This window comes from Mesorhizobium sp. P3_A10 (assembly GCF_056403175.1).
In genome coordinates this window covers 1-109503 of sequence record NZ_JBFUFZ010000011.1, presented here as the reverse complement: position 1 = coordinate 109503, position 109503 = coordinate 1, and the positions used below count along the sequence as shown (strand labels likewise).

Genomic DNA, 109503 nt, shown 5'->3' with positions numbered 1-109503 from the left:
CCGAGCACCCAACGGCAGCCGGCATCGTTGGGATCGATCGCCACGGCTTTCCGCGCCAGCTCCAAGGCCACGCTGCGATTGGATTCAATGGGTTCGCCCCAATGCACCCACCCCATCCAGTGGTTCATGGCGAGCCAGCGATAGGCCTCGGCGTAATCAGGATCGAGCGCAACCGCGCGCGTCAGCATCAGATGCGCTTCGCGCGCCGTCTGCGGCGAATCGTCGATCAGCTTGCGCGCCCGCACGCAGAGATCGTAAGCCTCGAGATTCTTGGGCCGATTGCGTGGCAGTGGCGCGCGCAGCCGGCCGAGCAATGCCTCCACGATCTTGGCCGTCACCTCGTCCTGGACGGCAAAGATGTCCTCCAGGCTGCGATCAAAGCGTTCCGCCCAAAGATGCTCGCCGCTCTTCGCGTCGACCAGCTGGGCGTTGATACGCACGCGCCCCGCGGCGCGTCTTGCGCTACCCTCCAGCAGGTAGCGCACCCCAAGGTCCTCAGCGATCTCACGCACGTCCATCGCCTTTCCCTTGTAGGCAAAGGTCGAGTTGCGGGCGATGACGAACAGGCCGGAGATCCTCGACAGATCGGTGATCAGATCTTCGGTCAACCCATCCGCGAAGGCCCCCTGCTCGGGATCGTTGCTGAAATTGACGAAGGGCAACACAGCTATCGATGGTTTGTCGGGCAGCGGCAATGGTTTTCGCTTCGCGTCGGCGAACTGTTCGACGGCGCCGGTGAAGCGATAGCCGACGCGCGGAACCGTGGATATCCATTCGCCCTCGACGGACGGCCCCAGCAGCTTGCGCAGCTGCGCGATCTGGACGGTGAGGTTGCCTTCCTCGACGGCCGTGCCCGGCCACGCCGCATCCATCAACTCGGCCTTGCCAAGGATTTCGCCGGGCCGTCCGACGAGCGCTGCGAGCAGCCTCAGCCCGCGGTAGCCAACAGCAACGGGGACATCGTTCCGAAGCAGCGTTCCCGCAGCGGAATCAAGCACGAACGGACCAAAGGCAAAGCGCGATCCCTGCATACGGCGCATCTATAGCCGGTTTGGAACTTTTGAGAACTATTTGGCGGCGCTTAAGTACGACGCCGTGCGTATCCGGCAGAGTTCAGCCTCGTTCAAGTCGAGGGCTCCAGGAGAATGAGCCGCTCAAACCATATGGAGGTTGCCATGACCAATACTTTTGCGCCGGCCCCCTGTCAGGCAGCCGGACCAGGAATGCCCGCCGCGCCGGCGTCGCGTCGATACGTGACGACCCTGCAAAGCATTGTCGCCACCTGGCGCGATGGGAGCTGGCGCGAGCGGATATATTTTCGCTGGCAGCTCAGGCAAATGGCGAAGGACAATCCGCATCTGATCGACGATATCGGTCTGACGCAACGGCAGGTCGAGGCAGAGATCGTCAAGCCCTTCTGGCAAGCATAAGGCGAATGCTGCCGAGACACCGGATCGCCCGATCGGGCCGCATACCGCGGTCATCGCAGATGTATCTGATAGCTCAGCACGCGCTTCTCCGCGGGCGCAATCAGCATGATGCCCGGCTTGTTGGTGAACTCACCGTCGAAATCCACCGGGCTCGCAATGCCGTGCCAAGGCTCGACGCAGAGGAACGGCGCGCCGCCCGGCTTGGACCAGATACCCAGTTCGCTGAAGCCCTGCCACGACATTTCGATCGCCGGGCCCTGGTCAGCGGCATAGCGCACGCTGCTGCTGGCCGGTCGATCCATGATGACGGCATCCTCGTCAAAAAGCCGTTCGGACAGCGCGAGAACCTTGCCCTCGACAGGCGTCGGCTGCACTGTCGCCAGCAGCAAGCCGTCCTCCAGCCGGCGGACCGGCGCATGCTCGGCGTTGGCAAAGGTCAGCCGGTAGGCTTCCTTGGGCAAATCCGGCAGCAATGGCCAGTTGAATGCCGGATGCGCCCCGATCGACGCCGGCAGCGGCTCGTCGCCGGTGTTGGTGATATCGAAAGTCACGCCAAGTTGCTGGCGCTCGAGCGTGTAGGTCACATCAAAGCGAAAGGCGAACGGGTAGTGTGCGCGGCTATCGGCGTCATCGGTGAGAACCAGCGTACAGGATCGAGGCCCCCTCGCCGCCCAGCCAAACCGCTTGTCACGCGCAAATCCGTGCTGCGTCATCGGATAGACTTGGCCCCGATGGCGCAGTTGATCTCCCTTCAGCCGGCCGACGATCGGAAACAGCACCGGCGAATGACGCCGCCAAGCCGGACCCGCCTGCCAAAGGAACTCGAACCCTTCAGTGTTTTGCAGCGAAACCAGTTCGGCGCCCTGCGCAACTATGGTTGCCGAAATGCCATCGGCCTCAAGCGTTTGACTGTCCTGTGACACTTTCCCTCGCGTGGCAGATCTGCGGGCTGGCGTGGCCGGCAGGTTAGCAAAAGCCTCGATAGACTCAAAGCTTGCTGCCTCCTGCGAGGCCTAGTGGCCAACTTCACTCCCTCGGGACGAGAGACTTTTGCCCCCTCCTCCCAACACTCCTGTTCAAGGCCTTTCGCCGCGCCGGAGCCGTCCCTCGATCGCCGCGATGGCCGGCATCAGGTCGGCTACGCCGTTGACGACATAGTGAGCGCCGGCGGCGGTGAGTTTGGCGGCCGCCGCGGCGCGTTTGGTCCTGAAGGCGTCCGCCGCCAGCGCCTGCGTCTCGACCAGCGTATGGCCAAAGACATTGCCGGTCACCGCCACGCCAACGGTCCAGGCTCCGGCGTTGGTTCCCTCGGCAATGCCGACCTCGGTGTCGTCGACCTTGACGGCGAGCCAAGGCGGGTAAACGCCGAGCTCCGTCAGCGCCTTCCACAGCATGAACGGCGTCGGCCTGCCGTCCGGCGTGTCGCCCGTGCAGACCAGGCAATCCGGCGAAAAGCCCTGCCCCGCGGCCACCGGCAGGATTTCGGCCATGATGTCGCGCGTGTAGCCGGTGGTTGATCCGATCTTCAAGCCGCGGGCGCGCAGCACGGCGACGACATCGGCAACACCGGGGATGACATCCGAGAAGCGCGCCGCAACCGCCCGGTTCTTCGGTACGAACACATCGTAGACGGCGTCGATATCGGCGTCGGCCGGCGCATGGCCGTGCTGCTTCGTCCAGGCCGCGGCGATCCTCGGCAGCGCCATCAGCGCCGCGATATGCGGGCGCTTGGCCATCCCCATCGGGCCGCGCGCCTCGTCAACGCTGATTGCCACGCCGAATTCGGCGAACGCCTCGACGAACACACCCATCGGCGCCAGCGAGCCATGATCGACGACGGTGCCGGCCCAATCAAAGACAACGGCGCGGAGCAGATACTCGTTGGCCATCATGCCATCTTCCTGGCGTCTGCCATGGTTGAACCGAAAAGCCCGTCGACCACCTCTTCGGCGATCGCGAACGAAGTGCTGGCGCCGGTGCCGCTGGTGATCATCACCAGCCGCACATTTTCCTGCGGCGCATCGGCGAACATCGTCCGCTCCGACGCCGAGGCATAGATGCCGGTCCAGCGTTCCAGGACCCGTGGCGCCGGCCTGCCGAAAACAGCGCTGAACTCCTCAAGGATGATTTCGTCGACCCACTCCGAAGCGAACGGATCGGGCGTCGTCGCATAGTGGTGAGAATCGCCGACCACCAGCGTGCCGTCGGCGCTCTGCACCACGATCAGATGCACGCCATTGTCGAGCGCATGGCGCTGATCGACCTCAAGCTTGCGCCGCAGGGCGGCAGCTTCGGGCAGCGCGGCATAGCCGGCATATCGGGCAAGTCCGAGATCCGACATCACGGCTGCCGGCAGCCTAAACCCGGGACCGGCCAGGCGCAGCATCTGCAATTTGCAGCGGGTGACGCCGTATTGCGCAATGCGCTCGGGATAGAGCGTTGCCAGATCGTCGCCGGGGCAGACAATCACCTTGTCGGCCTGAACTGGGCCTCGGCTGGTCTCGATATCAGGTGGCGCAATCGAGCGCACCGCCGTTTCGCGTCGGAATTCCACGCCATGCCGTTCGGCAAGGAAAGCCGCAAGCTGCGGGATCGCCTGGCGCGATTCGATGCGCACTTCGTGCGGGCTCCACAGGCCGCCAGCGAAATCTTGCCCGGCAAATTCGGGATGGCGGCTGCGCAACGCATCCGGCTCGAGCAGCAAACAGCCCTCGCCCATTTCGGTCTGCAGGAAGGCTTCGACCACCGTGCGCGCTTCCGGGCGGCGCGCAACGACGACCACGCCGCGCTGGATGACATCGATGCCGGCCGGCCCGGCCACCTCCAGCCAGATATCGCGGGAGCGCATGGCCCGGCGCCACACCTGCCCGCGCTCCTGGCCGCTGACCGTGACAAAGCCAAAGTTGCGAACCGAAGCGCCATTGGCTTGCGCGTCGCGGTCGACAACGACGACGCGCAGGCCGCGACGGACAGCGGCGAGCGCGTGGGCGAGGCCGACAATGCCGGCGCCGACAACCGCGAGATCGAACTTTTCTTGCCGGCTCATTTTTCCACGCCTGGTCCAGAGGAGCGCCTATTCAAACTACGCCCATGTGACAGGAACGTGTAAGACACAGATATGGGCGTCGATGGCTCCATGGTTGGGAACTTCAGCCTGGCGCACATGAAAGCGCTGGCGAAGCACGGCCGATTTGCGTATCACTCCGCCGCCAACGGAACCACACCGATGTTTGAAGACCTTCAGCCTGCCCCCACAGACAAGATCCTTGCCCTGATCGGCCTCTATCGCGCCGATCCGCGCCCCGGCAAGGTCGACCTCGGCGTTGGCGTCTACAAGGATCGCGACGGCAAGACGCCGGTCATGCGCGCCGTGCGCGAGGCCGAAAAGCGGCTGCTGCAAAGCCAGGACACCAAGACCTATCTCGGCCTTGCCGGCGACACGGCTTTCAACACGGTGATGGCGAAGCTTGCCTTTGGTCCCGCCGCCGACCTGACGCGCATCCGCGCAGCGCAAGCGCCGGGCGGCTCCGGCGCGCTGCGGCTGGTGGCCGAATTGCTGAAGCGGACACGCTCCGACGCAACGATCTGGCTGTCGGACCCGACATGGCCGAACCACATGCCGGTGATGCGTGCCGCCGGCCTGCAGATCCGCGAGTATCCCTATTTTGACGCCGCCTCCGGTGCTGTTCGCTTTGCCGACATGCTGGCGGCGCTGCACACGGCAAAGCATGGCGACGTCGTGCTGCTGCACGGCTGCTGCCACAACCCGACCGGCGCCAATCTCGACATCGCGCAGTGGGCCGAGGTCGCCGATCTTTTGGTCGAACGCGGCCTGCTGCCCTTTGTCGACATTGCCTATCAGGGCTTTGGCGAAGGCCTCGATGCCGATGCTGCCGGCCTGCGCTTGCTGGCGGCAAAAGTTCCGGAAATGGTCGTCGCCTCAAGCTGCTCGAAGAACTTTGCCGTCTACCGCGACCGCGTCGGTGCGGCGATGGTCCTGGCCAAGGATGGCGCGCAAGCCGATGTGGCGATGAGCCAAATGCTGGCGGCAGCGCGCGCCATGTATTCGATGCCGCCGGACCACGGCGCTGCCGCGGTGCGCATCGTGCTCGAAGACGCCACGCTGCGCGCCGACTGGGAAGCGGAACTGGAAGACATGCGCCTGCGCATGCTCAGGCTTCGCGTCCAGTTCGCCGAGGCGTTGCGGCGGCAGTCCAATTCCGACCGCTTCGATTTCGTCGCCAGTCATCGCGGCATGTTTTCCCGGCTTGGCCTGTCAGAGGCGCAGGTCGAGCGGCTGCGTGCCGAGCATGGCGTCTACATGGTCGGCGACAGCCGCATCAACGTCGCCGGCCTGCCCGAGGACGGCATGGATGAACTGGCCAAGGCGATCGTCTCCGTCCTCGACTGAGAGGACCGCAACTGTGGACAAGGCGCCCTCGCCGGCTGACATCGTTGGCCGTGCGGTTGGCCGCGCGATAGCATCTGGCGCATGAAACCTTCGCAAGACATTTCCCGGCTGATCGAGATCATGGCAGCGCTGCGGGCGCCGAAGACCGGCTGCCCCTGGGACATCGAGCAGGATTTCTCGACCATCGCGCCCTACACGATCGAGGAGGCCTATGAAGTGGCGGACTCCATTGCGCGCGGCGATCTCGACGACCTGCGCGACGAGCTCGGCGACCTTCTGCTACAGGTCGTCTACCACGCGCAAATGGCTGAGGAGGCCGGTGAATTTGCCTTCGGCGATGTGGTGCAAGCCATCACCACAAAAATGATCCGCCGCCATCCGCATGTCTTCGGCGACGAAGAGGCGCGCAGCGCCGGCATGGCCAAGGGCATGTGGGAAAAGATCAAGGCGCAAGAGAAGGCGGAAAAGCGAAGCGAGCGCCTCGCCCGCGGGCTCAACCCCGAAGACGCTGGTAAGGGTTTTCTCGACAGCGTGCCGGTCGCTCTGCCCGCGCTTACCCGGGCGCTAAAGCTTCAGGAGAAGGCGGCTCGCGTCGGCTTCGACTGGAGCGAAGCGGCACCGATCCTCGACAAGATCGAGGAAGAAATCGGCGAATTGCGCGAGGCGTTGGCCAAGGGCGATACCGCCTCGATCAAGGACGAGTTCGGCGACATGCTGTTTGCCGTCGTCAATCTCGGCCGCCACCTCAAGCTCGATTCCGAAGCCGCGCTCAGCGGCACCAACGAGAAATTCCGCTCGCGCTTCCACTATGTCGAGCGGGCGCTGGAAAGCTCCGGCAGCACGTTGGAAAAGGCGACTTTGGACGAAATGGAAGCGCTCTGGCAGCAGGCCAAGAGCGCTAAGTAAAAGCCGCTAGCCGTTGTTCTTACGGTGCAAACGGCTTTCGATTTCTTGCTTGGCGCTGTGCGTGGCCATGAGCGAGATGGTCGTGCTGCCATCCTCGTTGTCGGCGCGCGAAACGATGTCGCCATTGCGGTAAAGCCAGTCGACGAGCCCGAACTGCGCCGGCTTGATCGTCACCGTCAGCTCCTCCAGCTCGCCCGACATCCGCGTCTCGATGATCGCCTTCAGCGCATCGATGCCCTCGCCGGTAATCGCCGATATGGCGACTGGCGGCGCCTTGGCGTCAGCACCGTCGGCAAGCAGCCTGGCACGGTTGCCTTCGTCGAGCCGGTCGATCTTGTTCCAGACTTCGATGACGCGCTTGGTATCGCCGGCATCGACGCCGAGATCGGCCAGGATGCGCTCGACATCTTCAGCCTGTGCGGCGGTGTCCGGATCCGAGATATCGCGCAGATGGATGACGAGGTCGGCTTCGACCACCTCTTCCAGCGTTGCTCGGAAAGCGGCGACCAGATGCGTCGGCAGATCCGAGATGAAGCCAACCGTATCCGAAAGGATGATCGGCGTGCCATGCGGCAGGCGCACGCGGCGCAGCGTTGGGTCGAGCGTGGCGAACAGCATGTCCTCCGCCAGCACGTCCGCACCGGTCACTTTGTTGAACAGCGTCGACTTGCCGGCATTGGTGTAGCCGACGATCGCCACCACCGGGAACGGCACCTTCTTGCGCTTGGCGCGGTGCAGGTCGCGCGTGCGCCGCACCGTTTCCAGCTCTTGCTTCAGCTTGATGATCTTTTCCTGCAACTGCCGCCGGTCGGATTCGATCTGCGTTTCGCCGGGGCCGCCGAGGAAGCCGGCGCCACCGCGCTGGCGTTCCAGGTGGGTCCAGCTGCGTACGAGTCGGCCCTTCTGGTAATTGAGATGCGCCAGCTCGACCTGCAGCGTGCCTTCCTTGGTGCGCGCGCGCTCGCCGAAGATCTCCAGGATCAGCCCGGTGCGGTCCAGCACCTTGGCGTTCATCTCTTTTTCGAGATTGCGCTGCTGCACCGGCGTCAGCGGATGGTCGACGATGACCACTTCCGCGTGCCCCTCTTTGACGATCTCTGCGAACTCCGCGACCTTGCCGCTGCCGAGCAAGGTTGCCGGACGCGGATCGTTGACGGTCACCACCGCCGTATGGATCAGATCAAGGTTGATGGCGCGCGCAAGGCCGACCGCTTCGTCGTGGCGCGCCTCGGCCGAACGCGTCAGCCGTGGACGGTTCGTTTCGTCGTCATTGCGCTGGTGGCGGGTAAGGACGGGCACAATGACAACGGCCCGGGTCGGGCCCTTGGCTTCCGTCCCGGGATGATGCGTTGGTTTTCCGCGAACGGTAGCGTCCGCGTCTTTCTCACGTGCCAATCAGGCGCCCTGGCTTTCCTCGCCATCGAACATCTGAACCGGCTGGCTCGGCATGATCGTGGAAATGGCGTGCTTGTAGACGAGCTGAGAATGACCGTCACGCCGTAGCAGGACACAGAAATTGTCGAACGAAGTGACCACACCGGTCAGCTTGACGCCGTTGATCAGGAAGATGGTGAGTGGGTTCTTGCTCTTGCGAACTGAGTTCAGGAACAGGTCCTGAAGGTTTTGCGATCGTTCCGCCATTGTTCTTGTCTTTCGCCGATCCCCTTCGATTTGCAGGCCAGTGCGCCAAACTAAACGGCACATGTCAAGCGCGCAAACCCCCTCTTGCCGTCAGTAACGACAAGCAGAACGAGATATATTGATGTTCATTCCACCTGTGCGGTTATCAGGCTGGACTTTTTTCCGCAACGTCAAAAAAGGCTTGCCGCAACGAAAGTGTCACAGAACCAGGATGTCCGTTGGCGACCCGATCGCCGTCGATGGTCACGACAGGCATGGCAATTGTCGTCGCTGAACTGATGAAAGCCTCGCGCGCGGCCTTGGCCTCGGCGACCGAAAAACCCCGCTCCTCGATCTTCAAGCCGAGCTTGGCCGCCACCTCGAACATGGTCGTGCGGGTGATGCCGCGCAGGATGCCGTGCTCTGCCGGCCGCGTCACCAGAACGCCGTCCCGGGTAACGATCCAGGCATTCGACGAGCCGCCTTCCTTGACGTTGCCATCGGTGTCGACGAACCAGGCTTCCTGGGCGCCGGCTTCCTTAGCCTTCTGCTTGGCCAGCACATTGGGCAGCAGGCCGGTGCTCTTGATGTCGACCCGATCCCAGCGATTCTCCGGCACGGTGATGACCTTGATGCCGGTCTCGGCCCGCTTCACAGCGGCCGCCGGGTCGGCTTTTCTGGCCGTAATCACCAAAGAAGACGGGGTATCCATCGGAAAAACGAAGTCGCGGCTGGCAACGCCGCGCGTCACCTGGACATAGACCAGGCCGTTGGCGACATGGTTGCGCCGCACCACCTCGCGCAGGAGGAGCGGCAGGACACCTTGCGAAACCGGCCAATCGATCGACAGTTCGCTCAGCGAACGCTTCAGCCGCGCGAGATGGCGCGGCATGTCGACGATGAAGCCGCGCGCCACCTCGCAGACCTCGTAGACACCGTCGGCGAACTGATAGCCACGATCCTCGATATGCACGGCTGCGTCGGCATGGGCGACGTAGCGCCCGTTCACATAGGCAATGCGTGGCATTCAGAAACCCTCGAGAAAAGTCCCGGCTGTCTTAGGCGATTCCGCCGCTGCCGTAACCGACAATTGCGTGGGCCACGGCGAGCTGGAACCGGTCAGACGCCCAGCGACTTGAGCTTGCGGTGAAGGGCGGAACGCTCCATGCCGATGAACTCGGCCGTCTTCGAGATGTTGCCGCCAAACCGGTTGATCTGGGCGATCAGATAGTCCTTCTCGAACTGTTCGCGCGCCTCGCGCAGCGGCAGTGCCATGATGTGCTGATCCGACTGGTTTGGCGTGCGCGGCATGACATCGCCGATTTCGGCCGGCAAAAGGTCGGCAGTGATCGGCGCATCGACATCGTCGCCGCGCGCCAGGATCATCAGCCGCTCGACATTGTTGCGCAGCTGCCGGACGTTGCCTGGCCAGTTGTGCGCTTGCAACACAGCCAGCGCATCGTCGCCGATGCGACGCGGCCGAATGCCGGCCTGACGCGCAATCTGCTTCATGAAATTGTCGACCAGATAGGGGATGTCCTCGCGCCGCTCGGCCAGCCCCGGCACCATGACCGGAACCACCGCCAGGCGGTGATAGAGATCTTCGCGGAAACGACCGTCGGCGATCATCGCCTCCAGGTTCTGCGAGGTCGACGAAATGATGCGGACATCGACCTTGACCCGCTTGGTGCCGCCCACCCGCTCGAATTGCTGCTCGACCAGCACGCGCAGGATCTTGTTCTGCGTCTCTCGCGGCATGTCGGCCACTTCGTCGATATAGAGAATGCCGCGATGCGCCTCTTCCAGCGCCCCGACCTTGCGTTCGACACCGTTGGACTCGGTGCCGAACAGTTCGATTTCCATACGCTCGGGCGTGATGTTGGCAGCACTCAGCGTCACGAACGGCGCGCCCTTGCGCGCCGACAGCGTGTGGATGGCGCGCGCCGCCAGTTCCTTGCCCGATCCCGACGGGCCGATGATCATGACGCGGCTGTTGGTCGGGGCGACGCGCTCGATGGTCTGGCGCAGCTGGCTCATCGCCGACGACATGCCGATCAGGTCGAAGGTCTCGCCGCTGCGCTGCTTGAGATCGGAAACCTCGCGTTTCAATTTGGAGGTTTCGAGCGCCCGCTCGGCAATCAGGATCAGCCTGTCGGCCTTGAATGGCTTCTCGATGAAATCATAGGCGCCGCGGCGAATGGCCGACACCGCCGTTTCGATGTTGCCGTGGCCGGAGATCATCACCACCGGCAAGGTCGGATGCATGGTCTTGATCTCGTCAAGCAACGCCAGGCCGTCGAGACGCGAGCCCTGCAGCCAGATGTCGAGGAAAATCAGCCGTGGCGCCCGGTCGGCGATCGCCGCCAGCGCGCTGTCGGCATCGAATGCCGTGCGGGTTTCATGACCTTCGTCGCTCAGAATGCCCGCGACGAGTTCACGGATGTCTTCCTCGTCATCGACGATGAGAATATCAGACGCCATTACCGACCTTTTCAGTTTCTCGTTCGTGTTCCGTCCTGCCTTCGCCGCGCGACGGCGCGGCAGGAGTGGCGGCGGCAGGCGGCAGAATGATGCTGATCATCGCGCCCCGCCCTTCGTGGAAATCCTTTGGTGCGTCATGCAGTTCCAGCCGTCCGCCATGGTCCTCCACGATCTTCTTGACGATTGCCAGACCGAGCCCGGTGCCCTTCTCGCGTGTCGTCATATAGGGCTCGAGCAGCCGTTGGCGATTCTCGCGCGGCAAACCTTTGCCATTGTCGATGACATCGATTCGGATTGCCCCATTCTGGCGCCCGGCTTGAATCCGGATTATGCCGTGCGGGCGGTCTTTTTGATCAAGTCCGTCAATGGCCTCTGCCGCGTTCTTGATGACGTTGCCGAAAGCCTGCGCCATCAGCCGGCTGTCGAAAGTGCCCTTCAGTGGCTCGTTACCGAACACGCGTTCGAAAGCGATGTCGGCACGGCTCACTTCGACCAGGAACGAAGCTTCGCGCAACGCTTCGCGCAAGTCTATGGCCTTCATTTCGGGCTTCGGCATACGGGCGAAAGCCGAGAACTCGTCGACCATGCGGCCGATGTCCTCGACCTGCCGGATGATCGTGTCGGTGCACTGATCGAAAATCTCGCGGTCCTCGGTGATGACCTTGCCAAAGCGGCGCTTGATGCGCTCGGCCGAAAGCTGGATCGGCGTCAGCGGGTTCTTGATCTCGTGGGCGATGCGCCGCGCCACGTCGGCCCAGGCCGACGAGCGTTGCGCCTGGACCAGATCGGTGATGTCGTCGACCGTCACCACATAGGATTTTTCTTCCGAACCGTCGTCACCCGCCTCGATGGTGATCTGCACGTTGAAGGTCCGCTCGGCGCCGGCGCGATAGAAGGTCACCTGCTCGCGATAGACCGGCTTGCCCGACTTGCGGCCGATTTCGAAGACACGGCCGACATGCGGCAGCACGGCGGAAAGGTTCTGCCCGAGCGCGGCCGTCGCGGATATGGCCAGCATCGTCTCGGCCGATTTGTTGACGATGGTAACGATGCCGTAGGGATCGACGCCGATGACGCCGGCGGTGACGCCGGCAAGCACCGCTTCCGAAAAACGCCGGCGCTCGTCGATCAGATCCTTGGCCGACAGGATCTCGTTGCGCTGCGATTTCAGCTCCAGCAGCATCTTGTTGAACGTGTCGCCAAGCGATGCGACATCGCCGTCGGAGGGTCGAACCGGCACGGCGACGTCGAGATTGCCGGTGGCGACCTCGTCGGCGGCACCGATGAGCTGGCGGATCGGCCGCACCAGGCGGTCGGCGACCGCAATGCCGGTCCAGATGGCGGACAGGATGATGATCAGCGTCAGGGACAGATACGGAAGCGCAAACGCCACCTGCGACGTCCGGCGATTTTCTTCCAGGCCGCGGTATTCGGCGGTGTTGGACTGGACGATCTGCCGCGCCTTGATGACTTCGGGATCGACGAGGCGAATGGTGTAGAGATAGAGCCCTTCGATCTCGCGCAACTTGACGATGGCGCCCATGATGTTGCGCGTCTTCGGCTCGATCAGCACCGGCTTGCCATCGGCCGCACTGGCCACGGCGCCTTCCGGCGGCTCGGGCATGGCGAAATCCGTGTCGGTCTTGGCGCTCATGACGAACGAGCCGTCGGGCTTGATCAGCGCGGCATGGGCCAGCGTCCGTCCTACGGCTTCCTTGTTCATCAGGTCGAGAAAGCCGGTGCGATCAAGGCCGTAGAGTGAGCGTGACGCATCGAGGTCATAGGCCATCGACAATGTCGTGCCCTGCAGGTTGCGGGCGTTTTCCTGCACATAGGCATCGGCGATCGACAGTGACGAATTGACGATCGTCTTGGTGCGAATCTCGAACCAGCGGTCGAGGCCGATGTCGAGCGTGATCGAGGCGATGATGGCCACCATGATGGCGGGGATGGCGGCGACCAGCGCAAACATCGCCACGATGCGCACATGCAGCCGCGACGCCGCCTTGCCGTGCCGGCGCGCCATAGCAATGCGATGCACCTCGCGGCCGACCAGCGCAATCAGGAACAGGACGAATGTCGCATTGAGCGCAATGAGCGCCAGCGTCGTCTTCTCGTCCGGGGTGATCGGCGTGGCGCCGACCAGAATGGCAAACGAGATCGCTGCCGTAATCAGCGCACCGGCAATCGCAACGACACCGGGCAGCGCAAGCAGCCGGCGGCCATCCCTGGCGCCGGGTTCGCTGAAAAGCGGTTCGTTCAGTGTCGGAGCCTGCAGAGCCATGTCGCCGTCTGGAGCCATTGATTGCGTCGGATGTATGCAACGCATTGTGGCGATTATGCAACAAGTGTGGCCGAGACGGAAATCTTTCGGCGCTCGATCCCCGGAAAAGAGCCTGCGCTACACCTGCCGCGACGACTTGTAGACGTTGACGCCGAGTTCGCGGATCTTCTTGCGCAGCGTGTTGCGGTTCAGGCCCAGCAATTCCGCGGCCTTGATCTGGTTGCCGCGCGTTGCCGTCATCGAGGCCAGCACCAGCGGATATTCAACCTCGGAAAGAATGCGCTGGTAGAGACCGGCAGGCGGCAATTCGCCGGCGAATGACGTAAAATAGCGCTGCAGGAAATGCTCCACCGCCTGGCCGATGGACAGGTCGTCCGGGATGAGGTTGCCGCCGCCAGGAACCACCGGCCGCTCGCCGGTCTTCAGTTCGGCTTCGATGATCTCGGCCGAAATCTCGTCCTGGGAGTAGAGCGCGGCAAGCCGGCGAACCAGGTTTTCCAGTTCGCGCACATTGCCAGGCCACGGGTAGCGCTTCATCAACTCGATGCCGCCAGAGGAAATGCGCTTGGTCTGCAGGCCTTCCAGGGCGCCAAGCTTGAAGAAGTGGCGAACCAGATCGGGAACATCCTCGGACCGCTCGCGCAGCGCCGGCAGCCTCAGCGGCACGACGTTCAGGCGGTAGAAAAGATCCTCGCGAAACAGCCCCTGGTTGATCAGCGTTCGCAGGTCCTTGTTGGTGGCCGCGACAATGCGCACATCCGTCTTGATCGGCGTGCGTCCGCCGACCGTGGTGTATTCGCCCTGCTGCAGCACGCGCAGCAGCCGCGTCTGCGCTTCCATCGGCATATCGCCGATCTCGTCGAGGAACAGCGTGCCGCCTTCAGCCTGTTCGAAACGGCCGGTGGAACGGTTCTGTGCGCCGGTGAAGGCGCCCTTCTCGTGGCCGAACAGTTCCGATTCGATCAGGTCGCGTGGGATCGCCGCCATGTTGATGGCCACGAACGGGCCGCCACGGCGGCGGCCATATTCGTGCAACGCCCGGGCGACGAGTTCCTTGCCGGTGCCCGACTCGCCTGAGATCATCACCGTCAGGTCGGTCTGCATCATGCGCGCCAGCATGCGGTAGATGTCCTGCATGGCCGCCGAGCGGCCGACCAGCGGCATCGTTTCCAGCTGCTCGGCCGGTCCCGTGTCAATCTTCGGCCGCTTCGGCTCGGACAGCGCCCGGTTGACGATGTTGAGCAGCTCGGTCAGGTCGAACGGCTTCGGCAGATACTCGTAAGCGCCGGTTTCGGAGGCGCGAATCGCGGTCATAAAGGTGTTTTGGGCACTCATGACGATAACCGGCAGTTCCGGCCGTGCCTTCTTGATGCGCGGCAGCATGTCGAAGGCGTTCTCGTCGGGCATCACCACGTCGGTGATCACCAGATCGCCCTCGCCCGCCGCCACCCAGCGCCACAGCGTCGAGGCGTTGGAGGTCACGCGCACCTCATGGCCGACGCGCGACAGCGCCTGATTGAGCACGGTGCGGATGGCTGCATCGTCGTCGGCGACGAGAATATTGCCGCGAACCGTCATTTGCGGTCTCCTTCGCCTTCATCATCGGCAGCGTCGTAGGGTGTTTCTTTCCAGGCCGGCATCAGGATGCGGAAGGTGGTTCCGCGCGGCGTCGAATCGCATTCGATGATGCCGCCATGCTCGCCGACGATTTTCGCCACCAGCGCCAGGCCGAGGCCCGAACCATTCGGCTTGGTGGTTATGAACGGGTCGAACAGGATCGGCAGGATGTCTTCCGAAACACCCGAACCATTGTCGCGCACGCAGAATTCCAGCGGCAGCGAGACGCGATCCTGCGTCCCCGGCACGGAAACGCGGATGCCTGGCCGGAAAGCGGTCGACAGGATGATCTCGCCTTGCGGGTCGCTGCCGATCGCCTCGGCGGCGTTTTTGACCAGGTTGAGGAACACCTGGATCAGCTGGTCGCGATTGGCGAACACCGGAGGCAATGATGGATCATAATCCTCCAATATCTTGATTCGCTTGGCAAAACCGTTCTTGGCGATCGCCTTCACATGGTCGAGCACGACATGGATGTTGACGGGGTAGCGGTCGATCGGCCGCTCGTCGGAAAACACCTCCATGCGGTCGACCAGCGAGACGATGCGGTCAGTCTCGTCGGTAATCAGCCGGGTCAGCGCGCGATCTTCGTCGGAAGCCGAGAGTTCGAGCAGCTGGGCAGCACCGCGTATGCCCGACAGCGGGTTCTTGATCTCGTGCGCAAGCATGGCGGCAAGGCCGGTGACCGAGCGCGCCGCGCCGCGATGCGTCATTTGCCGGTCGATCTTGTCGGCCATCGACCGTTCCTGGAACATCACCACGACCGAGCCCGGGAATTCCGGCACCGGCGCAACGTAGAGGTCGACGACCTTTTCGATGCCAAGCCGTGGCGATGACACGTCCACCCGGTATTCGTTGACCGGCGCCAAGCGCTCACGCACCTGGTCGACAAGCGTCAGCAGCGGACTGCCGAAAGGAATGAGCTTGGGCAGTGTATTGCGAGCCAGCATGGTCGCGCTCGAGCGAAAGAAGTCTTCGGCATCGGCATTGGCGTAGGTGATGAAGCCTTCCGCGTCGACCATGATCACCGGCCGGCGGATGGTGTTGAGCACGATATGGGCGGCGTTCGCCTTGTCGGCACCCTGTGGCACAGTGGCGTTCATGCCGCGCTCCGCAGCTTCACCGCGTCGGCAGCGCTTGAAAACACATCGCGCAGCTCAGCGATGACACGTGCGGGTTCGAACGAGGTGAGGATCGCCTTTCGCCGGTCGTCGGCAACGCCGGCGGCGTGGCGGTCGAGATACCAGCCGAGATGCTTGCGTGCCTGACGCAGGCCGCTCTCGACGCCATAGAGGGTCAGCATGTTCTCATAGTGCGAGATGATGTAGTCGGCCATGGCTGCCGGGCTTTCCGGGATGCCGGAGGCTGGATTGCCCGCTGCCGCCGCCGCGATGCTGCCGGCCGTCCATGGCGCGCCATAGTGAGCGCGGCCGATCATCACTGCATCGGCGCCCGACTGGTCGAGGATATCGGCGGCCTCTGCCGGCGAGCCGACATCGCCATTGGCGACGACCGGGATCGACACAGCGTCCTTGATGCGGGCGATGGCGCGCCAGTCGGCCTTGCCTTGATAGAACTGGCAGCGCGTGCGGCCATGCACCGTCACCATCCTGACACCGGCCTGTTCGGCCCGGCGCGCCAGCATTGGCGCGTTGAGCGCGCTTTCGTCCCAGCCGAGCCGCATCTTGACCGTGACCGGGACCTCGACGGCGCCAACCACGGCCTCGATCAGCGACAGAGCGTGGTCGAGATCGCGCATCAGCGCCGAACCGGCATAGCCGCCCGTCACCTTCTTGGCGGGGCAGCCCATGTTGATGTCGACAATGTCGGCGCCCTCGCCGGCAGCGATTCGCGCGCCTTCAGCCATATGCGCGGCCTCGCGGCCGGCAAGCTGGACCATGTGAACCGGCAGACCGGAGTGACGGATGCGCAAGTCGCAGCCCGCCCTGCCCTTGGCAAGCTCACCACTGGCCACCATTTCGGAGACGACGAGGCCTGCGCCATGCGCATAGGCGCGCTGCCGGAAGGGTTCGTCGGTGATGCCCGACATCGGCGCAAGAAAGACGCGATTGCGGATTCTCACACCGCCCACGTCCAGTGGCGAAGCCAATTTGGTCACATCAGGCATGCACAAAAACCAAGCATGTTCAATTGCTGCACATTCTCTAGCCAGAACTGCGGCAATGTGCAACGCGGAATGACGCCACATTAAGGCGCATTTGGGAAAATGCTGGCCTTCGGCCTTGGCCACGACTAAGCGTCTCGACATGACAGATGCAAGCGAAAACCAGGCGTTGGGAGACGACAAAGTTGGCGTGGTCATCGTCGCCGCCGGCCGCGGCGCGCGAGCCGGCCAGGCCGATGGACCAAAGCAGTACCAAAGCATCGGCGGCAGCGCCGTCATTGCGCACACGCTCGATATGTTTCTGTCGCATCCGAGAACCGGTCCCGTCGTTGTCGCCATCCATGCCGACGACCGCGCGCTTTTCCGCCGCGCGGCAGGCGCAAATGCCGACCGGGTCACAGCCGTCATCGGCGGAGAGTCAAGGCAGGCGTCGGTTCGGCTCGGCCTGCTTGCCCTGAGGGAACATGCGCCGAGCCGGGTTCTCGTTCACGACGCCGTGCGTCCCTTCGTCGACGCCGGCCTGATAGACCGCACGATCGAGGCGATCGGCGAGCGCCAGGGCGCCCTGCCCGCTCTGCCCGTCGCCGACACGCTGAAGCGCGAGTCGGCCGCCGGCATGATCGAAGAGACGGTTTCCAGAAATGGTCTTCATGCCGCGCAGACGCCGCAGGGTTTTCCGTTCTGGCCGATCCTGGCTGCGCACGAAAAGGCCCATCATCTGGGCAAAACGGATTTCACCGACGACGCCGCGATCGCCGAATGGGCGCATATTCCGGTAAAAATCGTTCCGGGATCACCGGACAATGTCAAACTGACCTGGGCAAGGGATATTGCGATGGCGGATCAGCGGCTTTCCGGCGAACGGCCGCGTTTTCCCGACATCCGCACCGGCAATGGCTATGACGTCCATGCCTTCGAACCCGGCGACCATGTCACGCTCTGCGGTGTTGCCATTCCGCACGGCCAGAAACTGTCCGGCCACTCGGATGCCGATGTCGGCCTGCATGCCTTGACCGACGCGCTGCTCGCCACCTGTGGCGCCGGCGACATCGGCACGCATTTCCCGCCCTCCGACCCGCAATGGAAAGGCGCGGCTTCAAAAATCTTCGTGGAGCACGCGGCAAAGCTGGTGCGCGCGCGTGGCGGGCGCATCGCCAATGCCGACATCACGCTGATCTGCGAGTCGCCGCGCGTCGGCCCGCACCGCGAGGCAATGACGGCAGCCCTTTCGGAGATGCTGGGGATTTCCAGCGACCGGATCTCGATCAAGGCGACAACCAACGAAAAGCTCGGTTTTGTCGGCCGCGAGGAAGGCATAGCCGCGATTGCCACCGCCAGCGTGGTGTTTCCAGGCGAGGTCCCCGCATGAGCAACGCCGAACTCGCAAACGCCGTGCTCCTGGCGTGCCAGCAACGCGGCATCATGCTGGCGACGGCCGAAAGCTGCACCGGCGGCCTGATCATCGCCGCGCTGACCGACATTGCCGGCTCCTCCGCGGTGGTCGACCGCGGTTTCATCACCTATTCCAACGAAGCCAAGATGGAGATGCTCGGCGTATCCGCCGCCACGCTCGACGTTCATGGTGCCGTCTCGCGCGAAACGGTGCTGGAGATGGCGGTCGGCGCGCTGGCGCATTCGCGCGCGAGCCTTTCTCTGGCCGTTACCGGCATTGCCGGCCCAAGCGGCGGCTCGGCCGACAAGCCGGTCGGTCTTGTCTGGTTCGGCCTGGCGCTCGCCGGCCAGCCGGTTGTCGCCGAGCGCCAGCTGTTTGGCCACAAGGGTCGCGAATTCATCCGACACGAGACGGTGAGGCACGCGCTGCAACTCGGGTTGCGTGCACTGGGCGCAAGTTAAGCTGGCTTTCCATAGATGACGTCGGCGCGCTTCTCGAAAGCCTCGGCGAACATGCGGAAGGCGCGGTCGAACATGGTTCCCATCACCGCGCCCAGAATGCGGCTCTTGAACTCGTAGTCGATGAAGAAGCGCACGGTACAGCCGTCAGCGGCCGGCTCGAAACGCCAGACATTGCTCAAATATTTGAACGGGCCGTCGATGTATTTGACGTCGATGGCGTTCTCGTCGGGCTTCAACAGCACCTGCGTCGTAAACGTCTCGCGGATCGCCTTGTAGCCGATGGTCATGTCGGCGACGAGGATGGTGCGGCCGTCGCGCTCCTTGCGCGAACGAACCGTCAGCGCCTCGCAAAGCGGCAGAAATTGGGGATAGGCCTCGACATCCGCGACCAGCGCGAACATCTGCTCCGGCGTGTGGGAAACGCGGCGAGTGGCTTCGAATTTCGGCATGAAACCAGCGTGTTAGGCTGATTTCTTGAGCAGCGCCTCACGCGCTGCGCGCAGCCTGGCGAAATCGTCGCCGGCGTGATGCGACGAGCGCGTCAGCGGGCTCGACGCCACCAGCAGGAAACCCTTGGTCCGGCCGATCGTCTCGAAGGACTTGAACTCCTCCGGCGTTACGAAGCGGATGACCGGATGGTGCTTCTTCGATGGCTGCAGATACTGGCCGATGGTCATGAAGTCGACATTGGCCGAGCGCAGATCGTCCATCAATTGCAGGATCTCGTTCCGCTCTTCGCCGAGCCCAACCATGATGCCGGACTTGGTGAAGATAGACGGATCGAGCTCCTTGACCCGCTGCAGCAGCCTGATCGAGTGGAAGTAGCGCGCACCCGGACGCACCGTCAGGTAGTTCGACGGCACTGTCTCCAGATTGTGGTTGAAGACGTCCGGCTTGGCCGCGACCACAATCTCCAGCGCGCCTTCCTTGCGCAGGAAGTCGGGCGTCAGGATCTCAATGGTCGTCAAAGGCGTTGCCGCGCGAATGGCGCGGATGACCTCGGCGAAATGCTGGGCACCACCGTCGGCCAGATCGTCACGGTCGACGGAGGTGATGACGACATGGGTCAGGCCCATCTGCTTCACAGCGTGCGCGACGCGCGCCGGCTCGTCGGCATCGAGCACGGTCGGGATACCGGTGGCGACATTGCAGAAGGCGCAGGCGCGTGTGCAGATCTCGCCCATGATCATAAAGGTGGCGTGCTTCTTCTCCCAGCATTCGCCGATGTTGGGACAGCCCGCCTCTTCACAAACCGTGACCAGCTTGTGCGACTTCACGATCTCGCGTGTCTCGGCATAGCCCTTGGACACCGGCGCCTTGACGCGGATCCAGTCGGGCTTGCGCAGCACTTCCTGGTCGGGCTTGTGCGCTTTCTCGGGGTGCCGCAGGCGCGGCGCGTTGGCGATCGTGTCGAGAACAGTGACCATCTCAAACCTGACTTGTTGGCGTCCGCCCGTCGGCGTTCGCCTCTAGAACGTCACTTAAGACTTTTCGAAGCAAAGAAAAAGGCCGCGGCGACGCATGCCGCCACAGCCTTTTTCGCATAGCGGGATCTAGCGGCGTATGACCCGCCCAGCAAAGATCAGCAGGCAGGCGCCGATGAAGCCGGTGATCAGATAGGCGAACCAGCCGACGCCGAAGGGTTCGATGTTGAGCGCCCTGAGAATTGCATTCAGCACCACCGCGCCGACAATGCCCATAATGATGTTCATGAAGATGCCGGTGTTGCTCTTCATGACCATCTCGGCGAACCACCCGGCCAACCCGCCGATGATGATCGCCGCAATCCAGCCCACGCCATTCACGTCCATATGCCAACTCCTCCTGTGTCAGGTAAAAATGCATCCGGAAACGAACTGCCTTGCCGTAAGGTTCCTCCAGCGCATGCGTCTGAGTCTCGCGGCAGCAATTTATCATGCGTTGAGCGCGCGGCCATAGGCGTCGAGCACGCTCTCCTTCATCATCTCCGACAGTGTCGGATGCGGGAAGATGGTGTGCATCAGCTCTTCCTCGGTGGTTTCGAGGTTCATCGCCACGACAAAACCCTGGATCAGCTCGGTCACTTCGGCGCCGACCATATGCGCGCCGAGCAGCTGGCCGGTCTTCTTGTCAAAAATGGTCTTGATGAAACCCTGGTCCTCGCCGAGCGCGATCGCCTTGCCATTGGCGGCGAACTGGAAGCGGCCGACACGGATGTCCTTGCCCTCGGCCTTTGCCTTGGCTTCGGTGAGGCCGACGGAGGCGACCTGCGGGTTGCAATAGGTGCAGCCGGGGATCTTCAGCTTGTCGATGGCATGCACGCCGGGTACATTTGCGATCTTTTCGACGCAGATCACGCCCTCATGCTCGGCCTTGTGGGCGAGCATCGGTGGTCCCGCGACGTCGCCGATGGCGTAGATGCCGGGCACATTGGTCTTGCCATAACCATCGACGACGATGCAGCCGCGCTCGGTCTTCACGCCGAGCGTTTCCAGCCCGAGGCCCTCGATATTGCCTTGTACGCCGACGGCCGAGATCATGCGGTCGGCGGTGATCTTCTCGACCTTGCCGTCCTTCATCTCGACATGCGCGGTGACCGAATTCGCACCCTTCTCGACCTTGGTCACCTTGGCTTCGAGGATGATCTTCATGCCTTGCTTCTCGAACTGCTTCTGCGCGAATTTCGAGACCTCGGCATCCTCGACCGGCATCACCGCCGGCAATAGTTCGACCACCGTCACCTCCGCGCCCATGGTGCGGTAGAAGGAAGCGAACTCGATGCCGATGGCGCCGGAGCCCATCACCAGCAGCGATTTCGGCATCTCCTTCGGCACCATCGCCTCAAAATAGGTCCAGATCAGCTTGCCGTCCGGCTCGATGCCGGGCAACGCCCGCGGCCGGGCGCCTGTCGCCAGGATGATGTGCTTGGCGGTGTAGGTGCCCTCGCCCTTGACGCCCTTCGGCACCGGCGGCTGCGGCTGCATCGGCTTCTTGGCCGTCTGGGAGACGATGATCTCGCCCGGCTTCGAGAACTTGGCCTCGCCCCAGATGACGTCGACCTTGTTCTTCTTCATCAGGAAGGAAACACCGCCATTCAGCCGCAGCGAGACTTTTCGCGAGCGGTCGACCACGGCAGCGGTGTCGACGCTGACCTTGCCGTCGAGCTTCAAGCCATAGTCCTTCAGATGATCGGAATAGTGCATGATCTCGGCCGAGCGCAGCAGCGCCTTGGTCGGAATACAACCCCAGTTGAGGCAGATGCCGCCGAGATGCTCACGCTCGACGATCGCCGTCTTGAAGCCGAGCTGCGCGGAACGCACCGCCGTGACATAGCCGCCGGGACCGGAGCCGATGATGATGACGTCGTAGGATTCAGCCACGGGTTTTCTCCCTGATTTTCTTTCGCTAGAGTTCCAGCATCACGCGCAGCAGCGGCGCCAGCGCGTTGCCGATGTTGCGCGTGTTTTCAGCGTCGAGATGCACGCCATCGAGAGGCGTGGTCGTCGCTACCGTACCGGCATCGAAGAAGCCGCAGCCGGCCTCGTCGGCAAGCGCGGAATATTGCGGCGCCAGCCGCTTTGAGGCTTCGTCGCCGCCGGCAAACATTTCCTTGAATTCGGCATTGTCAGTGCGGCTGACCGCGGGCGGCGCGACGATCAGGATCTGCGGTGCGGCCCAGTCGAACGGATAGTCGTGACCGCGCACGATGTCGATCAGCCGCTGGATGCCTTGCTTGGCCGCGACCGGATTGCCATGGATCCACGGCTTCATGTCGTTGGCGCCGAGCATGATGACGATCAGGTCGAGCGGCGCATGCGTCGTCAGGACTGTCGGCAGCACCCTTGCGCCGTTGCGGTCGGCACCGGCCAGATGATCGTCGAACGCGGTGGTGCGACCGTTCAGGCCTTCGGCGATTATTTCGACATCGCCGCCCAACGCTACCTGCAGCACGCTCGGCCAGCGGTCTTCCAGCGCATGGCGGCCGAGGCTCGCCGCGTCATAGCCCCAGGTCAGGGAATCGCCGTAGCAGAGAATGGTTTTCATGCGCTTGCCTCTGCCTTGACCAGCCCGCGTCTTACACGCCAGCGTACGAACAGCCATTGCACCACGATTGTCACCAGACCCGGCAGGCCAAGGCCGGCAACCATCGGAATGTCCTTGTTCACCACCGCCGCACTGCTGTCGGCGTAGAGGATCAAGGCGACCAGCAGGGCAATCAATACCGCGAAGACGATCAGCGACCACCTGCCCGCCCTTGCCACGGCCGCCACCGGATCGGTCATGAACTGCGCGACGAAGAAGACAAAGCTGACGATGCAGGTCACCAACACCGAAGCCATGAAGACGAGGATGTATTCTTCCTGCGCATTGGTGATCACGGCCAGTTCCTGAGCCACCAGCCCGCCGGCCAGGCCGGAAAGGATCAGGGCAAAAAGGCTGGTGACGAATTTCCGCACCGCCCTTTTCCTTCCTAGACCAGCATGCCCATCGGGTTTTCGATGAGTCGCTTGAAGGCGACCAGCAGTTCGGCGCCGAGCGCGCCATCGACGGCGCGGTGATCGGTCGACAGCGTCACCGACATGACAGTGGCAACCTTGATCTCGCCGTTCTTGACTACCGCGCGCTGCTCGCCGGCACCCACCGCCAGGATCGTCGCATGCGGCGGGTTGATCACGGCGGCAAAGTCCTTGATGCCGAACATGCCCAGATTGGACACCGCCGTGGTGCCGCCCTGATACTCCTCAGGCTTCAGCTTGCGGCTGCGGGCGCGGCTGGCCAGGTCCTTCATCTCGTTGGAAATGACCGATAGCGTCTTTTCGTCCGCGTGCCGGATGATCGGCGTGATCAGTCCGCCGGGGATCGACACGGCAACGCCGACATCGGTATGCTTGTGCTTGACCATGGCGCTGTCGGTCCAGGACGCATTGGCATCCGGCACCGCCTTCAGCGCCAGCGCCATCGCCTTGATCACCATGTCGTTGACCGACAGCTTGTAGGCCGGCACTTCGCCCTTCTCGGTCTTCTTCACCGGGGCAGCGGCATTGAGCTGCGTGCGCAGCGCGAGAAGCGCATCGAGCTCGCAATCGAGCGTCAGGTAGAAATGCGGGATGGTGCTCTTGGCCTCGACCAGGCGGCGCGCGATGGTCTTGCGCATATTGTCGTGCGGGACGAGGTCGTAGGAGCCTTCGGCAAACAGTTTCAGCACCTGTTCGTCCGACATCGCCTTTGGCGCGGGTGCTGCAGCAGCAGGCGCTGGTGCACCAGCAGTCGCTGCTTTCGCGGCAGGCGCTGCCTTGGCGCCGCCGCCGGCAATCGCTGCCTCGACATCGGCCTTGACGACACGGCCATGCGGGCCGGTGCCGGTGACGGCAGACACATCGACGCCGGCGTCCTTTGCGATGCGACGAGCCAGTGGCGAAGCAAAGGAGCGCTCGCCGCTTGCACGACCATTGGCGGCCGGAGCCGCCTTCGCCGGCGCAGGCGCCACCGCAGCTTCCGGCTTCGATGCTTCAGCCTTGGGCGCATCGGCTTTCGGCGCCTCGGCCTTAGGCGCGGCACTGCCACCGCCCTTTGCCGCGGCACCGGCATCCTCGCCTTCGCCGGCAAGAATGGCGATCAGCGCGTTGACCTTGACGCCCTCGGTGCCCGCGGGAACGACCAGCTTGGCAACCGTGCCTTCATCGACGGCCTCGACTTCCATCGTCGCCTTGTCGGTCTCGATCTCGGCAATCACGTCGCCGGGCGAAACCTTGTCGCCCTCTTTCACGAGCCATTTGGAAAGATTGCCTTCTTCCATCGTTGGCGAGAGTGCCGGCATGGTGATGTTGATGGGCATCGCTCACTCCTGAATGAATTTGAACAGGCCGCGCATGACGGTCAGCGTGGCGACGATGAACACAGGTGGCAAGAACCCGAAATGGAAGCTGTTTTTGCTCATTTCGAGGCTCATCATGCCACCGGTCTGATCAAGTTGTGCGGAACCGGTTGCAACGATTGCCAGGACAAGCGAAGCGGCCCCGCTGAGCATCAGCAAAACCGCATCGAACTTCCCGGTCATGCGGCGCACGAAAAAGGCCACGGCGACGGTGGGGACAATAACGGCGGCCAGAACCCAGAAGGACGGCATAGGCGCTGTATCCTAGCGATACGTGACGGCTTTGACGGCCTCGACCACCTCGCCGATATTCGGCAAGGCCAGCTTTTCGAGGTTCGCTGCATAAGGCATCGGCACGTCCTTGCCGGCAATGGTGATCACCGGCGCGTCGAGGAAGTCGAAGGCGCGCTGCGACACCTGGTTGGCGATGTGGTCGCCGACCGAGCTCTGCGGATAGCCTTCTTCCACCACCACCAGGCGGTTGGTCTTCTTGACCGAGGCGATGATCGTGTCGAGATCGAGCGGACGGATGGTCCTGAGATCGATGATCTCGACGTCGATGCCCATGGCGCGCAATTCAGCTTCCGCCTTGACTGCGTAGGTCATGCCGATGCCGAACGAGACAATGGTGACGTCCTTGCCAGTCTTGTGGATGCGCGCCTTGCCGATCGGCAGCACGAAATCGTCGAGCTTCGGCACGTCGAAGGACTGACCGTAGAGGATTTCGTTCTCGAGGAAGATGACCGGGTTCGGGTCGCGGATGGCGGCCTTCAGCAGGCCCTTGGCGTCAGCCGCCGTGTAGGGCATCACCACCTTAAGACCGGGAATATGGCTGTACCAGGCGGCGTAGCACTGCGAATGCTGGGCGGCGACGCGGGCGGCCGCACCATTCGGTCCACGGAAGACGATCGGCGCGCCCATCTGGCCGCCGGACATATAGAGCGTCTTGGCGGCGGAGTTGATGATCTGGTCGATCGCCTGCATGGCGAAGTTGAAGGTCATGAATTCGACGATCGGCCTCAGACCTGCCATTGCAGCACCGACGCCAACGCCGGCAAAGCCGTGCTCGGTGATCGGCGTGTCGACGACACGCCGGGGTCCGAATTCCTGCAGCAGCCCTTGCGTGATCTTGTAGGCGCCCTGGTATTCGGCGACCTCCTCGCCCATGACGAAGACGTCACCGTCGCGGCGCATTTCCTCGGCCATCGCGTCACGCAGCGCCTCGCGCACCGTGGTCGAGACCATTTCGGTGCCGGCAGGGATATCCGGATCGGCGGCGATCTCGGTCTTCGGCGCCGCAGCGACAGGTGCCGCGGCCTCGCTCTTGGCAGCAGCAGGCGCCGCCACCTCAGGCTTGGCGGGCTCTTCGCCGATGCCTTCCCCGGCCTGGTCGGTGTCTTCGCCTTCAACCGCAAGCACGGCGATCACGGCATTGACCTTGACGCCTTCGGTGCCGGCGGGAACCACGATCTTGGCCAGCGTGCCTTCGTCGACGGCTTCGACTTCCATCGTCGCCTTGTCGGTCTCGATCTCGGCGATCACGTCGCCGGCGACGACCTTGTCGCCTTCGTTCTTCAACCACTTGGAAAGATTGCCCTCTTCCATGGTCGGCGAGAGAGCGGGCATGAGAATTTCGATCGGCATGTCCTTGCCCTCCCGTTACAATACGATGTCGGTCCAGAGCTCGGACGGATCCGGCTCTGAATCGTTCTGGGCAAATTCGGCGGCGTCGGCGACGATGTCGCGGACCTCCTTGTCGATGGTCTTGAGCTGGTCCTCGTCGGCCCACTTCTTGGCGATCAGGCGCGCCTTGACCTGTTCGATCGGATCATGGTCGGAGCGCATCTTCTGCACTTCTTCCTTAGAGCGGTATTTGGCCGGATCCGACATCGAGTGGCCGCGATAGCGATAGGTCTGCATCTCGAGGATGATCGGTCCATTGCCGGCGCGGCACCATTCGGTCGCCTGATCGCCGGCGGCTTTGACCGCACGCACATCCATGCCGTCGACCTGAATGCCGGGAATCTTGAACGAGGCGCCGCGATGCGAAAAATTCGTTTCGGCCGACGAGCGCGACACCGAAGTGCCCATGGCGTAGCGGTTGTTCTCGATGATGTAGATCACCGGCAGCTTCCACAGCGAGGCCATGTTGAAGCTTTCATAGACCTGGCCCTGGTTGGCCGCGCCATCGCCAAAATAGGTCAGCGACACATTGTTGTTGTCGCGGTAGCGGTTGGCGAAGGCCAGGCCCGTGCCGAGCGACACCTGTGCACCGACAATGCCGTGGCCGCCGTAAAAATGCTTCTCCTTGGAGAACATGTGCATGGAGCCGCCCTTGCCCCGCGACAGGCCGCCACGGCGCCCGGTCAGCTCGGCCATGACGCCGCGCGGCGACAGCTCCATCGCCAGCATGTGGCCGTGGTCGCGATAGGCGGTGATCATCTGATCGCCATCGATCAGCGCCATCTTCATGCCGGTGACGACCGCTTCCTGGCCGATATAGAGGTGGCAGAAACCGCCGATGAAGCCCATGCCATAGAGCTGGCCGGCCTTTTCCTCGAAGCGGCGGATGAGCAGCATGTGCCGGTAGGCGGCAACCTCCTCGTCCTTGCTGAAATCAGCTGGCTTGGGGGCGGAAAGACCCGAAATTTTTGTCGATTTGGCAGGCGCTTTTCTGGCGGCGGTGGCCATGCATCACTCCCTGTTGGCGTCTCTTTGTGGACACTGGAGCAAGATGAAATCTGCTCCGGGGGAGATCAGCTCTCCCCACCGATTTGTGTGAGGCTAACACGCGAGAAAGCGTTTCGCCATGCAGAAAAATGCATGGCTGTCATGCGTCTAAGCGATTAAAATCATTTGATATAACAGCGATTAACTGAAATCGAGTTATTTCGAGGAAGCCGGCAACATGATGGTGATTTCGTCGGCCTGGGACAGATTGAGCGCCTTGCGCGCCTGCTCGTCAAGCATGTCCTTCTCCAGCGTGCCCTCATGCATCAGCTGCACGCGCCGCTCCAGATCGACCCGGCGCGCCTTGATGGTGTCAAGCTTGCCTTGCAGTTCGACGGTCTGTGCTTCGAGTTGATATTTGGAATAGATGCCGAACTCACCATGATAGGCGTGGAAGCCGAAATAAGCCAGGAACGCCACGCAGAGCGACGGGATGATCAGCCGGCCGGTGTTTCTCTGCTTGTGCTGGCGTGTCCACATGATCCCAATCCTCTGCCACCCCATCTCGCCCGATTGTGCTTAATGGACGGTTACGGACTTCCGGATTTGGCGTGCCAGACACGAAAAAGGGCGGGAATGTTCCCGCCCTCGTCATTCCGGATATTTTTCCGGGATCAGCTTTTCACAACCGACTTGCCGGCATAGCGCGCCTGCTTGCCCAGTTCTTCCTCGATGCGGATGAGTTGGTTGTACTTGGCCATGCGGTCGGAGCGCGACAGCGAACCGGTCTTGATCTGCCCGCAATTGGTGGCGACTGCGAGATCGGCGATGGTCGAATCCTCGGTTTCGCCCGAGCGGTGCGACATGACGGCGGTGTAGCCGGCCTTGTGGGCGGTCTCGACGGCGTCGAGCGTCTCGGTCAGCGAGCCGATCTGGTTGACCTTGACCAGGATCGAATTGGCGACCCCCATGCGGATGCCGTCGCGCAGCCGCGCCGTATTGGTGACGAACAGATCGTCGCCGACCAGCTGCGTCTTCTTGCCGATCAGGTCGGTCAGGTACTTCCAGCCTTCCCAGTCGTCCTCGGCCAGGCCGTCTTCGATCGAGATGATCGGATAGTCGGCGGCAAGCTTGGCCAGGTACTTGGCCTGCGCCTTGGGATCGCGGCTCTTCTTCTCGCCTTCATAGACGTAATTGCCGTCCTTGAAGAACTCGGTCGCGGCGCAGTCGAGGCCGAGCGCGATGTCCTCGCCCGGCTTGAAGCCGGCCTTCTCGATCGATTCCATGATGAAGTCGAGCGCTACCGGCGCGCTCTTCAGATTGGGAGCGAAGCCGCCCTCGTCACCGACATTGGTGTTGTGGCCGGCGTCCTTCAGCTTCTTGCGCAGCGTGTGGAAGATCTCCGAGCCCCAGCGCACACCCTCGCGCAGCGTCGGCGCGCCGATCGGCATGATCATGAATTCCTGGAAATCGATCGGGTTGTCGGCATGCGCGCCGCCATTGATGATGTTCATCATCGGCACCGGCAGGATATGCGCCTTGGCGCCGCCGACATAGCGATAGAGCGGCAGTCCGGAGGCGCCCGCGGCCGCCTTGGCCACCGCCAGCGACACACCGAGAATGGCGTTGGCGCCGAGCCGGCTCTTGTTGGGCGTGCCGTCGAGCTCGATCATCGTCTGGTCGATATGGATCTGGTTTTCGGCTTCCATGCCGCCGATCGCCTCGAACAGCTCGCCATTCACGGCCTCGACGGCCCCAAGCACGCCCTTGCCGAGGTAGCGGGCGCCGCCGTCGCGAAGTTCAACGGCTTCATGGGCGCCGGTGGAGGCGCCTGACGGTACAGCTGCACGGCCCATCGAGCCGTCTTCGAGCACCACGTCGACCTCGACGGTCGGATTGCCACGGCTATCCAGGATTTCACGCCCGACAATGTCGATGATGGCGGTCATTGCGATGTCCCCGATTGATCGATTGAAAGCGTCGCGCCCCTCTTAGCCAAAGTGCTGCAAAACGCAATCGGGCACTCGCAAATATTGCCGTCACGTTTGCTCGACCGACTCACGAAGCGCAAATCGCTGTCATTATAAGTCATGCACGGCAGGCTGGTTTGTGGTCTAAGCTCGCACCTGCGCGGGGCGAAACAGGAGGAGTTTCGCCATGTCCCAGTTGAGCGGTATCGTGAGTTTGTTCCTGATCGCGACGGCGTTCCTGACGTCGTGCGACAGTCAGCAGTCGCCGCAGGGCGCCATGCAGCTATCAACCCTCCGGGCGGCTGAGTAGAGCCCCCGCACGTAAGAAAGGCCCCCGGTTTGCCGGGGGCCTTTTCGATTCCGGCTGGCGGTCGGTCAGCCGGTCAATGCCAGTAGGGCATGACCTTGTAGTAGTCGTAGGACCGACAATGAGGGGCGCAGGCGAAAGTTCCCGACTTTTTTAAGCGCTAAGCGCTCATTCGGCGAGGATGAAAGTGACCTTCATGTTGACGCGGTAAGCAGCGATCTTGCCATCCTCAACGACGATCTTCTGGTCTTGGATCCAGGCGCCTTCGACGTTTTTCAAAGTCTTCGAGGCGCGCGCAATTCCCTTCTCGATGGCGTCCTGAAAGCCTTTCTTGGATGACGACGTGATCTCGGTGACGCGGGCGACAGACATGGCTTCCTCCTGCCAAGGCGCTTATTTGCCGGGCAAGCGTACAGCCGGCCTTTGCCGACCACAAGCCGGCGGCAGCCATTGTCACGCCAACCTGTGTGGCATTAAATGGCAGTCCGGTCGTTTCATGGGGGTGGCAATGACCAAACAGCCCGATACGCCGACCATGGCAGAGCCGCCAGTCCCGGTGGCCGACGCCAATGCGGCCAACGCCTCCAGCGGCTATTTCTTTGCCGGCGCCATGGGCCTGATCGCGGTCCTGCTCCCTTGGTATTTCGAGCTGCCGCTCAACTTCAATGTTAACGACCGCGAGTTCAATCCGCTCGTCTTCGTCCCGGTCGTGTTCGCCGTCATCGGCCTTTACGCACTGCTGAAAGCGATCCGCGACACACTGCGCGTCCGCAAATTCGGCGCCACGACACTGCTTGCCGGCCCCGCCAACCCGGGAACGCGCTTCGAAGGGATGATCCGCTCGAGCCGCGACCTGGCGCCCGACGGCGACTACACCGTGCTGCTTCGATGCATCCGCACCTACCGCGTCGGTGGACCGATCGTGAATGCCACGGCCGGGACCAAATCCACCTACAAGGATGAACTCAAATGGCAGGACAAGGTGGTCGTGCTGCGCGGTTCGGTGCAATCGAGCGCCGGCATTCCTTTCGCCTTCGCCATCCCTGCCGATGCACTGCCTTCGGTGGGACCGCCGATTTTCGAGCACCAGCATGGTAATGTGCGCTGGATCCTGACCGTCACCGCACCGATGCCCGGCGTGGATTATTACGCTGTTTTCGCGGTCACCATGAGAAGGCCCGGCGAGGACGATGATTAACGGCTTAGCGAGCTTTCGCCACGCGGTCGAACGCCATCAGCCTTTCGAGCAATGCCGGAAGATCCTTGAGCGGAACCATGTTGGGGCCGTCGGAAGGGGCGTTGTCTGGGTCCTGATGGGTTTCGATGAAGACGCCGGCGACGCCGACCGCCACCGCCGCCCGCGCCAGCGTCTCGACAAAACGCCGATCGCCGCCGGTGGAACCGCCCTGCCCGCCGGGCTGCTGCACGGAATGCGTGGCATCGAAAATCACCGGCGCGCCGATCTCGGCCATGATCGGCAGCGCGCGCATGTCCGACACCAGTGTGTTGTAGCCGAAGGACGCGCCACGCTCGGTGACCAGCACATTGGCATTGCCGGAATCGGTGACCTTGGCGACGACATTCTTCATGTCCCAGGGTGCCAGGAACTGGCCCTTCTTCACATTGACCACCTTGCCGGTCCTTGCCGCGGCGATCAGCAGATCGGTCTGGCGGCTGAGAAAGGCCGGTATCTGCAGGATGTCGACATGCGGCGCGACGATTGCACACTGTTCCTCGGTGTGAACGTCGGTCAGGATCGGCAGCGAAAACGCCTGGCGCAAATCGTCGAAGACCGGCAGCGCCGCGTCAAGCCCGGCGCCGCGCGTGCCGCCAAGTGACGTGCGGTTGGCCTTGTCGTAGCTGGTTTTGTAGACAAGCCCGATGCCGAGCTTCTCGGTCAGCTCCTTCAGCGCACCGGCCATGTCGAAAGCATGCTGGCGCGATTCGAGCTGGCACGGCCCTGCGATCAGCGACAGCGGCGCGGTGTTGGCGAAGACGACCTTGCCGGCACTTACGGACGAATTGGGCTTGCTCATGCGATCTCCCGGAAAATGAAACCCGCGCCCTGTCCGGGCGCCGGCGGCACGACAATCTGATTGCCGCGTATGTCGTGTGCGATGGCGCCGGCTGCAAGCAGCTTTGCAACGACGCCGACATTGCGGACCGAGTAGACGATTGCAGCAAAGCGCAGTTTTGACGGTGCGCCGGCCGAAATGCCGAAGCGCGCCGCAAAATCTGCCGGCTCAAGCACGGTCAAGGTCGCATTCGACAGCTCAAACGCCGTGCCGCTTCCCGCCTCGGTGCCCGCTGCGATCGCAATCAAGCGGCGTTGTTGCGCAGGAGATTCGCTGACCCCCACGATTTCGACGATGCCGGTCACGCCATTGGCATGGGCTTGCAGCACCGTGCGGTCGATCTTCGGCGCATTGATCCGCTCGCAGGCGAACAGGAACGCATCCGTCGCCTTGCTGCCAGCTGCGAAGGCCAGTTTGAACGATGCCGTTTCGCTCTTTCCCGTCGTATCTATGAAGGCGCGCGAAAAGCACAGCTCGTCACCCGCCGACAGGCCCGCCTCGACAAAGCGCGCGTGATCCGCGTCGGCATTGCCGGTCCCCAGAACTACGGCGGAAAACCCCTCATCGCCTAAAGTCTCGCGATAGAGACGATCGCGGGTGACAAAGACGTTACCCTCGGCAATGGCGTTCGCCGCTGCCGGTTCATTGCCGACCGCGAGCGGTTCGAGATAGGTGCCATCGGCGAGGAAAACACAGCAGTTTTCCGTCCCGAAAGGGTGGACGCCGGTCGGTGCAACGACGAAGCCGAGCGAGGTGAGCCGGGCTCGAGCCACATCGAGGCTCTGCGTAGGCAGCACCAGATGATCGAGCGGGCCGGCAGCTATGGTTCGTATCATGCAGGCGCGATGTGCATCATTCCGCAAATCGGTTCAAGACTTGATCGCAATCCCTGCCGCCGGCGACAGCGCAACTACACCCAGAAATGGTCCCGATTTTCCCTTCTGCCGCCAAGCGATTTGACGTAGGGCATCCCCCGCGCGGGGGATGCCCCGAATTTCGCGTTGGATGAATGTCGTCAAAGTTGCGATTCGATTTCGAGCCGCGACCACTGCCCTTTATACCGGCTGGAACAGAGCAACTGATGACGGGCAGCGGCATGCTCAGGGTTTTGCGGATCACACCGCATTTCTATCGGCCGGGCATCTGGCCTGCCGCGTTCGACCCGGTTGGTGGATTGCAGAACCAGACCTGGACCATCGCCGAAGGCATGGACAAGGCCGGCGCAGTGCAGACCGTGCTCACGACCTATATCCCGGGCAGCCCCAGACACGCGCAGCTCTCCCCTCGCTTGCGCGTCAAATGCGCCGGCTTCTGGTTGCCCAAGTTCGCGGCCGGTCCCTTGCTCTGCTTCACATGGTTTCTGGCGGCACTGCCCGAGCTTTTTCGCGCCCGCGGCCGCTATGATATCGTCCATATCCACTTCAACCATTCCATCTGGTGCAGGGCTATCGCCATTGTCGTCAGCATGCTCAAAATACCGCTGGTCGTCTCGATGAACACGCCGCTGTGGTCCGGGTTGCAGGAAGCACTGCGGCTCAAGGGCAAGCCCTATGACCTTACCCGTTGGCTGGAACGGGCAGCCTTGCAGTCGGCCGACCGGGTCGTCGCGCTGACCGAACGATATGGCAGGAACGCGGCCACCGAGATGGGACTTGATCGTGGTCAGGTGACGGTGATTGCCGATGCGGTCGACGCAGACGCCTTTCGGCACCCGATCGCGCCTGAGGTGCTGCAAGCGTTTCGCGCCGAACATGGCATTCCGGCCGGACGACCCATCGTCAGTTTCATCGGCCGCATCAGCGCGGAAAAGGGCTGGCAGGATTTGCCGGCCCTCGTCGAGCGCCTGTCCGCAAAAGGCACCTTCCTGCTGATCTGCGGCGACGGACCCGACCGGCGCAAACTGGAAAAGGTACTCGCGGCGATTTCGCGGCCCGGCTGGTGGACCATAACCGGCTTTGTCTCGCCGGCCGAGGTGAAGAAGGCGCTCGGAATCTCCGATGTCATGGTCTTGCCGTCGCGACGCGAAGTGTTGGGCAGTGTCCTGCTCGAAGCGATGGCCGCAGGAGTTCCCGCCGTAGCCTATGCCGTCGGCGGTGTCGTCGACGTTGCCGGTAGCCCTGAGGCGTTGGCGCTGGTGCCCGAAGCACGGCGGCAAGACATGATTGACCGCACGCTTAAACTCCTTGCCGACAGCGAGGCGCGGCGTGTCCTGGTCGAGCGGGGACAGCAACGGGCAAGGGATTTCTCGCTGCGTTCGGCGGTTGCCCTCAACCTAGACCTCTACGCTTCCATTCTTTCGGGTTCAGAAAGCCAATCACCAAGCCGGGCCAAGGCACTGGCGCTGCAGGAGGGCGGCGGTTCGCCGGACGCTGCTTGATCAATTTCGTCACCACGCGCAGCCACGCCTACACGGTCCGCCATCTGGTCCGTCAGTTGCGCGACGCGCGCTCATGGAGCTACGAACGCCTGTTCCGGCAGAAGGAGTTGCGCTCCGGCACATGGGTGTTCACCGATCACGAGCGGCTGTCGAATTTCGAGATCGCGCTGGCCGCCAGGGTCGCCAACAAACTCGAGCAAGGCGGGGCCCGCGTGCTCAACCACCCGGCCCGTGTGCGCAGCCGCTATGACCTGCTGAAAGCCTTGAAGCAGGCCGGGATCAATCGTTTCTCGGCATGGCGCTGCGAAAACCAGCCGCAGCCGGACTCCTTCCCGGTTTTCATCCGCAATGAGTTCGACCACATCTCCTCCGATTTCGAGTTGATTGCCGACCAGCAGGCGCTCGATGCAACGATCGGCCGAATGAAGGCAAACGGCATCCCGCTGGCCGGCAAGCTGGTCATCGAATATGCCGGCCAGGAGGTCAGCCCCGGCGTCTGGCAGCGTTTCGCCACCTATCGTGCCGGCTACCGCCTGATCGCGCATCACAACGTCGTCGACTTCCGCTGGGTGGCCAAGGACGTGCAGGATGAACAGCGTGTGCTCGACCATCCGATGTTTGCCACCTTCGTCGAGAATGAGCGCCGCTTCGTCGTCGACAATCTCTATGAGGGTGTGCTGCGGCAAGCTTACGATCTTGCCGGCATCGACTATGGCCGCGCCGACTTTTCACTGGTCGACGGGCGTCCGCAGATTTTCGAGATCAACACCAACCCGGCCCACGCCTCGCACAGAACGCTCTATCGCGAGACATTCCCCGCCAGGGTCGAGACGCAGCGGTTGAGTGAAGACCGGCTGTATGGGGCGTTGCGCGCCATCGCAATGCCGACCGGCCGCCGCATCGTGCTTGACGATCCCGCACTTCTGCCGCAGCAAGTGTTCAGGCGGCTTTTCCTAGGGCTGAAGCGTGCTTGATCTTGTCAGGCGAGAGATAGACGCAGCGCATGGGCCGATCGCTCTCAATGCGACCGACCGCTTCGATTTCGGCTCAAGCGAATTCCACCGGCTTTTCAGCGACGCACGAGCGACTGCCTTCCAGCGTCCGGACTGGCTGCTCGCCTTCTATCGTCACATCGCGCCTGCGCACAACGCCGAGCCGCTGGTGGTGACGGGCCGCGACACGGACGGCCAACTCCGCATGGTCGTGCCACTGGTTCGGCGCAAGATGGAAGAGGGATTGGACAGGATCGAATATGCCTTTCTCGGCGTCACCGACTATGCTTGCCCGGTTGTCGCCGACGGCACCGACCTTGGCGGTGAAACCGCGCGGCGTTTTCGTGACATCCTTGGTCCCCATGCCGGGCTGAACATAGGCCCGGTTCATCATGACCATTTGCAGCAGTGGCGCTCATTGCTGGGGAGCGAGCCCCAGGCGCTCGGCTTCGGTGCCCATGCGGTCGGCTACGGCTTTCCCTATCCCGAATGGCGACGCACCAATCTACGCGCCCGCCATGCGGCAGAGCTTGACGGCAAGGCGCGCAAGCTGGCTGAGGCAGGCGGGCTTTGGCTGGAACTGGTGGAACCGGACGATGTGCGTGACGTCATGATTGCCGCCCGTGATTTCCGCGCCGGGCGTTTTCCGGACGATCCGCTGCAGACGGCACATGGCCTGCAATTTTACATCGACGTCGCCACCAACGGAGCGCGTTGCGGGCTGGCGCGAACCTGGCGCCTCGCGTCCCGCAATGGCACCGTTGCCATCGTCTTCGGCCTGATCGACGGCGCGCGCTTCTACTACATTTTGCTCGCCTGCGACTACGCCGCCTATGCCCGATTTTCGCCAGGCCGCGTCGCGCTCGACCGTGTCATGGCGGCCTGGGCCGCCGATGGCGGCACGATGTTCGACTTCACCATCGGCGACGAGGCGTTCAAAGCAGGCTTTGGCTGTACCCGCACAAACATGTATGAGTTTGCCCTGTGACAGTCTTGCCAACCTCCTTTCCAGCCGCACAAGAGGGCTTCCCGGGCCCCAGGCTTGCCGTCGTGGTTCCGGCGAGGGATCGGCGGGAAAGCCTGCCCCGCACGCTGGCATCGGTTCTGTCCATTTCAAGGACGGACATCGAACTGATCGTTGTCGACGACGGTTCGCTGGATGACACCGAAAGCTATCTGGCTTCGCTCGACGATCCGCGCCTGGCCTGGCGCCGCCTGTCGGCACCGGGCGGCGCCAACCGGGCGCGCAACCAAGGGGCTGCATTGAGCAGCGCGCCGCTCATTGCCTTTCTCGATTCCGACGATGCCTTCTGCCCCGGACGCATCGACAGGCTGATCGCCTTCTTCGATGCAAATCCCGACATCGCCTGCACCATCGACGGCTTCAGTGATGTTGCGAAGGAGTATCGACGCCTGCACAAAATGCCCGGCCGCACACCCGAAGGAGAAAGGCTGCGGCAGCTCTTGTTCTGCCATTGTGTTCCCCTGACCAACTCGACCGTCACCGTTCGCCGGACCGCTTTTGCGTCGGTCGGCGGATACGATCCGGATCTCAATCGCCACCAGGACCGCGAGTTTCTGATAAGGCTGAGCAGGCAGCATCGCATCGCCTTCGGCAATGCGGCCGACGTCATCAAGTATCGGGAAGCCAACTCGATATCACACGCTCATGCCGGCTACATCGAAGGACTGGATGATTTTGTTGCTCGCTGCCCGGACTATCAGGCACCCGGCTACCGCTCCATTCTCAGCTACCTTACGGTTCGCGGCGTCGTGAAGGCGGTGGCTCAGGGGCATTTCGGCACCGCCCTGGCGGAAATGAAAGCCTGGCGCAAAGCTGGCAACCTGCCCGGAGGATTTGGGGTGCTGCCCGGCTATTTCGCCGGGCGCCGGCAGAGGCAGGCGCTCAGTCAGGCCGCCGACACGACATCGGCCGAGTAGCGCAATTCGCGCAATGGTTTGACCTTGCTGGTCGTCTCGGCATAGAGCGGGTGGGCCTTGTAGGCGGCAAGAGCCGCGTCATCCCTGAACTCGGCATAGACAACCACGTCGATCGCGTCTGAAAGCGGATCGACTTTGGTGTTGAGCGTCACTTCGAAGAGGCTGGAATGCGGGATGCTGCCCAGCGCCAGCAAGCCCGTGCGCACGGCTTCGACATCCTCTGTGCGTCGCGCGCTGAAGAAAACAATGTGCCGGATCAAGCCAGCCTCCTCGATCGGTTTTGCCACGTCTTTTGTGTCAGCAAGACCGTCGCGTCAACCAGCAACGATGTCGCGCCCGGCGGCCTTCAGAGGGGTCTTCTGGATGGAAAAATTAGACCACGCCGGTGACATAGCGCACGACGCGCGACATCTCCCTGACCGTCGTGTCGAGATAGTGGCCCTGATTGTAGAGGCCGTCCCAGATCAGGAAGAAGGTGATGGCGACGATGACGATAACATAACGCATGGCTAAAACTATCGCATGGAGCCGGCGGCAACCATAGCGATTTTGACGCCGGCCGGCACCTTCCTCTGAAATCCGTTTCGTTGGCTTCAAGTCGGCTTGCGAAACACTGAGAGACATTTTTGTCGCGTGGCGCCGTGAAACTCAGCGCCGATTGCCCGTCCAGCTGGCGCGCACCAAGGTCTTCCACGTCTCGACGTTCATCGACATGGGCGCGCTGCCACTTCCACATCATGCCGCCGGGAAAGGTGGTGCGCCCGCGCATTCTCGAGACGGAAAGCGGCGAAGCGCTGCTTGTCAGCCACCTTTGCCGGCCAGGCCCAACCGCTTGGCACAGCCCGGCTCGCTGCTTGCCTCTTGAAGTTCCCGTTAATGACGTGGAAGATTGTCGCGGGAATTCACTGGGAAGCGCTGAAGCTCTGGTTAAAGGGCGCGCGTTTTCGTTCGAGCCCGCCCGCTCCCGAACCGGCCAGCACCCGGGATCAGGCAGCGGCGGCCGAACCTGGCGAATGAACTGCGAGAGGGTGTGGGAGCCGGAGGATTTTTGTGCCGGTCCCGCAGAAGTGCAGGGACGTGAAATGGCATACAAGGAACACAAGGGCGCAGCATCGGCCGGCATGGTGTTGAGCGATGCGGTCAAGCTCGACGAATTCAATTTCGCCGAGATCGTCAAAGGCCTGCCGGCCAAGGCGCGCATGGTGCTGTCGGCGGCGATGAACCTGCCACGCGGTTCGCTGAAGGTGAGAATGCCTGACGGTCGCGCCGTTCTCGTCGGCGGCAAGGGTCCCGGTCCCGACGCCGAACTGGTGCTCAAGAACTGGCGCTTGCCCGGCCGGGCCTTCACCGGCGGCACCATCGGCGTTGCCGAATCCTACATGGACGGCGACTGGGAAAGCCCTGACGTCACCAGTTTCCTGGAACTGTTCGTCATCAACTCGGCCATCGGCGAACGTGTCGCCGGCGGCGCCAGCTGGCTCATCAACACCGTCCAGCGCATCCGCCACTGGTTCAATGAAAACACCCGCACCGGCTCGCAACGCAACATCTCGGCGCACTACGATCTTGGCAACGCCTTCTACAAGGAATGGCTCGATCCGAGCATGACCTATTCGTCGGCGCTCTATGCGACCGGCGCCAATGATCTGGAAAGCGCCCAGGCTGCCAAATATCGCGCACTGGCCAAGGACACCGGCATTGGCAAAAAGGACCATGTGCTGGAGATCGGCTGCGGGTGGGGCGGCTTTGCCGAATTTGCCGCGCGCGAAATCGGCTGCCGCGTCACCGGATTGACGATCAGCCGCGAGCAGCACGATTTCGCCAAGGCCCGCATCCAGAAGGCAGGCCTTGCCGACAAGGTCGACATCAAGCTGCAGGACTATCGCGACGAGACCGGCACCTATGACCGCATCGCCTCGATCGAGATGTTCGAGGCGGTCGGCGAAAAATACTGGCCGGTGTTCTTCGCCAAGATGAAGGCCTGTCTGAAGCCCGGCGGCACTGCCGGCCTGCAGATCATCACCATCAACGAAGCTGCCTACGACACCTATCGCGCCCGGCCCGATTTCATCCAGCGCTATGTTTTCCCCGGCGGCATGCTGCCGACGCCGTCGATCCTGAAATCGCTCGGCGCCGACCACGGCCTTGCCCATCTGCGCGAGCGCGTGTTCCCTGACGACTATGCGCGCACACTCGCCGAATGGCGTCAGCGCTTCTGGGCGTCATGGGAAAAGATCGTTCCGCTCGGTTTCGACGACCGCTTCAAGAAACTCTGGGAATTCTACCTGCACTATTGCGAAGCCGGCTTTAGGGCCAGCTACATCGATGTCCGTCAGGTGGTCTACAAGGCGTAGGGGCGGCCTCAACGAAATCCCGGCAGGCGGCCTGCGCCGCCTTGCCCTTCTGCCCATTGCGCGACGTCTCGCGAACCGATTTTCAGAGGATGATGCGGTATTTCGCAAACCCCGCTTCGCCCTCGCCCGCCGGTTCGATCTTCAGCGACGTCACCTCAGCAATGAAATCCTTGGCCTCGGCGCCGGTCTCGAACACGACGCTGGTTCCAGGCAATGGCGCAAACGACCAATTGCCATCCGCCGACGGATTGATCGTGCCCTCGCTGATAATGTAGCGAACGATCACATCGCGGTTGGTGTCGGGCGCCTCATAGATGATCTTCGAGGCATTGATATCAGGGAAATTGCCGCCGCCTCCGGCGCGGTAATTGTTGGTGGCGACGACAAATTTCCCCGCGGGATCAATTGGTTTACCGTCGAACATCAGGTCGACGATGCGGTTTGAGTCGGCATTCGCCAACCCGCCCTTGGCATCGTATTTGGGCGGCTTCGACAGGTCGATCCTGTAGCTGACGCCGTCGATGACGTCGAAATTGTAGGACGGGAAATCGGAGTTGATGAGCGCCTGGTCGGCTTTCCCCGCCTCGATTCTGTTGAAGATGCCAGCCGACATTTCCAGCCATTCCTTGACCTGCGCGCCGGTGATTTCGACGGCACGCACCGTGTTCGGATAGAGATAGAGGTCGGCGACATTTTTGATCGCAATATCGCCGACCGGCACGTCGGTATAATAGTCGGCGCCGTTGCGCCCGCCCGCCTTGAAGGGCGCCGCCGCCGACAGCAGCGGCACGTCCTTCCACTGCGTGTTTTTGAGGATATCCTTGAGATACCAGGTCTGCGCCTGGCTCACGATCTGCACCGACGGATCGTCGGCGACCAGCGCAAAATAGGAATAGAGCGGCGCCGAAGTCTTGCCGACGGGACGGCGCACATAGGCGAGCGTCGCCTCATGGTCTTCCTTCAGCGCCTCGACGATGCGCTGGTCGTCCTCGACCGTCGGCTTGTTCGCCTTGTCGACCCGCTCGTAAATCGGCCGCGCCTCGGAGGTTGCCGAAACGACCTTCCATTTCGACCCGTCGCGCTCCAGCATCAGGTCGATCAGGCCCATATGCGAGCCCCAGAAGCCGCCCATGACGGCAGGCTTGCCTTGCAGCGTGCCCTTTTGCGTGTCGACGGCCTCAAGCGACTGAAAGTCCTTCTTGCCGGGGAAGACCAGATGCTGGTGACCGGTAAAGACCGCGTCGATACCCTCGACGCCGGCGACGAAGAACGAGGCGTTCTCCATCATGTCGCCCTGCTTGATGTCGATGCCGGAATGCGAGAGTGCAATGACGATGTCGGCGCCCGCCTCCTTCATCTCAGGCACCCAGGCCTTGGCCGCCTCGACGATGTCGCGCGTCCTGACGTTGCCTTCGAGATTCTTCAAGTCCCAGACCATGATTTGCGGCGGCACGAAGCCGATGATGCCTATCTTGATCGGCTGCTCGGCGCCCGACCCGTCCTTGATCTTCTTCTCCAGGATGACATACGGCTTGAGGTAAAGCTTGTCGTCGCGCGGGTTGGCGGCAAGCTCGGTGCCTCGGATCAAATTGGCGCAGACGAAGGGGAAATTGGCACCGGCCAGCACTTTGTCCAGGAACGACAGGCCGTAGTTGAACTCATGGTTGCCGAGCGTCGAGCATTCATAGCCGAGCAGGTTCATGCCCTTCATGATCGGATGCAGGTCGCCCTCTTTCATCCCCTTCTCATAGGCGATGTAGTCACCCATCGGGTTGCCTTGCAGAAGGTCGCCATTGTCGATCAGCATGGCGTTGGTGGCTTCCTTGCGCACCGCTGCGATCAGCGACGCCGTCCGCGACAGCCCCATCGTGTCGTTTGGTTTGTCGGCGTAATAATCGTAGGGCAGCACATTCACATGGATGTCGGTGGTTTCCATGATCCTCAGATGCGCCTGGTTGGCTTGCGCGCGAGCGGAGAACGGATGGAGCATGATCAGTGCGCCTGCGGCGGTGGCGCCGGCGAGAAAGCCACGGCGGGAGACGGGGTGGAGCAGTTGGGGCATTGTTTTTTCCTACTTCGACAAAGTGACAAGCCCAGACCCCGAAGCAGAAACTTCGCGCCGAAATCCGGCCATGTCCACCGGGAAGTCAATCGATCAGGAAAAGGTGACGGGCGGATGAAACATCCTCACCGGAACGAAAAGTCAGCCCTTGTCGTCATCGCCTTGGGTGATCAGCCGCGCGCTGCGCTGACCCGTCAGGTAGATCCATAGCCAGCTTAACGAGACCGCAAGCCGGTTGCGAAAGCCGATCAGGAAGTAGATGTGCGCAATTCCCCACAGCCACCAGGCGAGCCACCCGGTGAGCTTGATCCAGCCGAAATCGATGGCGGCGGTGCGCTTGCCGATCGTCGCCAGATCGCCGGCGTGTTTGTAGTGGAAAGGACGCGCGGTCCTGTCACCGTTAAGCCGGGCCTTGACGGTAGCCGCAACATGTCGGCCCTCCTGCTTGGCGGAAGGCGCCACGCCGGGGACCGGCCGTCCGTCGGGCCGCAGCACAAGGGCGGCGTCGCCGATGACAAAAATCTCGGGGCTGCCGGGCACGCTGAGGTCAGGCTCGACGAGCACCCTGCCCGCCCGGTCTGCCTTCGCTCCAAGCCATTCGGCGGCGGGCGAAGCGGCAACGCCGGCTGCCCAGAGGATCGTTCGGGCCGCCAGTTGCTTGTCGCCAAACACAACACCTTCGGCGTCGCAGCGCGTCACGGCCCGGCCGAGCTCGATCGTCACGCCCAGCCGCTCGAGCGCCTTCCCAGCGTAAACGGAGAGTTTTGGCGCGAAATTGGCAAGGATGCGATCCCCGGCCTCGATCAACACCACACGCGTTTGCCGCGTATCGATGTTGCGGAACTCGCCGCGCAGCGTGTCATGCGCCAGTTCGATGATGGTGCCGGCAAGCTCCACACCGGTCGGCCCGCCGCCGACAATCGCAATGGTCAGAAGCGCCTGGCGTTTGGCAGGATCGGTTTCGCGCTCGGCCTGCTCGAACGCCAGCAGAATGCGCCGCCGAATGGTGGTGGCGTCCTCCAGCGTTTTTAGCCCCGGCGCAAAAGGCTCCCATTCGTCGTGGCCGAAATAGGCGTGACGCGCGCCGGTGGCCAGCACCAGCGTGTCATAGCCGACGGCACTGCCATCATCGAACAGCACGCGTTTGCCGGCGCGGTCGACGCCGGTGACATTGGCGAGCAGCGTCGTCACGTCCTTGCGCTTGCGAAGGAGCTGGCGCACCGGCCAGGCAACCTCCGACGTGGCCAGCGCCGTGGTCGCCACCTGGTAGAGCAGCGGCTGGAACAGATGATGGTTGCGCTTGTCGATCATGGTGATGCGCACCGGCGCGCCGGCCAGCGCGCGGGTGAATTCGAGACCGCCGAAACCCGCGCCGACAACGACGATATGATGACTGGCTTCGTTCATCTCATCCACCCTGATCTATCGAGTTGGATGTAGGTATTTTTGTGCACCGCAACAATGTCCCGTCCTGGCAATTGCCCGGGAGTCGCCGCTCGATGTCGTGAATGCACATGTCGCACACCATGGCCGGGTATAGCCTCGACCGAAACAGCATGCCGAGGGTGAAGCATGGCGAACAATCATGACGACGAAGGTCCGGCGCGGTACGCTTCGCCGCCTTGCTTCATGCATGAACTCGATCCGGAGTTTCGTGCGCCCTTGAGTGACTGGACCGACGTAAAACGCTGGCGCAAGGCCGAGCGCGAGCGGCTGATCGCGGCCCGTCTCGCCGTTGCCGCCGACGCGCGGGCAGCGATGTCGCAGCGCATCGCCGAAGGTCTCGACACTGTCATCGGCGAGATCGCCGGCCGCATGGTCAGCCTCTACTGGCCGTTTCGCGGCGAACCGGATTTACGGCCCTGGATGGCGTCCATCAACGAACGTGGCGGCCGCACCGCCCTGCCCGTCGTCATCGAGAAAGGCCAACCGCTGGTCTTTCGCGCCTACGTGCCTGGCGACCGTTTGGAAAAGGGCGTCTGGAACATCCCGATCCCGGCGGAAGGCGACCCGGTGCTGCCCGACATCGTCATCTCGCCGATCGTCGGCATCGATCCCAGCCATTACCGCCTGGGTTACGGCGGCGGCTTCTTCGACCGCACGCTGGCGGCGATGCCGTTCAAGCCGCTGGTCATCGGCGTCGGCTACGAACTGCAGCGCATCGCCACCATTTACCCGCAGCCGCATGACATCCCGATGGATCGGCTGGTGACCGAGGCCTAGGAGCCCGTTTGGAAACGAGACCGGCTGGATTTCTGTTTCGCCATGACAAAAATCCGACTTGGTCGCCAAATAACATGATCTTCAAGGAGACCATGCCGCGGCGGACCGTTTCGACATGCGCTCTGGGCGGATCCAACAGCGTCCAGTCGCTCCTGGATTGATTGCATCGCAACGGGTGACAAGATGATCGGACGAATTATGGCGGCGGCCATCGCAATTGCGTTTTCCTGTTCGCCTTCGCTTGCGCAACCAAAGCATCGTTTGCCCAGCGGTTATAAATGGGGCCGCTGCCTGCTTGTTGTTGACGGCCAAACTCGCATATCCGGAAGATGCTCCTATCAAATCGAGCAGGGCGGCGATTTCAATATCCAAGGGCCCCGGCAGGTTTTTGCAGGGATCGACTATCCCGATACGCATAGTGGCGCTGGTGAAATGTCCGAAGATTACTGGGCGGTTGTCTACAAGGACGAGGATGTCTGGGCGGGCTATGGGAACTCGGACATTCGCGCGACACACGGTGATGAACGCTGGGAAGAACTTCGCCGCGAAGGCGCGTGCTATATTGGGAAAGACGTCCGCGTGTGCCTTTGGCGCTAAGCCAGTTCCGGCTTCATCCCCATCGCCGTGCGGTCGACAATCTCGCGCAAGGCGAATGACGAGTTGATCTTCGTCACATGCGGCATCGCCGACAGCCATTCCTTGTGGATGCGCTCGTAATCGACGAGATCCTTTGCCGCGATGCGCAGGATATAGTCGTATTCGCCCGACATCAGATGGCAGGACAGCACGTTCGGGCAGCGTTTAATCGCCGCCTCGAAATCCGACAGCGTCTTCTCGAACTGTCCCGACAGCGATATATGCACGATCGCCGTCATCTGGTGGCCAAGGGCGGCATTGGAAAGCCGGGCGTGGTAACCGCGAATGGTTCCGGATTTCTCCAGATTGTCGAGCCGCCGCGAACAGGCCGACTGCGACAGGCCGACCTTCTCGGCGAGCGCTGCATTGGGGATCCGTCCATCCTTCTGCAAAGTCTCGAGAATAGCGATATCAATCCTGTCGAGTGGCATTTTTCGTGATTCCTGCGACTATTCGGCTATTTCGCGCAACGATTATCGAAAACGCCCCTCTCACGCAAGCGCATTCGCAAGCACTTTCGGAACGATTCGTGGTTCACTGCCTTTAGACAGGGAACGAGCCCAAAAGGGCCGGATCAGGAGATAAAAAGATGCGCGTCGGCTGCCCCCGGGAAATCAAGAACCACGAATACCGCGTTGGCCTCACACCAGGCTCGGTTCGCGAATATGTCGCTCACGGCCATGAAGTGCTGGTCGAGACCGGCGCCGGCGCCGGCATCGGCGCCGATGACAACGCCTACCGCGCCGCCGGCGCCACCATCGCCAAGACCGCCGCCGACGTGTTTGCCAAGTCCGACATGATCGTCAAGGTCAAGGAGCCGCAGCCCAACGAATGGGTGCAACTGCGTGACGGCCAGATCCTCTACACCTATCTCCATCTCGCTCCGGATCCGGAGCAGACCAAGGGCCTGCTAGCCTCCGGCGTCACGGCAATCGCCTACGAAACCGTCACCGACGATCGCGGCGGTCTGCCGCTGCTGGCGCCGATGTCGGAAGTCGCCGGCCGCCTGTCGATCCAGGCCGGCGCCACCGCGCTGCAGAAGGCCAATGGCGGCCGTGGCGTATTGCTCGGCGGCGTGCCCGGCGTGCTGCCCGGTAAGGTCACCGTGCTCGGCGGCGGCGTCGTTGGCTTGCATGCCGCCAGAATGGCGGCCGGCCTTGGCGCCGACGTCACCATCATCGACCGCTCGATCCCGCGCCTGCGCCAGCTCGACGACCTCTTCGCCGGCCGCGTGCACACCCGCTACTCCACCGTCGAGGCGCTCGAGGAAGAGTGCTTTTCGGCCGACATCATCGTCGGCGCCGTGCTGATCCCGGGTGCTGCCGCGCCGAAACTCGTTTCGCGCGAAATGCTGTCCGGCATGAAGAAGGGCGCGGTGCTGGTCGACGTCGCCATCGACCAGGGTGGGTGCTTCGAGACCTCGCATGCCACCACCCATGCCGATCCGACCTACGAAGTCGACGGTGTTATCCACTACTGCGTCGCCAACATGCCGGGCGCTGTGCCGGTCACCTCGGCGCATGCGCTCAACAACGCAACGTTGCATTACGGCCTGCAGCTCGCCGACAAGGGCCTGAAGGCGATGATCGACGATCATCACCTGCGCAACGGTCTCAACGTACACAGGGGCAAGATCACCAATCGCGCTGTCGCCGAAGCACTCGGCTACGAACTGGTCGAGCCCAAGGCGGTCCTGGCCGCCTGATTTCAGCAAACAAGAGTTTCCTCCTGTCTCGCCCGCCGGTTCGCTCCGGCGGGCCTTTTCTTGGCGCGGCAAGATCACGGACAACAAAAAAGCGGAGCCAAAGCCCCGCTTCCTAGGTCATCGAGATTTCCCGCCGGTTCATCCGCGGTCGGCAAATCGATCGACAGTCACTGTCTAACGCGACAATACGACGGCAGTACGACAGTCGTCACCGACTTCGGTGCTCTTCACCAATACTTTCGCGCGACCGGCTGACCGACGCCCGAGCGAGTGTGAGCGACTTCACATTCGCAATTCGAAATATGCCTAGACTGACGTTGCTCTGTGGCGGCAGAGGCCGCCTTCCCACCATTCGAGGAGACCGCAATGGTCAAGGCACCGAAGGAAATTGGGATATCCGAAATAGCAGCCAAACTGGATGACCTGCATGGCAGATTGTCCGCGATCGAAACTGGTCTTGGCCGACGCCCCGGCGGACCCGTTACCGATCCCGCGCCCTACCCTGGCGGGGTGATCATCGATCCGGCGCCCTATCCATACCCCTATCCGTTCCCGCATCCATTTCCCTGGCCCCGGCCGCCGATCCCGTGGCCATGGCCCGGTCCCCATCCGGGTCCAAACCCGGTCGATCCGCCTCCCTTCTGGGATCTGCGCGGCCAGTTGGCTTCGATCGCAGATATCATCGGCAAGCTGCGTGGTCCGATCTTCGACCCGCCGCCGATCGACTTCTCGCGCATGTCGAAGGAAGCGCTGCAGTCGCAACTGCACGAGATGAACGCTTCCAAGGTGCGCCTGGATGCGGCGATCGCCCAGGTCGAAAAACAGCTCGGCCAGAAGTGAGCAGCCGGATTGCGGGGGTCCGCCAGCGGACCCCCGTCCTTGCCCCAGCCAACGGAGGAGCCGCAATGCTTCAAACGGTGCAGACGGTGCGGTTCGAGCCAGAGATCTATGCGTCGGCGCGGCCGGCGCGGGTTCTGCTCGTCGGCTACGAAGACCAGGACAATCTCGGCCTGCGCTATCTGATGTCGGCGCTGGCGCAAGCCGGCCATGAAGCGCAAATGGTCGAGTTTTCCGTCGATACATCAGGGCTGATTGCCGCCGCGAAGGCGTTTCATCCGGACATTGTCGGTTTCTCGCTGATCTTCCAGTATATGACCGCATCCTACATCGCGGTCATCGACGCGCTGCGCGGTTCCGGCTATCGCGGCCATGTCACGATGGGCGGGCACTACCCGAGCTTTTCCTATGCCGAGGTGCTCGACAAGGCCGCGGGTCTTGATTCGATCGTGCGTTTCGAAGGCGAATCGACGCTTTGCGCGCTGGCCGCCGCGGTCGCCGACGGCAAGGACTGGACCAGCCTCGACGGCATTGCCTGCCGCAAGGCCGGCCGCGTCCAGGCCAATTGCTTGCGCACCGTCATCGACGACCTCGACAGTCTGCCCCGGCCCGACCGCAGCACCATCCACTACAGCGACGATCCGCTGGAAACGGCGTCGGTGCTCGGCAGCCGCGGCTGCCCGTGGAAATGCAGTTTCTGTTCGATACGCCCCTTCTACGAGAAACAAGGCGGAGCGCTGCGCCGGCTGCGTGATCCCGAATGCGTGGTCGACGAGCTTGAACAGCTACACGAAAGCGAGGGCGTGCGGCTGTTCCTGTTCCAGGATGACGATTTCCTGGCGACCGGAAAACGCGCCCGCGATTGGGCGACCGCCATCTCGGCCTCGGTGCGGCGCCGCGGGCTTGCCGGTCGCATCGCCTACAAGATCAGCTGCCGTTCCGACGAAATCCGCGACGACGTGCTCGCCGATCTTATCTCGGGCGGCCTGACCCACGTCTACATGGGCGTCGAATCCGGCGACGAGCACGGCCTCAAGCTGATGGAAAAGCTGATCGTGCCGGAAACCCACCTCAAGGCCGGCCGCATTCTGCGCCAGCATGATTTGTCATTCGATTTCGGCTTCATGCTGCTCGATCCCGATTCCACATTCGAGCGCATTCGCATCAACATCGACTTCCTGGAAAGCTTCATCGGCGACGGCTGGTCGGTGGCCCCCTTCTGCCGCATGCTGCCCTATGCCGGGACGCCGATCCGCGACCGGCTGCAGCGCGAAGGCCGCCTGCGCGGCACTGAGTTCGAACCCGATTACGTCTTTCTCGATCCCAAGATCGATGTATTCTACGAGTTCATGCTGACCGCGTTTCACCGGCGCAACTTCACCAGTGATGGGCTGAGCCATTTGTTCCGCGCCATGCTGTTCGAGGCCTGGGCCAAGCTCGACGGCCTTCCGGTTTACACAGATGAGCAGAAAATGCGGCTGCGCTATCTCGCCGCCGTCTGCAATGGGCTTGCCGCCTATACGCTGCGCAGCGCCATTGCCATTATCGAAGCGACACCCCTGGAAGAGCTCTCGGCAAACATGCCGTCGCTTCGCTCGCTGGCCGAGAACGAACTCAAGCAGGAAATGTCGATAGAGCAGGAATTGCTGTCGATCTATCGCACTTCACGAACGCCCGCGAATGTCCGTCTAGCCGGCGGCTTCGACCGCAGCTGGACCTTTGCCACCGCCACACAACCCTTGGCGGCAATGGCAGACTGCTGAAATTCGCGGACACGCTCCCCAACTGCCCGCCAGACCATCGGCGGGCTCTTTTTTTGGGCACTGTCAGGCTCGCTCAACACGGCACTGGTAGCAATTGTTGCGTGCCGAGCGGACATGGACATAGGCAATGTCGTCGCGCTCGAACAAGGTCTGCGCCCGCGCCACGATGGCATCAGTCGGGATGACGCCGCCGCTGCCGTAGACGATGCGGTCATCGCTGCCATAGCCACGCACGATGTAGTCGCTGCTCTCGAGCATTTCGGGAAGCGCCTCGCCCGCGGCGGCGCGCTCGCATTCCTGCGCATGCAGGAAGATCGGCCCGGTCTCGGCATAGGGCTGCAAGGCCGGGAACGGCCGGTAGGCCAGAACGAGATAGGGCGCGCCGGCAGCGACATTCTTCAAGCAATGCCGGCAAGGCACGCCGTCGCCATCGGATATCTGCCGCTCCGGCGTGCGGCCATAGGCATCGGCAGCACCGCGCTGCAAGGCTCTCACATCTTCGGTCGGCAAGGCTTTGAACTGGATGGTCATGGCGAAATCTCCGGTGTCGTGACCGGAAATTATGCCGTGCTCTGAGCTCGTCCCACCCGAATCCTGCCAACCTCAATCCATCAGAGCGTCGAGGCCACGCACCAGTCCGGTGATCTCTTGTACCCGCCTGACGGCAAGCAGCGTGCCGGCCACGTAGGGAGCGGCCGACGAGCCGGCGTCGTGGCGGATGGTTAGCCGCTCGTCGGGCAGGCCGAACAGCGCCTCGCAGGACAGGATGTAGGAGGGCAACCGAAGCGCATGCACCTGCACCCCCTCGCCCGCGCCGACCGCAGCACCTCGTGTTCCCGGCACGCCGGAGACCTCGGCGACTGGCCGCGCGGTCGATGCCTGGCGGATTTCGGCCAGCGCCTCTGCAAGCTCGCGTGCGGTGCCGGACGGCGCGTCCGGCTTTCTGGCGCTGGCATAGTCGATGACCTCGACATCCGGCACGTATTTCGCCGCCATCAGCGCAAAACGCTTCATCAGCGTGGCGGTGATCGAGAAATTGCCGGCTGCGATCACGCCGACCCCATTGGCGCGCGCCGCGGCATCGATCTCGGCATAGTCGGCAGCCCCCAGTCCGGACGTGCCGATCACCACATGGCGTCCCTTTTCGATGGCCAGCAGCACGTGGTCCTTCACCACATCCGGCTTGGTGTAGTCGACCAGCACATCGGACGACGCTTCCAGCGCTTGCGCCAGCGAAGCGGAAACGATCACACCGTTAGCCGGCACACCAACCAGCAGGCCGCAATCCTGTCCGGCGCCGCTGCGCGAAACCGCGCCCGCCAGCGTCATGTCGGCTTGCGCCGAGATCGCCGGCACCAGCGCCTTGCCGACCCAGCCGGTCGCGCCGGCCATCACCACTCGTATCGCCATCGTCCGATCCTTCCATCGCCATGAGCTCCGAATGATCAGCGATATGGAAAGAGCCCGGCTCATTCAAGCCGGGCTCGTTTTCAGTGTCGCTCCAGGATGCTGGAACGGCCTATCGAATAAAATCGTCGAAGCGGCGGAGCGTCACCCGGCGATTGCGCCAGTTCTCGTCCTGCGTCTGCACCAGCAGAAACTCCTCGCCATAGCCGACGGTTTCGAGCGCGTAGCCCGGCACTCCGAATTCGCGCACCAGGGTCCGCTTCAGCGAGGCGGCACGCTGCTCCGACAGGATCTGGTTCGACTGGAAGGAGCCGACGGCGTCGGTGTGGCCCTCGATCAGCACGCGGGCGCCGGGGTCGCGGCGCAGGATGCGCTCAAGCGCATCGGCGATGTTTTCGATCTTGCCGTATTGCGTCTCGGAAATGGCCGCCGAGCCGAAGGCAAAATTGATCGACTGGATGTCGATCGAACGCGCCATGCGACGCAGATCCGGCCGCTTCTTGAATTCGCGGATGGTGACGCGCTGGTTGGGGCGCAGCTTCACCCGGGGCGCCGCCTCCAACTGACGCTCGATCGTTGCCGCCGATGGCGTCGTCGCCTGAGCGAGAGCAAGGGTCGGCATGGCAAGCGCTGCGATCAGCGCCGCGGCAAGTGTACGTCGGGTCAGCATGTCTTGTTCTCCTTCGGCCTCGATCTGACGGCCGCATTGGTGATGTCGCCAACATGGCAAAGCCAGTCTGAAGCGCCGATGAACGGACAGTTCAGCTTGGAGGAGAAATCAAGGTCGCATGACGCTGGCCGAGCGCTCCAGGAAAGGCAGCGGATGCACCACCTCCTTCTTTTGCGCCACCGGGGTAAAGCCGAGTTTCTGGTAGAGCGGCAAGGCTGCCGGATGATCGAGCGTACAGGTCTGCACCGTCACCCGCTTCGGCCCGTGCGACCACGCTGCAGAGATCGCCGCCCCCAGGAACCAGCGGCCGATGCCTTGCCCGGTGGCGTGTTCCATCATGCCGAAATAGGCGAGCTCCACTTCCTCCGGCAAATGCGGCTTGAGGTCGAAGAACCCGGCCGGCGCGCCGTCGACATAAAGCACCCTGATGTCGCGATCCTCGCGATGGATGCCGGCAGCAAGCTCGTCATCGTCCAGCCTGAGCACGTTGACCCAGTGCCATTTGCGCCCCACCCGGTCCATCAGATAGCGATAGAAGTGCAGCGGAATATCCTTGGTCTTCAACAGCGCGATCTGCCTGTTGTAGGGTACCGGCGGCGAATAGGCTGGCGGCACATGCATTTCGAGAAACGTCACCGTCACCTCGATGTCGTCCTGCGCACCGTTTTCCATCAGAATCATTCCTTGCCCGTCACCACGGGCGTATCGCCGAGCCCGCCCCATTCCGTCCATGAGCCGTCGTAGAGCCTGTTGTCGGTATGGCCAAGCGTTTCCAGCGCCAGCGTGATCGCAGCCGCCGTGATACCTGACCCGCAAGAGGTGACGACAGGCTTCGACAGGTCGATACCGGCGTCCTCGACTACCTTGCGCAAGCGGTCCCTGGACAGAAGCTCGCCATTTTCCGAAAGCGCCGACGCCGGCACGTTGCGCGCACCCGGCATATGACCGGAGCGGATACCGGCGCGGGGCTCGGGCTCGACGCCAGTAAAGCGGCCTGCCCCGCGGGCATCGGCGATCTGGCTTTCATGCGTCTCGACGATACGGCGCATGTCGGCAAGGCTGACGACACGTGCGGCGTCAAAATCGGCATGAAACACGTTTGGCGCGATCCTGGTCGGTTCAGCCGTCACCGGCCGACCTTCTGCTTTCCAGCGATCGAAACCGCCATCCAGAATGTAGACCTGGAAGACGCCCATCACCCTGAACATCCACCACCCCCGCGGTGCGGAGAAAAAACCCGGACCGTCATAGATGACGATGGTGTCGTCGGCAGAAATACCCATCGCGCCGACATATTGCGCGAAGTGCTGTGGCGACGGCAGTGTGTGCGGCAGCGGCGAATCCGGGTCCGAGATCGCGTCCTGATCGAGGAACCGTGCGCCCGGAATGTGCGCCGCCTCATATTCGGCGCGCGCGTCGCGCTTCTGCGCCGGCAGATACCAGGAGGCATCGACGATCGTCAGGCCGGGCTCGCCGAGACGCTTCTGCAACCAATCCGCGTCGACGGTGAAAGGGCTGTCTTCGGCCATTTTTTCTTCTCCTGCTCCGCCCTCGGCAAAACTTGTTTGGCTTGACATGCTGGATGCGTTCCGAGCGCGCGACATTCGCTGCCGCAGTCCGTTGATACCGATTGTTTTCGTGTTTCGTGGCGAGTACGGATTGATCGTTATGATCTGGGGTAGGCGGGGTCAATAATCTAGGCATGAGCAATCTTCTGTTTTCCCGCATTCCCAGCAATCCGGTTTCGCTCGGACTTGTCTGCAACTTCATTGCGCACTATCCGCCTTTCGACGGCTACGAGTTCGGCCTCATGGTGAAGTCGCTTCGTTACCAGCTGGATCAGCAGACACACACGATCGGCTCGATCGACGATGCCATCGTCGCTTATGTCGGCTGGATCCAGACCAGCCGCGAGATAGCCGAAGCCTGGGCAATAAATGGCGGGCCGCTTAATCCCTTCCCCGATGGCGATGCCACAGCGGTGACGGTGCTGGCGACGCGATCCTCGTCCCATATCCTGCCGCTGATCAAAAAAGCCAAACTCATCAACCTCGACAAATCGGTATTCTGGAAACGCGACTTCATCGACAACCGCGGCTCGGTCAAGCGTGCCGTCCGCAAGCGCGACGCCTGATGCAATCGGTCGAATCCGCCGAGGCGCTGACGCAAGAGATTCTCATCCGGCTGGATGACCGCTATGCCGCAATGTTCGTGCGCATCTGGCGGCCTGCCGGCACGCCGCGTGCGACAGTCTTCTGCCTGCACGGCTTCACCGGCAACGGCGCCGACTTTGACTACCTCGCCACTTTCCTGTGCCGTAACGGCTTCCTGGTGATCTGCCCGGACCTGTTGGGGCGCGGGCGCAGCGCGTATCTGGGTTCAGGATACGACATCAACGTCTACGCCAAATGCCTGCGTGCACTCGGTGAGTTCGCTGGTACGGAGAACCACTTCATCGGTACTTCGTGGGGCGGCACGATTTTGCTTCTGTTTATGCACATGACACGCTCCAAGGCCGCGAAAATCGTTCTCAACGACGTGCCAATGCTCGGCGGGTCGAAGGTCGACGCGATGAGAAACGAAGTCGTGAAGGAAAGTACGCTGGTGTTCGAGACCCGCGCAGCGGCGAAGGATTATCTGGGCGCCACCAGGGCCGTCATGGGCCCGGTCGAGGAAGCGGTATTCAACCGCTATGTCGAGAACAGGATCGCGGCCAGTCAGGATGGTTTCCGGTTGGCCTACGACCCGGCCACGACTGGAAATTTCGGAGCTATGACCGGACGCGAATATGATCTTTTTCCGATCGCGGCAAAGATCGATGCCCGCATTCTGCTGATGTACGGCCGTGACAGCCATTTCATCGACAGGCAGGCCATTGACCGCACTCGGGTGATACGGCCAGATCTGGGACTTGTCGACAATATCGGTGCGGGCAATCCGCCATCGCTGATGACACTGGACCAGGCCCTGCTCATCCTGGGTTTTCTGTCTGCCGTCTGAAACTGGATCCGTCGTGGCGGGGATGATTCCGGAAATGCAATTCGACGATTTATACAGCAAGTTCATCGCCGAGACCTACGACCGCCAAAGCTTGGTCGAAAATCCCGCCAAGGTCCTGGTTTGCACGACTCCGCGAACGGCCGGGCATTCCTATTGTCGGGTCCTGCAGCAGTTCGGTCTGGGAATACCCACTGAGTATTTTCAGTGGCAATATGCCTTGCCGTTGATGAGACGGTGGTCGATCGACGGCACAATGGACCTTGAAAAACTCAATCAGCAGGCGCCGGCCTACGGTCGCCATCTCCTGGAGAAAAGGACCGAGAACGGCGTTTTCAGCGCCAAGATCTTCTATGAGAACCTGCCATTCGCGCACAGTTCAATCGGCGATGACGACGACAACTCGTTCTACGTTTTCCTCTCGAGGAGAAACAAGACAGATCAGACCATCAGTCTGCTTTCGATGCTCCACACGGGCCAGCCGTTCGACAGCCAGGAGAAGCTGCCTGGGATTCCCACGGTGACAATTTTGAGCGAGAAAGTTGTCCGAGACACCGCGCAGCATATTTTCGATAGCGAAATCCGGTGGAAAAATTACCTGAACACTATTGATCGACGCAGAGTGGCTCATGTCTTCTACGAGGACTTTATCGCGGACCAGCAGGAAAACGCATCCGCCACAATGAGCACCTGGTTCCCGGGCTTGGCGCTGAAGTCAAAAGCCATATCGACAAGCAAGCGCTATGCGCATGATGCCGAATTCAAGACCATGATCGGAAGGCAATTCGGGGGTTATATACGGCGGTTCTGGCAGGAACATGCCTGACTTGGCGTCATCGACGCGAAACACTGACCGCAGCCCCCTCCGCCGGCCGTAGCGCCAACCCATAGTCGAACCGGATCACATCGTCGGCACGGCTGAAGGCGAACTGACGAATTATCGCGAGAACAGCCTCTTTGACCTCCAGCCGGCCGAGACGCGCGCCACCACACATGCGCGGTCCGGTTAGGAACGGAATAAAAGCCCGTCGGTCGAAGCTGTTCTCGATGAATTCTTTCCTGCTGGCGTCGAAAGTGCGTGGGTTTTCCCAGAAGGCTGGATGCTGGTGCACGCCGATGATCGACACCATGATCAGCTGCCCGGCGCGTAGATCGCGGCCGTCGAGCGTCGTGTCGGCGGCGACTTCGCGGGTCAGAAACGGTATCGGAGGGAAATAACGCATCGTCTCGTTGATCAAGCAATCGGTGTACGGCGTGTGCGCCTCGCCAGAGAGGACCTCGGCATGGATGCGCTCCTGCACCTGCTGGTTGGCCCCAAGCCGATCGATTACCCAAAGTACGGTCGTTACCGTGGTCTCGACGCCGGCGAAGAAATTCATGACGAACTCCTCCACCGGCGAAAAGCCTTCAAGGTCGCGGGCCTCGCTTCTAAAGCGGTCCATCTCGGCCGCCGCCCGGGAATCCGCCATCAGCAGCGATGCGAAATCGGCAATCACTGCGCGGGCATCCTGGATGGCATTCGCGCGCTCGGCGGTCGTCGGGGTCACCCAGGAATAATATTGGAGACGCCTCAACACATCGCGCACCCTGTCGAGCAGCAAGAGTGTAGCCGCCATATCGGGAACAAGGCCGAAAGCCCGGTAAAATATCGTCATCGACGCAGCAAACAGGGCTTGCTGGATCGCAGGTAGCGTCGCGTCGCTGCCGGAAAGCCCGGCAGCATAGATTTCCGCCACGGAATGCTGCTGCGCCGGCCTGGCGGCCGCCAGGTAAATATCCTGGGTGATGGCGCGCCGGACAGACCAGTCCTCGTCATTGGTGTTGAAGCGGCTGAACCCGAGGGCCGAGATCAAGGAGAAGTTCTTTCGGAAGAGCTCCGGCGCCTTGACGATGACGTCGACGGCCTCGGGATTGTCGAAGACAGTCAGATTGCCGAGATCTCGGGCCTTGCCATTCGGCCCCACCTCGCCGCTGTGGGCGAAAAGCGCATAGACAATGTTGTTGAGCACGCTTTCGATTTGCGCTGGATTGTCCACCAAACCCCCTGTCCGCCGAGGCCCGGTCAGCCCTGGCGCGACGCTTACCACATCTGTCCACCGGCGCCACCGAGGCACCGTGGCAAAGCAGCAACACCACCCTATAAAGTTGCTGGCCGGACTTGCTGCAATGTGGCGTTAGGTTATGTCTGCAATGTTGGATTTGGGGCAGGATTCTAGACGGGGGGTAAGTATGCGGGCTCGGGCACCTGGTAAATTGTTGGCGACTGTCGCGGCATCCGCTGCTTCGGTGACTTCCGCAGGCGTGGTTGCCGCGCACGCGGAGGATGCGAAGATCACGGACCCGTCAGTGATCGATTCACGCGTCAAGATCGCCTTTGAGGGCGCGTTTTTTCAAAACAACGTCCACCAGGACGACAAGACCGGCGGCACCGACAAGCTTGGAAACAGCAATGGTGACTTCTCAGGTTCGATCGCGTTGACCAAGCAGATTTCTTCCGACATGGACTGGCGCCTTGCAGGCGCGTTTCACCTAGGCAAGAACCGTTCCTGGGAAGAGAGTGGCCAGATACCGGACGGCTTTTTGACGATAGGCTACGGCGACGACTACAGCTTCCAGGCGTTCGATTTCGATGTCGGCAAGCACGTCAAGGTTCAGTCCGCCGATATCCGCTTCTTTGGTGGTCTGCGTCTGGTGCATTCGGATGAAAGAGGTGTTGTCTCCGAAAGCTTCGCCCCGGACGATCCGGCCGACAAGGGAGGTACCGTCGACAAGATTGGATCGTCGGAATATTGGGGCATTGGCCCGCGTGTTGGCGCCGAGGCGTACTACCCGCTGGGCGAAACCTGGGGGCTGACAGGCGCGGTTTCCGGTTCCGTCATGTGGGGCCGTCGCGAAAACCGCGAGGGATACAGATACGACTTCACAACGGGTGCACAGGGCTCCGGCACGCTGTTCAGCGAGTCCTCCAGCCAGACAGTCACCAATGTCGACGCCTCTGCCGGCTTGAGCTGGACCCCCCTGGCGGGCGCCACCTTTACGGCCGGCTACAAGATCGAGCAGTGGCACAATCTGCTTATCAATGCGGACAGCAGCACCCAGACCTTCCACGGTCCGTTCCTTCGCCTGGAAGTCAAGATGTGACGGCGGCGGCCGGCATCCGGTGAGCTTGGGGGCGGAGTTCGAATCCAGGACCGCGGTCAACGGCGGGGTTAAACTGCACTACACGGCGGCGGGCTCAGGCCCGCCGATCGTGTTTCTGCATGGCTTTCCCGATCACGGCATGGGCTGGCGTCGGCAGATGCAAGCGCTTTGCGGCCGCTATCGCGTGATCGCGCCGGACCTGCGGGGTTTCGGACAAAGCGATGCGCCGCAGGGCTACGGCAACTATGTGCTGACGCATCTGGTCAATGACGTGCTGGCCGTTCTCGCGGCTGAAAAGCTGACCCAGGCCGCGATTGTCGGCCACGACTGGGGCGGCATCATCGCATGGTGGCTGGCCATACGCGTGCCGCAGGTCGTACGCCATCTCATCTTGTTGTCGACGCCGCACCCGCGCAATCATCTGCGCGCCATTGCCGATCCGGCCAATGCCGAGATCACGGGGTACATACGCCGTTTCCAGGTCCCGGGCGCGGCCCAGATGCTGAACATAGACGAACTCGCCACCTGGGTCACCGATCCGCAGGACAGGCAGGCCTTGATGGACGCGCTCAGGCGATCCGATCCGGAAGCAATGCTGGGCTACTACAGGGCAAACATACCGCTTGGCAGAGTGCCCGATATCGGACAGCTGCCTCTCGTCAAAGCGCCAACCCTGGTCCTGTTCGGCACCGACGATCCCTATGTTCCAGCCAGCGCCTTTGACGGCACGTTCCGCGAGGTTGACAACGTGAGTTCACTGTTGGCGTTGCCCGGCGCCGGTCACTTCATCCACCATCAGGCAGCCAAGTTCGTCACGGAGCAGATCGAAGCGTGGGTGGCGCGACCGCCTTCCAGTTTCCGCCATCTTGCCTAGAGCATGATCGCGAAAAGTGGAATCCGGTTTTCTCGGACAAAAACGGGAACCGTTTTGTCCAGAGATCATGCTCAAACAAGAAGATAGAGCCCCATCCTGATTCCATCGGGATGGAACAGGCTCTAGACTGGGTGTTCGGCGAAAGGCCCGCTGTAGCCGCCTTAGCCCGCCGGCATCGGTCCAAAGCGTATGCGGAAGCGCCGGTTCTCGCGGCCCTTCTTCTCGATCTTGCCGATATGGATTTCGCCGACTTCGCCGGTGCTTTTCACATGCGTGCCGCCGCAAGGCTGGCTGTCGATCGAGGCGTTCTCGCCGATGCAGACCAGGCGGATCTTGCCGGTGCCGACCGGCGGGCGGACATTCTTGGATTTCACCAGCCCCGGATTGGCGGCCAGTTCCTCGTCGGTGATCAGCCGGACGAAGATCGGATGGTCGGCCCGCACCAGCGCCATCAACCCGGCGGTCACATCCTCCTTGGTGAAACCGGCATCCGGAGCGTCGAAGTCGACACGGCTGTCGTCTTCGGAAACCGAGGCGCCGGTGATCGGGAACGGGCAGACGACGGTGAGCAGGTGGCAGGCTGCGTGCATGCGCATCAAAAGGTGCCGACGCTCCCAGTCGATGACAAGTTTCACCCGTTCGCCAATGGCAGGAACCGCCTGTTCAGGCGCCGGCACGTGGATGATCTCGTCCTTGGTCTCGCCGGTGATGGTCGCGGCAATGGCGATGCGGCCCCCATCGGCGCGCTCCAGCGTTCCGGTGTCGCCCGGCTGGCCGCCCGACGTGGCGTAGAAGATCGTACGGTCCAAAATGATGCCGCCGCGATCGTTGATGGCCACGACCGTTGCCTCGGCTGTCCTCAGATAGGCGTCGTCGCGAAACAGCGCTTCGGTCTTGTGCGCCATCAGGCGACCTTCTCGAACGGCACCGAAATTGTGCTGCGCTGCTCCATCCAGCCCGGCACCGGCAAGTTCTTCTCGCGCAGGAATTCCGGGTTGAACAGTTTTGACTGATAGCGCGTGCCGTAGTCGCAAAGGATGGTCACGATGGTGTGGCCAGGGCCCAATTCGCGTGCCAGCCTGATCGCGCCGGCAATGTTGATGCCGGTCGAACCGCCGACGCACAGACCTTCCTCCTGGATCAGGTCGAAGACGATCGGCAGCGCATCCTCGTCCGGAATCTGGAAGGAGAAATCCGGCGTAAAGCCCTCAAGGTTGGCGGTGATCCGCCCCTGCCCGATGCCTTCGGTTATCGAACTGCCCTCGGATTTCAGATCGCCGCTGGTGTAAAAACTGTAGAGCGCGGCGCCCATCGGGTCGGCGAGCGCAATCTTGACGTCCTTGCTCTTGGCTTTCAGCCCGAAACCGACGCCCGCCAACGTGCCGCCGGAACCGACCGCCGAAACGAAACCATCGACCTTGCCACCGGTCTGGTTCCAGATTTCCTGCGCCGTGGTGCGGATATGGCCGTCGCGATTGGCGACGTTGTCGAACTGGTTGGCCCAGATCGCCCCGTTCGGCTCCGACCGCGCCATCTGCTCGGCCAGGCGTCCCGACAGTTTCACGTAGTTGTTGGGGTTCTTGTAGGGCACGGCCGGCACTTCGATCAGCTCGGCGCCGAGCAGTTTGATCGTGTCCTTCTTCTCCTGGCTCTGTGTGTCGGGAATGACGATGACGGTGCGGTATCCCAGCGCCTTGGCAACCAGCGTCAATCCGATGCCGGTATTCCCGGCGGTTCCCTCGACGATGACGCCGCCCGGCTTCAACAGCCCGCGCTGTTCGGCGTCGCGGATGATGAACAGGCCGGCGCGGTCCTTCACCGACTGGCCCGGGTTCATGAATTCGGCCTTGCCCAGTATCTCGCAGCCGGTCTCTTCCGAGGCCTTGTTGAGGCGGATCAAGGGCGTGTTGCCGATCGCTTCGATCACAGAACGGGGCATCAAGGATTCCTTATGTAGCGTGCGGCGAACCCTAGAAACCCAACGCTTCGGTTTCAAGGCAAGAATCGACTGGCACAGTCGCATTTGGGGCACTGCAATTTTCTGAAACAGCGGCTGAGCCCCGGCATTCATTTCAACCATGTGCCGAAAAGCGCTCTTTTCATTCAATTCCTTCGCCGCTAGAGCACTAGCAACAGTTTCGCAGGGCGCAGCATGACACTCTATCGGGCCAACCCGAAACACGGCGTCGCCTGGATCACTGGCGGCAGCAGCGGCATCGGCCGTTCCCTGGCCAAGGATCTCGCGGCGCAAGGCTACGCCGTCGCGGTGACAGCGCTTGATGATGATCCGATCGACACACTTGTTGTCGAGACGGCGCAGATGCCGGGTCACGTCACGGCCTATCCTTGCGACGTGACCGACGAGAAGCGCATGGCAAGGACGGTCGCGGCGATCGAGAAAGATCTTGGCCCGATCGTGCTGGCCGTATTCAACGCCGGAAATTATATCGCGACCCCCGGCGAAGATCTCGCCATCCGCGATTTCCACCGGTCTTTCGACGTCAATTATTTCGGCATCATCAACGGCCTGGTGCCCGTCATCGAGTACATGCGCGTGCGCGCCCGCGGCCATGTCGTCCTCGTCGGTTCGGTCACCGCCTATTTCGGCTGGCCGACCACCGCCGCCTATGGCGGCACCAAGGCAGCGATCAACATCCTGGCCGAATCGCTGAAATACGATTTCGACAAGATGAATGTCCGCATCCAGGTGATGAACCCGGGCTTCATCGATACACCGCTGACGGAAAAGAACATGCTGCCGATGCCCGGACTGATGCCGGTCAACCGGGCTTCGCGGCGCATGGCCAGAGGCATCAAATCCGGCGGCTTCGAAGTCACCTTTCCGCGCCGGCTGAGCTGGGGTCTGAAGTTGCTCAGCATCCTGCCGAGGCCGTTCTGCCGCTGGTTCATCAGCACCGCGATCCGCTGGCCGGCGCGACCGCTCAACTACGACCGCAAGCTGCCGAGCGAATAGAGCCGTTCGTAAAATTTGGCGACCCCGTCATCGGCGGGATGCCGGTTGTCTGTTTGCAATCACAGCCATAGGCTGACAAGTCTTGCGTGGAGTCTGCGATGGGGCGACGGATCGTGCTTGCGGTACTGGGCCTGCTTGTCGTCCTCGCTTTGGCCTTCCTGCTCGGCCCGCGCGTCCCCGTCGACACGACGATCCGGTTCGATCCCAAGGGGATCGGCGACGATCCGCAGGCTTATCTCGCGCGTGAAGAAGCGGCAGTGCCCAATATTCGCGACGGGCTCGAGAAAGAGATCATCTGGGCCAATCCGATGGTTCACGCCAAAACGCCGCTGGCGATCGTCTACATCCATGGGTTTTCGGCATCGAGGGGCGAAGTTCGTCCGCTGCCCGACGACGTCGCCGACCAGCTCGACGCCAATCTCTTTTACACCCGCCTCACCGGTCACGGGCAGGACGGTGCGGCGATGACGCAAGGCAGCGTCAACGCCTGGATCAACGATTACGAGGAAGCGCTCGCCATCGGCCGCGCGATCGGCGACAAGGTCATCGTCATCTGCACCTCGACCGGCGGCTCACTGGCGGCCTGGGCTGCAACGCAGCCGGGTGCTTCGGACGGCGTCGCCGCGATTGCGTTCATCTCGCCGAACTTCGGCGTCAAGGCGTCGGGCGCCGAGCTCCTGACCATGCCGTGGGGCCGGCAGATCGCCAGGCTGGTCGCCGGCAAGGAGCACAGCTTCGTGCCGCGCAACGCGCTGCATGAGAAATTCTGGACCTACCGCTACCCGATCGAAGCGACCTTGCCGATGCAGGCGCTGACCGAGCTTGCCTATGGCGCGCCGGTCGAGAAGGCGACCATCCCGGCTTTGTTTGTCTTTTCGGATTCCGACAAGGTGGTGCGCGAAGACCGCACCCGCGAAATCGCCGGACGCTGGGGCGGCGCGCACGAACTGGTGCCGGTCGACGACAATGGCGATCCTGATGACCACGTCATTGCCGGCGACGCGATGTCGCCCTCGACCACAGCCTTCCTGGCGCAGCGGATCGTCGTCTGGGTCAAGGCGATTGCTGAGTAGCGATCCGGCACGTCGAACGATGCGCTCCCCGCCAAACGAAAAGGGCGACCGAAGCATCGCTCCGGTCGCCCTTCTTTCTGTTCAGCAAAGCCAAGCCTGGCCAGCCGGAGCTCGTTCTGCTTACGCAGCCCGCGCCGCGGGCCGCTTGCCGCCGAAGCGGCGCTTGTTGTTGCCCTTGAAGGGCTTGGCGCCTTCCGGCTTGCGCTCGCCGGCATATGCCGGCTTGTCGCCAAAGCGCGGCTTGCCGTTGTTCTGGCCGCCGGGCCGCCTGCCGTCACGACGACCATTGCGGTCGTTGCGATCGTTGGCCGGCTCGAAGCGCTCGTTCTTTTCAGCCGGGTTGCGCTGCGGATCGGGGCTGCCGAGATGGTCGGCAACGATCGGCAGCTTGCTGCGGATGATGCGCTCGACCTGGCGCAGCTTGCTGTTCTCGGAAGGATCGCAAAGCGTAATCGCGATGCCGTCCATGCCGTTGCGGCCGGTGCGGCCGATGCGGTGGACGTAGCTTTCCGCTTCGTCCGGCAGGTCGAAATTCACCACATGGCTGATGCCGGGCACGTCGATGCCGCGCGCCGCGATGTCGGTCGCCACCAGAATGCGCACCGAACCCTCGCGGAAATCGTTGAGCGCCTTCTGGCGGGCGTTCTGCGACTTGTTGCCGTGGATGACGGCGGCCTTGAAGCCGTCGCGCTCGAGGTCCTTGGTCACCCGGTCGGCGCCATGCTTGGTGCGCGAAAAGATGATGACGGACTTCATCGCTTCGTCGGCGAGCATCGTCGACAGCACCTGGCGCTTCTGCTTGGTGCGGGCAAAGACAACGCCCTGCACGATCTCGGCCGCCGCAGTGCTCTGCGGCGCAACTTCGACGCGGATCGGGTTCTTGAGCAGGCCCTTGGCCAGCTCGGCGATTTCATTGGGCATGGTCGCCGAGAACAGCACCGTCTGGCGGTCCGGCGCGGTCGCCTTGGCGATGCGCTTGACGTCGTTGATGAAGCCCATGTCGAGCATGCGGTCGCCTTCGTCCAGCACCAGCCATTTGGTGTCGGCAAGCATGAGGTCGCCTTCACGCACCAGGTCGGTCAACCGGCCGGGCGTTGCGATCAGGATGTCGACGCCGGGAGCAACCTTCTTCACCTGGCTGAAGCGCGAGACGCCGCCGAGCACGAGCGCGGTCGAGACATGCGCGCCCTTGGCGAGGATCTTGATGGTGTCCTCGATCTGCACGGCGAGTTCGCGCGTCGGCGCCAGGATCAGCGCACGCGCCGTCTTCGGCCGGCGCTTGGTGCCGAGAGCGATGATCTTCGACAGGATCGGCAGCGCGAAGGCCGCCGTCTTGCCCGAGCCGGTCTGGGCGATGCCGAAAATGTCGCGGCCTTCCATCTGCGGCGGGATCGCCTGCATCTGGATCGGCTTCGGCTCGGTGAAGCCGGCGCCATGCGTCGCCTTGAGCAGCGCGCCGGAGATACCAAGGGCTGCGAAACCGGTGAGTTCAGCAGTGTTGCCGGTCGAAATGGCGTTACCGGCAGACGTGTTTTCGTTGGTCAAAATAGTCTTCTTTCACGCGGCCTTAGCCGCAAACATCGATGCGGCAGGGCGCAACCTGCCGTCGAAGAAATTGATATGAAACGACAAGGCGGGCGGACGGTAACGTCCACTCGGCTGCGCTGTCGTGCCCGCAGGCATCATGCCACGGGGCTTTTCCGCCACCTTGCCGAACAACCGGAAAGAGGGAAAACAGACGCAACCAGTCTCATTTCGTCGAGAAGGCCGGAATCTCCCGGCCCAAGCGCCTATGGGCTGCATATGGCTGAGTTCGCCCCGGAATGCAAGGGGCGTTATGTTGCAGCGCAGCAAAACCAGCACGAAAGCGGCGCTTGCGCACGCCTGCGGGCATCATTACCACAAATGCAGCTTCCATTTTGGGGAACTGAGCGATGAAGGACGTGCTGAAGGAACTCGAGCGCCGCCGCGAGATCGCCCGCATGGGCGGCGGTCAGGCCCGCATCGATGCCCAGCACAGCAAGGGCAAGCTCACCGCCCGCGAACGCATTGAGGTGTTTCTCGACGAGGGCTCGTTCGAGGAATTCGACATGTATGTCGAACACCGCTCGACCGATTTCGGCATGGAGAAGACGAAGATAGCCGGCGACGGCGTCGTCACCGGCTGGGGCACCGTCAACGGCCGGCCGGTCTATCTCTTCGCCAAGGATTTTACCGTGTTCGGCGGCTCGCTGTCCGAGGCCCACGCCGAAAAGGTCATCAAGGTGCAGGAGATGGCGCTGCGCAATCGCGCGCCGATCATCGGCTTTTACGATGCCGGCGGCGCCCGCATCCAGGAGGGCGTCGCCGCACTTGGCGGCTATGCCGAGATCTTTCAGCGCAATGTTCTGGCTTCCGGCGTCATTCCGCAAATCTCGCTCATCATGGGCCCTTGCGCCGGCGGCGACGTCTATTCGCCGGCCATGACCGATTTCATCTTCATGGTGCGCGACACCTCCTACATGTTCGTCACCGGGCCGGATGTGGTGAAGACCGTCACCAACGAGACGGTGACGGCCGAGAGCCTCGGCGGCGCTTCCGTGCACACGACCAAATCCTCGATCGCCGACGGCGCCTATGACAATGATGTCGAGGCGCTGTTGCAGATGCGCAGGCTGGTCGACCTGCTGCCGGCCTCCAACACGGCCGAACTGCCCGAGATCGAGTGCTATCAGTCGGTGACCGATCACGACCTGTCGCTCGACCGGCTGATCCCCGACAACGCCAACAAGCCCTACGACATCAAGGAGCTGATCCTGAAGGTGGCCGACGAAGGCGACTTCTTCGAGATCCAGCAAAACTTTGCTAAGAACATCGTCACCGGTTTTGGCCGCGTCGAGGGCCGCACCGTCGGCTTCGTCGCCAACCAGCCGATGGTGCTGGCCGGCGTGCTCGATTCCGACGCCAGCCGCAAGGCGGCGCGCTTCGTGCGCTTCTGTGACTGCTTTTCGATTCCCCTCGTCACCTTTGTCGACGTTCCAGGCTTCCTGCCCGGCACTGCGCAGGAATATGGCGGCCTGATCAAGCACGGCGCCAAGCTGCTGTTTGCCTATGCCGAGGCGACCGTACCAAAGATCACTGTCATTACCAGAAAGGCCTATGGCGGCGCCTATGACGTGATGGCCTCAAAACATCTGCGCGGCGACATGAACTATGCCTGGCCGACGGCGCAGATCGCGGTGATGGGCGCCAGGGGCGCGGTCGAGATCATCTACCGCAAGGACATTGGCGACGCGGACAAGATTGCAGCCCATACAAAGGCTTACGAGGATCGCTTCCTGTCGCCCTTCGTTGCCGCCGAGCGCGGTTATGTCGACGAGGTGATCATGCCGCATTCGACCCGCCGCCGCATCGCGCGGGCGCTCAGGATGCTGCGCAACAAGGACATGCAGAACCCCTGGAAGAAGCACGACAACATTCCGCTGTGATGCTTGCGGCAAGTTGCCAGGCGGGTGCCGCAGTGAAGATGTTCACTCCTCCTCCGCCGCCCCGAAGCCCGCGCCCATGGTGGCGCTGGTAGCGCTTGCCCACGGTGTCGCATGGTTGTCGATGCGCATCTGAAAAATGAAATAGGTCGGCGAGCAGAAGCCAACGCCTTTCACCTTTGAAATGCCGGGCGTGTCGGGCGGTAGCGACTGGCACATATAATCCTCGCGGCAGAAATGCTCGGCATCGCAGGCCGGCCGGTTGCCGCGATTGACCGCGCCGCCGAGGCACTGGTCGAAATTGTTGGTCGCCACGCACGTGTCGAACTTTTTGCCGCCGACCAGCCCGCAGATCTCGTTCGGCATCGGCTTGCCGGCTCTGAAGGCGGCGAAGCTGCGGTCCTTGTCGTCGCAGCCGCGATAGGCGATGCCCGCCGGCACACCGATCTTCGGCGGCCGGCAGGTATAGGCGGTGCGCGAAATATCCGACGCGAAGGCCGCGAACTGGCCGGTGATTTTGTAACGGTCGTTGAAAGGCTGTGTCTCATTGCTGGCGATCGAGCCGGTCAGGCAGGGATGGCCGGAAAACATCTGCTTGCTGTCCTTGGGCAAAAGGCATTGCGCCAGCTTGGTCCGCACCCCGGATGCCGTCGCCAGCGGCGTACAGACAGTGCCGCCGCCGCATTGCCAGGTCGCGCCGAAGCGGGCTGCGTCCTCGGGCATCAGGCAGGGCATCGTCATCCCGGCCGGCGCGTAGTCGACCTCACCGGCGTCTTTCCATGCTGCCGGCGGTGCAAATGACAGCGGCCGAAAACGGGTCGGCTCCTTGCCTTCGATCGTGGCGCGCAGCCAGGCCTCGCGCCGTGGAATCTCGGCATGCAGATGCGGCGAGATGCCGACCTCGATGCGGTTGAGCGGCGAGGTCGTCTTGTCGTCGCGGCCGATGAAATGAAAGCCAGCGGTAGAACCGGCCTGATGGCACCCTTGGCAGGCGCCATTGTCCAGCCGCTCGACCAATGCCTCCGGCGTGCGCACCAGCTTCAAGGCGGAATAATCGAGCCCGGCGAAATCCGCGGGCTGATAGAGCGGCGTGAACGGGTGGTTGGCCTGCCTGGCGCTGCCGAAGGTCGACCACGAGATGACTTTCTTGGCCAGGAATTCGTCGGGGATTTCGTAGACGCCGAGATCGACCGCCGCGAGATTGGCGCTGACATAGGCGGCGAGTTTTGCCTTCAGCGCCGCATCGCTCGAGAGCCGTGCTACATCGGGCGTGTTTTCCAGCAGCTTCTCACTGACCGTCTCGCCATCTATGCCGAAAATCCGCAAGAGATAGGCCGCCTGCCCGCCGAACTCGGTCTCCTGTCCCGAGGGAAAGCGCACCACTTGTGCGTTGAGTTCGAGTTGCTTGAAGGTCAGTTCCTCCGGTTCCAGCGGCCCGCCGGCCAGCCAGCCGGCGTCGACGTTTTCGTCGAGTTGCGGCGTCCAGCGTCCGGCAACGCCGACGCAGCCGCCATCGGCATCAGGTGCCACACTGTAGACGGCGTTGAAATTGAACGGCAGGCGCGAGGCCAGAACCTTGCCGCCCTTCTTGAAGCTGTAGGCAAGGCGGTAGATGAACCGCACCTCGCCGCAACTCTTGTCGCCCGTCAGCGCGGCGAAATCGTGCCGGTCGAGCCGGTTGACGACGCCGACCAAACGAAAGCGCGCGGCATCAGTCTTCAGCCAGCGCATGTCCATGATGCGGCCGACATTGCCGTCGGTGACCTCGTAGAGCGTCCGCCCGCCGGCCTTCATCTCAGCCCGCAGCGCGGCAATATCGGCGGCCACCATTTCGGTGATCGCGTGATAGGCCGGCGCCTTGTCGTAGAGCGTCTTCAGATCGCCGCTGCCATCGACGCCGAAAATGCCGGCGAAGCCAAAACCCTTGGCGTCCAGCCCTGCCAGAACGGTCGGATCGTCGACGATGGTCACCGGACCTTCAGCGCGTGCGACGTGCGCCGTGAAGACAGCAGCGAAGAGCGCGACAAGCAGCACGAGCCAGCGGTTCATTCGACAGTTCCACTGTGACCGCCGACAAGATCGAGCAGCACCGGCAGCAGCGCCAGTGGCAGATCCTCGGCGATCAGCCCCGGACCGAAGCGGGTGCCAGCCTCGGCATGGATCCACACCGCCGCGCAAGCCGCTTCGAACGCTGACATGCCTTGCGCCAGCAACCCGGCAATGATGCCCGCCAGCACGTCGCCCGACCCGGCGGTGGCGAGCCATGGCGCACCGTTGCTGTTGATCGCGGCACGGCCATCGGGTGCTGCAATCACCGTGTCGGCGCCTTTGTAGACGAGGATCGCATTGGCACGCTTGGCAGCCGCGCGCGCCTTTGCCAATTTGGACAGGCCTTTGTCGGCAGCGATGTCCGAAAACAAGCGGCCGAACTCGCCGTCATGCGGCGTCAACACCAGCGCCGAAGCGTTCGGTCGACGGGCGGCTTCGAACAGAGCCTCGCGCGTGTCGCGGAACGACGTGATGCCATCGGCATCGAGCACCAGCCCGTCGCTCCCGCCGGTGGCAGCTTGCCGTTCGGCGCCCAGCAACGCCAGGGCAAAATCCCGGCTCTTTTCACCGACCCCAAATCCGGGGCCGAGAACAAAGGCCGACGGTCTGCGCTCGCCGATGAATTCATGGACCTCGGCGACGGTGTCGGCCTTGCGCAACATGATCGAGGTCAGATGCGCAGCGTTCACCTGCATGGCGTTTCCAGGTGAAAGCACAGTTATCGCCCCTGCCCCACTGCGAGCCGCGGCCATGGCCGACAACCGCGCGGCGCCCGTCGCGCTCGGCCCACCGGAAAAGACACCGACATGGCCACGCTTGTATTTGTGAGCATCGACGGCGGGAACCGGGAAACTTTTCAGCCAAAGCGCCGGTATGTTTTCGAAAATCTGCGAATGAAGTTGCGTGATGACCCCGTCGCCGATGCCGATGTCGGCGAGCACGATCTCGCCGCATCGTTCGCGTCCCGGCAACAGCAGATGGCCTGGCTTTTTTCGCGCAAACGTCACCGTGACCTGAGCCTGGAATGCCCGGCCAAGAACGTCACCACTCTCGCCGGAGACACCTGACGGCAAATCGACGGCGACGACAGGTAGGTTCAGCTCCGTCGCAACATCGACCGCCCTAGCGTCATCGCCGGACAGCGATTTGGACAGCCCTGCCCCGTAAAGCGCGTCGACCACGATCGAGCCGTCCTCGGCGGCAAATTCCGACAGGGGCCGAAATTCAACTTTGCAATCCAAGGCAGCGAGCGCTGCGTCGCTACCGGCTCTCGGTGAACCGGACGCCCACAACGACACATCGATGCCATTGTCATGGAGGATGCGCGCCACGACATAACCGTCGCCGCCATTGTTGCCGGGGCCGCACAGCACATGCACGCGGCTCGCCTGGGGATAGCGCGCCAGCACCACAGCAGCGACCGCCTCGCCAGCACGCTGCATCAGGCCATATCCATCGTGCGGTCCGGCGGCAATTGCCAGCCGGTCGGCCTCGGCCATTTCGGCCGGAGACAGAAGTTCGTTGCTCATGAATTGCCGATCCGCATTTCTGTTCAAGCCCAACCCTTGTGCAATCGAGCATTGTCCAGTTTTCGGTTCGAAGCAAACGGCCAGAGCATCAGTAGAGTTAGCCGCCGATTCTTTTCAGGGCAGTCCGCAACTGCCCGCAAAATGCGCGGTCTGCCCAATTTTTGTGCGGACGCAAGGACCGGCAATGTGTAGGCTCTGAGTACCCGTGCCGCATCCAAAGCAGCGAATGACGTGAATGTGCATCCCTGTGCGGCATGGCGTTGAAATCGCATGACAGCGCCTCGTTTCGGCTGAAATTGGCACAGTTCGTGCTTGATGGAGGCGCAAGCGGGGCGCACAACCCGTCTTTTTGGCAGTGGAGGCCACTTTTTACATGAAAAAGATCGAAGCGATCATCAAGCCGTTCAAGCTAGACGAAGTGAAGGAAGCGCTTCAGGAGGCCGGCCTGCAAGGCATTACCGTGACCGAAGCCAAGGGCTTTGGCCGCCAGAAGGGCCATACCGAACTCTATCGCGGCGCCGAATATGTCGTCGACTTTCTGCCCAAGGTGAAAATCGAAGTTGTGCTCGGCGACGATGCGGTCGAAGGCGCGATCGAGGCCATCCGCAAGGCGGCCCAGACCGGCCGCATCGGCGACGGCAAGATCTTCGTTTCCAACATCGAGGAAGTCGTTCGCATCCGCACCGGTGAAACGGGGATGGACGCCGTCTGAGGTTTCTGATTTCAGATATCTCGGTATCTGATTTCCGATAACTCCTCGAAACGTCATCAGACAGGGAAGAAATGACATGACGACAGCCAAAGACATCATGAAGCAGATCAAGGACAACGACGTGAAATTCGTCGACCTGCGCTTCACCGATCCGAAGGGCAAGCTGCAGCACGTGACGATGGATATCATCGAGGTCGAGGAAGACATGTTCGCCGATGGCGTCATGTTCGACGGCTCGTCCATCGCCGGCTGGAAGGCGATCAACGAGTCCGACATGGTGCTGATGCCCGATCCTGATACCGTGCACATGGACCCGTTCTTCGCGCAGTCGACCATGGTCATCCTGTGCGACATCCTCGATCCGGTTTCCGGCGAATCCTACAACCGCGACCCGCGCGGCACCGCCAAGAAGGCCGAGGCCTACATGAAGGCTGAAGGCATCGGCGACACCATCTATGTCGGCCCGGAAGCCGAGTTCTTCGTCTTCGACGACGTCAAGTACAAGGCCGATCCCTACAACACTGGCTTCAAGCTCGACTCCACCGAATTGCCGTCCAACGACGACACCGACTACGAGACAGGCAACCTTGGCCACCGTCCGCGCATCAAGGGCGGCTATTTCCCGGTGCCGCCGATCGACAGCGCCCAGGACATGCGCTCGGAAATGCTGACCGTGCTTGCCGAAATGGGCGTGCGCGTCGAGAAGCACCACCACGAAGTGGCGGCAGCCCAGCACGAACTTGGCATCAAGTTCGACACGCTGGTCCGCAACGCCGATAAGATGCTGATCTACAAATACGTCGTGCACCAGGTTGCCAATGCCTATGGCAAGACGGCCACCTTCATGCCGAAACCGATCTTCGGCGACAATGGCTCGGGCATGCACGTCCACCAGTCGATCTGGAAGAATGGCAAGCCGACCTTCGCCGGCAACGAGTATGCCGGCCTGTCGGAGAGCTGCCTGTTCTACATCGGTGGTATCATCAAACACGCCAAGGCGATCAACGCCTTCACCAACCCGCTGACCAACTCCTACAAGCGCCTGGTGCCTGGCTATGAAGCGCCGGTGCTGCTGGCTTATTCCGCGCGCAACCGCTCGGCCTCCTGCCGCATTCCGTTCGGCTCGTCGCCAAAGGCCAAGCGCGTCGAAGTCCGCTTCCCCGATCCGGGCGCGAACCCCTACCTCGCCTTCGCCGCCATGCTGATGGCCGGCCTCGACGGCATCAAGAACAAGATCCATCCGGGACAGCCGATGGACAAGGATCTCTACGATCTGCCGCCGAAAGAACTGAAGAAGATCCCGACCGTCTGCGGCTCGCTGCGCGAAGCCCTGCAGAGCCTCGACAAGGACCGCGGCTTCCTGAAAGCCGGCGGCGTCTTCGATGACGACCAGATCGACAGCTACATCGAGCTCAAGATGGCCGAAGTGATGCGCTTCGAAATGACCCCGCATCCGGTCGAATACGACATGTACTATTCGGTCTGAGCGGACCGTCTCAGAGACAAAGAAAAAACCCCGGCGGAAACGCCGGGGTTTTTTCTTTGACCGATGGTGGCCATCAGATTTATCAACCAGGTCGCGGCGCAGGCACTCAAGCCTACGCCGCGATAAATGCTCAGGCCGCCGCCGAAACCTGGGCGCTGGCCGGAACTTCCGCAATCGTCTTCAGGATCTGCGAAGCGATCTGGTAGGGGTCGCCCTGCGAGTTCGGACGGCGGTCCTCCAGGTAGCCCTTGTAGTCGCCCTTGATGAAGGAGTGCGGGACGCGGATCGAGGCGCCGCGATCGGCGATGCCGTAGCTGAACCGGTTCCACGGCGCGGTCTCGTGCTTGCCGGTCAGACGCTTGTCATTGTCCGGGCCGTAGACGGCGATGTGATCCATCAGGTTCTTGTCGAAAGCCGCCATCAGCGCTTCGAAATAGGCCTTGCCGCCGACTTCGCGCATATGGGTGGTCGAGAAATTGGCATGCATGCCCGAGCCGTTCCAGTCGGTGTCGCCGAGCGGCTTGCAGTGATACTCGATGTCGATCTCGTATTTTTCGGTCAGGCGCTGCAAGAGATAGCGTGCCATCCACATCTGGTCGGCGGCCTTCTTGGAGCCCTTGCCGAAAATCTGGAATTCCCACTGGCCCTTGGCCACTTCGGCGTTGATGCCTTCATGGTTGATGCCTGCGGCGAGGCACTGGTCGAGATGCTCCTCGACGATCTGGCGCGCAACCGAGCCGACATTCGAGTAGCCGACGCCGGTGTAGTACGGGCCCTGCGGCGCGGGATAACCGCTCTCAGGGAAGCCGAGCGGGCGGCCGTCTTTGTAGAAGAAATACTCCTGTTCGAAGCCGAACCAGGCGCCCTCGTCGTCGAGGATGGTGGCGCGCTTGTTGGATGCATGCGGCGTCACGCCGTCAGGCATCATGACTTCGCACATCACCAGCACGCCATTGGTGCGGGCCGGATCCGGATACACCGCGACCGGCTTCAGCACGCAGTCGGAGCTGTGGCCTTCGGCCTGCTGGGTCGAGGAACCGTCGAAGCCCCACAGCGGCAGCTGCTCGAGCGTCGGGAACTCGGCATAGTCCTTGATCTGGGTCTTGCCGCGAAGGTTGGGGACCGGGGTGTATCCGTCGAGCCAGATATACTCGAGCTTGTATTTCGTCATTCTAGAGCCTCTCGTTGCTTGATCACCGAAGCTGGATAGCGCGGGCGCATGCCGAGCCATCCGGCAGGCCGGCTGCCGATCGATAAAATGCAAGTCATGTGCCATTTCCGCTGCGCGGGGTGCGTCAAAAGTGCCCATTCATCCCGGCGATGCGGCCAAGCCGTCTAAGCAATGCGCCGGGATCGATCAGAAGCCAATTCTGCTTAAATTACAGGCAAATACTGATCTTTCTTTAGGCATCTTGCCTAAACAGATTGCAGGACCTATCTTGGTGAAAGGCTGAATCGACAAGCTTCGGCAAAAGAAAGGAGCCCGACCATGGAAATCGTTTCTGCCCGTCCGTCGGCCAAAATCCTGATGTTCCCGGTGGCAGCCCGTCTTTCTGCCTCAAATTTAAGCGGAAAGGCTAAGTTCGCGGCAGAGCTTGCCTCCATGCGCGATCATCTCACGGATTTCGGCAGCGGCTGGTACCACGAGGCAGCCATCGAGGAAGCGCAACACGACCGGAAGAGCTGAACTCTTCCTTCGCTTCTGATGAATCGGAAAGCCCGGCGCGATCGCTCGCGCCGGGCTTTTGCGTTGGTATCGGCCAATGACTCTAGGTCTTGGCGTGCAGGTCGGTTCCCAGCGTATCTTTGACGAAGATCATGCCGATGATTAGCGTCATCGCCGCGATCACGATCGGGTACCAGAGACCATAATAGATGTCGCCCTTGGCCGCGCTCAAGGCGAAGACCGTCGCCGGGAGCAGGCCGCCGAACCAGCCATTGCCGATGTGATAGGGCAGCGACATGCCGGTGTAGCGGATGCGGGTCGGGAACATCTCGACCAGAATCGCCGCGATCGGCCCGTAAACCATCGTCACGTAGAGGATCAGGATGAACAGAATGCCGACGACCTTTGTCCAGTTGACCTGCGCGGGGTCGGCAAACATCGCAAACGCGCCGGACGCTGGAATGCTGTAGACGGTCACGTCGGTGGCACCAGCGGCTTCATCGGCCGTCAGCACCTTGTCCTTGATCGCCTGGGCGGCCGGCACCGTCGCCTTCTCGCCGGCGCGAATGGCGACGGCATCGAGCTTCAGTTCAGGATTGGCCGCGACGAAGGCATCAAGCTTCTGGTCGGCGACCTTTGAAGCGGCACGCTTCAGCGGATAGCCGCCATCCTTGAGTGCCATGTTGACCGCCTTGGTGAAGGCACCATCCTTGGCTTTGGCCTGATCGCCGGCAGCGATGGCGTCGTAGGATTCAACCGTCTCATTGCCCACCTTCACCGTGGCCGCGGTGCCAGGCGCTGCACTTGTAACGATGTCATAGGGCACCGAGCTCTTGGCTAGGAACGACGTGGCGATGTCACACGACGTGGTGAACTTGGCCGTCCCGACCGGGTTGAACTGGAACTTGCAGTCGCCGGGCGCCACGGTAACCGTTGCACGCGTGTTCTGTTGCGCGGCAGCCAGCGTCGGATTAGCCGCCCAGGTCAATGCCTTGAACAGCGGGAAGTAGGTGACGATCGCCAGAGCCAGTCCCGCCATGATGATCGGCTTGCGGCCGATCTTGTCGGAGAGCCAGCCGAAAACGACAAAGAAGATGGAGCCTAGCCCCAAGGCAATGGCAATCAGGATGTTGACCGTCTGCAGGTCAACCTTGAGCACGTTCTGCAGGAAGAACAGTGCGTAGAACTGACCGGAATACCAGACCACAGCCTGACCGGCGGTCAGGCCAAGAAGGGCCAGGATGGCAATCTTGGCGTTCTTCCACTGTCCGAAAGCCTCCGACAGCGGTGCCTTGGAACCCTTGCCCTCGTCCTTCATGCGCTGGAAGGTTGGTGATTCACTCAGCGTCAGCCGAATCCAGACAGATATGCCGAGCAGGATGACCGATACGAGGAACGGAATGCGCCAGCCCCAGGCGGCGAAGTCTTCCTTGCTCAACATTGCCTGGACGCCGAGGATGATCAGCAGTGACAGGAACAGGCCGAGCGTTGCCGTTGTCTGGATCCATGAGGTGTAGAAACCACGACGGTCGTCGGGCGCGTGTTCGGCGACATAGGTTGCCGCACCGCCATACTCGCCGCCAAGTGCCAGGCCCTGCAGCATGCGCAGCCCGACCAAGATGATGGGAGCGGCAATGCCCCAGCTCGCTGAACCAGGAAGCAGGCCGACCAGGAACGTCGAACTGCCCATGATCAGGATGGTGACAAGAAACGTATACTTTCGGCCGACAAGGTCGCCGATGCGGCCGAACACCAGCGCGCCGAACGGGCGCACCAGAAAACCTGCAGCGAAAGCCAGCAGCGCGAAGATGTTGCGCGTCGCTTCCGGATACTGGCTGAAGAAGGTGGCGCCGATGAAGGCTGCCAGCGAACCGTAGAGATAGAAATCGTACCATTCGAAAACGGTGCCGAGCGAGGAAGCGAAGATGACCTTCTTCTCCTCTCGCGTCATGCCGCGGCTCGTTCCGCCGGCGGTCGATGCCATTGCCATTGATGTGTCCTCCCGTGAGATCCCGTCTGCCTTGAGGCTGCGCGTCATCGTCCGTGTTCTCCTCCAAACACGGACTCGGCGCATGCAACGCGGGAAAAATGACAGAAAGCACCGCCCAGAGGCAGACCGACCTTGGGTTTATGACTTTGGTATTAGGTGCAATGCGAAACGGGTCGGCGGCGGCTATTTCAACGCGTCGAGAAGACTGACAGCAGCGATCATCTCGTGCCTGCGGGCCGAGCGGCGCGCCACAGCCTCCGCATCCTGGCCCCAGTGCTCGACCTGCCAATCCTCGTCGACATGGCCGGCCACCCATGCCGCATCGCCGTCGAGTTCGCCGAAATCGACTGCCAAAGCCAGCAGTGCCGATCCCGTCAGCGAGGTCATGACATGGATGGCTGCAAGCCGCAGCGGATCGCTGCGCTGGCTGAGATGGACACCGAGCACAGCGATGCTCTCGCGCGGCTGCTCGACATGGATGATGCCCTCGGCGAGGTTGAAGCGGGCGCCAAGCGTGCCGCGCGCCCAGTCGATCACCGGGTCCCAATGCTGGTTCTGCCGGTCGACCAGCCCTTGCGGCGCGTCGGCCCGGTAGCAGAGAAGATCGGATGAGGCGAAGCGCAATATGTCCTCCAGCACCGCCTGCGGGTCGCTGGCAACGCCGTCGATGGCCGTGTTGACCAGGCGCAGGACCGGCATCGTCACCGGGTTGATGGTTTCGCCTTGCGCGGCAAACTCGTCGGCGATCAGGCCGGCCGCCTTTTCGGTCGGCAACGCCAGCAGCGCCTTGCCCGGCGTGCGCACCGGCTTGCCGTCAAGATGAACGGCAAATCCATCCTCGAGCGGTGCGACCGAGACGGCCTTGTAGAAGCGTTTCGGCAGATGCGTCTTCATCTGGATCTGGGCGCGGCGCACCGGATCCGGGTCGGAAAGCTGCTTGCCCGCTTCGAGGTCGTTGAGGATATCGCGCATGCCAGAACTTTCTATCCGGGGATCTGCTTTCGCGCCGGCCGGTTGACGATGATCAGCCCGGCGGCGATGAGGCCGAGTGCCAGGAAAATACGGACGGTCAGCGGCTCGTTCAAGATCACGGCGCCGCACAGCACACCGAACACGGGCGACAGGAAGGTGAAGCTCGACAAGCCCGAAGCCGGATAGCGCCTGAGCAGCCAGAACCACAGCACATAGGTGAAGGCGACGACGTAAATGGCTTGGAAAAGCAGCGCCAATGTCGGCACGGCGGTAAAATTGCGGATGGCGGGTCCGGTGAAAGGCAGCACCAAAGCGCCGACGACGACGGCGCCGGCCAGTTGATAGAGTAGCAGTTTTTCGGCGCTGGTGTCGGCCAGTTTCGACCGCTTGATGACGATGCTGGTCAACGCCCAGAGGATGCCGGCGCCAAGACTGAGCAGGTCACCGGTCAATGTCGCGCCGTCGCCGGCACTCATCTTGTCGGAGAACACGCAGACCAGTCCGGCGAAAGCCAGGAGAAGACCGACGATCTTGAGCGCGGTGATGCGCTCGCCCAGCAGGAAATGGCCACCGACCAGCACCCAGAACGGCATGGTGTTGACCAGTAGCGTGTTGCGGGCGACCGTCGTGTGTTCGAGCCCGACATAGAGACAGAGGAACTCGACGCCAAACAGCCCGCCCACGAGCATGCCCGCGACAAGCGTTTTGTCTGGCTTGAACAGCGAAATGCCGCGCCAGCGGCACCAGCCGAGAACGCACAGGCCGCCGATGATCGAGCGCGCGATGGACAGGAAAACCGGGTCGTAGCCGGCATAGGAGATCTTGGCGGCGACGTAATTCAGCCCCCAGGAAAACGTCAGCCCGACCATGATGAATGCTGCCGCCAGGTCGACCGCATCGCGGCGGTCGAGCGTATCGGTGGCGCCGCTCAACCCTAGTCCTCCGCGCTGGCGTCGTCGAAACCGATCAGGTTCCAGCTTTGGCGCATATGCGGTGACATCGGCGCGGTGACATCGATGACACCCTTGTCCGGGTGCGGAATGATGATGCGGCGCGCATGCAGGTGCAGTCGGTTCTGCATGCCGCCCGGAAAGTCCCAATTGGTGTCAGCCTCGAAATATTTGGGGTCGCCGATGATCGGGCAGCCGATATAGGCGGCATGGACACGAAGCTGGTGGGTGCGGCCGGTGTAGGGCTCCATCTCCAGCCAGGTCATCGTCTGTGCGGCCTGCTCGATGACACGGTAGTAGGACACGGCGTGGTCGGCGCCCTTTTCGCCATGCTTGGCGACGCGCACGCGGTCGCCATCGGGCGTCGGTTCCTTGATCAGCCAGGTCGAGATCTTGTCCTCGCGCTTCGGCGGCACACCCTTCACCAGCGCCCAATAGGTCTTCTTGGTCTCGCGGGCGCGAAACGCTTCGGCGAGCTTCATGGCGGCGAGCCTCGTGCGGGCGACGACCAGCACACCTGACGTGTCGCGGTCGAGGCGGTGCACCAGGCGCGGCTTCTCGCCCTTCTGGTTGCGCCAGGCCTCCAGCATGTCGTCGACATTGCGGGTGACGCCGGAACCGCCCTGCACGGCCAGGCCTGCCGGCTTGTTGAAGACGAAGACTTTCGGATCCTCATGGATCAGCATCTTGGCGAGCACATCGGCGTCGCCCTGGTTGCGGATCGAGTGACCGGTAAGCGCGCTCTCGCCTTTCTTGTCCACTTCCAGCGGCGGCACACGGACCATCTGGCCCGGCTCGACACGCGTATCGGCCTTCACCCGGCCGCCATCGACGCGGATCTGGCCGGAGCGCAAGAGCTTCTGCAGATGGCCGAAGCCAAGGCCCGGGAAATGGGTCTTGAACCAGCGATCGAGCCGCATGCCCGCCTCGCCGGCCTCCACCGTGATCTGTTCAACGCCTGCCATATTTTTTTCGCTTATCCGTTTCCGAGCAGGGCTCAGCCCTGCTTTTGCGCGGCAATAGCACTATGAAACGGTTCTTGCGAGCCAAAGTCCCAGAAACAGGGCGATAATGGCGCCAATAACGCTGGCAAGGGCATATCCGAAAGCCGGCAGCGTGGCGCCGCGCTCCCACAGCGTCGCGAAATCGAGCGAAAAAGCTGAGAACGTGGTGAAGCCGCCAAGAATGCCGGTAGCCACGAACAGCCTGAGTTCATTCGATCCGCCGCGCCGCATCAGAATGGCGATGAACAGGCCCATGGCAAAGGAGCCGACAATGTTGATGGCCATCGTGCCCCACGGGAAATTGGGGCCGACAAGGCGCAGCGCGCCGATGTTGGTGAAATGACGGATGCCGGCGCCGATACCACCACCGACGACAACGAGAAGCAGATTGAACATGGGGTTTACTGCCCTCACAAGGGCGGTTCGGTCAATCCCGATTGTTGGCCGGGACAGCACAGACCGTTGAACGCGTCAAAAACCGTCTCTCGCGCCCATTGTCGAGCGAGAACATGCCACCCCTGCCCGGCACGACGTCGATGATCAGGTCCGTGTGCTTCCACACCTCATATTGCGAGCCGCTGATATAGACCGGCGTCTCGCCGATCTCGCCTAGCATGACGTCATTGTCGCCGACGATGAAATCGCTTTGCGGATAGCACATCGGCGAGGAGCCGTCGCAACAGCCGCCGGACTGGTGGAACAGCACCGGACCGTGATCGGCGATGATCTCGGCCAGGAACGCCACGGCCTCGGGCGTCGCGGAAACCTTTCCCATGGACACCTTGTCGAGCATCAAAAATCCTCCCAGGAAGCCGGTGCGGCGGCGCGGCCTGTTGGGCCGCACCGCCTGACAGTGCGCCTTTGCCGGCGATCAGAAGAAGCCGAGCTTCTTCGGGCTGTAGCTGACCAGCATATTCTTGGTTTGCTGGTAGTGGTCGAGCATCATCTTGTGCGTCTCGCGGCCGATGCCTGATTGCTTATAGCCGCCGAAGGCGGCATGCGCGGGATAGGCGTGGTAGCAGTTGGTCCAGACGCGACCGGCCTGAATGGCGCGACCGAAGCGATAGCAGCGGTTGGCGTCGCGGCTCCAGATGCCGGCACCCAGGCCATAGAGCGTGTCGTTGGCGATCGACAGCGCCTCGTCGTCATCCCTGAAGGTGGTGACCGAAACCACCGGCCCAAAAATCTCCTCCTGGAAGACGCGCATCTTGTTGTGGCCCTTGAACACGGTCGGCTTCACGTAGTAGCCGCCGGCAAGGTCGCCCGGCAGGTGGTTCTGCTCGCCACCGATCAGCACCTCGGCGCCTTCCTGGCGGCCGATGTCGAAGTAGGAGAGAATCTTCTCCAGCTGCTCGCTCGACGCCTGCGCCCCGATCATCGTTGCCGGATCGAGCGGATCACCCTGCACGATCGCCTCGACGCGCTTCAGCGCCTTTTCCATGAACCTGTCGTAGATCTTCTCATGCACCAGCGCCCGGCTGGGACACGTGCAGACCTCGCCTTGGTTGAGCGCGAACATGACAAAACCTTCGATCGCCTTGTCGAAGAAATCGTCGTCTTCGGCGGTCACGTCTTGGAAGAAGATGTTGGGCGACTTGCCGCCAAGTTCGAGCGTCACCGGGATGAGATTCTGGCTGGCATATTGCGAGATCAGGCGGCCGGTCGTGGTCTCGCCGGTGAAGGCGATCTTGGCGATGCGGTTCGACGATGCCAGCGGCTTGCCGGCTTCGAGGCCGAACCCATTGACGATGTTGAGCACGCCGTCCGGCAAGAGATCGCCGATCAGGTCCGCCCACAACATGATGGTCGCAGGCGTCTGTTCAGCCGGCTTCAAGACGACGCAGTTGCCAGCGGCGAGCGCCGGAGCCAGCTTCCACACCGCCATCAGCAGCGGGAAATTCCAGGGGATGATCAGGCCAACGACGCCGAGCGGCTCATGGAAATGATAGGCGACGGTGTCGTGGTCGATCTCTGAAATGCCACCCTCCTGGGCGCGCACGGCCCCGGCGAAATAGCGGAAATGGTCGATGGCGAGCGGCAGGTCGGCGGCGGTCGTCTCGCGGATCGGCTTGCCATTGTCCCAGGTTTCGGCGAGGGCCAGCAGATCGAGATTGTCCTCCATACGATCGGCGATCCGGTTGAGGATCAGCGCGCGCGCGGCGGCACTCGTCTTGCCCCAGCCATCCTTGGCCTTGTGCGCGGCGTCGAGCGCAGCCTCGATATCGCTGGCGTCGGAGCGGGCAATCTCGCCCAGCGGACGGCCGGTCACCGGCGAGATGTTCTCAAAATACCTTCCGGATTTCGGCGCCACCCACTTGCCGCCGATGAAGTTGTCGTAGCGCTTGGCAAAGGGGATCTTGGCCGTGCGAGAAAATTCAACCTTGTTCATTGTCTTCCTCCCAGGAAACGGCCGCGGGATGCGGCACGTAATGAGGAAGCTTTGCGGATGGCGGCGGGCTTGTCAGCCCCGGCCAGACAGTCGCCGGCGCCGACTGTCGCAGTTCTGCGACAGGTTAGGGCCTGAAAACTCAATGCGGGCGACGGATGCCCAGTCGCGCGAGTTTTCGATGCAGCGTGGCGCGGGAAATACCGAGATTGTGCGCGGCGGCCGAGACGTTGCCTTCGGCGCGGGCGAGAGCGCGCTGGACCACGCCACGCTCGGCCTCGCCCAGTTCCTCGGTGGCTTTCGCGCAGTCGCCGAGGACATCGGCGGCCGGCAAGCCCTTGGTCAGCGTTTGTTGCGTGATGCCGAGAGCCTGTCGCGCCGAGCGTGTCGCACCGACCACGAGATCATCGGCATCGACAGCTATCAGCGCGCCGGCGCTGCGCTCGCCCACCGGCGCCAACAGAATGCGGGCGCTTGAAAAAGCCAGGCGAAAATTCTCCGCCTCGATGCGGCGAGCGGCGTCGCCGACCGCCATGGCGATCAGGTTGACGAAGTCTTCGGTCAAATCCGACCGGCAGGACGACACATCGAGCGCAGCCGCCAGGTTGCCCTCGTGATCGTAGATCGGCGCCGTCGTGCAGCTGAGCAGCGTGTTGCGCGAGAAGAAGTGCTGGTCGCGGTGAATGGTGAGGGAGCGCTGATCGGCAAGACAGGTACCGATGCCGTTGGTTCCTTCGCTGTCCTCGCTCCACACCGTGCCTGTCCAAAGGCCCCATTCGTCGAACGTATCGTCATCGGCGGAAGCACCCCGGCGCTCTAACGGAATGCCTTCACGGTCGGCAAGCATCACGCAGCAGCCGATGCCTCCAACGGCCAAATAGAGCCGATCGAGGCTCGCATCCGCGGCGCGCAGCAACGGCTCCATTCGCTGCCGCGCCTGCCTGAGCTCGCTTTCGGTCAGGCGTCTCGGCGCCTTTCGCTCGGCTGGGTCGAGCCTATGCAATGTAAGGGAACGCCGCCAGGAGGCGATCAATGCCGAGCGGGCGGCATCGCTGGTGGCGATCGCTGCCTGCACGACATCGGCATGATGGGCCGGCTGTCCGCTCACCTCATCCTCCCGGAGCATGGTGCGCTTCAATCCCCTGGCGCCGTGCTCGCATCACCGCCTTCTACGGGATCGGTGGCCGATGCCGCTATAAGACAATGGTTCAAGAGCAACCGAGATGCGCTGTGCAGGCTATTCGCCACCTGCTGAGAGGTAGAGCAATGTCGCCTGTCTGAGGGTTCAGGTCGTCTCGACCTTCTTCGCCTTGCTCGAGCCGATCATCTTCCAATTCTTGTAGAACATGGAATTGATGCGCTCGACGCTGACCGAAACGATGGCCAGAAGAGCGGAGATGAAACCGGGGAATGGCGACGGCCGGATGATGTCCATGAACACGCAGTAGCGGCGTCCATCATATTCGTTGACCGAGCGGTGCAGCAGCGTGTCGTCGAAAATGTACAGCGGATTGTCGTGCCAGTAGTTCTTGACGCTGTTGCACTCGACGAAAACCTCGGCCTTCACCGGGATCAGATTGTAGAGAATGCGCAGGCCGAGCCGCAGCGGCCCGAAATGCCAGGAGGTCGATTCCTGTCCCCTGAAAACCGATACGGCAATCGTCTTGATGTATTTGAAATCCTTGTTGAACTCGGCGACGTTGTCGATCTTGTGCTTGCCATACCATTGATAGACATACATGCCGCGCCGGCCGGTGCCGAAATTGGCGTCGATGTCGGCGATGATCTCGTCCTTGCGCGCCTTGAAGACGTCGAGAACCTCGTTGACCTCGCGTTGATAGTCGGCGGGAAACTGCTCCAGCTTCCACACGCCCGGGTTCCTGTAGCAAAGCAGGTCGACCAAAAGGTTGAAGGGCGATAGCAGCCAGGTGAAGATGCCGTTGCCAAGGAAATAGCCGCGAAACAGCGACAAATCCTTGTTGGCGTTGCGCAGCACGTCGATCAGGCCACAGGCGATGAAAATCGTCGTCAGGATCGGAATGAAGTAGAAGCCAAGCGCCAGCAGCGGAACCGCTATGACCAGCTGGCGAAGGGTTTTGCGAAGCGTTTTTGTCATTTTTTGTTCGCGCCGGGCGCGATTCCTGTTTTGAATGATTATCGCCAAAGGTCCTGGCAGCGACCACCGCCCGGTCGTGCGCCTAGATAAGGTTTTTTGTCGCCTCGCACAATCTCCATCGCAGATCGTCCGATTGGCCGGCGGCCGTTGCCAACGATATTTGGAGGACGTAGCTCCACTTCAGGTCAGTGCTCGGCAAAGCCGTGCCCCATGGCAATATCTCGTCCCGAAGGGTGAGGACCACCGGGCTGCGCAAAGCCTACCTTTCCCGTTCGGCGCGCAGCTTTGCCCAATAGTCCAGCCGCTTCCTGATATCGCGTTCAAAACCGCGCTCCGGAGGATCGTAGAAGGTTTGCCTTCCCATCTTTTCCGGAAAATAGTCCTGCCCGGAAAAGGCGTCCGGCTCGTCATGGTCGTAGCGATAGCCCGAGCCGTAATCTTCCTCTTTCATCAGCTTGGTCGGCGCGTTGAGGATGTGCTTGGGCGGCAGCAGCGAGCCGAACTCCTTGGCTGCCTGCGTGGCTGCCTTGAAGGCGGTGTAGACGGCGTTGGATTTGGGCGCCGTGGCGAGATAGACGGTGGCCTCGGCGAAGGCCAGTTCACCCTCGGGCGAACCGAGATAGTCGTAGGCGTCCTTGGCGGCGTTGGCGACGACCAGCGCCTGCGGATCGGCGAGGCCGATATCCTCCATCGCCATGCGCACCAGCCGGCGGCCGAGATAGAGCGGATCCTCGCCGGCATCGAACATGCGCGCGAGGTAATAAAGTGCGGCGTCAGGGTCGGAACCGCGCACCGATTTGTGCAGCGCCGAGATCAGATTGTAGTGGCCATCCTGGCCCTTGTCGTAGATCGGCGCGCGGCGCTGGACGATGCGCTGCAGGCCTTCTGTCCCGAACACCTCGCCGGGCTTGGCGGCGCGCCAGACTTCCTCGGCCAGCGTCAGCGATGCACGGCCGTCGCCGTCGCTCATGCGGACCAGCATCGCCCTCGCCTCGTCATCGAGCGGCAGCGCCCTGCCCTCCGTCTCCTCCGCCCGCGCCAGCAATTTGGCGATGCTCTCCTCGCCAAGCGAATGGAACACCAGCACCCGCGCGCGGGACAGCAGAGCGGCATTCAGCTCAAAGGACGGGTTTTCCGTCGTGGCGCCGACCAGGACGACCGTGCCGTCCTCCATGACCGGAAGAAAAGAATCCTGCTGGGCGCGGTTGAAGCGGTGGATCTCGTCGACGAACAGCAGCGTCTGACGGCCATTGGAGCGGCGCAGCTTTGCTGCCTCGAACACCTTCTTCAGGTCGGCGACACCGGAAAACACCGCCGATATCTGCTCGAAGGCAAGGCTGGTTTCGCCGGCAAGCAACCGCGCCACCGTGGTCTTGCCGGTGCCGGGCGGGCCCCAGAAGATCATCGAGCCGAGCGAGCCGGAGCCGATCAGCCGCGTCAGCGCACCATCCGGTCCGGTCAGATGCTCCTGGCCGACGACCTCGCCAAGGTTTTTCGGGCGCAGCCGGTCGGCCAACGGCCGCCCGGGCGGCGCTTTTTCCGGTTCATCGACGCTGAACAGATCGGCCATGCAGTTCTTTTGGTTGGAGCACGACCTCTTCGGAAATGCCGGAGATCGAACTCAGTAGCGCAACACCTGGCGCAGTATCTGCCCGCCGCGCTCGACGGTAAAGCGCCACCAGCGCGTATCCTGCTGGGCGAGTTGCGCCAGCGTCGCTGCCGTGTCTACGGTGGTGCCGTTCACTTCACGCACGATATCGCCTGGCTGGAAGCCAAAATCGGCGGCGGGCGAATCGCGGTTGATGTCGACCACGGTGACGCCCTTGAGGTCCGTGCGCAGGCCAAGCCGCTGGGCAAGCCGGGGCGACAGTTCCGCAACCTTGGCGCCGGAGAAGGGGCTGCGGCCATGCAGCGTCACTTCCGAGGCCTTGGCGCCCTCCGGCGCGCGCTCCAGAGGGATGTCCATCGTCGCCTGCTGGCCTTTGCTTAAGATCCCGAAGCTCGCCTTGGTGCCGATCGACAGCGTTGCCATCCGGTAGTCCAGCGCCTCGATGCTTTCGACAGGCGTGCCGTTGAGCTGCAGCACGACGTCGCCGGGCTTGAGCCCCGCCTTGGCCGCCGGCCCGGCCTCTTCGACCGACGAGACCAGCGCACCGGTCGGCTTTTCCATAGCCAGCGATTCGGCGATCTGCGGCGTCACCGCCTCGAATTCGGCGCCGATATAGGGCCGCTCGAAGAAATCGAGCCCGGCCTTGGCCGCATCGGCGAAGGCGCGCACCATGTTGGACGGAATGGCAAAGCCGATGCCGATGGAGCCGCCGCTGCGACTGTAGATCGCCGTGTTGATGCCGACCAGCTGGCCGCCCATGTTGATCAGCGCGCCGCCGGAATTGCCGGGGTTGATGGCGGCGTCTGTCTGGATGAAGTAGCCCGAATCCGAAACGCCGATATGGCTGCGGGCAAGCGCTGAAACGATGCCGCTGGTGGTGGTCTGGCCGACGCCGAAAGGATTGCCGATGGCCAACAGCAGATCGCCGACCTCGAGCGCGTCGGAATCGCCGATGGCAATCACCGGAAACGGCTTGTCCGAGGTGATCTTGAGCACGGCAAGATCGAGCGTCTCGTCCTTGAGCATGACCTTCGAGGTGAATTCGCGTCCGTCCGCGGTCGCTACCTTCACCTCGTCGGCATCCTTGATGACGTGGTAATTGGTGACGATGACGCCACTGGGATCGACCAGCACGCCGGAGCCGAGCGAGGACTGCGCGCGCGGCTGCGCCCGGCCGAAGAACTCCTCGAAGAATGGATCGCCTTCGAAAGGCGATGTCACCTTGGCCGTCTGCGAGGCATAGACGTTGACCACCGCCGGCGCCGTCTGCTTGACCAAAGGCGCGAAGGACAGTTGCACCTCTTCACGGCCGAACGGCACGCGCTTGTCGGGACCGGAGGTGGAGTTTTCGCCCTCGACGCCGTGCAGCAGGTCGGTCAGCACATCGGAGAGGCCCGGATCCGTCTTGGCGGCGTCTTCGGCCAGCGCCTGCCTGGCCGCCGGCACGACTGCCAGCGCCATGACGGCGCAGAGCAGAACAAGGGACAACCGTGTGAAGCGCATTCCGAATCCTCCAGATCGGGCGCCATCTGTCCCGACGATTGTGCAAAATAAAAGGCTAAGTCGCTGAAATCCGATTATTTTGGTCAAAACCCACGCGGTTTGAACCGCGAAACCAGCGTGACCGCCCTTTGCTGCTTCCAGAATATGAAAAGGGGCCCGCAGGCCCCTTTTGAATCGCTTGGAATAGACGGGCTTATGCAGCCGCGGCTTCCTCGTTGGCGCCTTCGGCCTCGATGCGGGCGCGGTCGCCGGCGCCCTTGGCGTCGACGTCACGGTCGACGAACTCGATGACAGCCATGGCGGCATTGTCGCCGTGGCGGAAGCCGGCCTTCATGATGCGCAGGTAGCCGCCATTGCGGTTGGCGTAGCGCGGCGCGATCGTGTCGAACAGGCGCTTGACGACGCCCTCATTGCCGATCTGGGCAATGACCTGGCGGCGGGCGTGCAGGTCGCCGCGCTTGCCGAGCGTCACCAGCTTCTCGACGATCGGACGCAAATCCTTCGCCTTCGGCAGGGTGGTGACGATCTGCTCGTGCTCGAGCAGCGACACGGCGAGGTTGGCGAACATCGACTTGCGATGGCTAATGCTTCTGGCGAAGCGACGGCCTTTGAAACCGTGGCGCATGGCTCTTTTCCTTCTTCAGTTGTTCAAGAGGCCGCGGCCTCCGATGGTTTTCCGCATGACCGTCGGATCGAGCGGCTCACGCCGCCGATCCTTGGAATTCATGCTCAATATTGGTCTTCGTAACGCTTGGCGAGGTCTTCGATGTTTTCCGGCGGCCAGTCCGGCACTTCCATGCCCAGATGCAGGCCCATCGCCGCGAGAACTTCCTTGATCTCGTTCAGCGACTTGCGGCCGAAGTTCGGGGTGCGCAGCATCTCGGCTTCGGTCTTCTGGATGAGGTCGCCGATGTAGACGATGTTGTCGTTCTTCAGGCAGTTGGCCGAACGCACCGAAAGCTCGAGTTCGTCGACCTTCTTGAGCAGCGCCGGGTTGAAGGCGAGCTCGGTGACGGCTTCGGCGGCGACTTCCTTCTGCGGCTCGTCGAAGTTGACGAACAAGCCAAGCTGGTCCTGCAGGATGCGGGCAGCGAAAGCCACCGCGTCTTCGCCGGTGATCGAACCATCGGTCTCGATCGTCATGGTCAGCTTGTCATAGTCGAGAACCTGGCCCTCGCGGGTGTTTTCGACCTTGTAGGAGACCTTCTTGACCGGCGAGTACAGGCTGTCGACCGGGATCAGGCCGATCGGCGCGTCTTCGGCACGGTTGCGGTCGGCCGGCACGTAGCCCTTGCCGGTGTCGACGGTGAATTCCATGCGGATTTCAGCGCCTTCGTCCAGCGTGCAGATGACGTGGTCGGGGTTGAGGATCTCGACGTCGCCAACCGTCTGGATGTCGCCGGCAAGAACCGCACCTGGTCCCTGCTTGCGCACGACCATGCGCTTGGGGCCGTCGCCTGCCATGCGGATGGCGATTTCCTTGATGTTCAAGACGATGTCGGTCACGTCCTCGCGCACGCCGGCGATGGACGAGAATTCATGCAGAACGCCGTCGATCTGCACGGCGGTCACGGCCGCGCCACGCAGCGAAGACAAAAGCACGCGGCGCAGCGCGTTGCCAAGCGTCAGGCCAAAGCCGCGCTCGAGCGGCTCGGCGACCAGCGTGGTCAGCGTCTTCTTCTTCGACGAGAATTCGATCTTGTTTGGCTTGATCAGTTCCTGCCAATTTTTCTGGATCATATGATGCTTTCCTTCCGTTGACCCGCCACCATCCAATCGTGGCGGGCGACCTGGAATGCCGTGGAGGAGCGCCCCATGGGGCGCTCGCGCGGCGTTCGGTAATTCTTTTTAGACGCGGCGCTTCTTGCGCGGGCGGCAGCCATTGTGCGGGATCGGCGTCACATCACGGATCGAGGTGATGGTGAAGCCGGCCGCCTGCAGGGCGCGCAGCGCCGATTCACGACCCGAGCCAGGTCCGCAGACCTCGACTTCGAGCATGCGCATGCCGTGTTCCTGGGCCTTCTTGGCAACGTCTTCGGCAGCCATCTGGGCAGCGAACGGGGTCGACTTGCGCGAACCCTTGAAGCCCTGGGCACCGGCCGACGACCAGGCAATCGAATTGCCCTGCGCGTCGGTGATGGTGATCATCGTGTTGTTGAAGGTCGAATTGACGTGGGCAACGCCCGACGAGATGTTCTTGCGTTCGCGACGGCGAACACGAGCGGCTTCCTTGGCCATGACAGTCCTTTCAGTTGATCTCTACACCGCCGTAATGCCAGCGGCTCCACCTAGGAGAAGGCAGTAGGGGAATATGGCAGTAGGGCAGTATGTCTGCCGATCCTATTGCCTTACTGCCCTACTCCCTTACTGCCCTAAATTACTTCTTCTTGCCGGCGATCGACTTGGCCGGGCCCTTGCGGGTGCGCGCATTGGTATGCGTGCGCTGGCCGCGAACCGGCAGCGAGCGGCGGTGACGCAGGCCGCGGTAGCAGCCGAGGTCCATGAGGCGCTTGATGTTCATCGACACTTCGCGGCGCAGGTCGCCCTCGACCTGGTAGTCGCGGTCGATCGTTTCGCGGATCTGCAGCACTTCCGCGTCGGTCAACTGGTTGACGCGACGCTCGGCCGGGATGCCGACCTTGTCGACGATCTCCTGGGCGAACTTTTTGCCAATGCCGTGAATGTACTGAAGCGCAATGACGACGCGCTTGTTGGTCGGAATGTTGACGCCGGCTATACGAGCCATATTCTTCTCTTCTCCATGTGGGCCGGACAACCTTTAGAAATAAGGCAGGCCCGGCGCTGTCTAAGTTGCCCCGCGTCCGGTGGAGACCGGCCCATGCGGGAGTTTCCAGTTCAAAGCGGCTGCCTTGCCCTTGCGGACAAGCAAGCCTCATGCCTGATAGGAAGACGGGCCGCCATACCCCAGCGAACCGCTCCAGTCAAGCGCAATCGTCTATTTTCCGTGTGTGGCCGCCGCCAGCACCGCTTCGATCTGCTGCGTCACCGCATCGATGTCGGCCATGCCGTCCACGCCTCTGAGCTTGCCCTTGGCGTAATAGTAGCCGATCAGCGGCGACGTCTTCTTGTAGTACTCGCGCAGGCGCTCTTCGAACACTACCGGATTGTCGTCCTTGCGCACGGGCTGGCCCGCGGCCTGGGCCTCTTCGGCGCGCTTGACGATTCGACCAACCAGCGCCTTGTCGTCGACGACAAGCTCGATGACGACATCGAGAGCCTGACCACGATCCGCAAGCATCGATTCAACCGCATCGGCCTGCACCAGGGTGCGCGGGTATCCGTCAAGGATAAAGCCGTTTGTGCAATCGGCCTGGTCGATACGCTCGGCCACGATCGCGTTGACGATGGCGTCGGAAACCAGTTCGCCGGCATCCATCACCGCTTTGGCGCGCTTGCCAACTTCCGTGCCGGCCTGGACGGCAGCACGCAGCATGTCACCCGTAGAAAGCTGGGGTATGCCGTGTTTGTCTACCAGTCTTTGTGCTTGCGTCCCCTTGCCCGCCCCCGGCGGCCCAAGCAATATCAACCTCATCTGGCCTTCTTCCCCCCGCGCAGCTTCGACTTCTTGATCAGGCCCTCATACTGATGGGCGATCAGGTGACCCTGAATCTGCGCCACCGTATCGAGCGTTACACTGACCACGATCAGAAGCGATGTGCCACCAAGGTAGAATGGTACGCCAGTCGCTGAAATCAGGAACTCGGGCAACAGACACACCAGCACCAGATAGACGGCGCCGACGACGGTGATGCGGGTGAGAACGTAGTCGATGTAGTCGGCGGTGCGCTCACCGGGACGATAGCCCGGGATAAAGCCGGAGTGCTTCTTGAGCTGATCGGCGGTGTCCTTCGGGTTGAAGACGATCGCGGTGTAGAAGAAGGCGAAGAACACGATCATCGCCGCATAGAACGCCATGTAGAGCGGCTGGCCATGGCCGAGCGAGGCCAGGATGGTGCTTGCCCAGGCCGGCATGTTGGTCGTCTGCGAGAAGCCGGCGACGGTTGCCGGCAGCAACAGCAGCGACGAGGCAAAGATCGGCGGAATGACGCCCGAGGTGTTGAGCTTCAGCGGCAAATGCGAGGTATCGCCCTGGAACATGCGGTTGCCGACCTGGCGCTTCGGATACTGGATCAGCAGGCGGCGCTGGGCGCGCTCGAAGAACACGATGAGCGCAATGACGATGATCGCAAGCACGATGATCGCCAGGATGAGACCCGTCGACAGCGCACCGGTGCGGCCAAGCTCCAGCGTGCCGGAGATGGCGCGCGGCAGGCCGGCGACGATGCCGGAGAAGATGATCAGCGAAATGCCGTTGCCGATGCCGCGTGCGGTGATCTGTTCGCCCAGCCACATCAGGAACATGGTGCCGCCGACCAGCGTCACGACGGTCGAAATGCGGAAGAACACGCCGGGATCGTTGACGATGCCGTTGCCGCCTTCCAGACCGACAGAAATGCCGTAGGCCTGCACCAGCGCCAGCAGCACGGTGCCGTAGCGCGTGTACTGGTTGATGATCTTGCGGCCCTGCTCGCCTTCCTTCTTCAGCGCTTCCAGTGACGGGATGACCGAGGTCATCAGCTGCATGATGATGGAGGCGGAGATGTAGGGCATGATGCCGAGCGCAAAGATCGCCATGCGCTGCACGGCGCCGCCGGCGAACATGTTGAACATGCCAAGCACGCCCTTGCTCTGCGACGAGAAGGCCTGTGCAAAAGCGTCGGGATTGATGCCGGGCAGCGGAATGTAGGTGCCGAGGCGATAGACGAGCAGCGCGCCAATGGTGAACCAGATGCGCTTCTTCAGGTCCTCCGCCTTGGCGAAGGCCGAGAAATTCAGATTCGAGGCTAGTTGTTCAGCAGCCGACGCCATGCCTGATTCTCCGCTAGAGCATGATGCCGAAAAGTGTGAAGCGGTTTTCGGACAACATCATGCGCTACTTCTTGATTTCCATGTCACGCTCGATGCCCGCAGCTCAGGCGGCGCGTGTCACCGAAGCTCACGAGATAAGCTCCGGACTGTAAACATGCAAGCGGCCGCGTTGACGCGGCCGCCATATTGCTTGGGATCAAAGTGCGATCGAGGGCAAAAACGATAAACATCCTTGCTGATCGCGCTTCAAATTGTCGTTACTCGGCGGCTGCCTTTTCCGGCAGCTTCACCGAACCGCCGGCCTTTTCGATCTTCTCGATCGCGGCCTTGGAGGCGCCGGCAACGTCGAAGGCGAGCTTCGTCTTGATCTCGCCGTCGGAGAGGATGCGCACGCCGTCCTTGACGCGGCGGATGACGCCGGCAGCGACCAGCGCTTCAGCCGTCACGGTTGCCTTGGCATCGAGCTTCTTGGCGTCGAGCGCAACCTGGATGCGAGCCAGCGACACGACCGTGAAGCTCTTCGCAAAGATGTTGTTGAAGCCGCGCTTCGGCAGACGCCTGTAGAGTGGCATCTGGCCACCCTCGAAGCCGTTGATGGCAACGCCGGAGCGCGCCTTCTGGCCCTTGACGCCGCGACCGGCGGTCTTGCCCGAGCCGGAACCGATGCCGCGGCCGAGACGCTTCTTGGAGTGCGTCGCGCCGTCCTTGTCACGCAGATCGTTGAGTTTCATCTTCGTTCTCCTGCGCTTGTGTTCAGCCCTCGTCCACGACGCGGACGAGATGCTGGACGGCAGCGATCATGCCGCGCACGGAAGGAGTGTCCTCCAGCGTGCGCTGCTTGTGCATCTTGTTGAGGCCGAGGCCGACCAGCGTTGCGCGCTGCTCCTTCGGCCGGCGGATCGGCGAACCGATCTGCTCAACGGTGACGGTCTTGGTTGCTTTCTTGGCCATGGTCAAAATCCCTGGTCAGCGTCGACTATTCTTCAGCCGCAACGGCGGTGCCGCGGCGGGCCTGAAGGGTCGAGTACTTGATGCCGCGCGCAGCAGCCACATCCTTGGGATGCATCTGGCTCTTCAGCGCGTCGAAAGTGGCACGAACCATGTTGTACGGGTTCGACGAACCCATCGACTTGGCGACCACGTCATGCATGCCGAGCGTCTCGAAGACAGCGCGCATCGGGCCGCCGGCGATGATGCCGGTACCCTGCTTGGCAGCGCGCAGCAGCACGCGTCCCGCGCCCCAGCGTCCTTCGACGTCGTGGTGCAGCGTGCGGCCCGAGCGCAGCGGCACGAAAATCATGTCGCGCTTGGCCGATTCAGTTGCCTTGCGGATAGCCTCAGGCACTTCGCGCGCCTTGCCGTGACCAAAGCCGACGCGGCCCTTCTGGTCGCCGACGACGACGAGTGCTGCAAAACCGAAGCGACGGCCGCCCTTGACGACCTTGGCGACGCGGTTGATGTGGACGAGCTTGTCCACCATGCCATCGTCGCGCTCTTCGCGATCACGGCCGCGGCCGCCATCCCTACGTTCCTGTGCCATATCCTGTTCCTTGTTTTTTTCCGGAAGCACGGTTGCTGATAAGATCCGGCGCCTCTGTGGGTCACCGGGGGCGAAAGTTTTAGAAGCTCAGGCCGCCTTCGCGGGCAGCCTCGGCCAGCGCCTTGACGCGGCCGTGATAGATGTAGGCGCCACGGTCGAAGACGACTTCCTTGACGCCAGCCTTCGCGGCCCGCTCGGCGATCAGCTTGCCGATCGCAGCGGCAGCCGCGGTGTCGGCGCCGGTCTTGAGCGAACCCTTCAGGTCCTTCTCGAGCGTCGAGGCGGCAACGATGGTGTGGCCCTTGGCGTCGTCGATGACCTGCACGTAGATGTTCTTCGACGTGCGGTGAACCGAAAGACGCGGACGCTCGCCGGCGACCTTCTTGATCTGGCGACGGACGCGCTGCGCGCGGCGCTGGATGGATTCTTTGTTAGCCATGATAGTCTTCCCTGCCTTCAAAAAACGGGGGCCGCCATATGCGGTAGGCGAAAGCGCCTCCCGCGGCCGCTCCCCGCGGCGTTACGATTACTTCTTCTTGCCTTCCTTGCGGACGATCTTCTCGCCGGCGTAACGGACCCCCTTGCCCTTGTAAGGCTCGGGGCCGCGGTATTCGCGAATCTCGGCGGCAACCTGGCCAACCTGCTGCTTGTCGATGCCGGCCACGGTGATTTCGGTCGGCTTCGGCACGGTGATGGTGATGCCAGCCGGCGTCTGATAGACGACGTCATGGCTGAAGCCAAGAGCCAGCTGCAGGTTCTTGCCCTGGAGTGCTGCGCGATAGCCGACGCCGGTGATCTCGAGCTTCTTCTCGAAACCGTCCTTGACACCCTGCAGGATGTTGACGATCTGCGTGCGCGACATGCCCCACTTGGAGCGAGCGGTCTTGGTCTGGTCGCGCGGCTGGACAGCAATTTCGCTGCCTTCCATCTTGACCAGCACTTCGTCGTTCACCACGAACTTCAGCTCGCCCTTGGGGCCCTTCGCCGTCACGGTCTGGCCGTTGACGGTCGCGGTCACGCCCTGCGGCAGCGAAACGGGTTTCTTACCAATACGAGACATTTTGTTGTCCTCGTCACTTCTCTTGTTTCAGGTCTCTGTCTTCGGAAACGATCCGAAGACCGGATTCCAGTTTGCGGTCAGCTGCCAGATCAGAAGATCTGGCAGAGGATCTCGCCACCGACATTCTGTTCGCGCGCTTCGTGGTCGGCCATCACGCCCTTCGGTGTCGAAAGGATGGCGATGCCGAGGCCGTTGGCGACGTGCGGGATCGACTTGGCCGAGACGTAAACGCGGCGGCCCGGCTTCGAAACGCGGGCGATTTCGCGCACGACCGGCGCACCGTCGAAATACTTCAGCTCGATCTCGATTTCGGACTTGCCGTTGTCGAAGTCGGTCTGGCTGTAATCGCGGATATAGCCTTCAGCCTTCAGCACGTCGAGGACGCGGGTACGCAGGCGCGAGGCCGGCGTCGAAACGCTCGACTTCTTGCGGCCATAGGCGTTGCGGATGCGGGTCAGCATATCGCCGAGAGGATCGCTCAATGACATGTTATGTCCTCCTTACCAGCTCGACTTGACCAGGCCCGGGATCTGGCCGTTATTGCCGAGATCACGAAGCGCGATGCGCGATACTTTGAGCTTACGATAGTAGGCGCGCGGACGGCCGGTAACTTCGCAGCGGTTGCGGATGCGGATCTTGGCCGAGTTGCGCGGCAAGGCAGCAAGCTTGAGCTGAGCGCGGAAACGCTCTTCCATCGGCTTGGACTGATCCATGATGATCGCCTTGAGGGCAGCGCGCTTGGGACCGTACTGGTCGGCAAGCTTGCGGCGCCTGTTGTTCTTCTCGACTGAGCTGGTCTTTGCCATTTCAGATTTTTCCTTTTCTCGCTGCCGTTACTGGCGGAAGGGGAAGTTGAAGGCCTTGAGCAATGCCCTGGCTTCGTCGTCCGTCTTCGCAGTCGTACAAACGATGACGTCCATGCCCCAGATCTGATCAACCTTGTCGTAGTTGATCTCCGGAAACACGATGTGTTCCTTGATGCCCATGGCATAGTTGCCACGGCCATCGAAGCTCTTCGGATTCAGTCCGCGAAAATCGCGGACGCGCGGCAGCGCGATGTTCACGAGACGGTCGAGGAACTCGTACATACGTTCCTTGCGCAGCGTGACCTTGGCGCCGATCGGCATCTTTTCGCGGACCTTGAAGCCGGCGATCGAATTGCGAGCCCGGGTGACGACGGCCTTCTGGCCGGCGATCATCGCCAGGTCTTCGGCAGCGATCGAAGGCTTCTTCGAATCGCCGGTCGCTTCGCCAACGCCCATGTTCAGCACGATCTTGTCGATGCGCGGAACCTGCATCTCGTTCTCGTAGCCAAACTGCTCCTGCAGCGCCTTGCGGATGGTCTCGTTATAGACCTGCTTCAGACGCGGCGTGTTCTGGGCCTTGGACTGCTTGCTTTCAGCCTTGGGCTTCGTGGTTTGAGCCTTAGCCATTGATGACTTCTCCCGAGCGCTTGGCGACGCGCACCTTCTTGCCGTCCTTCTGGAAGATGAAGCCGACGCGGGTCGGCTTGCCATCCTTGGGGTCGGCCAGCGCGATGTTCGACAGCTGGATCGGCGCTTCCTTGGTGATGATCCCGCCCTCTTGGGACTGGGACTGCTTCTGGTGACGACGGATCATGTTGACGCCGCGCACCAGCGCGGTGTCTTCCTTCGGCTGTACCGAGAGGACTTCGCCCGAACGGCCCTTGTCCTTGCCGGCCAGCACGACGACCTTGTCGCCTTTTCTAATCTTCTGCATTGGTCCGGCTCCTTACAGCACTTCAGGCGCGAGCGAGATGATCTTCATGTGGTTCTTGGCGCGGAGTTCGCGCGGAACCGGTCCAAAGATACGCGTGCCGATCGGCTCTTTCTTGTTGTCGACGAGAACGGCTGCGTTCTTGTCGAAACGGATCACGCTGCCGTCCGGGCGGCGGATGTCCTTGGCCGTGCGAACCACGACCGCCTTCATCACATCGCCCTTCTTGACGCGGCCGCGCGGAATGGCTTCCTTGATCGACACCACGATGATGTCGCCCACGGAAGCGTATTTCCGCTTCGAGCCGCCCAGCACCTTGATGCACATGACACGACGGGCGCCGGAATTATCCGCGACGTCGAGGTTTGTTTGCATCTGAATCATGACTGGCCGCCTTCTTCTTTTCTAACGGGACAGGCTCGAAGCCCCTCCCCGGTCTGTCCAAAATTCGTTGTTTACGCCTGATCCGAAGATACGACGATCCAGCGCTTGTCCTTGGAAATCGGCTTCGATTCCTGGATGAACACCTGATCGCCAACCTTGTGGGCGTTGTTCTCGTCGTGCGCCTTGTACTTCTTGGTCATGCGCACGGTCTTCTTCATCACGGGATGCGTGAAGCGCCGTTCGACCTTGACGACAACCGTCTTCTCGTTCTTGTCGCTGACGACGGTGCCCTGCAGAATGCGCTTTGGCATGGTTTTCGTCCTTAAGCCTTCTTAGCCGCGGACTTTTCCGCAGCGATGGTCTTGATACGCGCAATGTCCTTACGGACCTGTCTCACGCGCGCGGTCTTCTCGAGCTGGCCGGTGGCCTTCTGGAAGCGCAGGTTGAACTGCTCCTTCTTCAAGCTGGCCAGGTCGTCGGTCAGCTGGTCCTGGGTCTTGGTCCGGATGTCTTCGGCTTTCATGATCAGCCCGTCCTTATTCTGCGATGCGCTGTACGAAGCGCGTCCTGACCGAGAGCTTGGCCGCGCCGAGACGCAGCGCCTCACGGGCGGTTTCTTCGTTGACGCCGTCGATCTCGAACATGATGCGGCCCGGCTTGACGCGAGCTGCCCAGTAATCGACCGCGCCCTTGCCCTTGCCCATGCGGACTTCGGTCGGCTTCGAGGTCACCGGCACATCCGGGAAAATACGGATCCACACGCGGCCGGCACGCTTCATCTCACGAGTGATCGCGCGGCGGGCCGCCTCGATCTCGCGCGCGGTGACGCGGTTCGGCTCAAGCGCCTTCAGCCCGAAACCACCGAAATCCAGGTTGGTGCCGCCCTTGGCGGTACCATGGATGCGGCCCTTGAACTGCTTGCGGAACTTTGTGCGCTTTGGCTGCAGCATCGTTCTAACTCCAAATTCTCAACTGTCTTAGGCGTTTTCGCGACGGCGACCGCGTTCGCGCTCACCACCACCACCGCCATGCGCATGATCGCCCTCGGTCGCGCGACGCTCCGAAGCCATCGGGTCGTGCTCGAGGATTTCGCCCTTGAACACCCAGACCTTGACGCCGCAGATGCCGTAAGCCGTATGCGCTTCGGCCGTGCCGTAGTCGACATCGGCGCGCAGCGTATGCAGCGGCACGCGGCCTTCGCGGTACCATTCCATGCGCGCAATCTCGGCGCCGCCGAGACGGCCGGCGCAGTTGATGCGGATGCCTTCGGCACCGAGACGCATCGCCGACTGAACGGCGCGCTTCATGGCGCGGCGGAACGCGATACGGCGCTCGAGCTGCTGGGCGATCGACTGGGCGACCAGGGTCGCGTCGATCTCCGGCTTGCGCACTTCAACGATGTTGAGGTGCGTCTCGGACTTCGTCATCTCCATCAGCTTCTTGCGAAGCTTCTCGATGTCGGCGCCCTTCTTGCCGATGATCAGACCCGGGCGCGCCGCATGGATGGTGACGCGGCACTTCTTGTGCGGACGCTCGATCACAACCTTCGAGATGGCAGCCTGCTTGAGCTCCTTCTCGAGATACTTGCGGATCTTGATGTCCTCATGCAGCAGCTTGCCGTACTCCCCGGTGTTCGCGAACCAGCGCGAATCCCAGGTGCGGTTGATGCCGAGGCGCAGACCGATCGGATTGACTTTCTGGCCCATTATGCGGCCTCCCCTTTTTCTTCGACTTCACGAACAACGATCGTGAGGTGCGAGAACGGCTTCTCGATACGGCTGGCGCGACCACGGCCACGGGCATGGAACCGCTTCATGACGATCGACTTGCCGACATAGGCTTCCGCCACGATCAGTGCATCGACATCCAAGTCGTGGTTGTTTTCGGCGTTGGCGATCGCCGATTCCAGCGTCTTCTTGACCGTGCCGGAAATCCGCTTGGCCGAGAATTCGAGATCGGAAAGCGCTGTCGCGACCTTCTTGCCGCGGATCAGCGCGGCAACGAGGTTCAGCTTCTGCGGGCTGATACGGATCGTGCGCAGTACGGCGCGCGCTTCGTTGTCAGCAAGCCTGCGCGGAGCTTTGGCCTTGCCCATGATTATTTCCTCTTCGCCTTCTTATCCGCGCCGTGACCGTAATAGGTCCGGGTCGGAGCGAATTCACCGAACTTGTGACCGACCATGTCCTCGTTCACCGAGACGGGAACATGCTTCTGGCCGTTGTAGACACCGAAGGTGAAGCCGACGAACTGCGGCAGGATGGTGGAGCGACGGCTCCACATCTTGATCACCTCATTGCGACCACCTTCACGAACCTTGTCCACCTTCTTGAGAAGGTAGCCGTCAATGAAGGGGCCTTTCCAAATCGAACGAGTCACTTGGCGTTACCTCTTCTTAGCTCTTGCGCTGATGGCGCGAGCGCAGGATGAACTTGTCGGTCGCCTTGTTGGACCGCGTCTTCTTGCCCTTGGTCGGCTTGCCCCAGGGCGAAACCGGATGGCGGCCACCCGAAGTGCGGCCTTCGCCGCCGCCGTGCGGATGGTCGACCGGGTTCATGGTCACGCCGCGATTGTGCGGGCGCTTGCCACGCCAGACGGTGCGACCGGCCTTGCCGTCATTGATGTTGCCGTGGTCCGGATTGGACACGGCGCCGACAGTGGCCATGCACGAACCGTGCACGACACGCTGCTCGCCCGAGTTGAGGCGAAGGATCGCCATGCCCTGGTCACGACCGACCAGCTGGCCGTAGCCGCCGGCCGAACGAGCGACCTGAGCGCCCTTGCCCGGCTTCAGCTCGATGTTGTGAACGATCGTGCCGACCGGCATCGAAGCCAGCGGCATCGCATTGCCCGGCTTCACGTCGACCGATTCACCGGCCACGATCTTGTCGCCTGGAGCCAGACGCTGCGGAGCGATGATGTAGGACAGCTCGCCATCGTCGTACTTGATTAGCGCGATGAAGGCGGTGCGGTTCGGATCGTATTCAATGCGCTCGACCGTGCCGACGACGTCGAACTTGCGGCGCTTGAAGTCGATGATGCGGTACGAACGCTTGTGACCGCCGCCGATGAAGCGAGCCGTGATGCGACCGTAGTTGTTGCGGCCGCCCGACTTGGTCAGGCCTTCGGTCAGACCCTTGACGGGCTTGCCCTTGTAGAGGCCCGAGCGGTCGACGATGACCAGCTGGCGGGTGCTCGGCGTTACCGGGTTGAATTTTTTCAGTGCCATGTTTCTGTCCTCGCGGCCTTGCTCAGAGACCCGTCGCGACGTCGATCGACTGGCCATCGGCCAGCGTCACAATCGCCTTCTTGACGTCGCTCTGGCGGCCAACCGTGCCACGGAAGCGCTTGATCTTGCCCTTACGGACAAGCGTGTTCACGGCCATCACCTTGACGCCGAACAGCGCTTCGACGGCGGCCTTGATTTCCGGCTTCGACGCCTTCTTAGCGACGTTGAAGACGACCTGGTTCTGCTCGGAGGCCATGGTCGACTTTTCGGTGATCGCCGGCGAGACGATCACGTCGTAGTGACGAAGGTCGGTCATTTGAAGCGCTCCTCGAGAGCCTCGACGGCGGCCTTCGAAAGGACCAGCGTGCCGCGGCGCAGAATGTCGTAGACGTTGATGCCCTGGATGGGCAGCACGTCGATGTTCGGGATGTTCGTCGCTGCCAGCTTGAAGTTCTTGTCAAGCTCGGCGCCGCCGATCAGCAAAGCGTTGGTCAGGCCCAGCGTCGCGAAATTCGCGATCAGCGCCTTCGTCTTGGCCTCGGTCAGCTTCAGCTCGTCGATGATGATGATCGACGCGCTCTTGGCCTTGGCCGAGAGAGCATGCTTGAGGCCGAGCGCGCGGACCTTCTTCGGCAAATCGTGCTCGTGGCTGCGAACGACCGGGCCGTGAGCCTTGCCGCCGCCGCGGAACTGCGGAGCGCGTGCCGAATGGTGGCGGGCGCGGCCCGTACCCTTCTGCTTGTACATCTTGGCGCCGGTGCGCGCGATTTCGGCGCGGCCCTTGGCCTTGTGCGTGCCCTGCTGCTTCTTGGCAAGCTGCCAGCGCACGACGCGCTGCAGGATGTCTTCGCGCGGATCAAGGCCGAAAATCTCCTCGGAGAGTTTCACCTTGCCGGCGTCCTTGCCGCCCAGCGTTGTGATCTTGATGTCCATTATTCCGCTCCCTCTGTGGCCGGGGCATCGTTCTTGGCGACAGCACGGATTGCGGCAGGCTTCGGCGCATTGGCCGGCAGCGCCACCTTGGCGGCGTCGCGAACCAGGATCCAGGCGCCCTTCGAACCGGGAACCGCACCGCGGATCAGGATCAGGCCGCGATCGGCATCGGTCGAAACGATCTCGACATTCTGCGTGGTGACGCGGGTGTCGCCCATGTGGCCAGCCATATGCTTGCCCTTGAACACCTTGCCCGGATCCTGGCGCTGGCCAGTCGAACCGTGCGTACGGTGAGAAACCGAGTTACCGTGCGTCGCGCGGCCACCACCCATGTGGTGGCGCTTGATGACGCCCTGAAAACCCTTGCCGATCGTCGTGCCCGTCACATCGACCTTCTGGCCGGCGACGTAATGCTCGACGGTGATCTCGGCGCCGACATCGATCATGTTGTCGGCCGAGACGCGGAACTCGGCAACCTTGGCCTTGGGCTCGACGGAAGCGGTCGCGAAATGGCCGCGCATCGCCTTCGACGTATTCTTCACCTTGGCAAGGCCAACGCCGAGCTGGACGGCGGTATAGCCGTTCTTCTCCTGCGTGCGCTGCGCCACGACCTGGCAGTTCTCCATCTGGAGAACGGTGACGGGAACATGTTCCCCGGCATCGTTGTAGATGCGGGTCATTCCCACCTTCTTTGCAATCACACCTGAACGCATCGGTTCAATTCCTTTAGAGTTCCGGGCCAGGGGCACCGCCCCTTCCTCGCTCGCTCTCGTTCCTTAGAGCTTGATCTCGACGTCGACACCGGCGGCCAGATCGAGCTTCATCAAAGCATCGACCGTCTGCGGGGTCGGATCGACGATGTCGAGCAGACGCTTGTGCGTGCGCATCTCGAACTGCTCGCGGCTCTTCTTGTCGACGTGAGGCGACCTGTTGACCGTGAACTTTTCGATCCGCGTCGGCAGCGGAATGGGGCCGCGGACGTTGGCACCGGTGCGCTTGGCCGTCGACACGATTTCCTTCGTCGAGGCGTCGAGCACGCGGTGATCAAACGCCTTCAGGCGGATGCGGATATTCTGTCCGTTCATGCGTCACTTCCTTGTTCTGGCGCGGCGCGGGCATATCCTGCGCCCGCGACAGATCGGTTTAAGTCCAAGTTACTCTTTGATGGTGACGACGATGCCGGCACCGACGGTGCGGCCGCCTTCACGGATGGCGAAGCGCAGCTTCTCTTCCATGGCGATCGGCACGATCAGCTCGACATCGACCGTGATGTTGTCGCCCGGCATCACCATCTCGGTGCCTTCCGGCAGCGACACGATRCCGGTCACRTCMGTCGTGCGGAAATAGAACTGCGGACGGTAGTTGGTGAAGAACGGCGTGTGACGGCCACCTTCGTCCTTGGTCAGGATGTAGGCTTCRGCCACGAACTTCTTGTGCGGCTTSACCGTACCCGGCTTGGCCARAACCTGGCCGCGCTCGACACCTTCACGRTCAACGCCRCGCAGCAGCGCGCCGATGTTGTCGCCAGCCTGGCCCTGATCGAGCAGCTTGCGGAACATTTCMACRCCCGTGCAGGTCGTCTTGGTCGTCGGACGGATGCCGATGATCTCGAGTTCCTCGCCGACCTTGACRATGCCGCGCTCGACGCGGCCGGTGACGACCGTGCCACGGCCCGAGATCGAGAACACGTCTTCGATCGGCATCAGGAACGGCTTGTCCAGCGGACGAACCGGGGTCGGGATGTAGGCATCAACCGCCGCCATCAGYTCGCGGATCGCGTCCTCGCCGATCGTCTTGTTSGAATCTTCAAGAGCRGCMAGCGCCGAACCCTTGACGATCGGAATGTCGTCGCCGGGGAATTCGTTCTTCGACARAAGCTCGCGMACCTCGAGCTCGACCAGTTCGAGCAGCTCGGCGTCGTCGACCTGGTCGACCTTGTTCAARAACACCACGATCGACGGCACGCCGACCTGACGGGCAAGCAGGATGTGCTCGCGGGTCTGCGGCATCGGGCCGTCGGCGGCCGAAACGACCAGGATCGCGCCGTCCATCTGCGCGGCACCGGTGATCATGTTCTTCACATAGTCGGCGTGGCCGGGGCAGTCGACATGGGCGTAGTGTCGGGCAGCCGTCTCGTATTCGACGTGCGCCGTCGAGATGGTGATGCCGCGGGCCTTCTCTTCCGGCGCCGCATCGATCTGGTCGTAGCGCTTGTATTCGCCAAAATACTTGGTGATCGCCGCCGTCAGCGACGTCTTGCCATGATCGACGTGGCCAATCGTGCCAATGTTCACATGAGGCTTGTTACGCTCGAATTTACCTTTTGCCATAGTCTCTTTCCTTGGACGGCCTTGACCTTCAGTTCAGTCGAATGCGGGGCGATTAGCGACTACGGCCGAAAAACACAAGTGCCTTGTGACCGGGAGTGCGCGCACTCGGTCCGAACCGACGATCCGATTTCGGGGGTATGACGCCTATATAGGAACGCGCGATCGAAAATGAAATGGCGAAGGCTCGCCGCGGCGAATGTCGGCATATTGCCGGCGGCGACCTGTCTGCCCTGCCGGATTTGCAACCGGCGGCTGGCCCATTGCCGCCGCAATGCCAGTCTGATTTGGTCAGCGCATGCATTTCATCCCGATCACCATCCGCGGCCCGCTGTTCATGATCGTTTCAACGGGGTCGTACCTCGTCAACGACACGATGATGAAGCTCGCGACCACCGGGCTGCCACCTTATGAAGTGCTATTCCTGCGCGGGGTGGCCGCCTCGCTCTGGGGCTTCCCCTTGTTGTTCCTGCTCGGCTACGCCAGGCAGGTTCCGCTGATCCTCAACAGACGCGTATTGCGCAGAAACCTGCTCGAGCTGGCGGCGATCCTTTGCTATGTGGTGGCGCTGGCCAACATGCAGATCGCCGATTCCACCGCGCTCGGGCAGATCACCCCTCTGCTGATGCTGGTCGGCTCCTCGATCCTGTTTGGCGAACGGATCGGCGGCGTGCGCATGGCGTTGATCGGGCTCGGCTTCATCGGCGCGCTGATGGTGGCACAACCGACGATGCAGGGCATTTCCGTCTATGCCTTGCTGGCGCTCGGCAACGCCGCACTTTCCGCCGCGCGCGATCTGGCCGGGCGTAGGGTCGCGGCCGAAGTGCCCGGCATGATCGTCGCCATTTCCGCGGTCGTGGTGGTGTTGGCCGGCGCCGGCATTGCGCATCTGGTTTCCGAGCAATGGGTGATGCCGGAGACCCGCCACCTTCTGCTGATAGGCGGGGCCGGACTGTTCCTGATCTTCGGCCACTTCTTCATCTTCATGGCCTATCGTGTCGGGCCGACCAGCCTTGTGGCGCCGTTCTACTACTGCTTCACTGTCTGGGCCGTCATTTCAGGCCTGGTTGTGTTCGGGCAGTTCCCCAATGCGCTGGCCGTCTGCGGCATCCTTTTGGTGGTGGCCAGCGGGCTGACCATCGTGTCGCTGGATGAGCGCAGGCGCCGGCTGACGGTCGTCGCGTAGCGCTTGCGGGCAAGGGCCGCTCTCGAAACGGAGATATTCGCGGAGATTTGACTGGAGCGGGTAGCGGGAATCGAACCCGCATATTCAGCTTGGAAGGCTGCTGCTCTACCACTGAGCTATACCCGCGCCTTTCAGTGAAGTATCGGATTCACCCGAAAACCGCCATGCATTTTTCGGTTCGATGCTTGTTAGTTAAGCATCGGAGTCGCCCGAAAACCGTTATCCACGTTTCGGTCCGATGCTTTGCGTTTCAGGGCTTCCGGGCCGGCAGTGGTGGAGAGGGTTGGATTTGAACCAACGTAGGCATAGCCAACGGATTTACAGTCCGTCCCCTTTAACCACTCGGGCACCTCTCCAGTCTGCCGCCGGAGCCATGCAACAAGGCATCGACGCGTCGGGGCCGCCTCAACAGCCCGTCCGCGAAGCGCCTTATGGCGGCACCGCCCAAAACTGTCAACCGCAACAACCAGGCAAAACGCGCTGAATTTCATATGCCGGGCAGCGGGCAGCTTTCAGCGCTGTATCCATGACCGGACGACACGTCTATAGAAGCCGGCCATGAGCAACGACAACAGTTCCAAGACCCCGAAAGACACCCACTACGCCAAGCTGCGCCGCGCGCATCGCGACGAGAAGGCCGGCGGCGCGCCGGCCTTCCGGCCGCGCCAGCCGGTGCCGCCCGGCGAGCACGCTGCGGACGGTCTGGTGCGGCTTTACGGCCTGCACACGGTGCGTGCAGCACTCGACAATCCGCGCCGGCGGATCAAAAGAATGCTGGTGACCCGCAATGCGGCCGAGCGTCTGGAGATCGCCGACCTGGCCGCCTTGCCCTTCAAGACCGAACTGGTCGAACCCAGGGACATCGACAAGATTACCGGCTCCGACGCCGTCCACCAGGGCGTGCTGATCGAGGCAGAGCCGCTGAAGCCGAAGCGCCTCGACGCGCTGGGCGACGCCAGGCTGGTGCTGGTGCTCGACCAGGTCACCGACCCGCACAATGTCGGCGCCATCCTGCGCTCGGCGGTCGCCTTCGGCGCCGGCGCGCTGATCACCACCGCGCGCCACAGCCCGCAGGAATCCGGCGTGCTGGCGAAATCCGCCTCCGGCGCGCTGGAGCATATCGACCAGATCGAGGTGAAAAACCTGGCCGACGCGCTCGGCCAGTTACACGAGGCCGGCTTTCAGACCATCGGCCTTGATTCGGACGGACCGGCGGAACTGGAAAAGAGCTTTTCGGGCGACAAGATCGCGCTGGTGCTCGGCGCCGAAGGCAAGGGCCTGCGCCAGAAGACGCGCGAGACGGTCACAGCGCTCGCCCGCCTCGACATGCCCGGCGCCATCCGTTCGCTCAACGTGTCGAACGCGGCGGCGGTGAGCCTCTATGCGGCGCAGGCATTTTTGAAGCGCGGCTGAGCCCGCAGCGGCCGTTCGCTTTCCCAAGAAGCAAGACGAGAAACGGGCTCCGGCATCAACGCAGGAACCCGTTCTCCGAAAGGAAAGAGCAGGCGGCTTGGGAACGTTGCGCCGCCCTCTCCTGACCTACGCTGCTTTGCCTTTGGTTCCGGCCGCGTCGCCGCCGACCTCGAAATTGGCCATCCGCTCCAGCGCCCTCACCAGTGCCGAGTGATCCTCCTTCGCACCGCCATTGGCCGCGCAGGAATTGAACAGTTGCTGCGTCGTCGAGGTGTTGGGCAACGACACGCCGAGCGCCTTGGCGCCTTCTAGCGCCAGGTTCAGATCCTTCTGGTGCAATTCGATGCGAAAGCCTGGCGCAAAGGTGCGTTTGACCATGCGCTCGCCATGCACTTCGAGGATGCGCGACGCCGCCAGCCCGCCCATCAGCGCCTGCCGCACCTTGGCCGGATCGGCGCCGGCTTTCGATGCAAAAACAAGCGCTTCGGCAACCGCTTCAATGGTCAACGCGACGACGATCTGGTTGGCGACCTTGGTGGTCTGGCCGACACCGTTGGGGCCAACGAGCGTAATGTTTTTGCCCATCTTCTCGAACACAGGTCTGGCGCGTTCGAACGCCTTGTCCTCGCCGCCGACCATGATGGTCAACGACGCCGCCTTGGCGCCGACCTCGCCGCCGGACACCGGCGCGTCGAGATAGTCGCAGCCAAGATCATTGATCCTTTTGGCGAAAACCTTGGTTTCGATCGGCGAGATCGAGCTCATGTCGATGACAAGCTTGCCCTTCGACAGCCCTGACGCGACGCTGTTGTCACCGAACAGAACATCGGCCACCTGCGGCGTATCGGGCACCATGGTGATGATGATGTCGGCAGCCTTCGCCACGGCGGCATGGCCGGTGACTGTCTTAAGGCCCTTGGCGACGAGCTCGGCCGGTGGCTTCGAACGATGGTCGCTGGCGATGACCTTGTAGCCGGCGTCCAAAAGATGCCCCGCCATCGGTGCGCCCATGATGCCGAGGCCGATAAAGCCGATGGTGTCCATTGTTGTTCTCCGTCCTTTGTTGGCCGCGTTCTGTCGCGCCCCCCTCTAGCCTGCCGGCCATCTCCCCCACAGGTGGGGAGATTGGATGTCACCGATGCCTTCGCCAATTTTCGAAATTAGAAAGTTGCAAGCCGGCGCCGAAGCTGCCGATCTCCCCACCTGTGGGGGAGATGGCCGGCAGGCTAGAGGGGGGCGCGAAGGAACTCGAACTCAGTCGCTTACGCCCCGGCAGCTACGCTGCCGCACTGCCCTGCCCGGCCAATTCCTTTAACCACCCGAGCCCAGCCTCCGTTCCCGCCTTCGGCTTGTATTCCGCCCCGATCCATCCGGAATAACCGAGGCGGTCGATATGCTCGTAGAGGAAGGGATAATTGATCTCGCCCGTCCCCGGCTCGTGACGGCCGGGATTGTCCGCAAGCTGGATATGCGCGATGCGGCCGAGGTTTGCCTCGATGGTACGGGCGAGATCCCCCTCCATGATCTGCATGTGATAGATGTCGTATTGCAGGAACAGGTTTTTCGAGCCGACGCGATCGATCAGCGCCAAGGCCTGGTCCGAGTAGTTGAGAAAGAAGCCCGGAATGTCGCGCGTGTTGATCGGCTCGATCAGCAGCTTGATACCGGCCTGCTCCAGCTTCTCCGCCGCGAAAGCCAGGTTTTCGGCAAAGACGTTCTCCAGCACCGTGCGATCGGCGCCTTGCGGCGCGATGCCGGCGAGGCAGTTGATCTGCTCGCAGCCCAGCGCATGCGCATAGGTGATCGCCTTGGCCACGCCTTGCCGAAATTCCGGGACCCGCTCCGGCAGCACGGCAATGCCGCGCTCGCCCTTGCCCCAGTCGCCGGCCGGCAGGTTGAACAGCACCTGCGTCAGGCCGTTCTTCTTCAATCTTGCCGCCACCACGTCGGGCGCGTGGTCATAGGGGCCGATATATTCGACGCCCTTGAAGCCGGCGCGGGCGGCGGCATCAAAACGGTCGAGAAAGTCATGCTCGCCAAAGAGCATCGAAAGATTGGCTGAAAAACGCGGCATTCTTCTTCTCCTAGTCCAACATCACGATCGCGGTCGGCGCGTCTTCGTTGTGTTCGGCAAGCTCCTCGAATTCGGTGATCTTGTCGATCTCGGTGCCCATCGAGATGTTGGTGACCCGCTCGAGGATGAATTCGAGCACAACCGGAACCTGGTGCTCCTTCATCAGCCGCTGCGCCTCCTTGAAGGCGCCGGCGAATTCGTCGGGTTTGCGCACCCTCACCGCCTTGCAGCCCATGGCTTCGGCGACAGCAACGTGGTCGACGCCATAGCCGGCCTCGGGTTCGTTTGCGCGATTGACGTTCTCGAAGGCCAGGCTGACCTCGAAATCCATGGCAAAGCCGCGCTGCGCCTGGCGGATCAGGCCGAGATAGGCGTTGTTCACGACGACATGGATGTAGGGCAATTTGTGCTGCGCCCCGGCCGCCAGTTCCTCGATCATGAACTGGAAGTCGTAATCGCCCGACAGCGCCACGACGGTGCGGTTCGGGTCGGCGGCGCGCACGCCCAATGCTGCCGGCAGCGTCCAGCCGAGTGGTCCGGCCTGACCGCAATTGATCCAGTTGCGCGGCTTGTAGACATGCAGGAACTGGGCGCCGGCGATCTGCGACAGCCCGATCGTGGTGACATAGGTGGTGTCGCGGCCAAACGCCTTGTTCATCTCCTCATAGACGCGCTGTGGCTTCAGCGGCACCTGGTCGAAATGCGTCTTGCGCTTCATCGTCTTCTTGCGGGCCTGGCATTCCTTCGCCCAACCCGACCAGTCGCGCAATTTGCCCGCCGTCTTCCATTCGGTGGCGACGTCGAGCAGGATTTTCAGCGCCGCACCGGCATCTGAGACGACGCCGAGGTCCGGCGCGAAGACACGGCCGATCTGCGTCGGCTCGATATCGACATGGATGAACTTTTTCCCCTTGGTGTAGACATCGACCGAGCCGGTATGGCGGTTGGCCCAGCGGTTGCCGATGCCGAAGACGAAGTCGGCTTCGAGCATCGTCGCATTGCCGTAGCGATGCGAGGTCTGCAGCCCGCACATGCCGGCCATCAGCCGGTGGTCGTCGGGGATCGCGCCCCAGCCCATCAGCGTCGGAATGACCGGAACGCCCGTGATCTCAGCGAATTCGATGAGCAGATCGGACGCATCGGCATTGATGATGCCGCCACCGGCAACGATCAGCGGCTTCTCGGCCGTGTTGAGCATCGCCAAAGCCTTTTCGGCCTGGCCGCGCGTCATCGCCGGCTTGAACGGCACCATCGGCTCATAGGCATCGATATCGAACTCGATCTCGGCCAGTTGCACGTCGACCGGCAAATCGACGAGGACGGGACCAGGCCGCGACGAGCGCATCAGGTGAAACGCCTTCTGCAGCGCCATCGGCACCAGATAGGGCTCCATGACCGTGACCGCCCATTTGGCAACGGGTGCGGCGATGGCGGCGATGTCGACAGCCTGAAAATCTTCCTTGTTCAGCCGTGCCCGCGGCGCCTGGCCGGTGATGCACAGGATCGGGATGGAATCGGCCGCAGCCGAATAAAGCCCGGTGATCATGTCGGTGCCGGCCGGCCCCGACGTGCCGATGCACAGGCCGATATTGCCTGCCTTGGCTCGCGTATAGCCTTCGGCCATGTGCGAGGCCGCCTCGACATGGCGTGCGAGGATATGGCGAACCGTGCCCCTCGCCTTCAGCGCCGAGTAGAACGGATTGATCGCGGCACCCGGCACGCCGAAGGCGCAGGAAATGCCTTCCTTTTCGAGAACGAGAACCGCGGCATCGACCGCGCGCATCCTAGCCATTTCAAGCCTCCACCGGAATTAGTCATTGTTGGATGTCGCGATAATGCCTGCGCCGGAGCTATTTTTCAATTTTTTCAGAATATTTTTTCATTTCTAGAAAACGACGCCTGGCCACTGTTTTTATTTGATTTTCCGTTTTCCACGGTTTCGGCTGATCAATCAGTGAAAAACTTTTTCATTGCTGATTCAAAAATATCTGGGAGAATGACGGGATGGAAACGACCGAAAAACGCCAGCGCGGCCGGCCACGCTCCTTCAATGGCCCCGCCGAAGCGGGCTCCGTACAGTCGCTCGACCGGGCGCTGCGCATCCTGGCCATTGTCGCCGAAGGCAGCGGCCTGTCGCTGAGCGAGATCGCGGCGCAGAGCGGCCTTGCCGCCTCCACCGCCTACCGCATGCTGACGACGCTGCAAAACCACGGCATGGTCGAGTTCGATACGAGCGACCAGCTTTGGTCGATCGGCGTCGAGACCTACCGCATGGGCGCCGCCTTCCTGCGCCGCCGCAAGCTGGTCGACCGCGCCCGCATCGTCATGCAGGAACTGATGGAAAAGACCGGCGAGACCGCCAATCTCGGCGTCGCCGAGGATGATTGCGTCGTCTTCGTCAGCCAGGTCGAGACGCATCAGGCGATCCGCGCCTTCTTCCGGCCGGGCACGCGCAGCCCGTTTCACGCCTCGGGCATCGGCAAGGCGGTGCTGGCGCATCTCGAGCCGGAGCGCGTCGGCGCCATCCTGCGCAAGGCTGGGCTGGAGCGCTTCACCGGCAACACGCTATCCGATATCTCGGCGCTGGCCCACGATCTGGTAGCGATCAAGCAGCGCGGCTGGTCGGTCGACGACGAGGAGCGGCACCCCGGCATGCGCTGCGTCGCCGCCGCCATCTTCAACGAGTTCGGCGAACCGATCGGCGGCGTTTCCGTGTCCGGTCCGACCGTGCGCGTGACCCCGGAGCGGTTGTCCGAAATCGGGCCGCTGGTGCACGACGCGGCGGCGGCAGTGACCAAGATGATCGGCGGCGTCAGACTGGCCTAGCCAGGCAGCGCGCTACTCGCCGAAACCTCGAAGACATCGAGCAGAATCGCTAGCCCGACGCCGCAGGCGGTCAGGATAATGCCGGCCATGAAGATGCGGTTGGCCCGCTCGTAGATCTTCCGGCGCAGCGACTCCACGTCGAGCAACAGCGACAGCGCCCGCATCTGCAGGGCGATGCCGACCAGGATCGGCACCACGGCAAGCAGATGATGCAGTTTCCAGGGTATCGGATTGGCCGCCCAATGCGTGACAAAACCCAGCGAGAACGCCAGCAGAATGCCGACGGTGGTGATTGTGCCGTTGCGGAAAACCGGCTCGATCAGCTTTTCCCCAGGATCGTGCTCGTCCAAGCGCCCCTCCTCTGCTGGCATCGGATGATCAGATTAGGGACTTTGGAAATCGCTGTACACCGCTGGACAATCGCTTGAGGTTGGCGCCGCCCCTCATTGCCCTGCCGGGCATTTCTCCCCGTAAACGGGGAGAAAGAAGCTGGCCGCAACGCCGGCGCTGTCCCGCAACGCTGAGAATTGGCGAAAACATTAATGAAGGCGTCCTTCTCCCCGTTCACGGGGAGAAGATGCCGGCAGGCAGATGAGCAACCGTGCTTTCATATCGATGCGGGGTTCCAGGATTTGTTGGTACGCATCATGGCGTTGAGGGTGGTGATAAGCTTGCGCATGACGGCCACAATGGCGACCTTTGCTTCCTTGCCTTTGGCCCGTAGGCGCTGGCGAAAGGCGGCGAAGATGGGGTTATGCACTCCGGCGCTGAGCGCAGCCATGTAGAGGACGTTGCGGACCGACTCTCGACCACCCCAGATACATCGCTTGCCTTTGAGCTT

The 109503-nt window shown here is 62.3% G+C and carries 119 protein-coding genes, 2 tRNA genes and 1 pseudogene (1 of these 122 only partly in view); 32 read left to right on the top strand and 90 right to left on the bottom strand.

The features are described from left to right. Positions 1-1040 carry the 5' portion of a winged helix-turn-helix domain-containing tetratricopeptide repeat protein gene (locus AC1DXU_RS29190; protein ID WP_477374533.1) on the bottom strand. 475 nt of this gene lie to the left of the window's left edge, so the window shows 1040 of its 1515 coding nt (coding positions 1-1040); its start codon is at positions 1038-1040; its stop codon lies off the left edge, out of view. A gap of 135 nt (positions 1041-1175) precedes the next feature. Here AC1DXU_RS29190 and AC1DXU_RS29185 point away from each other — a divergent pair, with 135 nt between their 5' ends. Next, positions 1176-1430 carry a DUF1127 domain-containing protein gene (locus tag AC1DXU_RS29185; protein WP_477374531.1) on the top strand — a complete coding sequence of 85 codons (255 nt, stop codon included), beginning with the start codon at positions 1176-1178 and terminating at the stop codon, positions 1428-1430. A 50-nt stretch (positions 1431-1480) separates the two neighbouring features. Here AC1DXU_RS29185 and AC1DXU_RS29180 read toward each other — a convergent pair whose 3' ends face one another. From AC1DXU_RS29180 to AC1DXU_RS29170, 3 genes are all read right to left on the bottom strand, one after another. Continuing rightward, positions 1481-2353: an aldose 1-epimerase family protein gene (locus AC1DXU_RS29180; RefSeq protein WP_477374529.1), complete on the bottom strand. Its 873-nt coding sequence runs from the start codon at positions 2351-2353 to the stop codon at positions 1481-1483. A gap of 153 nt (positions 2354-2506) precedes the next feature. Further along, entirely contained in the window at positions 2507-3322 is an 816-nt protein-coding gene (gene phnX, locus AC1DXU_RS29175; protein ID WP_477374527.1) for a phosphonoacetaldehyde hydrolase, read from the bottom strand. After that, complete coding sequence (locus tag AC1DXU_RS29170) at positions 3319-4476, bottom strand: TIGR03364 family FAD-dependent oxidoreductase (protein ID WP_477374526.1); 1158 nt, start codon at positions 4474-4476, stop codon at positions 3319-3321. The genes phnX and AC1DXU_RS29170 overlap by 4 nt, the downstream gene beginning before the upstream one ends. A 180-nt stretch (positions 4477-4656) precedes the next feature. Here AC1DXU_RS29170 and AC1DXU_RS29165 point away from each other — a divergent pair, with 180 nt between their 5' ends. After that, positions 4657-5841 (top strand): amino acid aminotransferase, encoded by a 1185-nt coding sequence (locus tag AC1DXU_RS29165; RefSeq protein ID WP_477374524.1) that lies wholly within the window; start codon positions 4657-4659, stop codon positions 5839-5841. Positions 5842-5922: 81 nt separating this feature from the next. Continuing rightward, complete coding sequence (gene mazG / locus AC1DXU_RS29160; protein ID WP_477374522.1) at positions 5923-6747, top strand: nucleoside triphosphate pyrophosphohydrolase; 825 nt, start codon at positions 5923-5925, stop codon at positions 6745-6747. A 6-nt stretch (positions 6748-6753) separates the two neighbouring features. Here the strand turns inward: mazG and hflX are convergent, their stop codons facing one another. The 8 genes from hflX to dusB form a co-directional block, all read right to left on the bottom strand. Then, positions 6754-8142 carry a GTPase HflX gene (hflX, locus tag AC1DXU_RS29155; protein WP_477374520.1) on the bottom strand — a complete coding sequence of 463 codons (1389 nt, stop codon included), beginning with the start codon at positions 8140-8142 and terminating at the stop codon, positions 6754-6756. Further along, positions 8143-8388: an RNA chaperone Hfq gene (hfq, locus tag AC1DXU_RS29150; RefSeq protein WP_006202172.1), complete on the bottom strand. Its 246-nt coding sequence runs from the start codon at positions 8386-8388 to the stop codon at positions 8143-8145. A gap of 145 nt (positions 8389-8533) precedes the next feature. Then, on the bottom strand, positions 8534-9394 hold the full coding sequence (locus tag AC1DXU_RS29145; protein WP_477374519.1) for a D-amino-acid transaminase: 861 nt from the start codon (positions 9392-9394) through the stop codon (positions 8534-8536). A gap of 92 nt (positions 9395-9486) precedes the next feature. Beyond that, the gene (gene ntrX, locus AC1DXU_RS29140) at positions 9487-10848 is read right to left on the bottom strand and encodes a nitrogen assimilation response regulator NtrX (protein WP_477374517.1); all 1362 of its coding nucleotides are present in this window, start codon (positions 10846-10848) and stop codon (positions 9487-9489) included. After that, the gene (locus tag AC1DXU_RS29135) at positions 10838-13132 is read right to left on the bottom strand and encodes a sensor histidine kinase NtrY-like (protein WP_477374515.1); all 2295 of its coding nucleotides are present in this window, start codon (positions 13130-13132) and stop codon (positions 10838-10840) included. Before AC1DXU_RS29135 ends, ntrX begins: the two co-directional genes overlap by 11 nt. 117 nt (positions 13133-13249) lie before the next feature. Beyond that, positions 13250-14710: a nitrogen regulation protein NR(I) gene (ntrC, locus tag AC1DXU_RS29130; RefSeq protein ID WP_477314652.1), complete on the bottom strand. Its 1461-nt coding sequence runs from the start codon at positions 14708-14710 to the stop codon at positions 13250-13252. After that, positions 14707-15852 (bottom strand): two-component system sensor histidine kinase NtrB, encoded by a 1146-nt coding sequence (locus AC1DXU_RS29125; protein WP_477314650.1) that lies wholly within the window; start codon positions 15850-15852, stop codon positions 14707-14709. Before AC1DXU_RS29125 ends, ntrC begins: the two co-directional genes overlap by 4 nt. Continuing rightward, positions 15849-16877: a tRNA dihydrouridine synthase DusB gene (dusB, locus tag AC1DXU_RS29120; RefSeq protein WP_477314648.1), complete on the bottom strand. Its 1029-nt coding sequence runs from the start codon at positions 16875-16877 to the stop codon at positions 15849-15851. The genes AC1DXU_RS29125 and dusB overlap by 4 nt, the downstream gene beginning before the upstream one ends. A 139-nt stretch (positions 16878-17016) precedes the next feature. Between dusB and AC1DXU_RS29115 the strand changes: the two genes are divergently transcribed. Continuing rightward, entirely contained in the window at positions 17017-18243 is a 1227-nt protein-coding gene (locus AC1DXU_RS29115) for a bifunctional 2-C-methyl-D-erythritol 4-phosphate cytidylyltransferase/2-C-methyl-D-erythritol 2,4-cyclodiphosphate synthase (RefSeq protein ID WP_477374513.1), read from the top strand. Then, complete coding sequence (locus AC1DXU_RS29110) at positions 18240-18728, top strand: CinA family protein (protein ID WP_477374511.1); 489 nt, start codon at positions 18240-18242, stop codon at positions 18726-18728. Before AC1DXU_RS29115 ends, AC1DXU_RS29110 begins: the two co-directional genes overlap by 4 nt. Here AC1DXU_RS29110 and AC1DXU_RS29105 read toward each other — a convergent pair. From AC1DXU_RS29105 to eno, 12 genes are all read right to left on the bottom strand, one after another. Further along, entirely contained in the window at positions 18725-19177 is a 453-nt protein-coding gene (locus AC1DXU_RS29105) for a type II toxin-antitoxin system RatA family toxin (RefSeq protein ID WP_477374509.1), read from the bottom strand. The genes AC1DXU_RS29110 and AC1DXU_RS29105 overlap by 4 nt on opposite strands. A gap of 12 nt (positions 19178-19189) precedes the next feature. Then, positions 19190-20155: a lipoyl synthase gene (gene lipA, locus AC1DXU_RS29100; protein ID WP_477374507.1), complete on the bottom strand. Its 966-nt coding sequence runs from the start codon at positions 20153-20155 to the stop codon at positions 19190-19192. A 126-nt stretch (positions 20156-20281) separates the two neighbouring features. Next, positions 20282-20539 carry a GlsB/YeaQ/YmgE family stress response membrane protein gene (locus AC1DXU_RS29095; RefSeq protein ID WP_477374505.1) on the bottom strand — a complete coding sequence of 86 codons (258 nt, stop codon included), beginning with the start codon at positions 20537-20539 and terminating at the stop codon, positions 20282-20284. Positions 20540-20641: 102 nt separating this feature from the next. After that, a complete protein-coding gene (gene lpdA / locus AC1DXU_RS29090; protein WP_477374504.1) occupies positions 20642-22087 on the bottom strand; it encodes a dihydrolipoyl dehydrogenase in 1446 nt (481 codons plus the stop codon). Positions 22088-22112: 25 nt separating this feature from the next. Further along, positions 22113-22751: an SGNH/GDSL hydrolase family protein gene (locus AC1DXU_RS29085; protein ID WP_477374502.1), complete on the bottom strand. Its 639-nt coding sequence runs from the start codon at positions 22749-22751 to the stop codon at positions 22113-22115. Next, entirely contained in the window at positions 22748-23164 is a 417-nt protein-coding gene (locus AC1DXU_RS29080) for a hypothetical protein (RefSeq protein ID WP_477374500.1), read from the bottom strand. The genes AC1DXU_RS29085 and AC1DXU_RS29080 overlap by 4 nt, the downstream gene beginning before the upstream one ends. A gap of 14 nt (positions 23165-23178) precedes the next feature. After that, complete coding sequence (locus AC1DXU_RS29075) at positions 23179-24543, bottom strand: pyruvate dehydrogenase complex dihydrolipoamide acetyltransferase (RefSeq protein ID WP_477374498.1); 1365 nt, start codon at positions 24541-24543, stop codon at positions 23179-23181. A gap of 3 nt (positions 24544-24546) precedes the next feature. Next, entirely contained in the window at positions 24547-24834 is a 288-nt protein-coding gene (locus AC1DXU_RS29070) for a hypothetical protein (protein ID WP_477246750.1), read from the bottom strand. 12 nt (positions 24835-24846) lie between these two features. Beyond that, the gene (locus AC1DXU_RS29065) at positions 24847-26226 is read right to left on the bottom strand and encodes a pyruvate dehydrogenase complex E1 component subunit beta (protein WP_477374496.1); all 1380 of its coding nucleotides are present in this window, start codon (positions 26224-26226) and stop codon (positions 24847-24849) included. Positions 26227-26241: 15 nt separating this feature from the next. Beyond that, positions 26242-27273, bottom strand: coding sequence for a pyruvate dehydrogenase (acetyl-transferring) E1 component subunit alpha (gene pdhA, locus AC1DXU_RS29060; protein WP_477374494.1), 1032 nt, complete (start codon positions 27271-27273; stop codon positions 26242-26244). 195 nt (positions 27274-27468) lie between these two features. After that, complete coding sequence (locus AC1DXU_RS29055; RefSeq protein ID WP_477374492.1) at positions 27469-27792, bottom strand: FtsB family cell division protein; 324 nt, start codon at positions 27790-27792, stop codon at positions 27469-27471. Positions 27793-27926: 134 nt separating this feature from the next. After that, positions 27927-29201: a phosphopyruvate hydratase gene (gene eno / locus AC1DXU_RS29050; RefSeq protein WP_477314629.1), complete on the bottom strand. Its 1275-nt coding sequence runs from the start codon at positions 29199-29201 to the stop codon at positions 27927-27929. 208 nt (positions 29202-29409) lie between these two features. Here eno and AC1DXU_RS29045 point away from each other — a divergent pair, with 208 nt between their 5' ends. Then, complete coding sequence (locus tag AC1DXU_RS29045; RefSeq protein ID WP_477374490.1) at positions 29410-29532, top strand: hypothetical protein; 123 nt, start codon at positions 29410-29412, stop codon at positions 29530-29532. A gap of 165 nt (positions 29533-29697) precedes the next feature. Here the strand turns inward: AC1DXU_RS29045 and AC1DXU_RS29040 are convergent, their stop codons facing one another. Beyond that, the gene (locus tag AC1DXU_RS29040; protein WP_477374488.1) at positions 29698-29901 is read right to left on the bottom strand and encodes a dodecin family protein; all 204 of its coding nucleotides are present in this window, start codon (positions 29899-29901) and stop codon (positions 29698-29700) included. Between AC1DXU_RS29040 and AC1DXU_RS29035 the strand changes: the two genes are divergently transcribed. Beyond that, positions 29873-30727, top strand: coding sequence for a hypothetical protein (locus AC1DXU_RS29035; RefSeq protein ID WP_477374486.1), 855 nt, complete (start codon positions 29873-29875; stop codon positions 30725-30727). The two genes, AC1DXU_RS29040 and AC1DXU_RS29035, sit on opposite strands and share 29 nt — an antisense overlap. A 4-nt stretch (positions 30728-30731) precedes the next feature. Here AC1DXU_RS29035 and kdsA read toward each other — a convergent pair whose 3' ends face one another. Beyond that, on the bottom strand, positions 30732-31565 hold the full coding sequence (gene kdsA, locus AC1DXU_RS29030) for a 3-deoxy-8-phosphooctulonate synthase (protein ID WP_477374484.1): 834 nt from the start codon (positions 31563-31565) through the stop codon (positions 30732-30734). Further along, complete coding sequence (locus AC1DXU_RS29025; RefSeq protein ID WP_477374482.1) at positions 31562-32440, bottom strand: VOC family protein; 879 nt, start codon at positions 32438-32440, stop codon at positions 31562-31564. Before AC1DXU_RS29025 ends, kdsA begins: the two co-directional genes overlap by 4 nt. Before the next feature lie 245 nt (positions 32441-32685). On the opposite strand from AC1DXU_RS29025, the gene AC1DXU_RS29020 reads away from it, so the two are divergent. Genes AC1DXU_RS29020 through AC1DXU_RS29005 form a run of 4 tightly spaced genes read left to right on the top strand, consistent with a single transcriptional unit; the run spans position 32686 to position 36914 of the window. Further along, complete coding sequence (locus AC1DXU_RS29020; protein WP_477374480.1) at positions 32686-33981, top strand: glycosyltransferase; 1296 nt, start codon at positions 32686-32688, stop codon at positions 33979-33981. Further along, the gene (locus tag AC1DXU_RS29015; RefSeq protein ID WP_477374478.1) at positions 33978-34955 is read left to right on the top strand and encodes a hypothetical protein; all 978 of its coding nucleotides are present in this window, start codon (positions 33978-33980) and stop codon (positions 34953-34955) included. Before AC1DXU_RS29020 ends, AC1DXU_RS29015 begins: the two co-directional genes overlap by 4 nt. Next, complete coding sequence (locus tag AC1DXU_RS29010; RefSeq protein ID WP_477374476.1) at positions 34948-35961, top strand: GNAT family N-acetyltransferase; 1014 nt, start codon at positions 34948-34950, stop codon at positions 35959-35961. Before AC1DXU_RS29015 ends, AC1DXU_RS29010 begins: the two co-directional genes overlap by 8 nt. Beyond that, the gene (locus tag AC1DXU_RS29005) at positions 35958-36914 is read left to right on the top strand and encodes a glycosyltransferase family 2 protein (RefSeq protein ID WP_477374474.1); all 957 of its coding nucleotides are present in this window, start codon (positions 35958-35960) and stop codon (positions 36912-36914) included. The genes AC1DXU_RS29010 and AC1DXU_RS29005 overlap by 4 nt, the downstream gene beginning before the upstream one ends. Here the strand turns inward: AC1DXU_RS29005 and AC1DXU_RS29000 are convergent. Further along, on the bottom strand, positions 36884-37174 hold the full coding sequence (locus AC1DXU_RS29000) for a Dabb family protein (protein ID WP_477374472.1): 291 nt from the start codon (positions 37172-37174) through the stop codon (positions 36884-36886). The genes AC1DXU_RS29005 and AC1DXU_RS29000 overlap by 31 nt on opposite strands. Positions 37175-37286: 112 nt before the next feature. Continuing rightward, positions 37287-37421, bottom strand: coding sequence for a hypothetical protein (locus AC1DXU_RS28995; RefSeq protein WP_477314610.1), 135 nt, complete (start codon positions 37419-37421; stop codon positions 37287-37289). A 291-nt stretch (positions 37422-37712) separates the two neighbouring features. On the opposite strand from AC1DXU_RS28995, the gene AC1DXU_RS28990 reads away from it, so the two are divergent. Continuing rightward, positions 37713-37931, top strand: a complete 219-nt coding sequence (locus AC1DXU_RS28990; RefSeq protein ID WP_477374470.1) for a DUF1365 family protein — start codon at positions 37713-37715, stop codon at positions 37929-37931. 65 nt (positions 37932-37996) lie between these two features. Beyond that, on the top strand, positions 37997-39268 hold the full coding sequence (locus tag AC1DXU_RS28985; protein WP_477314606.1) for a class I SAM-dependent methyltransferase: 1272 nt from the start codon (positions 37997-37999) through the stop codon (positions 39266-39268). A gap of 82 nt (positions 39269-39350) precedes the next feature. Here the strand turns inward: AC1DXU_RS28985 and AC1DXU_RS28980 are convergent, their stop codons facing one another. Both AC1DXU_RS28980 and AC1DXU_RS28975 read right to left on the bottom strand, forming a co-directional pair. Beyond that, the gene (locus AC1DXU_RS28980) at positions 39351-41330 is read right to left on the bottom strand and encodes a bifunctional 2',3'-cyclic-nucleotide 2'-phosphodiesterase/3'-nucleotidase (RefSeq protein WP_477374468.1); all 1980 of its coding nucleotides are present in this window, start codon (positions 41328-41330) and stop codon (positions 39351-39353) included. Positions 41331-41471: 141 nt separating this feature from the next. Next, positions 41472-42737 carry an NAD(P)/FAD-dependent oxidoreductase gene (locus AC1DXU_RS28975; protein ID WP_477374466.1) on the bottom strand — a complete coding sequence of 422 codons (1266 nt, stop codon included), beginning with the start codon at positions 42735-42737 and terminating at the stop codon, positions 41472-41474. 165 nt (positions 42738-42902) lie between these two features. Here AC1DXU_RS28975 and AC1DXU_RS28970 point away from each other — a divergent pair, with 165 nt between their 5' ends. Both AC1DXU_RS28970 and AC1DXU_RS28965 read left to right on the top strand, forming a co-directional pair. Then, positions 42903-43553 (top strand): 5-formyltetrahydrofolate cyclo-ligase, encoded by a 651-nt coding sequence (locus tag AC1DXU_RS28970; protein WP_477374464.1) that lies wholly within the window; start codon positions 42903-42905, stop codon positions 43551-43553. A 183-nt stretch (positions 43554-43736) separates the two neighbouring features. Then, positions 43737-44150: a hypothetical protein gene (locus AC1DXU_RS28965; RefSeq protein WP_477374462.1), complete on the top strand. Its 414-nt coding sequence runs from the start codon at positions 43737-43739 to the stop codon at positions 44148-44150. Here the strand turns inward: AC1DXU_RS28965 and AC1DXU_RS28960 are convergent. Next, the gene (locus AC1DXU_RS28960) at positions 44147-44620 is read right to left on the bottom strand and encodes an Lrp/AsnC family transcriptional regulator (RefSeq protein ID WP_127851891.1); all 474 of its coding nucleotides are present in this window, start codon (positions 44618-44620) and stop codon (positions 44147-44149) included. The genes AC1DXU_RS28965 and AC1DXU_RS28960 overlap by 4 nt on opposite strands. Before the next feature lie 158 nt (positions 44621-44778). Here AC1DXU_RS28960 and ald point away from each other — a divergent pair, with 158 nt between their 5' ends. From ald to AC1DXU_RS28945, 3 genes are all read left to right on the top strand, one after another. Beyond that, complete coding sequence (gene ald / locus AC1DXU_RS28955; protein WP_477276019.1) at positions 44779-45894, top strand: alanine dehydrogenase; 1116 nt, start codon at positions 44779-44781, stop codon at positions 45892-45894. A 366-nt stretch (positions 45895-46260) separates the two neighbouring features. Further along, a complete protein-coding gene (locus AC1DXU_RS28950) occupies positions 46261-46734 on the top strand; it encodes a hypothetical protein (RefSeq protein WP_477374460.1) in 474 nt (157 codons plus the stop codon). A 65-nt stretch (positions 46735-46799) separates the two neighbouring features. Next, positions 46800-48494, top strand: coding sequence for a B12-binding domain-containing radical SAM protein (locus tag AC1DXU_RS28945; RefSeq protein ID WP_477374458.1), 1695 nt, complete (start codon positions 46800-46802; stop codon positions 48492-48494). A gap of 63 nt (positions 48495-48557) precedes the next feature. Here the strand turns inward: AC1DXU_RS28945 and AC1DXU_RS28940 are convergent, their stop codons facing one another. The 5 genes from AC1DXU_RS28940 to sseA form a co-directional block, all read right to left on the bottom strand. Beyond that, positions 48558-49025 (bottom strand): DUF1203 domain-containing protein, encoded by a 468-nt coding sequence (locus AC1DXU_RS28940; protein WP_477374456.1) that lies wholly within the window; start codon positions 49023-49025, stop codon positions 48558-48560. A 72-nt stretch (positions 49026-49097) separates the two neighbouring features. After that, positions 49098-49904 carry a 4-hydroxy-tetrahydrodipicolinate reductase gene (dapB, locus tag AC1DXU_RS28935; protein ID WP_477374454.1) on the bottom strand — a complete coding sequence of 269 codons (807 nt, stop codon included), beginning with the start codon at positions 49902-49904 and terminating at the stop codon, positions 49098-49100. 109 nt (positions 49905-50013) lie between these two features. Next, entirely contained in the window at positions 50014-50571 is a 558-nt protein-coding gene (locus tag AC1DXU_RS28930; protein ID WP_477374452.1) for an OmpA family protein, read from the bottom strand. A 108-nt stretch (positions 50572-50679) separates the two neighbouring features. Continuing rightward, entirely contained in the window at positions 50680-51243 is a 564-nt protein-coding gene (locus AC1DXU_RS28925) for a GNAT family N-acetyltransferase (RefSeq protein WP_477374450.1), read from the bottom strand. Positions 51244-51248: 5 nt separating this feature from the next. After that, positions 51249-52100, bottom strand: coding sequence for a 3-mercaptopyruvate sulfurtransferase (sseA, locus tag AC1DXU_RS28920; RefSeq protein WP_477374448.1), 852 nt, complete (start codon positions 52098-52100; stop codon positions 51249-51251). A gap of 173 nt (positions 52101-52273) precedes the next feature. On the opposite strand from sseA, the gene AC1DXU_RS28915 reads away from it, so the two are divergent. The 3 genes from AC1DXU_RS28915 to AC1DXU_RS28905 are packed head-to-tail and all read left to right on the top strand — an operon-like array spanning position 52274 to position 54394. Next, positions 52274-52705: a hypothetical protein gene (locus AC1DXU_RS28915; RefSeq protein WP_477374446.1), complete on the top strand. Its 432-nt coding sequence runs from the start codon at positions 52274-52276 to the stop codon at positions 52703-52705. Beyond that, positions 52705-53571 carry an alpha/beta hydrolase gene (locus AC1DXU_RS28910; RefSeq protein WP_477374444.1) on the top strand — a complete coding sequence of 289 codons (867 nt, stop codon included), beginning with the start codon at positions 52705-52707 and terminating at the stop codon, positions 53569-53571. The genes AC1DXU_RS28915 and AC1DXU_RS28910 overlap by 1 nt, the downstream gene beginning before the upstream one ends. A 13-nt stretch (positions 53572-53584) precedes the next feature. Beyond that, a complete protein-coding gene (locus tag AC1DXU_RS28905) occupies positions 53585-54394 on the top strand; it encodes a hypothetical protein (protein WP_477374442.1) in 810 nt (269 codons plus the stop codon). A gap of 7 nt (positions 54395-54401) precedes the next feature. Here AC1DXU_RS28905 and AC1DXU_RS28900 read toward each other — a convergent pair whose 3' ends face one another. Beyond that, positions 54402-55604: a cytochrome P450 gene (locus AC1DXU_RS28900; protein WP_477374440.1), complete on the bottom strand. Its 1203-nt coding sequence runs from the start codon at positions 55602-55604 to the stop codon at positions 54402-54404. A 220-nt stretch (positions 55605-55824) separates the two neighbouring features. Between AC1DXU_RS28900 and AC1DXU_RS28895 the strand changes: the two genes are divergently transcribed. Continuing rightward, on the top strand, positions 55825-56709 hold the full coding sequence (locus AC1DXU_RS28895) for an Lpg1974 family pore-forming outer membrane protein (protein WP_477374438.1): 885 nt from the start codon (positions 55825-55827) through the stop codon (positions 56707-56709). Positions 56710-56728: 19 nt separating this feature from the next. Beyond that, a complete protein-coding gene (locus AC1DXU_RS28890) occupies positions 56729-57583 on the top strand; it encodes an alpha/beta fold hydrolase (protein WP_477374436.1) in 855 nt (284 codons plus the stop codon). A 161-nt stretch (positions 57584-57744) separates the two neighbouring features. Here the strand turns inward: AC1DXU_RS28890 and AC1DXU_RS28885 are convergent, their stop codons facing one another. Both AC1DXU_RS28885 and AC1DXU_RS28880 read right to left on the bottom strand, forming a co-directional pair. Next, positions 57745-58488, bottom strand: coding sequence for an alanyl-tRNA editing protein (locus AC1DXU_RS28885; protein WP_477374434.1), 744 nt, complete (start codon positions 58486-58488; stop codon positions 57745-57747). After that, positions 58488-59522, bottom strand: a complete 1035-nt coding sequence (locus AC1DXU_RS28880; protein WP_477374432.1) for a cysteine synthase A — start codon at positions 59520-59522, stop codon at positions 58488-58490. Before AC1DXU_RS28880 ends, AC1DXU_RS28885 begins: the two co-directional genes overlap by 1 nt. A 213-nt stretch (positions 59523-59735) precedes the next feature. Here AC1DXU_RS28880 and AC1DXU_RS28875 point away from each other — a divergent pair, with 213 nt between their 5' ends. Beyond that, positions 59736-60557 carry an SDR family oxidoreductase gene (locus AC1DXU_RS28875; protein ID WP_477374430.1) on the top strand — a complete coding sequence of 274 codons (822 nt, stop codon included), beginning with the start codon at positions 59736-59738 and terminating at the stop codon, positions 60555-60557. Positions 60558-60655: 98 nt separating this feature from the next. Further along, entirely contained in the window at positions 60656-61630 is a 975-nt protein-coding gene (locus AC1DXU_RS28870) for an alpha/beta hydrolase (RefSeq protein WP_477374428.1), read from the top strand. A 120-nt stretch (positions 61631-61750) separates the two neighbouring features. On the opposite strand, the gene AC1DXU_RS28865 is transcribed toward AC1DXU_RS28870, so the two are convergent. Continuing rightward, positions 61751-63175: a DEAD/DEAH box helicase gene (locus AC1DXU_RS28865; RefSeq protein ID WP_477374426.1), complete on the bottom strand. Its 1425-nt coding sequence runs from the start codon at positions 63173-63175 to the stop codon at positions 61751-61753. Positions 63176-63564: 389 nt separating this feature from the next. On the opposite strand from AC1DXU_RS28865, the gene AC1DXU_RS28860 reads away from it, so the two are divergent. Then, positions 63565-65097, top strand: a complete 1533-nt coding sequence (locus tag AC1DXU_RS28860) for an acyl-CoA carboxylase subunit beta (RefSeq protein ID WP_477374424.1) — start codon at positions 63565-63567, stop codon at positions 65095-65097. Between the two features lie 42 nt (positions 65098-65139). On the opposite strand, the gene AC1DXU_RS28855 is transcribed toward AC1DXU_RS28860, so the two are convergent. Next, a complete protein-coding gene (locus AC1DXU_RS28855) occupies positions 65140-67143 on the bottom strand; it encodes a hypothetical protein (RefSeq protein ID WP_477374422.1) in 2004 nt (667 codons plus the stop codon). Next, on the bottom strand, positions 67140-68672 hold the full coding sequence (locus AC1DXU_RS28850; RefSeq protein ID WP_477374420.1) for an NAD(P)H-hydrate dehydratase: 1533 nt from the start codon (positions 68670-68672) through the stop codon (positions 67140-67142). The genes AC1DXU_RS28855 and AC1DXU_RS28850 overlap by 4 nt, the downstream gene beginning before the upstream one ends. A gap of 373 nt (positions 68673-69045) precedes the next feature. Between AC1DXU_RS28850 and AC1DXU_RS28845 the strand changes: the two genes are divergently transcribed. Both AC1DXU_RS28845 and glnA read left to right on the top strand, forming a co-directional pair. After that, the gene (locus AC1DXU_RS28845; protein WP_006205430.1) at positions 69046-69384 is read left to right on the top strand and encodes a P-II family nitrogen regulator; all 339 of its coding nucleotides are present in this window, start codon (positions 69046-69048) and stop codon (positions 69382-69384) included. A 76-nt stretch (positions 69385-69460) separates the two neighbouring features. Continuing rightward, positions 69461-70870 carry a type I glutamate--ammonia ligase gene (glnA, locus tag AC1DXU_RS28840; protein WP_477374418.1) on the top strand — a complete coding sequence of 470 codons (1410 nt, stop codon included), beginning with the start codon at positions 69461-69463 and terminating at the stop codon, positions 70868-70870. Between the two features lie 130 nt (positions 70871-71000). Here the strand turns inward: glnA and AC1DXU_RS28835 are convergent, their stop codons facing one another. Continuing rightward, positions 71001-72041 carry a glutamine synthetase beta-grasp domain-containing protein gene (locus AC1DXU_RS28835; RefSeq protein WP_477374416.1) on the bottom strand — a complete coding sequence of 347 codons (1041 nt, stop codon included), beginning with the start codon at positions 72039-72041 and terminating at the stop codon, positions 71001-71003. Between the two features lie 318 nt (positions 72042-72359). Between AC1DXU_RS28835 and AC1DXU_RS28830 the strand changes: the two genes are divergently transcribed. Further along, a complete protein-coding gene (locus AC1DXU_RS28830) occupies positions 72360-72557 on the top strand; it encodes a DUF2735 domain-containing protein (RefSeq protein WP_477246680.1) in 198 nt (65 codons plus the stop codon). Between the two features lie 82 nt (positions 72558-72639). Here AC1DXU_RS28830 and AC1DXU_RS28825 read toward each other — a convergent pair whose 3' ends face one another. The 39 genes from AC1DXU_RS28825 to tuf all read right to left on the bottom strand — a co-directional run bounded on the left by AC1DXU_RS28825 (position 72640) and on the right by tuf (position 101166). Then, the gene (locus tag AC1DXU_RS28825) at positions 72640-74526 is read right to left on the bottom strand and encodes an MFS transporter (protein WP_477374414.1); all 1887 of its coding nucleotides are present in this window, start codon (positions 74524-74526) and stop codon (positions 72640-72642) included. Positions 74527-74709: 183 nt separating this feature from the next. Next, on the bottom strand, positions 74710-75498 hold the full coding sequence (locus tag AC1DXU_RS28820) for an ATP12 family chaperone protein (protein WP_477374412.1): 789 nt from the start codon (positions 75496-75498) through the stop codon (positions 74710-74712). A gap of 11 nt (positions 75499-75509) precedes the next feature. Beyond that, on the bottom strand, positions 75510-76430 hold the full coding sequence (locus AC1DXU_RS28815) for a DMT family transporter (protein WP_477374410.1): 921 nt from the start codon (positions 76428-76430) through the stop codon (positions 75510-75512). A 2-nt stretch (positions 76431-76432) separates the two neighbouring features. Further along, complete coding sequence (locus tag AC1DXU_RS28810; RefSeq protein ID WP_477314546.1) at positions 76433-77413, bottom strand: RluA family pseudouridine synthase; 981 nt, start codon at positions 77411-77413, stop codon at positions 76433-76435. A gap of 60 nt (positions 77414-77473) precedes the next feature. Then, a complete protein-coding gene (crcB, locus tag AC1DXU_RS28805) occupies positions 77474-77848 on the bottom strand; it encodes a fluoride efflux transporter CrcB (protein WP_477374408.1) in 375 nt (124 codons plus the stop codon). 31 nt (positions 77849-77879) lie between these two features. After that, positions 77880-78245, bottom strand: coding sequence for a DUF779 domain-containing protein (locus AC1DXU_RS28800; RefSeq protein ID WP_477374406.1), 366 nt, complete (start codon positions 78243-78245; stop codon positions 77880-77882). 78 nt (positions 78246-78323) lie between these two features. After that, complete coding sequence (adh, locus tag AC1DXU_RS28795) at positions 78324-79841, bottom strand: aldehyde dehydrogenase (RefSeq protein ID WP_477314540.1); 1518 nt, start codon at positions 79839-79841, stop codon at positions 78324-78326. A 139-nt stretch (positions 79842-79980) separates the two neighbouring features. Then, positions 79981-80964: a GAF domain-containing protein gene (locus AC1DXU_RS28790; RefSeq protein WP_477314538.1), complete on the bottom strand. Its 984-nt coding sequence runs from the start codon at positions 80962-80964 to the stop codon at positions 79981-79983. Positions 80965-81123: 159 nt separating this feature from the next. After that, positions 81124-81954: an aspartyl/asparaginyl beta-hydroxylase domain-containing protein gene (locus tag AC1DXU_RS28785; RefSeq protein WP_477374404.1), complete on the bottom strand. Its 831-nt coding sequence runs from the start codon at positions 81952-81954 to the stop codon at positions 81124-81126. Positions 81955-82213: 259 nt separating this feature from the next. Beyond that, on the bottom strand, positions 82214-83524 hold the full coding sequence (locus AC1DXU_RS28780; RefSeq protein ID WP_477374402.1) for a replication-associated recombination protein A: 1311 nt from the start codon (positions 83522-83524) through the stop codon (positions 82214-82216). A 51-nt stretch (positions 83525-83575) separates the two neighbouring features. Then, positions 83576-85066, bottom strand: a complete 1491-nt coding sequence (locus AC1DXU_RS28775; protein WP_477314532.1) for a DegQ family serine endoprotease — start codon at positions 85064-85066, stop codon at positions 83576-83578. Positions 85067-85259: 193 nt separating this feature from the next. After that, positions 85260-85691, bottom strand: coding sequence for a 50S ribosomal protein L17 (gene rplQ / locus AC1DXU_RS28770; protein WP_477374400.1), 432 nt, complete (start codon positions 85689-85691; stop codon positions 85260-85262). A gap of 104 nt (positions 85692-85795) precedes the next feature. Further along, entirely contained in the window at positions 85796-86806 is a 1011-nt protein-coding gene (locus AC1DXU_RS28765; protein WP_477374398.1) for a DNA-directed RNA polymerase subunit alpha, read from the bottom strand. A 108-nt stretch (positions 86807-86914) separates the two neighbouring features. After that, positions 86915-87304 (bottom strand): 30S ribosomal protein S11, encoded by a 390-nt coding sequence (gene rpsK / locus AC1DXU_RS28760; protein ID WP_006205444.1) that lies wholly within the window; start codon positions 87302-87304, stop codon positions 86915-86917. A gap of 139 nt (positions 87305-87443) precedes the next feature. Then, entirely contained in the window at positions 87444-87812 is a 369-nt protein-coding gene (gene rpsM / locus AC1DXU_RS28755; protein ID WP_006205445.1) for a 30S ribosomal protein S13, read from the bottom strand. Between the two features lie 210 nt (positions 87813-88022). Then, complete coding sequence (locus AC1DXU_RS28750; protein WP_477374396.1) at positions 88023-88619, bottom strand: adenylate kinase; 597 nt, start codon at positions 88617-88619, stop codon at positions 88023-88025. Continuing rightward, positions 88616-89956, bottom strand: a complete 1341-nt coding sequence (gene secY / locus AC1DXU_RS28745; RefSeq protein ID WP_477314526.1) for a preprotein translocase subunit SecY — start codon at positions 89954-89956, stop codon at positions 88616-88618. The genes AC1DXU_RS28750 and secY overlap by 4 nt, the downstream gene beginning before the upstream one ends. Before the next feature lie 257 nt (positions 89957-90213). Continuing rightward, on the bottom strand, positions 90214-90687 hold the full coding sequence (rplO, locus tag AC1DXU_RS28740) for a 50S ribosomal protein L15 (RefSeq protein WP_477374394.1): 474 nt from the start codon (positions 90685-90687) through the stop codon (positions 90214-90216). 22 nt (positions 90688-90709) lie between these two features. Further along, on the bottom strand, positions 90710-90907 hold the full coding sequence (rpmD, locus tag AC1DXU_RS28735; protein WP_023736690.1) for a 50S ribosomal protein L30: 198 nt from the start codon (positions 90905-90907) through the stop codon (positions 90710-90712). A gap of 25 nt (positions 90908-90932) precedes the next feature. After that, a complete protein-coding gene (gene rpsE / locus AC1DXU_RS28730; RefSeq protein WP_006333394.1) occupies positions 90933-91496 on the bottom strand; it encodes a 30S ribosomal protein S5 in 564 nt (187 codons plus the stop codon). 79 nt (positions 91497-91575) lie between these two features. Next, positions 91576-91935, bottom strand: a complete 360-nt coding sequence (rplR, locus tag AC1DXU_RS28725; RefSeq protein ID WP_477314522.1) for a 50S ribosomal protein L18 — start codon at positions 91933-91935, stop codon at positions 91576-91578. Positions 91936-92022: 87 nt separating this feature from the next. Next, the gene (gene rplF / locus AC1DXU_RS28720) at positions 92023-92556 is read right to left on the bottom strand and encodes a 50S ribosomal protein L6 (protein WP_477314520.1); all 534 of its coding nucleotides are present in this window, start codon (positions 92554-92556) and stop codon (positions 92023-92025) included. Positions 92557-92645: 89 nt separating this feature from the next. After that, a complete protein-coding gene (rpsH, locus tag AC1DXU_RS28715) occupies positions 92646-93044 on the bottom strand; it encodes a 30S ribosomal protein S8 (RefSeq protein ID WP_006205453.1) in 399 nt (132 codons plus the stop codon). A gap of 12 nt (positions 93045-93056) precedes the next feature. Then, positions 93057-93362 carry a 30S ribosomal protein S14 gene (gene rpsN / locus AC1DXU_RS28710; protein ID WP_010909282.1) on the bottom strand — a complete coding sequence of 102 codons (306 nt, stop codon included), beginning with the start codon at positions 93360-93362 and terminating at the stop codon, positions 93057-93059. A gap of 27 nt (positions 93363-93389) precedes the next feature. Beyond that, positions 93390-93989, bottom strand: a complete 600-nt coding sequence (gene rplE, locus AC1DXU_RS28705) for a 50S ribosomal protein L5 (RefSeq protein ID WP_111548980.1) — start codon at positions 93987-93989, stop codon at positions 93390-93392. Next, entirely contained in the window at positions 93982-94296 is a 315-nt protein-coding gene (gene rplX, locus AC1DXU_RS28700; protein WP_013531428.1) for a 50S ribosomal protein L24, read from the bottom strand. The genes rplE and rplX overlap by 8 nt, the downstream gene beginning before the upstream one ends. Before the next feature lie 12 nt (positions 94297-94308). Next, a complete protein-coding gene (rplN, locus tag AC1DXU_RS28695) occupies positions 94309-94677 on the bottom strand; it encodes a 50S ribosomal protein L14 (protein ID WP_006205457.1) in 369 nt (122 codons plus the stop codon). 71 nt (positions 94678-94748) lie between these two features. Continuing rightward, on the bottom strand, positions 94749-94988 hold the full coding sequence (gene rpsQ, locus AC1DXU_RS28690) for a 30S ribosomal protein S17 (RefSeq protein WP_010909280.1): 240 nt from the start codon (positions 94986-94988) through the stop codon (positions 94749-94751). An 11-nt stretch (positions 94989-94999) separates the two neighbouring features. Further along, a complete protein-coding gene (gene rpmC, locus AC1DXU_RS28685; RefSeq protein WP_006205459.1) occupies positions 95000-95200 on the bottom strand; it encodes a 50S ribosomal protein L29 in 201 nt (66 codons plus the stop codon). Positions 95201-95213: 13 nt separating this feature from the next. Then, positions 95214-95627, bottom strand: coding sequence for a 50S ribosomal protein L16 (gene rplP, locus AC1DXU_RS28680; protein WP_006205460.1), 414 nt, complete (start codon positions 95625-95627; stop codon positions 95214-95216). Positions 95628-95654: 27 nt separating this feature from the next. Beyond that, on the bottom strand, positions 95655-96383 hold the full coding sequence (rpsC, locus tag AC1DXU_RS28675) for a 30S ribosomal protein S3 (protein WP_258601606.1): 729 nt from the start codon (positions 96381-96383) through the stop codon (positions 95655-95657). Next, the gene (gene rplV, locus AC1DXU_RS28670) at positions 96383-96772 is read right to left on the bottom strand and encodes a 50S ribosomal protein L22 (RefSeq protein ID WP_006205462.1); all 390 of its coding nucleotides are present in this window, start codon (positions 96770-96772) and stop codon (positions 96383-96385) included. Before rplV ends, rpsC begins: the two co-directional genes overlap by 1 nt. A gap of 2 nt (positions 96773-96774) precedes the next feature. Further along, on the bottom strand, positions 96775-97053 hold the full coding sequence (rpsS, locus tag AC1DXU_RS28665) for a 30S ribosomal protein S19 (protein WP_006205463.1): 279 nt from the start codon (positions 97051-97053) through the stop codon (positions 96775-96777). A gap of 16 nt (positions 97054-97069) precedes the next feature. After that, on the bottom strand, positions 97070-97903 hold the full coding sequence (gene rplB, locus AC1DXU_RS28660) for a 50S ribosomal protein L2 (RefSeq protein WP_195174889.1): 834 nt from the start codon (positions 97901-97903) through the stop codon (positions 97070-97072). A 22-nt stretch (positions 97904-97925) separates the two neighbouring features. Next, a complete protein-coding gene (locus tag AC1DXU_RS28655; protein ID WP_023757976.1) occupies positions 97926-98219 on the bottom strand; it encodes a 50S ribosomal protein L23 in 294 nt (97 codons plus the stop codon). Continuing rightward, positions 98216-98836 (bottom strand): 50S ribosomal protein L4, encoded by a 621-nt coding sequence (rplD, locus tag AC1DXU_RS28650; RefSeq protein ID WP_477246638.1) that lies wholly within the window; start codon positions 98834-98836, stop codon positions 98216-98218. Before rplD ends, AC1DXU_RS28655 begins: the two co-directional genes overlap by 4 nt. Continuing rightward, positions 98836-99549, bottom strand: a complete 714-nt coding sequence (rplC, locus tag AC1DXU_RS28645; RefSeq protein ID WP_477246637.1) for a 50S ribosomal protein L3 — start codon at positions 99547-99549, stop codon at positions 98836-98838. Before rplC ends, rplD begins: the two co-directional genes overlap by 1 nt. A gap of 63 nt (positions 99550-99612) precedes the next feature. Next, positions 99613-99921: a 30S ribosomal protein S10 gene (gene rpsJ, locus AC1DXU_RS28640; protein ID WP_010909272.1), complete on the bottom strand. Its 309-nt coding sequence runs from the start codon at positions 99919-99921 to the stop codon at positions 99613-99615. A 69-nt stretch (positions 99922-99990) separates the two neighbouring features. After that, the gene (tuf, locus tag AC1DXU_RS28635) at positions 99991-101166 is read right to left on the bottom strand and encodes an elongation factor Tu (protein ID WP_023723394.1); all 1176 of its coding nucleotides are present in this window, start codon (positions 101164-101166) and stop codon (positions 99991-99993) included. A gap of 295 nt (positions 101167-101461) precedes the next feature. On the opposite strand from tuf, the gene AC1DXU_RS28630 reads away from it, so the two are divergent. Further along, the gene (locus AC1DXU_RS28630) at positions 101462-102349 is read left to right on the top strand and encodes a DMT family transporter (protein WP_477374392.1); all 888 of its coding nucleotides are present in this window, start codon (positions 101462-101464) and stop codon (positions 102347-102349) included. A gap of 52 nt (positions 102350-102401) precedes the next feature. Here AC1DXU_RS28630 and AC1DXU_RS28625 read toward each other — a convergent pair. Both AC1DXU_RS28625 and AC1DXU_RS28620 read right to left on the bottom strand, forming a co-directional pair. Further along, a tRNA-Gly gene (locus AC1DXU_RS28625) sits at positions 102402-102475 on the bottom strand. A gap of 145 nt (positions 102476-102620) precedes the next feature. Then, positions 102621-102705 (bottom strand) — tRNA-Tyr (locus AC1DXU_RS28620). 202 nt (positions 102706-102907) lie between these two features. Here AC1DXU_RS28620 and AC1DXU_RS28615 point away from each other — a divergent pair. Then, the gene (locus tag AC1DXU_RS28615; protein WP_477374390.1) at positions 102908-103762 is read left to right on the top strand and encodes a TrmH family RNA methyltransferase; all 855 of its coding nucleotides are present in this window, start codon (positions 102908-102910) and stop codon (positions 103760-103762) included. Between the two features lie 126 nt (positions 103763-103888). Here AC1DXU_RS28615 and AC1DXU_RS28610 read toward each other — a convergent pair whose 3' ends face one another. The 3 genes from AC1DXU_RS28610 to gcl form a co-directional block, all read right to left on the bottom strand. After that, entirely contained in the window at positions 103889-104806 is a 918-nt protein-coding gene (locus AC1DXU_RS28610) for a 2-hydroxy-3-oxopropionate reductase (protein WP_477374388.1), read from the bottom strand. A 232-nt stretch (positions 104807-105038) separates the two neighbouring features. Beyond that, entirely contained in the window at positions 105039-105836 is a 798-nt protein-coding gene (hyi, locus tag AC1DXU_RS28605) for a hydroxypyruvate isomerase (protein ID WP_477374386.1), read from the bottom strand. Positions 105837-105846: 10 nt separating this feature from the next. Further along, on the bottom strand, positions 105847-107628 hold the full coding sequence (gene gcl / locus AC1DXU_RS28600) for a glyoxylate carboligase (RefSeq protein WP_477374384.1): 1782 nt from the start codon (positions 107626-107628) through the stop codon (positions 105847-105849). A gap of 212 nt (positions 107629-107840) precedes the next feature. On the opposite strand from gcl, the gene bhcR reads away from it, so the two are divergent. Continuing rightward, positions 107841-108662: an HTH-type transcriptional regulator BhcR gene (gene bhcR / locus AC1DXU_RS28595; protein WP_477374382.1), complete on the top strand. Its 822-nt coding sequence runs from the start codon at positions 107841-107843 to the stop codon at positions 108660-108662. Here the strand turns inward: bhcR and AC1DXU_RS28590 are convergent. After that, positions 108659-109012: a hypothetical protein gene (locus AC1DXU_RS28590; protein WP_477374380.1), complete on the bottom strand. Its 354-nt coding sequence runs from the start codon at positions 109010-109012 to the stop codon at positions 108659-108661. The genes bhcR and AC1DXU_RS28590 overlap by 4 nt on opposite strands. A 257-nt stretch (positions 109013-109269) precedes the next feature. Then, positions 109270-109503, bottom strand: a pseudogene (locus AC1DXU_RS28585) (IS110 family transposase); the annotation flags it as partial.

Excerpts from the sequence above, each read along its gene's own strand:
- rpsJ (WP_010909272.1), bottom strand. The coding sequence starts at position 99,921 with ATGAACGGACAGAATATCCGCATCCGCCTGAAGGCGTTTGATCACCGC.
- AC1DXU_RS29025 (WP_477374482.1), bottom strand. The coding sequence starts at position 32,440 with ATGATACGAACCATAGCTGCCGGCCCGCTCGATCATCTGGTGCTGCCT.
- AC1DXU_RS28820 (WP_477374412.1), bottom strand. The coding sequence starts at position 75,498 with ATGCGCGATATCCTCAACGACCTCGAAGCGGGCAAGCAGCTTTCCGAC.
- AC1DXU_RS28960 (WP_127851891.1), bottom strand. The coding sequence starts at position 44,620 with ATGCCACTCGACAGGATTGATATCGCTATTCTCGAGACTTTGCAGAAG.
- hyi (WP_477374386.1), bottom strand. The coding sequence starts at position 105,836 with ATGCCGCGTTTTTCAGCCAATCTTTCGATGCTCTTTGGCGAGCATGAC.
- ntrC (WP_477314652.1), bottom strand. The coding sequence starts at position 14,710 with ATGACGGTTCGCGGCAATATTCTCGTCGCCGACGACGATGCAGCCATC.
- rplD (WP_477246638.1), bottom strand. The coding sequence starts at position 98,836 with ATGGACATCAAGATCACAACGCTGGGCGGCAAGGACGCCGGCAAGGTG.
- rpsK (WP_006205444.1), bottom strand. The coding sequence starts at position 87,304 with ATGGCCAAGGAAGCCGCTCGTGTTCGCCGTCGCGAACGCAAGAACATC.
- AC1DXU_RS28950 (WP_477374460.1), top strand. The coding sequence starts at position 46,261 with ATGGTCAAGGCACCGAAGGAAATTGGGATATCCGAAATAGCAGCCAAA.
- AC1DXU_RS29020 (WP_477374480.1), top strand. The coding sequence starts at position 32,686 with ATGACGGGCAGCGGCATGCTCAGGGTTTTGCGGATCACACCGCATTTC.
- AC1DXU_RS29045 (WP_477374490.1), top strand. The coding sequence starts at position 29,410 with ATGTCCCAGTTGAGCGGTATCGTGAGTTTGTTCCTGATCGCGACGGCG.
- mazG (WP_477374522.1), top strand. The coding sequence starts at position 5,923 with ATGAAACCTTCGCAAGACATTTCCCGGCTGATCGAGATCATGGCAGCG.
- rpsQ (WP_010909280.1), bottom strand. The coding sequence starts at position 94,988 with ATGCCAAAGCGCATTCTGCAGGGCACCGTCGTCAGCGACAAGAACGAG.
- AC1DXU_RS28915 (WP_477374446.1), top strand. The coding sequence starts at position 52,274 with ATGAGCAATCTTCTGTTTTCCCGCATTCCCAGCAATCCGGTTTCGCTC.
- AC1DXU_RS28790 (WP_477314538.1), bottom strand. The coding sequence starts at position 80,964 with ATGCTCCGGGAGGATGAGGTGAGCGGACAGCCGGCCCATCATGCCGAT.
- AC1DXU_RS28850 (WP_477374420.1), bottom strand. The coding sequence starts at position 68,672 with ATGAGCAACGAACTTCTGTCTCCGGCCGAAATGGCCGAGGCCGACCGG.
- AC1DXU_RS29040 (WP_477374488.1), bottom strand. The coding sequence starts at position 29,901 with ATGTCTGTCGCCCGCGTCACCGAGATCACGTCGTCATCCAAGAAAGGC.
- AC1DXU_RS29095 (WP_477374505.1), bottom strand. The coding sequence starts at position 20,539 with ATGGACGTGAATGGCGTGGGCTGGATTGCGGCGATCATCATCGGCGGG.
- AC1DXU_RS28880 (WP_477374432.1), bottom strand. The coding sequence starts at position 59,522 with ATGCCCCGTTCTGTGATCGAAGCGATCGGCAACACGCCCTTGATCCGC.
- secY (WP_477314526.1), bottom strand. The coding sequence starts at position 89,956 with ATGGCGTCGGCTGCTGAACAACTAGCCTCGAATCTGAATTTCTCGGCC.
- eno (WP_477314629.1), bottom strand. The coding sequence starts at position 29,201 with ATGACCGCCATCATCGACATTGTCGGGCGTGAAATCCTGGATAGCCGT.
- AC1DXU_RS28875 (WP_477374430.1), top strand. The coding sequence starts at position 59,736 with ATGACACTCTATCGGGCCAACCCGAAACACGGCGTCGCCTGGATCACT.
- rpmC (WP_006205459.1), bottom strand. The coding sequence starts at position 95,200 with ATGAAAGCCGAAGACATCCGGACCAAGACCCAGGACCAGCTGACCGAC.
- ald (WP_477276019.1), top strand. The coding sequence starts at position 44,779 with ATGCGCGTCGGCTGCCCCCGGGAAATCAAGAACCACGAATACCGCGTT.
- AC1DXU_RS28995 (WP_477314610.1), bottom strand. The coding sequence starts at position 37,421 with ATGCGTTATGTTATCGTCATCGTCGCCATCACCTTCTTCCTGATCTGG.
- rplR (WP_477314522.1), bottom strand. The coding sequence starts at position 91,935 with ATGGCTAACAAAGAATCCATCCAGCGCCGCGCGCAGCGCGTCCGTCGC.
- AC1DXU_RS28615 (WP_477374390.1), top strand. The coding sequence starts at position 102,908 with ATGAGCAACGACAACAGTTCCAAGACCCCGAAAGACACCCACTACGCC.
- AC1DXU_RS28980 (WP_477374468.1), bottom strand. The coding sequence starts at position 41,330 with ATGCCCCAACTGCTCCACCCCGTCTCCCGCCGTGGCTTTCTCGCCGGC.
- AC1DXU_RS28910 (WP_477374444.1), top strand. The coding sequence starts at position 52,705 with ATGCAATCGGTCGAATCCGCCGAGGCGCTGACGCAAGAGATTCTCATC.
- AC1DXU_RS28940 (WP_477374456.1), bottom strand. The coding sequence starts at position 49,025 with ATGACCATCCAGTTCAAAGCCTTGCCGACCGAAGATGTGAGAGCCTTG.
- AC1DXU_RS28830 (WP_477246680.1), top strand. The coding sequence starts at position 72,360 with ATGGAAATCGTTTCTGCCCGTCCGTCGGCCAAAATCCTGATGTTCCCG.
- AC1DXU_RS29115 (WP_477374513.1), top strand. The coding sequence starts at position 17,017 with ATGACAGATGCAAGCGAAAACCAGGCGTTGGGAGACGACAAAGTTGGC.
- AC1DXU_RS29065 (WP_477374496.1), bottom strand. The coding sequence starts at position 26,226 with ATGCCGATCGAAATTCTCATGCCCGCTCTCTCGCCGACCATGGAAGAG.
- hfq (WP_006202172.1), bottom strand. The coding sequence starts at position 8,388 with ATGGCGGAACGATCGCAAAACCTTCAGGACCTGTTCCTGAACTCAGTT.
- sseA (WP_477374448.1), bottom strand. The coding sequence starts at position 52,100 with ATGGCCGAAGACAGCCCTTTCACCGTCGACGCGGATTGGTTGCAGAAG.
- rplF (WP_477314520.1), bottom strand. The coding sequence starts at position 92,556 with ATGTCTCGTATTGGTAAGAAACCCGTTTCGCTGCCGCAGGGCGTGACC.
- AC1DXU_RS28970 (WP_477374464.1), top strand. The coding sequence starts at position 42,903 with ATGGCGAACAATCATGACGACGAAGGTCCGGCGCGGTACGCTTCGCCG.
- AC1DXU_RS28655 (WP_023757976.1), bottom strand. The coding sequence starts at position 98,219 with ATGACCGACCTTCGTCACTACGACGTGATCGTCTCGCCGGCGATCACC.
- kdsA (WP_477374484.1), bottom strand. The coding sequence starts at position 31,565 with ATGAGCAAGCCCAATTCGTCCGTAAGTGCCGGCAAGGTCGTCTTCGCC.
- AC1DXU_RS29165 (WP_477374524.1), top strand. The coding sequence starts at position 4,657 with ATGTTTGAAGACCTTCAGCCTGCCCCCACAGACAAGATCCTTGCCCTG.
- AC1DXU_RS28780 (WP_477374402.1), bottom strand. The coding sequence starts at position 83,524 with ATGGCCGATCTGTTCAGCGTCGATGAACCGGAAAAAGCGCCGCCCGGG.
- AC1DXU_RS29070 (WP_477246750.1), bottom strand. The coding sequence starts at position 24,834 with ATGCCGTCCTTCTGGGTTCTGGCCGCCGTTATTGTCCCCACCGTCGCC.
- AC1DXU_RS28985 (WP_477314606.1), top strand. The coding sequence starts at position 37,997 with ATGGCATACAAGGAACACAAGGGCGCAGCATCGGCCGGCATGGTGTTG.
- rplN (WP_006205457.1), bottom strand. The coding sequence starts at position 94,677 with ATGATTCAGATGCAAACAAACCTCGACGTCGCGGATAATTCCGGCGCC.
- AC1DXU_RS28800 (WP_477374406.1), bottom strand. The coding sequence starts at position 78,245 with ATGCTCGACAAGGTGTCCATGGGAAAGGTTTCCGCGACGCCCGAGGCC.
- gcl (WP_477374384.1), bottom strand. The coding sequence starts at position 107,628 with ATGGCTAGGATGCGCGCGGTCGATGCCGCGGTTCTCGTTCTCGAAAAG.
- rplP (WP_006205460.1), bottom strand. The coding sequence starts at position 95,627 with ATGCTGCAGCCAAAGCGCACAAAGTTCCGCAAGCAGTTCAAGGGCCGC.
- rpmD (WP_023736690.1), bottom strand. The coding sequence starts at position 90,907 with ATGGCCAAGAAAGCAACCAAGACCGTCACCGTTGAGCAGATCGGTTCG.
- dusB (WP_477314648.1), bottom strand. The coding sequence starts at position 16,877 with ATGCCTGATGTGACCAAATTGGCTTCGCCACTGGACGTGGGCGGTGTG.
- rplQ (WP_477374400.1), bottom strand. The coding sequence starts at position 85,691 with ATGCGCCACGGTTTCAAAGGCCGTCGCTTCGCCAGAAGCATTAGCCAT.
- AC1DXU_RS28630 (WP_477374392.1), top strand. The coding sequence starts at position 101,462 with ATGCATTTCATCCCGATCACCATCCGCGGCCCGCTGTTCATGATCGTT.
- rplB (WP_195174889.1), bottom strand. The coding sequence starts at position 97,903 with ATGGCACTGAAAAAATTCAACCCGGTAACGCCGAGCACCCGCCAGCTG.
- pdhA (WP_477374494.1), bottom strand. The coding sequence starts at position 27,273 with ATGGCCACCGCCGCCAGAAAAGCGCCTGCCAAATCGACAAAAATTTCG.
- rplE (WP_111548980.1), bottom strand. The coding sequence starts at position 93,989 with ATGGCTAAGGCTCAAACCACGAAGCCCAAGGCTGAAAGCAAGCAGTCC.
- AC1DXU_RS28775 (WP_477314532.1), bottom strand. The coding sequence starts at position 85,066 with ATGCGCTTCACACGGTTGTCCCTTGTTCTGCTCTGCGCCGTCATGGCG.
- AC1DXU_RS29110 (WP_477374511.1), top strand. The coding sequence starts at position 18,240 with ATGAGCAACGCCGAACTCGCAAACGCCGTGCTCCTGGCGTGCCAGCAA.
- AC1DXU_RS29145 (WP_477374519.1), bottom strand. The coding sequence starts at position 9,394 with ATGCCACGCATTGCCTATGTGAACGGGCGCTACGTCGCCCATGCCGAC.
- rplC (WP_477246637.1), bottom strand. The coding sequence starts at position 99,549 with ATGCGTTCAGGTGTGATTGCAAAGAAGGTGGGAATGACCCGCATCTAC.
- glnA (WP_477374418.1), top strand. The coding sequence starts at position 69,461 with ATGACGACAGCCAAAGACATCATGAAGCAGATCAAGGACAACGACGTG.
- AC1DXU_RS28930 (WP_477374452.1), bottom strand. The coding sequence starts at position 50,571 with ATGCTGACCCGACGTACACTTGCCGCGGCGCTGATCGCAGCGCTTGCC.
- AC1DXU_RS29085 (WP_477374502.1), bottom strand. The coding sequence starts at position 22,751 with ATGAAAACCATTCTCTGCTACGGCGATTCCCTGACCTGGGGCTATGAC.
- rpsH (WP_006205453.1), bottom strand. The coding sequence starts at position 93,044 with ATGTCATTGAGCGATCCTCTCGGCGATATGCTGACCCGCATCCGCAAC.
- rplO (WP_477374394.1), bottom strand. The coding sequence starts at position 90,687 with ATGAAACTCAACGATCTGCGTGACAAGGACGGCGCGACGCACTCCAAG.
- AC1DXU_RS28785 (WP_477374404.1), bottom strand. The coding sequence starts at position 81,954 with ATGACAAAAACGCTTCGCAAAACCCTTCGCCAGCTGGTCATAGCGGTT.
- AC1DXU_RS28855 (WP_477374422.1), bottom strand. The coding sequence starts at position 67,143 with ATGAACCGCTGGCTCGTGCTGCTTGTCGCGCTCTTCGCTGCTGTCTTC.
- crcB (WP_477374408.1), bottom strand. The coding sequence starts at position 77,848 with ATGTTCAATCTGCTTCTCGTTGTCGTCGGTGGTGGTATCGGCGCCGGC.
- AC1DXU_RS28945 (WP_477374458.1), top strand. The coding sequence starts at position 46,800 with ATGCTTCAAACGGTGCAGACGGTGCGGTTCGAGCCAGAGATCTATGCG.
- rpsM (WP_006205445.1), bottom strand. The coding sequence starts at position 87,812 with ATGGCTCGTATAGCCGGCGTCAACATTCCGACCAACAAGCGCGTCGTC.
- AC1DXU_RS28810 (WP_477314546.1), bottom strand. The coding sequence starts at position 77,413 with ATGGCAGGCGTTGAACAGATCACGGTGGAGGCCGGCGAGGCGGGCATG.
- AC1DXU_RS28765 (WP_477374398.1), bottom strand. The coding sequence starts at position 86,806 with ATGATCCAGAAAAATTGGCAGGAACTGATCAAGCCAAACAAGATCGAA.
- rplV (WP_006205462.1), bottom strand. The coding sequence starts at position 96,772 with ATGGGCAAGGCCAAAGCTCCGCGCAGGCTTGCTGACAACGAAGCGCGC.
- rpsN (WP_010909282.1), bottom strand. The coding sequence starts at position 93,362 with ATGGCAAAGACCAGCTCAGTCGAGAAGAACAACAGGCGCCGCAAGCTT.
- AC1DXU_RS28825 (WP_477374414.1), bottom strand. The coding sequence starts at position 74,526 with ATGGCAATGGCATCGACCGCCGGCGGAACGAGCCGCGGCATGACGCGA.
- rplX (WP_013531428.1), bottom strand. The coding sequence starts at position 94,296 with ATGCAGAAGATTAGAAAAGGCGACAAGGTCGTCGTGCTGGCCGGCAAG.
- AC1DXU_RS29075 (WP_477374498.1), bottom strand. The coding sequence starts at position 24,543 with ATGCCCATCAACATCACCATGCCGGCACTCTCGCCAACGATGGAAGAA.
- adh (WP_477314540.1), bottom strand. The coding sequence starts at position 79,841 with ATGAACAAGGTTGAATTTTCTCGCACGGCCAAGATCCCCTTTGCCAAG.
- AC1DXU_RS29185 (WP_477374531.1), top strand. The coding sequence starts at position 1,176 with ATGACCAATACTTTTGCGCCGGCCCCCTGTCAGGCAGCCGGACCAGGA.
- dapB (WP_477374454.1), bottom strand. The coding sequence starts at position 49,904 with ATGGCGATACGAGTGGTGATGGCCGGCGCGACCGGCTGGGTCGGCAAG.
- rpsE (WP_006333394.1), bottom strand. The coding sequence starts at position 91,496 with ATGGCACAGGAACGTAGGGATGGCGGCCGCGGCCGTGATCGCGAAGAG.
- bhcR (WP_477374382.1), top strand. The coding sequence starts at position 107,841 with ATGGAAACGACCGAAAAACGCCAGCGCGGCCGGCCACGCTCCTTCAAT.
- AC1DXU_RS28860 (WP_477374424.1), top strand. The coding sequence starts at position 63,565 with ATGAAGGACGTGCTGAAGGAACTCGAGCGCCGCCGCGAGATCGCCCGC.
- AC1DXU_RS29055 (WP_477374492.1), bottom strand. The coding sequence starts at position 27,792 with ATGTGGACACGCCAGCACAAGCAGAGAAACACCGGCCGGCTGATCATC.
- AC1DXU_RS29170 (WP_477374526.1), bottom strand. The coding sequence starts at position 4,476 with ATGAGCCGGCAAGAAAAGTTCGATCTCGCGGTTGTCGGCGCCGGCATT.
- AC1DXU_RS29105 (WP_477374509.1), bottom strand. The coding sequence starts at position 19,177 with ATGCCGAAATTCGAAGCCACTCGCCGCGTTTCCCACACGCCGGAGCAG.
- AC1DXU_RS28965 (WP_477374462.1), top strand. The coding sequence starts at position 43,737 with ATGATCGGACGAATTATGGCGGCGGCCATCGCAATTGCGTTTTCCTGT.
- AC1DXU_RS29135 (WP_477374515.1), bottom strand. The coding sequence starts at position 13,132 with ATGGCTCTGCAGGCTCCGACACTGAACGAACCGCTTTTCAGCGAACCC.
- ntrX (WP_477374517.1), bottom strand. The coding sequence starts at position 10,848 with ATGGCGTCTGATATTCTCATCGTCGATGACGAGGAAGACATCCGTGAA.
- AC1DXU_RS28925 (WP_477374450.1), bottom strand. The coding sequence starts at position 51,243 with ATGGAAAACGGTGCGCAGGACGACATCGAGGTGACGGTGACGTTTCTC.
- AC1DXU_RS28750 (WP_477374396.1), bottom strand. The coding sequence starts at position 88,619 with ATGAGGTTGATATTGCTTGGGCCGCCGGGGGCGGGCAAGGGGACGCAA.
- phnX (WP_477374527.1), bottom strand. The coding sequence starts at position 3,322 with ATGATGGCCAACGAGTATCTGCTCCGCGCCGTTGTCTTTGATTGGGCC.
- rpsC (WP_258601606.1), bottom strand. The coding sequence starts at position 96,383 with ATGGGCCAGAAAGTCAATCCGATCGGTCTGCGCCTCGGCATCAACCGC.
- AC1DXU_RS28870 (WP_477374428.1), top strand. The coding sequence starts at position 60,656 with ATGGGGCGACGGATCGTGCTTGCGGTACTGGGCCTGCTTGTCGTCCTC.
- AC1DXU_RS28975 (WP_477374466.1), bottom strand. The coding sequence starts at position 42,737 with ATGAACGAAGCCAGTCATCATATCGTCGTTGTCGGCGCGGGTTTCGGC.
- AC1DXU_RS28835 (WP_477374416.1), bottom strand. The coding sequence starts at position 72,041 with ATGACGAAATACAAGCTCGAGTATATCTGGCTCGACGGATACACCCCG.
- AC1DXU_RS28885 (WP_477374434.1), bottom strand. The coding sequence starts at position 58,488 with ATGGCGCACAAGACCGAAGCGCTGTTTCGCGACGACGCCTATCTGAGG.
- AC1DXU_RS28845 (WP_006205430.1), top strand. The coding sequence starts at position 69,046 with ATGAAAAAGATCGAAGCGATCATCAAGCCGTTCAAGCTAGACGAAGTG.
- AC1DXU_RS28610 (WP_477374388.1), bottom strand. The coding sequence starts at position 104,806 with ATGGACACCATCGGCTTTATCGGCCTCGGCATCATGGGCGCACCGATG.
- AC1DXU_RS29125 (WP_477314650.1), bottom strand. The coding sequence starts at position 15,852 with ATGAACGCCACTGTGCCACAGGGTGCCGACAAGGCGAACGCCGCCCAT.
- lipA (WP_477374507.1), bottom strand. The coding sequence starts at position 20,155 with ATGGTCACTGTTCTCGACACGATCGCCAACGCGCCGCGCCTGCGGCAC.